The sequence below is a fragment of the Actinoallomurus sp. CA-150999 genome, assembly GCF_050942425.1.
Lineage (GTDB): Bacteria > Actinomycetota > Actinomycetes > Streptosporangiales > Streptosporangiaceae > Actinoallomurus.
In genome coordinates, this window is the sequence record NZ_CP192063.1 from 1,920,516 (window position 1) to 2,010,000 (window position 89,485).

The window sequence follows — 89,485 nt, forward strand, 5'->3', positions numbered from 1 at the left end:
CCCGCCCTCGCGCCGGTGCTGGTCGGCCTGGGCGTCACGAAGCTGTCGATGAGCCCGCGCAGCGTGCCCGCCGTACGCGCCCGTCTCGCCGCGCATAAGCGTGCCGAATGCGAGGAGCTCGCCCGGCTGGCGCTCGACGCCGCCGACGCCGCCACGGCCCGGGCGGCGGTGCTCTCCGCGAACCCCTGACGCCGGCCGCAAAATAATGCCCCCCGCGACGGCGGGGGGCATTATTTTTTGCGGCCGGCCGCCATTTCATTAGGGCGGCTTAAATTAGCGAACCAGAAAGGCGTGTCCTCAAAATTCATTATGCGGCCCTTAAGTGGCAGCTAAAGTACTGATGTCCATTTCCGACTATAAAGGAGGTGTCAGCAAAACTCATCGAGGAGGAATTCGATGAACCGAGTACGTGCAGGACTGGTCGCACTCACGGGAGCCGCGATGGTCGGCGCCGGACTGCTTCTTCCGGCCGGGCCGGCGAACGCGAAGGTGGTCACGGTCACGGGCGATCTGCTCGACACCTGCCCCGACGCCGGGGTGAACGTCCCGTACAAGGCCGACCGGTGCAAGTTCGTCCCGGAGAGCCAGGAGTCGTTCCAGTCGGACTTCCACGTCCCGCAGAACGACGAATACGCCTGGAACTGCACGACCGCCCCGCAGGACCACCAGTACCAGATCACCGACACCGTCGAGGAGTCGAACAGCTTCGGGATCAGCGGCGGCCCCAAGTTCAAACTGACTGACGCCATCGAGATCGGGGTGGAGGCCAGCTACGGCCACGTCTGGAACAAGGGCACCTGGACCTGGAACGGCGACACCCACCACGTCCAGCCCGGCAACGTCGGCTGGCTCGAACTCTCCACGGAGATGCTGAAGGTCAACGGTCACTGGCAGATCAACTACGGGGACCGGGTGAAGACCTCGGACGACGGTGACCCGCACTTCGAGTGGTACGTCGGGGGCTCGGTCACCGACGACAAGGACGCCGGCACGCACAACGTGACGTTCAAGGAACGCCCCATGACCGACGAGGAGAAGAACCGGGTCTGCGGCGACAACGGCCAGGGCCCGGGCGAGGGCTCGCCGGGCCAGCGTAAGGAGGTCCAGAACATGGTGATCACGCAGGACGCGGCAGGCAACACGCGCAAGTGACCGCCGGGGGCCGGGCGGCCGCACCACGGCCGCCCGGCCCCTTCGCGCGCTCGCGGAATGGAGATCGAAATGAGCATCCGCATGGCCGGAAAACCGCGGTTGGCGACCATCGTCGTCATCGCCGCCGCCAACGTCGCCACCCTCACCACGGCCGTCGTCGCCCTGCCGGCGACCGAGGCGCACGGGACCAGGGGCCATCGCTCCGAACGGCACACCGAATACGCGAAGAGTGTCAACGTCGACGAGATCTCGCAGGTCATCGCCGATTATTCGGCCAAGAGAAAGCGGATCCGGCGAGAGGGCCGGTAGTACAGTTTCGTCATGGCGAAGGTATTAGTGGTGGAAGACGACGCCGATGTCCGGACCGCACTTGTACACGACCTGACCGAACGCCGTCACTCCGTCCGCAGCGTCGGGGCCGCCTGGGAGGCGCTGCGCGATATCTCCGACCGGCCGCCCGATGCCGTTCTGCTGGATCTCGGGCTACCCGATCTCGACGGTTTCGAATTGCTCAAGATGCTGCGCGCGGTATCCGAGGTTCCGGTCATCGTGGTGACCGCTCGCGACGACGATCAGGAAGTCGTGCGGCTGCTGAATGCCGGGGCGGATGACTATGTGGTCAAGCCGTTCACGATCGATCAGCTCGAGGCACGGCTCGGCGCGGTTCTGCGGCGTGCGCGCGGTGGCTGCGAGTCCACGGTCATCGAGGTCGGCGGGCTGCACATCGACGTCGTCCGGCGTGAGGTGCGGCTCGATTCGCGGCCCATCGAGCTGACGCGGCGGGAGTTCGACCTGCTGGCCTTCCTCGCCTCGCGGGCCGGGGAGGTCGTCCCGCGCGCCGATCTGCGGTCCGAGGTGTGGCAGCAGCCGTACGGCGACGACCAGACCATCGACGTGCACCTGTCCTGGCTGCGCCGCAAGCTCGGCGAGACCGCGGCCGCCCCGCGCTACCTGCACACGGTGCGCGGGGTCGGGTTCAAGCTCATGGACCCGACGTGAGGCGATCCCTCGCGATGGTCGCGCTGGCGGTGACCTCGATGGTCGCGCTGGCCTTCCTGATCCCGTCCGCCCTGGTCGTCCGTGAGGCGGCGGCCGACCGTGCGGTCATCCGCGCCCAGCGCCGGGTCGGCGCGGTCCTCCCGGTCGTGGTGGCCTCCGGCGATCCGGCCGTGGTGAGCCGGGCTATCGCGGGCGCGTCCGCCGGCGGCCGGGACCGCATCGGCGTGACGATGCCCGGGGGAACGCGGATCGGGGAGCAGTCGGCGGTGTCCCCGGCGGTCATGGCGCGGGTCCGCGACCGGGGGCAGGCGCTGGAGGCGAGCGTCGACGATCGGCCGGTGGTCCTGCAGCCCGTCCCGGTCGGCAGCGCGGGCATGGCCGTGGTGGAGGTCGATGTGGGCGCCGGCCGCCTCCCGCCCGGCGTCGTACCGGCCTGGATCGTGATGACCCTGGTCGCCGTGTTCCTGGTGGCGTGCTCGATCCTCGCGGCGGACCGGCTGGGCCGGAGAGTGGTCGGCTCCGCGCGGCGGCTGGCGGGCGCGGCGGCCCGGCTCGGCTCCGGTGACGTGACCGTCCGCATCCGCCCGGAAGGGCCGCCCGAACTGGAGGAGGCCGCGTACGCCTTCAACGCCATGGCGGACCAGATCGCGCAGCGGCTGACGGCCGAACGCCAGTTCGCGGCCGACCTGTCGCACCGGCTGCGCACGCCGCTGACGGCACTCCGCCTGAACATCGACCGTCTCGGCCAGGGGCCGGAGATGCGGAAGGCGCGCCTGGCGATGACCCGCATGGAGCAGGAGATCGACATCGTCATCAAGACCGCGCAGCGCCCCGGCGGGGAGCACGCGACTACCACGTGCGACGCGACCGAGGTCGTACGGGACCGCGTCGCGTTCTGGTCGGTGCTGGCCGAGGACCAGGGCCGCCGCTGGCGGCTGGACGGGCTCGACCGCCCGGTGCCGGTGCCGGTCGGCCGCGGTGAGCTCGCGGCCGCGCTGGACGCCGTGCTGGGGAACCTGTTCCACCACACGGCCGAGGGCACGGAGTTCGCGGTGACGATGCGGACCGGTCCCGACCGGGTCGGCGTCCTGGTCTCCGACGCGGGGCCGGGGATCGCCGATCCCCAGCTCATGCTGCAGCGGGGGAGGTCCGGAGGCGGCTCGACGGGTCTGGGCCTGGACATCGTGCGCCGGCTGGCGGAGTCCACCGGCGGTGAGCTGCGCATCGACCGATCCGCCCTGGGAGGCGCGCAGGTGGGCATCTGGCTGCGCACGACCGTCGTACGGCGGAGGCGCCGCAGGCGGAGCCGGGCGGCGCGGCTGCTTCCGGGCCGTCCGGCTGATCACGCGCCGTCGTGAGCCCGGTCGGCCCATGACGCGTCGTCGTGAGCCTGGTCGGTACGACCCCGGTCGCCGGCACCGCCCGATGAGCGTGGTCAGCTCCACGCCGTCTTGAGCACCGCCACCGCGTCGGCGATCGAGCAGCCCGGGGGCACCGCCAGGAAGGCGATGTTGCCGTTGACGTCCCGGGTGCGTCCCTGGATCGTGTCCTGGCAGGCCGCGTCCGCCCGGATCGCCGTGATCTTGAAGAATCGGCCGACGTCGCGCGTGCCGTCGCCGATCTGCTGGATCGACGAGCTCCACCGGCCGCCCTGGGCCCGCACCGGGCCGTCGTCGGTCAGGTAGAACCGCCCGTCCGGGGCGTAGACGAAGATGCGCAGGACGTCGCCCCGGAGGTCGCCGACGCGTCCGTGGACCAGCACTCCGGCGCGGCCGTTGACCTTGGCCTGATCCGGGGGAGAGGTGATCGTGACGGCGGGGGCGGCCGTCGGCGTGGGTAAGGAAGCGGGCCGGGACCGGGCCGGCGTGGGACGGGGACGGATCGACGCCTGGGGTGGTTTTGGACCGGGTCTGGGATTCGCGGCGGCGGGCGTGGTGCTCGGCGGCGCCGGCGACGGCGGGACCACCACCGGCAGGGCCTGGTGGGTCTCGCTTCCCGTCGCGTAGATCTCCTGGATGCCGCAGTAGGAGGTCACGACGGCGCCGGAGGTGACGAGCAGCCAGACCGCGGCGTACTTCCGTTTTCCGCCGAGTGGCCGGCTGCGGCGTCTGTGGCCGGGCCGGGGAGAACGCGTCATGTTCGGCCTCCGCTTCCGCGTAGGCGCCACCGGTCGATGCCCGTTTGACTGTCTTCCGGTTGCTTCTACTTTTGTTTATCGCGTTTTGTGTTGGTTGTCAACGGCGTCGTCAGCCGCCGCAAGGCAATCGGTAATACGCGATCCAAGGCCGCGGAGGTTCAGTGTGTGGTCCGCGTCACACGCGTACGACTTCCGGGCCCTCCGCGGCGAGATCCGCGGCGAGCCCGGCGTCCAGGCCGGCGTCCGTGATCAGAACGCTGACCTCGGACAACGCGGCGAACCGCGCGAGGTAGTCGTTTCCGACCTTGGTGTGGTCGACGAGGACGACCGTGCGCCGCGCGGCCTTCATCATCGACTCCTTCATCGCGGCCTCGGCCGGGTCGGGCGTGGTCAGCCCGGCCTCCACGGAGCATCCGTTCGTGCCCATGAACGCCACGTCGACGCGAAGCCGGTCGAGCGGCCGCATCGCCCAGTCGTCGACCGTCGCGAGCGTACGCCCGCGGACCCGGCCGCCCAGCATGATCACGTTCAGGTTCGAGCGCGTCGCGAGGACGGTCGCCAGGGGTGGGGAGTTGACGATGACGGTCAGCTCCCGATCGCTCGGCAGGACCTGGACCAGACGCCCGGTCGTCGAGCCCGCGTCGATGATGACCGATCCCTCGTCGGGCAGCTCGGCGAGAGCGGCCTTGGCGATGCGCTCCTTCTCGGCCGTCAGCACGGCGTCGCGGGCCGCGAGCGCCGGCTCGAAGCCGAGCCGCTCGACGGGGATCGCCCCGCCGTGCACGCGGCGCAGCGTGCCCGCCCGCTCGAGGACCGTCAGATCCCGGCGGATGGTCTCCATCGTGACGCCGAAGTCCTCCGCGAGCGTCACGACGTCGACTCGGCCGGCCTCACGGGTGCGGCGGAGAATCTCCTGCTGGCGTTCTTCGGCGTACATGATCTTGGTTCGCTGCCCGTTTCTACGTTGTTTTCCTTTTGGTATCGCCATCAATGTGCGCCGTCAAGCCGAGCCGGCCGGGGCTCACCCTCCCCGGTGACCCGCCAGGGTGCCCGCCCCCGGTGGCATAAGCATCCGTTAAGGCGCGCATAAGGGTGGGCCGGCGGCCTGCTCGGTATAACGGATCGGCCGCCCTCCCCAGCGGGCTGTTCAGGCGCAACGGACTTTATTGACACCTTGTTTTAAGGCGGTTAGTGTCCGAGATGACTGATAGGAAGCCTTCCTGTCAGTTGCCTTCGGGGGAGGCTGCCCCACTCCGCTCCGGACCGAAGGGAAGCACCGTGCCCCATCGCGTCGACCCCGCGCGCTCGCACCGGTCCATCACCCTGCCCCTCTTCGCGCTCCTCGTCCTCATCGCCGCGCTGGTGAGCGGCCCGGCCCCCGCCAGGGCCGCGGGCGAGTCCGTGAACATCTGGCTCACCACCACCGACGACTCCGCCGGACGCCACGTCACCCGCGGCCTGCAGCAGCAGACGCCGGTCTCCTTCGGCACCGGCGGCAGCGCGAACCAGACCATCACCGTCGACGAGAACACCAAGTACCAGCGGTTCACCGGCGCCGGCGCGTCGTTCACCGACACGGCCGCCTGGCTCATGAACAGCAGCGGCGCGCTCAGCTCCGCCACCCGTACCCAGGTCATGCAGAAGCTCTTCGACCCCTCCGCCGGGATCGGGCTGAGCTTCCTGCGGAACCCGATGGGCGCCTCCGACCTGGCGCGCTACAGCTACTCCTTCGACGACATGCCCGCCGGCCAGACCGACCCCACGCTCGCGCACTTCTCCATCGCCCACGACCTGGCCGACGTCCTGCCCCTCACCAAGCAGGCCCGGCAGCTCAACCCGAACCTCACGGTCATGGGCACGCCGTGGAGCGCGCCGGCCTGGATGAAGGACAACGGCGACTTGGGCAACCCGGGCTGGCTGCAGTCCCAGTACTACGCGGCCTACGCCCAGTACTTCGTGAAGTACCTCCAGGCGTACGAGGCGCAGGGCGTGCACGTCGACCTCGTCACCGCGCAGAACGAACCGACCTGCTGCAACGGCTACCCGTCGATGAGCTGGAACGGCTCGGGCCTGAACTACTTCACCAAGACGGACCTGCTCCCCGCGCTGCACGCGGCGGGTCTGTCCACCAAGGTGCTCGCCCTCGACTGGAACTGGGACGCCTATGGCGGCTACGGCGCCCCCGTGGTCGACGACTCCACCATCCGGAACGACTCCCTCTTCGGCGGGATCGCCTGGCACGGCTACGGCGGCGACGTCGGCGAGCAGACCACCGTGCACGACCAGTACCCCTCCGTGGACGCCTACGACACCGAGCACTCCGGCGGCACGTGGATCGGCGACCAGCAGAAGGAGGACATGCACAACATCGTCGACTACACCCGCAACTGGGGGAAGAGCGTCGTCAAGTGGTCGCTCGCCGTCGACCAGAACATGGGCCCGCACAACGGCGGCTGCGGCACCTGCACCGGCCTGATCACCGTGCACAACGGCGACTCCCGCAGCGGCCAGGTCGACTACACGATCGAGTACTACGACGTCGGCCACCTCACCAAGTTCGTCCGGCCCGGCGCGTACCGGATCGCCTCCACCGCGAACAGCGCCGTGCCCAACGTCGCCTGGCAGAACCCGGACGGATCGAAGGCACTGATCGCCTACAACGACAGCGGCGCCTCCCAGTCCGTCAAGGTGAACTGGGGCGGCCAGTCCTTCGTCTACACGCTGCCCGCCCGGACCACCGCGACCTTCACCTGGAACGGCACCCAGAGCGGCGGCGGTGGCGCCACCGGCCAGATCACCGGAATCGGCGGCAAGTGCGTCGATGTCGCCGGCGCGAACAGCGCCAACGGCACCGCCGTCCAGCTGTACGACTGCAACGGCACCGCCGCGCAGCAGTGGACGGTCGGCACGGACGGCACGATCCAGGCCCTGGGCAAGTGCATGGACCTCACCTCGGCCGGCACGGCCAACGGCACCCAGGTCCAGCTCTACGACTGCAACGGGACCGGCGCCCAGCAGTGGACCCGCGGATCCGGGTCGACCCTCGTCAACCCCGCCTCGGGCCGCTGCCTGGACGCCACCGGTGTCAGCTCCGCCAACGGCACCCGGCTGCAGATCTGGGACTGCGCCGGCGGCTCCAACCAGCAGTGGACGCTCCCCGGCGCCTGAGCCCCCCCTGAAGCGACCCGCATGGGCTCCCGGGCAGTCGCCCGTGACCCCTCCGTACGGCGTGAGCCGAAGACCCCATCAGGAGGACCCCGCATGTCCCGTCCCCGCCTCAAAGCGCTGATAGCGGCCGCGATACCCGTCGCCGGCCTGCTGTTCGGCGCGAGCCCGGCCTCCGCCGCCTCGGCGAACCCCGGCCCCGGCTTCCCCGCACACTTCGCCGCCCCGTACGTCGAGACCTGGGGCTCGACGTCGGCGATGGCGAGCGCCCAGTCGGCCACCGGCCTGAAGTACTACACGCTCGCCTTCGTCATCGGCGGAGGCGGCTGCAACGCCACCTGGAACGGCGACACGGCCATCGACGACAGCGGCTGGCTGACCGCCGTCAACAACCTGCGCGCCTCCGGCGGCGACGTCATCGCCTCCTTCGGCGGAGCGTCGGGCACCGAACTCGGCCAGGCGTGCGGCTCGGTGTCCACGCTGGAGGCTCAGTACAAGAAGGCCATCGACACGCTCAACCTGACCCGGATCGACCTCGACATCGAGGGCTCGGCGCTGGACGACACGGCCGCGAACGACCGCCGCAACCAGGCCCTCGCGGCGCTCCAGCAGCAGTACGCGGCCGCGGGCAAGCACCTGGACGTCGACTACACCCTCCCGGTCGACCCGACCGGCCTGCCGTCCAACGGGCTCAGCCTGCTGAACAACGCCAAGAGCCGCGGCGTCGACGTCAGCGTCGTCAACATCATGACGATGGACTACGGCCCGTCCATGGACATGGGGCAGGCCGCGATCAACGCGGCGACCGCGCTGCACGGCCAGCTCGGTCAGATCTGGACGTCGAAGAGCTCCGACCAGCTGTGGGCGATGGAGGGCAACACCCCGATGATCGGGGTGAACGACTCCACGAACGAGGTCTTCACGACCGCGAACGCCTCCTCCCTGGAGAGCTTCGCCGCGAGCAAGGGCATCCAGGAGCTCGCCTTCTGGTCGCTGGGCCGGGACAAGGCCTGCGCGAGCAACGGCACCCTGTCCGACACCTGCAGCGGGACCTCGCAGAGCCCGTACCAGTTCGCCCGCACCTTCAACGCCATCACCGGCGGTGGCGGCACGCCCCCGCCCACCGGTCCCACCGGCCAGATCACCGGGTACGGCGGCAAGTGCGTGGACGTGGCGGGCGCGAACAGCGCGAACGGCACGGCCGTGCAGTTGTACGACTGCAACGGCACGTCGGCGCAGCAGTGGACCGTCGGCTCGGACCAGACCCTGCAGGCGCTCGGTAAATGCATGGACGTGACCGCCGCAGGCACCGCCAACGGAACGCAGGTGCAGCTGTACGACTGCAACAGCACGGGCGCGCAGAAGTGGCAGGCGGGCTCGAACGGCTCACTGGTCAACCCGAACTCCGGGCGCTGCCTGGACGCCACCGGACCGAGCTCGGCCAACGGCACGCGGCTGCAGATCTGGGACTGCGCCGGCAGCGCCAACCAGACGTGGACGCTCCCGAGCTGACCCGGCGCTCCATATCCGTCTCTTCCACCACGAAAGGGAAAGCGATGTCCTCGTCACCCCGCCGACTCAGGCCAGGACGGCTGCTGCTGGCAGCCCTGCTGGTCACCGGGCTGGGCGGTACCGCAGCCGTGGCCGCGGGCGGCAGCCACTCCACGGTCGTCCCGGCTGCGGCGGCCGCCACCGCCACCTTCAGCGACGACTTCGACGGCGCCGCCGGATCGGCCGTCGACTCGAGCAAGTGGCGCCCGGAGACCGGCGACAACGTCAACAACCACGAGCGGGAGTACTACACCAGCGGCACGCACAACGCCGAACTGGACGGCCAGGGACACCTGGTCATCACCGCCCGCAAGGACAATCCGGGCGGATACAACTGCTGGTACGGGACCTGTCAGTACACCTCGGCCCGGCTGTCGACCTCGTCCACCTTCACCCAGGCCTACGGCCACTTCGAGACCCGGATGAAGATCCCGAAGGGCCAGGGCATGTGGCCCGCCTTCTGGATGCTCGGCAACGACATCGGCAGCGTCGGCTGGCCGAACAGCGGCGAGATCGACATCATGGAGAACGTCGGCTTCGAGCCGGGCACCGTGCACGGCACCATCCATGGGCCCGGCTACTCCGGCTCGAACGGCATCGGCGCCGGGTACACCCTCCCGGGCGGCGCGCACTTCTACGACGACTTCCACACCTTCGCCGTGGACTGGTCGCCGAACTCCATCCAGTGGTCCGTCGACGGAAACGTCTACGAGACCCGCACACCGGCCGACCTGAACGGCAACCGCTGGGTGTTCGACCACCCCTTCTACATCATCATGAACCTCGCGGTGGGCGGCTACTGGCCGGGCGACCCGGACGGCAGCACCCCCTTCCCGGCGCAGCTCGTCGTCGACTACGTGCACGTCACGACGAGCAACACCAGCGGCGGGACGACCGGCCAGATCACCGGGTACGGCGGCAAGTGCGTGGACGTGGCGGGCGCGAACAGCGCGAACGGCACGGCGGTGCAGTTGTACGACTGCAACGGCACGTCGGCGCAGCAGTGGACGGTGGGGTCGGACCAGACCCTGCGAGCGCTCGGTAAGTGCATGGACGTGACCGCGGCCGGGACGGCGAACGGAACGCAGGTGCAGTTGTACGACTGCAACGGCACGGGCGCGCAGAAGTGGCAGGCGGGCTCGAACGGGTCCCTGGTGAATCCCAACTCCGGGCGCTGTCTCGACGCGACGGGCCCGAGCTCGGCCAACGGCACCCGGTTGCAGATCTGGGACTGCGCCGGCAGCGCCAACCAGACGTGGACGCTCCCGAGCTGACCCGGCGCTCCGTTCCATCTCTTCCACCACGAAAGGGAAAGTGATGTCCTCGTCATCCCGTAGGTTCAGGCCGCTGCTGGCAGCCCTGCTGGTCACCGGGCTGGGCGGTACCGCAGCCGTGGCCGCGGGCGGCGGCCACTCCGCGATCGCCCCGGCCGCGGCGGTGGCCGCCACCGCCACCTTCACGGACGACTTCAACGGTGCCGCCGGATCGGGCGTCAACTCGAGCAAGTGGCGTCCAGAGACCGGTGACAACGTCAACAACCACGAGCGGGAGTACTACACCAGCGGCACGCACAACGCCGCGCTCGACGGCCAGGGGCACCTGGTCATCACCGCCCGCAAGGACAACCCGGGCGGCTATAAATGCTGGTACGGGACCTGTCAGTACACCTCGGCCCGGCTGTCGACCGCGTCCACCTTCACTCAGAAGTACGGCCACTTCGAGACTCGGATGAAGATCCCGAAGGGCCAGGGGATGTGGCCGGCCTTCTGGATGCTCGGTAACAACATCGGCAGTGTCGGCTGGCCGAACAGCGGCGAGATCGACATCATGGAGAACGTCGGGTTCGAACCGGGCGCCGTGCACGGCACGATCCACGGGCCGGGCTACTCCGGCTCGAACGGCATCGGCGCCGGGTACACCCTGCCGGGCGGCGCGCACTTCTACGACAACTTCCACACCTTCGCGATCGACTGGTCGCCGAACTCGATCAAGTGGTCGGTCGACGGCCACGTCTACGAGACCCGTACGCCGTCCGACCTGCACGGCAACCGCTGGGTGTTCGACCACCCCTTCTACATCATCGTCAACCTCGCGGTGGGCGGCTACTGGCCGGGCGACCCGAACGGCAGCACCCCGTTCCCGGCGAAGCTCGTCGTCGACTACGTGCACGTCACGACGAGCTGAGCTCCACCAGCCTCGGGACCACCGGCAACAGCCGAGGTGGCCAGGCGCTCCTGAGCCGAGGCTCTCGAACTGAGATTCACCTCTCTTCACGCGGGGAGGACGGCACCGGGCGTGCCGTCCTCCCCGTACGGGTATGAGGGACTTTCGGGGGGACGACACACGTGAAGGCGGCGCGCGCTTATCCGATCACCGCGCACACGACGGATGTGCGGATCGAGCAGGTGGAGATACCGGCCCCCGGCCCGGGCGAGGTCCTCGTCCAGATCACCGCGGCGGGCGTGACGCGGCTGGACCACTCCGTCGCGGCGGGCGGCCCCTCCACGATGGGGCTGCTGCCGCTCACCCTGGGCAGTGAGGGCGCCGGCCTCGTCGTCGCCGATCCCGGTGGGCGCTGGCCGGCCGGTACGCGGGTGATGTTCTTCGCCGGGGACGGTGGTGTCACCGCCGACGGGACGATGGCCGAGTTCGCCGTGGTGCCGGCCCGCAATCTTGCCGCGATCCCGGTCAGCGTGTCCGACGAGGTGGCGGCGGCCGTCCCGATCGCGTACCTCACCGGCCTGCTCGCCCTGCGGACGGGCGCCTTCGAACCCGGCAAGTGCGTCTTCGCGCCGGGTGTCGGCGGCAGCGTCGGCAACGCGACCGTCCAGCTGGCGCGGGCGCTCGGCGCCGGCGCCGTGGCAGGCGGTGTGGGAACGACGGCCAAGGCGAAGGCGATCCGCGCGGCGCCGTGGGCGCGGGGGATCGAGGTCGTCGACCTGGAGCAGAATCGGCTGCGGGACGGGCTCGGCGAGGGGTTCGCCGCCGGCGTCGACGTGGCCGTCGACGGCGTCGGCGGTCCCGTGACCGCGCAGATCGCGGCGGCCATGGCGCCGGGCGGTCACCTGGTCCTGGTCGGCTGTTCGGGCGGCCGCAGCACCGAGCTGCCGCTTCGCGAGATCATCGAGCGCCGCACCACGCTGCACGGGTTCTCGCTGCGCGCCGCGACGTCCGCGTGGTCGAGGGCCGCCTGGATCGAGATCACCGAACTGCTGGTGGCCGGGCGGATCAACCCGGTCATCGACTCGATCTATCCGCTGGAGGCGGTGGGGGAGGCGCTGCGCCACCTGGTCGAGGACCGCCCCGTCGGGAAGGTCGTCATCACGGGCCTGTCGTCGATCCGCTGACCGGATCGCCCGCCAGCCTGCGCCCGAGGGCGGCGTACATCGCGGGGTCGCTGGACGCGCGCACGACGAGTTCGGGGCGCAGCCGCTCGGACTCGACGTCCACCCCCTCCAGCAGGCGGACGAGCAGCCGCAGCCCGCGGCGGCCCATCTCGTGCATGGGGGAGCGGACCGTCGTCAACGGCACCGGCAGTTCGGCCGCCAGCGGCGTGTCGTTGAAGCCGACGACCGCGACGTCCGCGCCCGCCCGCAGGCCGCGGTCGCGGAGCGCGCCGATGGTGCCGATGGCCGCGAAGTCGTTCACCGCGAAGATCGCCGACGGTGTCGCCGCCTCGTCGAGGAGGCGTTCGGCGGCGGTGTGCCCGCCCGCGGCGTCGAAGCGGGAGTGCGTGATCCGGTGGGCGGGGATCTCCACGCCGGCCTCCCGGTAACGGTCGGTGAAACCCGCCGTGCGGTCGATGCCGGTGCTGGCGTACGGCGCACCGGCGATGACCGCGACGTCGCGGTGCCCGAGCCCGAGGAGATGCTCGGCGACCATGCGCCCGCCGAGGTAGTCGTCGCAGGTCACCGAGGGGTATGCGCCGACCCTCCGGTTGACCAGGGCGAACGGGACGCCGCGCCCGGCGACCTCGTCGAGGAACCGCGCGTCGGCGTGCGCGTCGCCGAAGATCATCCCGTCGACGCGGCGGCCGATGACCATGGCCGTACGGGTGCGCTGCGTCTCCGGTACGTCGCCGGTGTTGGTGACGAACGTCGACAGGCCGTGCTCGGCGGCCGCCGCCTCGATGCCCTCGTAGATGGTCGCCAGCACGATGTCGGAGAGCCGGGGCACCAGCACGCCGACCAGGTTGCTGCGTCGGGTGCGCAGGCTCGTCGCGTGCGGGTTGGGCTGGTAGCCGAGCTCGTCCGCGAGCTGGCGGATCCGCGCCACGGTGGCGCTCGACGCGGCGCGGACGCTCTCGTCCGGCTTGGCGTGCAGGGCGCGGGAGACCGTCGAGACGTGCAGGCCGAGCTGATCGGCGATGGTTCGCAGCGTGACCGGTCGCGTCCCATCCGTTGTCACTGTCCGTCTGCCCCCAGTCCGTGCCCGGCCCACCGTGTGACGGGCTCCGCCGGGCTGAATTTCACGATCGTACAGCGGTTCCTTGACAGGTTCCGCGCTTGTGGACAAAGCTACCCCAAACGATTGGCGCAAACGTTTGTGTTCGCGTCATCCCAGCTGAGGGGCTTCCGGCTGACATGCTCGGAAGCCGTAGAGGAGGTCATGGATGCGCCGGATCGTCGTCCTGTCCACGGGCGGCACCATCGCCACGCGCCGTGACGCTCGCGGGACCGGAGTCGCCCGCGACCAGGCGGCCGCACTGCTCCAGCGGCTGCCCGCCGACCTCGGCCTGCCGCTGGAGGCCCGCGACGTGTTCACCCTGGGCAGCTACCTGCTGACCCCGGGAGACATGCGCGCGGTCGCGCAGGCCGCCCGCGACGCCCTCGCCGACGAGGACGTGTGCGGCGTCGTCGTCACGCACGGGACCGACAGCCTGGAGGAGACCGCCTACCTCCTCGACCTCTTCCACTCCGACCCACGGCCCGTGGTGTTCACCGGGGCGCAGCGGCCGGCCGACGCCCCCGACGCCGATGGTCCCCGGAACCTCGCGGACGCGATCCGCGTGGCGGGGACCGCTGCGGCCCGCGACCTCGGCGTTCTGATCGTCTTCGACGGCCGCGTCCACCCCGCACGGGGCACGCGGAAGACGCACACCCTCGCGCCGGCCGCGTTCTCCGCGCCCGACGGCGGTGCGCTCGGCCGCGTCTCCGAAGAAGGCGTCGCGATCACCGCGGCACCGGTCCGGAACAAGCCCCTGGATCTCGGCTCGCTCCACCTGGAGGAGGCGCGGACCGACATCGTCGCCCTCTACCCCGGATCGGACACGTCCGCTCTGCGCGCGGTCGTCGAGGCCGGCGCGCGCGGCGTCGTGCTCGAGGCGACCGGCGCCGGCAACGCCAACCCACTGATCTGCTCGGAGGTCGCCCGCCTCACCGCCGCAGGCGTCGTCGTCGCCCTGTCCACCCGAGTCCACGCCGGTCCGGTCGCGGCCCGGTACGGCAACGGCGGAGGCGCCGACCTGGTCGACGCCGGCGCCGTACCCACCGGAACGCTCCGCCCGTCCCAGGCCCGGATCCTGCTCACCGCGCTGCTCGGCTGCCACCGCGACCCGGCGCGCGTACGTGAGGAGTTCCGGATCCACGCGAAATGACCCGCACCCACATTCACGGAAAGGACGCCTGCACCATGTCCAAAGAGATATTCGTCGCGTTCGGTGTCGATGTCGACGCGGTCGCGGGCTGGCTCGGCTCGTACGGCGGTGAGGATTCGCCGTGCGACATCTCTCGCGGCCTGTTCGCCGGAGAGGTCGGCGTGCCGCGGCTGCTCCGGCTCTTCGAGCGGTACGACCTGCGCACCACCTGGTTCATCCCGGGCCACTCCGTCGAGACGTTCCCGGACCAGACCCGCATGGTGGTCGACGGCGGCCACGAGGTCGGGGCGCACGGCTACTCGCATGAGAACCCGATCGCGATGACCCGCGAGCAGGAGAGCGCCGTCCTCGACCGCAGTATCGAGCTGATCGAGCGGGTCGCCGGGCGGCGCCCCACCGGATACGTCGCGCCGTGGTGGGAGTTCTCCCGCGTCACCAACGAACTGCTCCTCGAGCGCGGGATCGCCTACGACCACTCGCTCATGCACAACGACTTCACGCCGTACCGCGTCCGCGTGGGAGACAGCTGGACGAAGATCGACTACGCCCGTCCGGCGCAGGAGTGGATGAAACCGCTCGTGCGCGGCCAGGAGACCGACCTCGTCGAGATCCCCGCCAACTGGTACCTCGACGACCTGCCGCCCATGATGTTCATCAAGGCCAGCGCCAACAGCCACGGCTTCGTCAGCCCGCGCGACCTCGAGTCGTCCTGGCGCGACCAGTTCGACTGGGTGTACCGCGAGATGGACTACGCGGCCTTCACCATGACCATCCACCCCGACGTCTCCGGCCGTCCGCAGACGCTGCTCATGCTCGAGCGGCTCATCGAGTACATCAACGGCCACGACGGCGTGCGCTGGGCGACCTTCGACGAGATCGCCCAAGACTTCAAGACCCGCAACCCCCGTCCCTGAGCCCGGCCCGCGCCCGGCGGCCCGGCCGGGCGCGGCGCATCCGGCAGGCGGCGACTCTTCCCAGCCCCTCGCACCACCAAGGGATCGCCATGACCGCAGTCTCATCGCACGCCACCGGAGACGGTGCCGCGCCTCCCACCCGGCAGCTGCCACGCGTCGGCGTACGCGCCACCCGCAAAGCGACGATCATCGCGTTCTTCGCATGGGTCTTCGCCGTGTACGACTACATCCTGTTCGGCACGCTCCTGCCCGAGATCTCCTCCCGGTTCGGCTGGAGCGAGCAGCGGGCCTCACTCATCTCCACCTTCATCTCCGCCGGTACGGCCATCGTGGTCCTCGGTGTCGGCCCGCTCGTCGACCGGCTCGGCCGCCGCAAGGGCATGATCCTCACCGTCTCGGGCACGGCGGTCGCCTCCGCCGTCACGGCCGGGACGGTCAACGCCGCGTACCTGGTCGGCGTCCGCTCTCTCGGCGGCATCGGCCTGTCCGAGCAGGCGGTCAACAGCACCTACCTCAACGAGATCTACGCCGTCACCGAGGACGAGGCGATCAAGAAGCGGCGCGGCCTCGTCTACAGCCTCGTCCAGGGCGGCTGGCCGATCGGCACGCTGCTGGCCGCGGCCTTCGTCGCTCTGCTCCTGCCCCTCGTCGGATGGCGCGGCTGCTTCCTGCTGGCCACCTTCCCGGCGATCATCATCGCGCTGAGCCGGCGGACCCTTCGGGAGAGCCCGCAGTTCGAACTGGAGCAGCGCCTGCGCGCCCTCCGCAAGGAGAGCAGGACGGAGGAGGCACGGCGGCTCGCGGCCGACTACGGCGTGACCGAAGAGGCCTCGGCCCCGCTGCTGGACATCTTCCGCGGCACCGCCCGCCGCAACACGATCGTGCTGAGCCTCGCCTGGTTCGTGAACTGGTTCGGCATCCAGATCTTCAGCGTGCTGGGCACGACCGTGCTCACCAAGGGCAAGGACGTCGGCTTCGCCAACTCGCTCCTGCTGTTCATCGTCATCAACGCCGTCGGCTACCTCGGGTACGTGTTCCACGGCTGGGCCGGTGACCGCCTCGGCCGCCGCAACGTGATCGCCTTCGGATGGATGCTGTCCGGCGTCCTGTTCGCGCTCATGCTCACCGTCGCCCACGGCACCGTGGCGGTCGTCGCCCTGTACTCGATGGGGATGTTCTTCCTCATCGGGCCGTACTCGGCGATGTTGTTCTACATGGGCGAGTGCTTCGACACCCGCTGCCGGGCCACGGGCACGTCCTTCATCAACGCGTTCAGCCAGCCCGGCGCCATCGCCGCCGGGGCCATCTGCACCGCGATGCTCGCCTCGGGCGCGCACTGGGGGCAGGCCGCCCTCATCGTCGGCGCGATCGGCACGCTCCTGTCCGGCTTCGTGATGTTCGCCGCCCGCAAGGTCGACACCGTCAAGGGCTGAGCGTCCGCCGTCCCGGGGGCGGTCCGCCGCCCCCGGGAACCCGATCCCCAAGGAGGAGAACGTGGAAGCCCACCAGCCGGCAGAGGGCCGGGTGGCCGTCATCACCGGTGCCGCGAGCGGCATCGGCCGTGCCCTCGCGGTCGAGTACGCGCGCCGTTCGGTACGGACCGTGATCGGAACCTTCCCCGGCGACCCGCACGACCCGGAGGAGACCGCGCGCCAGGTCCGCGCGGCCGGGGGAACATGCGTCGTGCACGAGGTCGACGTCCGGGACGCCGGCCAGGTCGAGGCGTTCGCGCAGCGGGCCGTGTCGGAGTTCGGTCGGCTCGACATCGCGGTGGCCAACGCTGGCGTCCTGCGCCGGGCCGCGCTCGACGAACTGACCGACGAGGCCTGGGACGACATGCTCCAGGTCGACCTGACCGGAGTGCTGCGCACACTGCGCTCGGCCGCCCGCCGGATGGCCGGCGGCGGCGCCATGGTCGCCGTCTCCTCGATCGCCGGCGGCGTGTACGGCTGGGGCGAGCACGCTCACTACGCCGCGGCCAAGGCCGGGCTGCTCGGGCTGTGCCGCAGCCTGGCGGTCGAGCTGGCACCTCGCCGGATCCGCGTCAACACGGTCATCCCCGGCCTCATCGTCACCCCGCAGTCGTCCGATCCCGTCAACTCGCTCGGCCCCGACGGCCTCGCCAAGGCCGGGGCGGACATCCCCTGGGGCCGGGCCGGCCACCCCGAGGAGGTCGCGTCCGCGATCGCCTTCCTCACCTCGCCCGACGCGGCGTACGTCACCGGCCAGAGCCTCGTCGTCGACGGCGGGCTCACCGTACGGATGCCCGCCTGACCTCATGGAAGGAGACGCCATGCGCGCGCTCGACGAACGGATCGCTCTCGTCACCGGCGGGGCGGGCGGCATCGGCCGGGCCATCGCCGAGGCGTACGCCCGCGAAGGAGCCCAGGTCATCGTCGCCGACCGGGACGCCGGCGCCACCGCCGAGGCCGCCGCCGACATCGGGGCGGCCGGTCACCGCGCGATCGACGTCACCGACGCCGCCTCGGTCGAAGCGGCGATCATCGCGACCGTGCGCGCACACGGTCGCATCGACGTCCTGGTGAACTCCGCCGGCATCCTCACCGAGGCCCCCGCGACCGCCATGGACCCGGCGACCTGGGCGGAGACGATCGCCGTCGACCTGACCGGCGTGTTTCACTGCTGCCGGTACGCGGTCCCGCACATGGTCGAGCGCGGCTGGGGCCGCGTGATCAACATCGCCTCGCAGCTCGGCATCAAGGGCGGCCGCTCGCTCGCCCACTACGCGGCCGCCAAGGCCGGGGTCATCGGATTCACCAAGTCGCTGGCCCTGGAGGTCGCCGAGCACGGCGTCCTCGTGAACGCGATCGCGCCGGGTCCGATCGAGACGCCGATGGTCGCCGGCATCACCGAGGAGTGGAAGGCCGCCAAGCGCGCCGAACTGCCGCTGGGCCGGTTCGGCCGGCCGGAGGAGATCGCGCCCACCGCGGTGCTCCTGGCGAGCGACCCCGGCGGCAACCTCTACGTCGGGCAGACCCTCGGCCCGAACTCCGGCGACGTGATGCCCTGACCGGACGGAGACGGCGGATGTGCGGCGCATGTGGAGAGCAGGGGACCGGCGACTGGGCCCGCCCCTGGATCAGCGATCCGGCGGCGCGGCGTGCGGTGGCGGCGGCGGTCACCCGGACCGTGCCCCGCCCCGGCACACGCGTGTCGGTGACACCGGGTGGATGGCTCGTCGCCGGTCCGACGGGGACGACCAGGGCCTGCGACGGCCTGACGGCCCTGGTCGCCGCCGTCCGTGGCCGGACTCGCGAGCCGGTGACCCCGATCGACCCCGGTCGGCCGTCCGGCCGTCTCTCCCTGCCGACCGAGGATCACCGGCAGGGGATCGTGCTGCGCGTCGACCCGGTCCGGGCGGCGGAGCGGGATCCCGAGGCCGCCCTCACCGCGGCGACCGGCGAAGGCACATCCGGCCCGGCGAGCAGGACCGGCGCGGTCGGTGCGGCGAGCGGGACCGGCGCGATCGGTGCGGCGAGCGGGACCGGCGCGATCGATGTGGCGAAGGGGACCGGCGCGGTCGGTGCGGTGAGCGGCACAGGTGTGGTCGGTGCGGTGAGCGAGGAACGAACGGCCGGCTCGACGGCCGGCGACGGTGCGGCCGGCCCGGCGGAGGCCGTGGTCCGCTGTCCGTCCGACGCACGGGCGGCGCTCGCGGTCCTCGCCTCGCCGCGTTGGCTGCCGAGGTGTTACCTGGCCGGGATCGAGGGAGTGGATGCTCCCTGGGGCCGCCCCCTGACGACCGGCGCCGGCGCGTGCCGCGTCCCCGCGGGAGCGGACGGGATGCTCGGTGAGGACGACCGGGACGCCGGACGGCCCGCCCCGGAACGGTCGACGAACGGTGTCTTCGCCGAGCATCTCGCCTGCCGTCGGGATGAGATCTCGGACGCCGCGTTCGCCGCCGACGTCGTCGTACGACTGGAGTGGGAGCGCCAGAGCGGGCGCCTGGACGGGGATGCGACACTGATCCGTCTCCCGCTCGGCCCAGGGGCGGAGTTGGAGATCGAGATCCGCGACGGCCACGTCGTACGGGCCCGGACCTTGACCGCCAGCACCATGCGTTACGGGCCGGACCGCTGAGGCCGCGCGGACGGCCCACACCGAAGGCTCCGCGAAACGGGACGAAGGAGTCATAAACCCGCTGGAGTGCGGCCTTTACCGAGCGATTCGTCCGGTGTCCGTGCCTGGAGAGGCGGGCTCGGCCGTCCCGGCCTCGGCGGCGGCGTGCAGGGAGGATTCGGTGGAGGCGATGGTCCGCTGGAGCAGTCGCCGCGCGTCGGCGATCTCGGCCGCCCTCTGGTCGAGGTCTCGCAGGCGCCGCCGCAGCGCGTCCAGAACACCTGGGCACGGGGTCACGGAGGCGTCGGCGGTCGTGCACGGCAGGACCTGGCGGATCACACGGGTCGGCAGCCCCGCCGCGAGCAACGCCCGGATCCGCAGGACCGTCTCCTCGGCCGTCTCGTCGTAGGTCCGGTAGCCGTTCGGCTCTCGCCCGGGGCGGAGCAGCCCGGCCTTCTCGTAGTAGCGCAGCAGGCGCTCGCTGGTGCCGGTCCGGTCGGCCAGCTCGCCGATGAGCACGTGCACCTCCGGTTTGACCTTCCAACTGTGTCAGGGGGCAACAGTGGGCGCGCCGGCCGCATTCCGGCGGCCGGCGTCGCGAGGAGGCCGAAATTGATCATCGACGCCCACAGCCACGTGCACGACCCGGTGGAAGCGCACGTTCGCCTGCTGGATGACGCGGGAGTGGACCGTACGGTGCTCTTCCCCACCCGGCCGCACCCTGAGCGGGCCACCGACCTGGACTCGCTCCGCCGGGAGATGAGCGTGCTCGAGCGGGCCCTGGACGGACGCGGCACGGGCGGCGACGGTTACGCCGCGGCGTGGCGGGAGCTGGACGACGCGCTGGCCGCCCATCCGGACCGGTTCATCGGTTTCGGCTCCGTACCGCTGAACCTTCCCGAGGACGAGATCGGCGCGTTCGTCGAGCGGGAGGTCGCGGGGCGCGGTCTGCGCGGTGTCGGGGAGCTCACCCCGCCTCCCGGCGAGGCCGCCCGGGTGGAGCCGGTGCTCGCCGCGGCGCACGACCACGGCGACCTGCCCGTCGTCGTGCACGGTTTCGCCCCGACGACGGCCGAGGACCTGCGCACCCTCGCCGCGCTGGCGGCGCGCCATCCCTCGGTGCCGTTGATCGTGAGCCAGCTCGGCGGGCTCAACTGGATGACGGCGATCGAACTCGTACGGGAGACGCCGAACATGTACCTCGAGCTGTCCACCGCGCCCATCGTCTTCGCCGTACGACTGGCCGTCCAGGAGCTTCCGGAGCGCACGCTCTTCGGCTCGGACGCGCCGTACGGCGACCCGGTGCTCGCCCGCGCCACAGTGGAGCGCGTCACCACGCCCGGACAGGTACGGGACCTGGTCCTCGGCGGAAACCTCGCCCGGCTGCTGCGCCTCTGAGCGGCTCAGAGCGCGGCGATGGCGGCGAGGCGCTTCTTGACCTCCTTGGCCGACGGGTTGGTCGCCGCGGTGCCGTCGGGGAAGACCACGGTCGGAACCGTCTGATTTCCGCCGTTGACCTTCATGACGTACTCGGCGGCCGCCGGGTCGCGCTCGATGTCGACCTCGACCATGTGGATGCCCTCGCGGGCCAGCTGAGCCTTGAGCCGACGGCAGAAGGCGCACCAGGTGGTGGTGTACATCGTCAGCTCACCCGTCGCGGGCGCGGTCATGGCTCTCCTTGTCCTGGGTCGACGGCGATCAGCATTGCCAACGCCCGGCCCCCGAACCGCATTCCCGGGGCGCCGGGTCGGCCACGGCCGGGCGTCGAGCCTGGGAGGATGGAAAGGAGTTAAAGGAGGGGCGATGGAGGCCGAGCAGATCCTCGCCGGGCTCGACCCGGATCAGCGCGCGGTCGCCGAGGCGACCCGGGGGCCGGTGTGCGTGCTGGCCGGCGCGGGCACCGGCAAGACCCGCGCGATCACCCACCGGATCGCGTACGCGGTGCTGACCGGCGTCATCGCCCCGCAGCGGGTGCTGGCCGTGACCTTCACCACCCGCGCCGCCGGCGAGCTGCGCGGGCGGCTGCGGCAGCTCGGCGCGCCGGGCGTGCAGGCCCGTACGTTCCACTCGGCGGCGCTCAAACAGCTCTCCTACTTCTGGCCGAAGGTGATCGGCGGAGAGCCGCCCACGCTCATCGAGTCGAAGCTCGGCCTGGTCGCGGAGGCGGCGCGGGCCTGCCGCCTGTCCCTCGGCCGTACGGAGCTGCGCGACGCCGCGGCCGAGATCGAGTGGTCGAAGGTCACCCAGACCCGGCCGGAGGACTATCCGGCCTCGGCGGCCAAGGCCGGGCGCACCCCGCCCACCGAGGCGCCGGACTTCGCCCGGCTCTACGAGGCGTACGAGGGGCTCCGCCGCGAGCGCAACCTGCTCGACTTCGAGGGCATGCTGGAGCTGACCGCCGCGATGCTCACCGAGCATCAGGAGGTCGCGAACCAGGTGCGCGACCAGTACCGCTACTTCGTCGTCGACGAGTTCCAGGACGTCAACCCGCTGCAGAAGCTCCTGCTGGACGTCTGGCTGGGCGAGCGCGAGGAGATCTGCGTCGTCGGCGACCCGAACCAGACGATCTACTCCTTCACCGGCGCCAGTCCCGCGTACCTGCTGCGGTTCACCGTCGAGCACCCCGAGGCGAAGGTCGTCAAGCTGGTCCGCGACTACCGGTCGACGCCGCAGGTGGTGCACCTCGCCAACGGCGTGCTGGCGCAGGCGCGGGGAGAGGCGCGCAAGCACCGCCTGGAGCTGGTCGCGCAGCGGCCGGACGGCCCGGAGCCGACCTTCCACGAGTACGACGACGAGGTCGCCGAGGCCGAGGCCGTCGCCAAGCGGGCGCGGGCGCTCATCGAGGAGGGCGTGCCCGCCCGCGAGATCGCGGTGCTGTTCCGCATCAACGCCCAGTCCGAGCCGTACGAGCAGGCGTTCGCCGACGCCGGCGTGCCGTACGTCCTCAAGGGCGCGGAGCGGTTCTTCGAGCGGCCCGAGGTCCGCCAGGCGGTGGTGCTCCTGCGCGGCGCCGCCCGGTCCGTGAACGACGGCGAGCCGCTCGTCCGCGCCGTGCGCGACGTGCTGGCCTCCGCCGGGCTCACCGACCGGCCGCCAGAGGGACGCGGCGCGGCACGGGAGCGCTGGGAGTCCCTCGCCGCGCTGGCGCAGCTCGCCGAGGACGTCGCCGCCGACCGGCCGGGCGCGGGCCTGCCGGAGTTCGTCGCCGAGCTGGAGGAGCGCGCGAACGCCCAGCACGCCCCGGCCCTGGAGGGCGTGACGCTGGCCACGCTGCACACCGCGAAGGGCCTGGAGTGGGACGCGGTGTTCCTCGCCGGCCTGGTCGAGGGCACGCTGCCGATCATCTACGCGGAGAAGAGCCCGGAGCAGATCGAGGAGGAGCGGCGGCTGCTGTACGTCGGCGTGACGCGGGCGCGCGAGCACCTCGCCCTGTCCTGGGCGCTGGCCCGGTCGCCGGGCGGCCGCAAGGGACGCCGCCGGTCCCGCTTCCTCGACGGCCTCGCCCCGCAGAGCGCCGGTCCGCCCCGCGTCGACCGGTCGAAGCGCCGGGCCCCGGCCACGGGGCCGCAGCCGTGCCGGGTCTGCGCGCGCCCGCTCACCGCCGCGATCGAGCGCAAGCTGGGCCGCTGCGAGACCTGCCCGGCCGACTACGACGAGGATCTCCTCACCCGCATGAAGGAGTGGCGCCTGACGGCGTCCAAGGAGCAGAAGGTCCCCGCCTACGTCGTCTTCACCGACGCCACCCTGCAGGCCATCGCCGAGCGCGCTCCCGCCACCGAGTCGGAGCTGGCCGCCATCCCCGGAGTGGGGGCCGTCAAGCTGGACCGGTACGGTTCGGCCGTGCTCGCCCTGTGCCGGGGCGAGACGCCGGAAGCCTGAGGAGTAGGGAAGCGATGAACGCCGCGCTGAAGGAGCTGCTCGATCTGCTCGACCTCGAGCAGATCGAGGTCAACATCTTCCGCGGGCGCAGCCCGGAGGAGCGCCAGCAGCGGGTGTTCGGCGGGCAGGTCGCCGGCCAGGCGCTGGTCGCCGCCGGCCGCACCGTCCCCGACGACCGTCACGTGCACTCGCTGCACGCCTACTTCATCCGCCCCGGCGACCCGAGCGTGCCGATCGTCTACAGCGTCGAGCGGGTCCGTGACGGCCGGTCGTTCACCACCCGGCGCGTCACCGCGGTCCAGCACGGCAAGACCATCTTCACCCTGTCGGCGTCGTTCCAGATCGTCGAGGACGGCCCGTCGCACCAGGCGCCGATGCCGGAGGTGCCCGAGCCGGAGTCGCTGCCGACGTTCCAGGAGCGGATGGAGCGGCTGTTCGGCAAGCTCGACAACGAGTTCATGCGGAAGCGGCCTATCGACCTGCGGCACGTGACGCCGCTGACGTGGGAGGCCGCCCGCGACCCGGAACTGATCGGCCCCGAGTCGCTGGTCTGGCTGCGCGTGGCCGGAGAGCTGCCCGACGACCCGCTGCTGCACGTCTGCCTGATGACGTACGCCTCGGACATGACGCTGCTGGACACCGTCCTGCTCAACCACGGCCTGGCCTGGGGCGACCGCAGGACGATGGGCGCGAGCCTGGACCACGCGATGTGGTTCCACCGGCCGTTCCGCGCCGACCGGTGGCTGCTGTACGCCCAGGACACCCCGAACGCCTCCGGCGCCCGCGGCCTGGCCCGCGGCCAGGTCTTCACCCAGGAGGGCGAACTCGTCGTCTCCGTCGTCCAGGAGGGCCTCGTCCGCGTCACCGATTCCTGAACGCGAAGACGGACCCGCGAAGGATCAGGAATACACTTCGCCGCGGATTACGCCGTTGCCCGTCCACGCCTGGATGCGGAAACACGTGTTGACGGCGTACGTCGCGACCTTCCCATTGCGCTTGACGCCCGTGTAGGTGTGCGTCGACCGCGGCGGCAACAGCCAGTCGCTCAGTACGTGTTTTTTGTCGCAGCTGATGATGCGCAGTTTCACGTGGGGACCGGTGCGACTCTGCAGGGAGATGTGGCCCTTGCGGCCGTGATCCTCACCATCGTTATGCACGCGGAAGGTGCGGGGAGTCGGCGCGTACGATTTCGGTTTGAGCCGCAGTGCGATCGTCGCGTAGACGGGAGCGCCGCTCGCCGTGGCCTGGAGAGAGGCGGCAGGCGACGCGCTCGCGGCACCTGCCGGAATCACTATGGCGGCGATGGAAGCGGCCGCGATCGCGGCCGCCGTCGTAGTCCTCGTCATCGGGAAACCCTCTCTTGGCGCTGAACGCGCCGCTTGGAATGACGTGGTCGTGATCGCATGAATTCGCGACGGGCCAAGACTCGGTTGAAAAGCCGATCACGTCAATGAGGCCTGCGGCTTAATCACAGCCGCCCGACCTGGGACCCGAGGACCAATGCGTGAGGCCGGGTAGCGGGCCTGGTGCGAGCCCGTCCTTACGGTTTAGGGGAACCTTTTCTCGGGATCCACCGACGAGCCAGGTAATGAGATAGTCATGAGCGGACAAAACCAGCATTAAACCCCGAGGTTGCCGGATGGGTCGTCGTGTCAATGAGGCGTACGGCCTATCCTCAACGGTCCGGTCTGGGACCTGAGGACCAACGCGCGGGGGCTGCGGGCCGTTGGCGTACGGATCCCTGCTGATGCGGATCACAACGTGGAACGCGCCGTGCCCGGCCGACATGTTCACGCCGCGTGCCGGCGCCTCCACATCCCCCTTGTTCTCCAGTCGCGGTCCCGCCGGGCGCGTGCCGAAGCCGCAGGCCCAACGCGTCACCGGCTATCGGTGCTGCTCATGGTGATTTCTCCCTTGATGATCTTGATGTCCGGAATCTTAAGAGGGGGCCTTGTCCCGGCTCAGCGCGATGCCGCCTCCCAGGCGAACCCGTCCGGGTCGGTGAACGGCCCGGCGGTGCCGCCGATCGAGAGCCGGTGCGATCCGGTGCCGTCGGGGGAGACGCCGGCGTCCTTGGCGAGGGCTCGGTGTCCGTAGAGCGCCAGCTTGACGGGGCTCGACTCGGTGGCGAACTCGACGTATTTGCGGCCGAAGCTCTTGGCCACGGTGAGGCCGTGGTCGAGGTAGAACCGCTTGCTCGCGGCCACGTCGGCGGCTCCCAGCAGGAGCACGATCTCGTCGATCTGCTTGGTGGCCGGGCCGGTGTCCTTCTTCGAGGAGGTCGCGACCTTCCAGATCGTCCCGTCCGGGGCCTGCACGACACCGCCGTAGCCCCACAGCGACTTCGTGACCGGTTTCACCGGTGAGGCGCCGGCGTCGAGTGCGGCGTCGATGAGGCTGTTGACGTTGGCCGGCTGGGAGACGGTGAGCGACAGCGTGAACCCGCGGAAGCCGGTCGTCGGCGCCTCCGAGGCCCGCAGGCGTATCGGAGTGTCCAACCCGAAGGCCTCGGTGTAGAAGCGCTCGGCGGCGGTGGGGTCGGCCACCTCAAGGGTGACGGATTCGATGGAAGTCATGCCGATCAGGCTAGGAACGGCCCGGTGGCTCACGCTTCTCGATTCCTGACCGGTCTGGTGAGTCGTCGTGAGCCCGTTCGCGTACGGTTGGGTTTCTGATGCGGATCACGACGCGGAACGCGCGGTTTCAGCAGTGGGCGGCGCTGCTCACCAACCGGACGAAGCGGCAGCGGTCGGGGGAGTTCCTGGTGCAGGGCGTCCGGCCGATCACGCTCGCCGTCGAGCACGGATGGCCGATCCGCGCCCTGCTGCACGCCCAGGGGCGGCGGCTGTCGTCGTGGGCGCAGCGGACGCTGGACGAGACGTCCGCCGAGCGCGTCGAGATGGCGCCGGAGCTGCTGGACGAGCTGGCCGGCAAGGAGGACGCGGAGCTCGTCGCGGTCGCGGCGCTGCCGCCGGACGACCTGGCGCGCATCACGCCGGAGGGCCCGGTCCTCGTCTTCGACCGGGCCGCCGAGCCCGGCAACATCGGCACCGTCGTCCGCTCGGCCGACGCGTTCGGCGCCGCCGGCGTCATCGTGACCGGCCACGCCGCCGACCCGTACGATCCGAAGTCCGTGCGCGCCAGCACCGGCTCGCTGTTCGCCCTGCCGGTCGTACGGGTCCCCGCGCCCCGTCCGGTGATCGAGTGGGCGCGGGAGAGCGGGCTGCGCGTCGTCGGGACGGACGAGACCGGCACCGTCGACGTCGGCGATCACGACCTGCGCGGTCCGGTGCTGCTCGTCATCGGCAACGAGACCCGCGGCATGAGCGGCGCGTGGGCCGCGGCCTGCGACGACGTCGTCCGGATCCCGATCGTGGGAGCGGCGAGCTCGCTCAACGCCGCCTCCGCCGCGACGGTGTTCCTCTACGAGGCCGCCCGGCAACGCGGAGTGGCGGCCGGGACGGCGCGAGAAAAAATAAGAAGTCGCAGGTAGAAAATACGTTGCCCCGATCCTGCGGGCGATCGTACGCTTCTCGCGAGCACTTGAACGGCTCCGCTTCGCGGAGCCCCGACGGATGAGTGGAGGTGGCAGTCCGGTGAGGAACACACTGATTTCTAAAGCCTGGGCCGCCGCCTGCGCGCGTCCGGTGATGGTGTCCCCCAGCGGTTCCACCGTTGCCGCCGCGTCACTGCCGAGTCTCGAGTCGATCCGCTATGCGTCCGTCGAATCCGGACGTGTGCGGCCTGGCGGCGTGGATCTGCAGGCGTGGCATGTCCTTGGGATGTTCCCGGCTACCCAGACGAATGCCCAGGTCAAGGGCGCTGCCCGTAAGCGCGCCGCAGTGGGTCCGTACCCCTGGAGACCACCGGAGCAATAGCTCCGAGCAGGCCTCCAGGCCGCGGATCCCGACCGGGAACCGCGGCCTTTTTGTTTGGCCAGAACCGTCCGAGCCAACGAGACCACATCAAGAGAGGGGTGGAGACCTTGGAACTCGCGTTCACCGCGATCAGCGAGAACCTTGATCTTCCCTGCCGGACCGAGCCTGAGCTGTTCTTCGCCGAGTCGCCGCAGGACGTCGAGCTGGCCAAGGCGCTGTGCGCCGAGTGCCCGATCCGGCGCGCCTGCCTCGCCGGTGCCAAGGAGCGCCGGGAGCCCTGGGGCGTCTGGGGTGGGGAGCTGTTCGTACGGGGCGTCGTCGTACCCCGCAAGCGGCCGCGTGGTCGGCCGCGTAAGGACGCCGTGGTGGCGGCATGACGCACCGACCGGAACCTCGCATAGATACGGAGAAAGAGCAGCAGATGAGCTTGCTCAGCATCGAACTGTCCCAGGAACGAATACGGGACGCCGAGCGTGAGGCCATGCGCCGCGACGTCGCCCAGGTCCGCGCCATGCGCAGGGCCCGGCGCGACGAGGCGACCGCGGTCCGCCTCCGGCGCCTCCTGACCACGCGCTGACCGCCTTCCGAAAAGGCTGACGCGCCTCCCGAAGAAGAACGGGCCCCCGGCACCATCACGGCCGGGGGCCCGTCGTCGTCTCGTCACGCGGAGTGTGGCGTGGCTCTCGGACGGCGCGTTCGGCTTTCGCGCGATCCCCGGATCGGGGATCCTGGGGGGAGAGCCGATTGAGGGGGCATGGGGGATGGTCAGCTGTTCGTCGTGCGGAGCCACCGCCGAGGCGCCACTGGGATGGATGACCGAGGTGACCGAGCGGGGCCCGCGCTACCTGTGTGATCGCTGCAGCCGGGACAACATCCGCTCGATCGAGGGTCGTCTCGACCCCGTCTACTGGTAGGCCGAATCCTCAGCTCGCGATCTCTTCGTCGCCCTCGTCGTCGGTGAGGTCGGGGTCGTCGTCGGCGAAGCCGGGCACCCAGGTCAGCGCCTCGTCGCGGAACCTTCCCTCGGCCTCGAGCTGGCACAGGACTCCCGTGCCGGCGGCCACCACGCGGTGGATCAGCACGTACGACGGCGGCAGGTTGAGCTGGCGGACGACGTTGGTCGGGCGCAGGTCCGCGACGCGGGCGGCCTCCTGGCGCAGCCACTCCCGGCTGAACTTGAAGGTGTCCTCGATCAGCGGCTCGGCGATCGGGGCGATGAAGGCGTGCAGCGACTCGGGGTCGACCTCGACGCCCTCGCGGATGAAGTCCTCCTCGCGGAGGGCCTTGACGATCTGGTCGACGTCGCCCATCGTGCCGATGCGCATCAGGACGCCGATCCGCCGGTGGAAGCCGCCGGGCAGCCGGTCGACGGCGCCGAAGTCGATGACGCCGAGCCGGCCGTCGTCGAGCAGCCGGAAGTTGCCGGGGTGCGGGTCGGCGTGCAGCAGGCCGCAGCGCGCCGGCCCGGAGAACAGGAACCGGCAGTACAGCAGGCCCGCGTGGTCGCGCTGCTCCTGCGTGCCGTCGCTGATGATCGCCGACAGCGGCGTGCCATCGATCCATTCGGTGACGAGCACGTGGCCGGATTGGGCCACGACGTCGGGGATGAGGAAGTCGGGGTCGTCGGCGTACGCCTCCGCGAAGGTCGCCTGTGACTCCGCCTCGATCGTGTAGTCGAGCTCCTCGGAGATCCGCCGTTTCAGCTCGGCCAGCATCGCCTTCATGTCCAGTCCCGGCGCGAGGACGGCGAACAGCTTGCTCAGCCGGGCCAGCTGGTTGAAGTCGCTGAGCAGCGCCTTGCCCGCTCCGGGGTACTGCACCTTGACGGCGACGGTGCGGCCGTCGTGCCAGACGGCCTTGTGCACCTGGCCGATGGAGGCCGCCGCGGCCGGCCGGTCGTCGAACTCGGCGAAGTCGTCGCGCCAGTCCGGGCCCAGCCCCTCGGCCAGCACCCGGTGCACGGTCGCGGCGGGCAGCGGCGGGGCGGCCTCCTGGAGCTTGGTCAGGGTGGCCCGATAGGGGCTGGCGATCTCGGGTGGCAGCGCGGCCTCGAAGATCGACAGCATCTGGCCGAACTTCATCGCGCCGCCCTTGAGCTCCCCGAGCACCTTGAACAGCTGCTCGGCGGTGCGCTGCTGGATCTCGGTGGCGACGAGCTCGGCGGGGCGGCCGATCGTCCGTTTGCCGAACCCGAGGGCGGTCCGCCCGGCGAAGCCGATGGGGAGGGACGCCAGTTTGGCGGTCCGCGTCACAGCGCGGCGGGGGAGATCGCTCATTGAGTACCTGCTCTCAGCGCATCCGCGAGGCGGCCGTGCAATGCCGGTTCGCTCCGCACGTCACCCTATTCTCGGCGAGGCACGGCGCGTGTACCACATCGGCGGGCGGGGCATCTCGCGCCGCCTGCTCGGCCGGTCGTACGCGAGGGGTGGTGACCAGCGCAAACGGGTAAGTGTGTGCTTTCTCACGTCGTGCCCGGTCTCGTGGGGCGCCGGGCATCCGGCTCCAGAGGTTGGCGGCCAGGACACTCCGAGCCTGTGGAAAACCTGCGCAAAGCCTGTGGATGAGCCTGGGGATCCCCAAATTACGCCGCCTCTACCAGCGAAAACGTGACCCACCCCCTGTGGAGAAAACGAAGTTTTCGGTACGGTGCTTAGCGTGCCCCCCACTGGCGAGATCGAGGTGCGTCGCAGCGCCCGGCGCCGGCGGACCATCACCGCACGTCGAGACGGCGACAAGACCGTCGTGATGGTGCCAGCCGGCCTGAGCGCCGCCGAAGAGCGCGAATGGATCGACACTGTCCTCAAACGCCTGGCCGCTCGCGAGCGGCGCAGGCACCCGAACGACGACGCGCTCTTCGATCGCGCGCGTGAGCTTTCGCGGCGCTACCTCGACGACCGGGCGGTCCCGGCCAGCGTCCGCTGGGTCACCAACCAGCGGAGCCGCTGGGGCTCGTGCACCCCGGAGGACGGCACCATCCGGCTGTCGGCGCAGCTACGGGGGATGCCGGGCTGGGTCGTCGACTACGTCCTGCTGCATGAGCTGGCCCACCTGATCGTCCCCGGGCACGGTCCGCCGTTCTGGAAGCTGGTCAACCGCTATCCCCGGACCGAGCGGGCGCGCGGTTACCTCGAGGGGGTGGCCGCCACGGCCGGACTGCCCCTGATGGACGGCGATCCGCCGCGCGACCGGCTCGCCGAGGCCGGCGACGCGGGACGGGGTTTCGACGGAGACCTGGCCCTGGACGGAGACTCCGGCGCGTGACAGACAGGTTCGCCGCCGTCCTTGCCCGTACGGACGCCGCGGCGCCTCCTGGCGCCGACCCCGACGAATACCGGCTCGCCCTGCTGGAGGACACCTACGAGGTGGTCGCCGGGCTGGAGTTCGTCACGCCCGTGCTCGCGCTGACCGCCCCCGATCCGGCGGCGGAGGCCGTGACCTGGCCGGGCACGCCCGTTCTCCGTGTCGCCGGGCTCGAGGATCTGCTGCGCGCCCTGCACGATCTCGGCGCCGAGCAGGCCGCCATCGTCGCGCCCGACGCGCCGGACCTGCCGGCCCTGCTTCTCGGCAAACTGTTCCGCGCCCTCGGCAGCGGACAGGTCGCCGTCTGCCCGGCTGCGGGCGGCGGGCTGGTCGCGCTGGCGGCCCGGCTGCCGGCACCGCCCTGGCTCGACGGGGTCGGCCTGGACACTCCTGACGCCCCCGCCCGGCTGCGCGCCGCCGCCGGCACCCAGGGCGCCGTACGCTCCGCGCCGGGCTGGCACCGGCTGCGCACGCCCGCCGACGTCTCCCTCCTCGACCCCGGCCTGGAGGGCTGGGACAACACGCGCGCGCTACTCGCGGGTCACTGACCCGGCCATTCGCCGGTCACTCACCCGGTCATACGCCGGTCACCGACACGGCCATTCGCAGGTCGCTGTCGGTCACCCGCTGGTCACTGTCGCGGTCACTCGCAGGTCACTGACCGGGTTACGGCTTTATGTCCGGAAAGTTACATTGACCGACTCTGCAAAGGATTGCAGAGTTTCATGCATCCGACCCACCCCAAGGAGTCGCGGTGCCGGTGACCATCCAGGACGTCGCCCGTGAGGCGGGAGTTTCGGTTTCCACCGTCTCCCGGGCCTTCACGGTTCCCGACCTGGTCAGGGACGAGACCCGGCAGCACGTGCTCCAGACCGCGGAGCGGCTGGGCTACCGCCCGAACCGCGCCGCCCGGGGACTGATCACCGGCAAGACCGGAAACTTCGGGGTGATCGTTCCTGATCTGTCCAACCCGTTCTTCCCCACCGTTCTGAAGGGCGTCCAGGCCCGGGCCCGCGAGGCGGACTACGCCGTCTTCCTCGCGGACTGCGACGAGAACGCCACTGAGGAGATCGCCCTCGTCCAGGCCATGGCCAAACAGGTCGACGGCGTGATCCTCTGCTCGTCGCGGATGTCACCGAGCCAGCTCGAACGCGTGGTGGGGACGACGACCCTCGTTTTCATCAACCGCCCGGTGCGCGACCATCCGACCGTGCTGATGGGCGCGGCCGGTGGGATGCGCCAGGCCATCGATCATCTCGCGGCGCTCGGGCACCGCCGGGTCGCGTTCCTGAACGGCCCGAAGGCGTCCTGGTCGAACCGGGAGCGACGGCGCGGCCTGCGTCACAGCGCCCGGCACGACATGGAGATCGTGGAGCTGGGGCCGTTCGCCCCGCGCTTCGAGGCCGGGCCGCACGCGGCCGACCTGGCGATCGCCGAGGGCGTCACCGCGATCATCGCCTTCAACGACCTCCTGGCACTGGGGGTGATGTCGCGGCTGGCCGACCGGGGCGTCTCGGTGCCCGGGGAGATGAGCGTCGTCGGCTTCGACGACATTCCGATGGCGGGCATGGCCACCCCGCCGCTGACCACCGTCGCCATGCAGAACGAACGGGCCGGCCGCGCCGCCGTTGACCTGCTCGTGAACCTCCTGACCGTCTCCGGCGCCGAAGCGGGGGATCTCCGCCGGGAACTCGACTGCCAGCTGATCGTGCGGGCCTCGACCGGCGTTCCCGCCCGATCGTGACCGGAAGGAAAGATCCCTCATGCGCGCTAAGAAGTGGTGCCTCGCGACGGCGTTCGTCCTCGTGGCGGGCGCCTGCGGTTCGCCGAACTCGGGGGGCGGGGCGAAGGACGTCACCCCCGACAAGGTGCCCGACAACCCGAAGAACCCGGTGACCCTCAACATCATCGACGTCGCGGGCAACCTGCAGCTCACCCAGGGGATGATCGACGAGTTCGTCAAGTCGCACTCCAAGGTGATCAAGAAGGTCACCTACACGAAGGCGACCGCCCCGGAGCTGCCCGGCAAGATCAAGGCGCAGCAGAGCGCCGGTCAGGTGCAGATCGGGCTCGTGCTCACCGGCACCGACGGCCTGTCCGCCGGCATCGACCAGAACCTGTGGGTCAAGACCGACGACTACTCGAGCCGCATCGGCAACCCGAACTACCAGGCGCCGGCGGCCAAGATGCAGGAGCTGGCGCAGGGGCACGGCATGGAGCTCGTGTACAGCCCCGCCGGCCCGCTCCTCGAGTACAACCCGCAGAAGGTCCCCAACCCGCCGACGACGACCCAGGAACTGCTCGCCTGGGCCAAGGCGCACCCGAAGAAGTTCCAGTACGCCCGGCCCGCCAACTCCGGCCCCGGCCGTACGTTCCTGATGGGTCTGCCGTATCTCCTCGGTGACTCCAACCCCAAGGACCCGAAGGCCGGCTGGACCAAGACCTGGGCCTACCTGCAGGACCTCGGCAAGTACGTCGACTACTACCCGTCCAAGACGTCGGAGGTGATGACCAACCTGGCCAACGGGTCGGCCGACATGGTCGCCACCATGACCGGCTGGGACATCAACCCGCGGGCGCTCGGCCAGGTGCCGCCGGGCGTCAAGGTCACCTACCTCAAGGGCATGCACTGGGTGAACGACGCGCAGTACGCCGTCATCCCGCGCGGAGTCTCCGCCGACGTCCTCTCCGCGGACATCCAACTGATCAAGTCGATGCTCACTCCCCAGCAGCAGGCCAAGGCGTACGACACCGGCTACTTCTACCCCGGTCCGGCGGTCAACGGGGTCACCCTCTCCATGGCCCCGCCGAAGTCCCAGCAGGTGATCCAGCAGTTCGGCCGCCCCGAGTACGACAAGTGGCTCACCCAGTTCCCCATGGAGACGTCGCTGCCCGCCGAGCAGCAGACCGCGGCCTTCGACCAGTGGGACCGGACCGTCGGTGGCGGAAAGGTGCACAAGTGAGCCGGGCGTCGGCCCGGCGCGGCACCCGCGAGGAGCGGAAGTGAGCCAGACCAAGATCTCCGAGCTGCGGCTCGACCACGTCACCCGTGAGTTCGGGGGTGTCCGCGCCCTCGACGGGCTCGACCTGACCATCACCGGCGGCGAGTTCGTGGCCCTCCTCGGCCCCTCCGGTTGCGGCAAGTCGACCGCCCTGAACTGCCTGGCCGGGCTGCTGCCGCTGACCGGCGGCGCGATCTCGCTCGACGACCGCCGGATCGACGGCCTGCCGCCGGAGCAGCGCGGGTTCGGCATGGTGTTCCAGAACTACGCGCTGTTCCCGCACATGTCGGTGCGCGGCAACATCGGCTTCGGCCTGCGGATGGCCAAGGTCCCGAAGGCCGACGCTCGCCGCCGCGTCGAGGAGGCGCTCAACCTCGTCCAGCTCACCGACCACGCCGACAAGTTCCCCGGGCAGCTCTCCGGCGGCCAGCAGCAGCGCGTCGCGATCGCCCGCGCGATCGTCCTCGAGCCGCCGCTCGTGCTGATGGACGAGCCGCTGTCGAACCTCGACGCCAAGCTCCGGCTGGAGATGCGCACCGAGATCAAGCGCATCCACCAGACGCTCGGCCTGACCACCATCTACGTCACGCACGACCAAGAGGAAGCGCTTTCTCTGGCCGATCGGCTGGTCCTGCTCCGCGAGGGCAGGGTGCAGCAGATCGGCTCGCCCGAGCACGTCTACACCGAGCCGGCCAACCGGTTCGTCGCCGGCTTCATGGGCTACCGCAACGAGCTCGAGCTGCCGGTCAAGCAGGTCAACGAGAAGACCGTCGTACTCGACGGCCTCGGGGACGGCGGGCTCACCGGCGTCCGGCGCGACGACCTCGGCGAGCGGGCGGTCGCCGCGATCCGGCCCGAGGACTTCACCGTCGGCGCCGGTCCGAACGCCACCGAGGTCGCCGTCGAGGTCGTGGAGTACCAGGGCCGCGAGCAGGCCATCCAGGCCCGTACGGACGACGGCGTCGAGCTGCACCTGCGGGCCGGGACGCGCCTGGCGCCCGGCGACCGGGTGACGGTGTCGGTGCCGCCGGAGCGGGTGCTGGTCTTCGCCGCCGAGAGCCCGGCGGCGCCCGAGGAGGTGGCGTAGGTGGCGGCGGTCGCCCAGCCGCGGATCGCGCTGCGGCACCGGCTCGCCGAGCGCGGCGTCGACCGTACGCTGCTGCTCCTGCTGCCCGCGGTCGTCTTCGTCGTCGCGCTGTTCATCTATCCCTTCGTGTACGGGCTGCAGTTGTCGTTCCAGCCGCAGCCCGGTTCGGAGGCGGTGAGTAAGTACGGGTCCGGGCCGTTCGCCGACTACCGGAACTTCTTCGGCGACTCCTACCTGCGCGACACGATCTGGACGACCCTGAAGATCGGCCTGCCGGCGGCGCTGTTCAACGTCCTGGCCTCGGTGCCGATCGCGTACCGGATGCGGGGCAGGTTCCGCGGCAAGCGCACCATCACGACGATCCTCGTCGTGCCGATCACGCTCGGCACGGTGCTCACCGCCGAGGGCCTGCTCGCGTTCATGGGGCCGACCGGGTGGCTCAACCGGATCCTCATGGACATCGGGATCGTCGACCAGCCGGTGCGCCTCACGCACAACTACTGGGGCGTCGTCTTCTCGCTCGTCATCACCGGCTTCCCCTTCGCCTTCCTGCTCACGCTGTCGTACCTCACCGGGATCGACCCGACGCTGGAGCGCGCGGCGGCGACGCTGGGGGCGGGCTGGTGGCAGCGGTTCCGGACCATCACCCTGCCGCTGCTGGCACCGGGTCTGGCCATCACGTTCTGCCTGTCGTTCGTGCTGGCCTTCTCGGTGTTCCCCTCGGCGATCATGGTCGGTGAGCCCGCGCGGCAGACACGGGTGATCTCCATCGCCGCGTTCCACGCCGCCTTCGAGCAGTACGACTACTCCATGGCCTCGGCCATCGCGATGATCATGGGCGCCGTCGAGCTGATCGTGATCGGCCTCGTCCTCGGCTGGCGCGCCCGCCTGTACCGCGGAGCCACGGGAGGGAAGGGATGACCACTCTCACCGAAGCCCGGCCGCCCGTCACGGAGGAGAAGGCGCCCAGGCGGGTCGCGCTGCGGCCCGGGGCCTGGATCGTCTGGGGCGCGGTCGTCTTCTTCCTGCTCATCCTCGTCGGCATCGTCGGCGCGGTCGTCGTGAACTCCTTCGGCACCAAGTGGTTCGGCGGCTGGCTGCCGAAGGGCTGGACGAGCCACTGGTACGGCGCGACGTGGAAGGAGTTCGACCTCGGCAGCGTCCTCACCGTGACGCTGGAGGTCGCGATCTCCGTGGTCGTGATCTCGGTCATCGTCGGGGTCCCCGCCGCGTACACGCTGGCCCGCCGGAACTTCCCCGGCAAGCGGGTGCTCATGGTGGCGTTCCTGCTGCCGATCCTCATCCCGCCGATCACGTACGGCGTGCCGCTGGCCACCGTGCTGTACAAGTTCCACCTGGCCGGGAAGCTGAGCGGTGTGATCCTGGCCAACCTGGTGCCGGCGGTGCCGTTCGTCATCCTGGTGATGACGCCGTTCATCGAGCAGATCGACCCGAAGATCGAGGCGGCGGCCCGCATGTGCGGCGCCAAGACCTGGGTGATCTTCACCCGGATCCTCGGCCCGCTGCTCGTTCCCGGCATGCTCGCCGCGGCCATCCTCGTCCTCGTGCGGACGGTCGGCATGTTCGAGCTGACGTTCCTCACCGCCGGGGCCGACAGCCAGACCCTCGTCGTCGCGCTGTACTACTCGGTCTCGGCGGCGGGCATCCGCGCGCAGCAGGAGATCGACGCGATGGCGGTCATCTACACCCTGTCCATGCTCGTGCTGCTCGTCGCGGCACTGCGTTTCGTCAACCCCACCCAGCTGGTCACCCAGATCAAGGAGAGAGATTGAAGACCCTGCTGACCCCGGGCAAGGACACCGAGCTGATCGGCCTCGACGTGGCCGACCTGGCCGAGGGCGAGACCCTGGAGCTGACCCGCGAGGAGGAGATCGTCGCGGTGGTCCTCTCGGGCGTCGTCGACGTCGACGGGCTGGGCACGGCCGGCGGCCGTAGCGGCGTGTTCGAGGGGCCGGGCCACACGGTGTACGCCCCGCCGGGACACGCGCTGACGTTCCGGGCGACCGGCGGCCCGGCGCAGATCGTCATCGCGACCGCCCCGCTGGGCGACGGTACGCCCGCCCAGGCGCGGATCATCGGCCCGGACGACCAGCAGGTCGACGAGCGCGGTGAGGGCAACTGGTCCCGTACGGTCCGGACGGTCCTCGGCCCGGACGACGACGCCGGGCGGCTGCTGTTCGGGGAGACGATCAACCCGCCGGGGAACTGGTCGAGCTACCCGCCGCACAAGCACGACACCCATGAGCCGCCCCGCGAGGTGAAGCTCGAGGAGGTCTACCTGTTCAAGTTCGAGCCGGGGAACGGCTTCGGCGTCCAGATCCGCTACGACGGCGAGGGCGAGGAGGTCTTCACCGTCCGCGACGGCGACGTCGCCGCGATCCCGGCCGGCTACCACCCGGTCGTCGCCGCCCCCGGCTACTCGATGTGCTACCTGTGGTTCATGGCCGGCGAGGGCCGGCGGATGATCCCCTACCTCGACCCCGAGCACGCCTGGGTGCAGAACGGCTGACGGCATGAAGACTCGGCGTGAGGATGTCGCGGTGGCGCGGGCCGGTGCGGGCCCGCGGGAGCACGAGTCCGGCGAGGCCGCGCCGGCGACCTTCCAGGGGATCGTCCGCCCGGACGGGCGGGTCGGCACCCGGAACCACATCGGCATCCTCACGTCGGTGAACTGTTCCGCGACGGTCGCGAAGATGATCGCGAGCCGGTCGGCGGCCCTCGCGGAGGAGTTCCCGAACGTCGACGGCGTCGTGGCCCTCACGCACGGCACGGGCTGCGGGATGGCCGCCGACGGCGACGGCATCCGGCTGCTGCGGCGCACCCTGAACGGCTACGCCCGCCACCCGAACTTCGCCGCCCTGCTCGTGGTCGGGCTCGGCTGCGAGGTGGCCCAGCTCACCGGGTTCGACCTGCCCGAGGGCACGCCGACGATGACGATCCAGGGGATGGGCGGCACGGCGGCGACCGTACGGCACGGCGTCGAGCTGGTGCGCGAGCTGCTGCCCGAGGCGGACCGGGTCGAGCGCACGCCGGTGCCCGTCTCCGAACTCGTGCTCGGCCTGGCCGACACCGGCACGGGCGGGCCCGCGAACCCGGCGCTCGGCGCGGCGGCCGACCTGCTCGTCCGGCACGGCGGCACCGCCGTCCTGGCCGGCACACCGCAGGTGTACGCCGCCGAGCACCTGCTGACGCGCCGCGCCGCCGCACCGGCGGTGGCGGAGCCGCTCGCCGACCGGATCCACTGGTGGGAGCGACACGTCGGCCTCCCGTCGCCGAGCGAGCCGGACGCGCCGGAGCGGGCGGTGGCGAAGGGCGGCACGTCGCCGCTGACCGCGGTCCACGAGTACGCCGAGCCCGTGACCGGGCGCGGGCTCGTCTTCATGGACACTCCCGGGCAGGTCGCCGTGTCCGCGACCGGGCAGATCGCGGGCGGCGCGACCGTCATGTGCGTCACGACCGGCGGTGGCCCGGCGGACGGCTGCCGGCCGGTGCCCGGCCTGAACCTGGCCGCGACGCCGGAGGCCTACCGCGCGATGGCCGAGGACATGGACCTTGACGTCTCGGCCGGGGATGCCGCGATGATGGGCGAGCGGATCTTCCGGCTGGTGCTGGAGGTCGCCTCGGGCCGCCGGACGGCGGGCGAGGAGCTCGGCCCCGGAGACGAAGAGTTCGCGCCCTGGCAGATCGGGGCGGTGATGTGAGTACCGATCAACTGGAGGACACCATGCGGCTGTCACTGACGACCCGGCCGCGGCAGGTGCCGTCGTCGGTGGGGATCGTGCACCTGGGAATCGGCGCGTTCCACCGGGCGCACCAGGCGGTCTACACCGAGGACGCCGGCGACGGCTGGGGGATCTGCGGCATCACCCAGCGCAGCGCGGCGGTGGCCGACCGGCTCGCCCCGCAGGACGGGCTGTACAGCGTGCTCGAACGCGGCCCCGAGGGCGTGTCGGCGCGGATCATCGGCTCGGTCCGGGAGGTGCTCACCGGCGACGCGACCGCCGACCGGATCGCCGATCCGGAGGTGCGGGTCGTCTCGCTGACCGTGACGGAGAAGGGCTACCGGCACGACCCGGCGACCGGGCGGCTCCGCCTCGACGACCCGGAGATCTGCCTGGACATCACCGGTCGCGAGCCGCGTACGGTCATCGGCCGGCTCGTCCGCGGTCTGGCCCGGCGGGAGGCGCCGGTGACCGTCCTGTGCTGCGACAACCTGACGGCCAACGGGGCGACGCTGCGCGGACTGGTCGAGGAGTACGCCGAGCGGGCGGGCGTGAAGATCACCTGTGACATGGCGTTCCCGGCCACGATGGTCGACCGGATCGTCCCCGCGACCACGGCCGAGGACCTGGACGAGGCCGAACGCCTCCTCGGGGTCCGCGACCAGGGCGTGGTGGTGACCGAGCCGTTCACGCAGTGGGTGATCGAGGACTCCTTCGCCGCGGGCCGTCCCGCCTGGGAGAAGGCCGGAGCGATCTTCACCGAGGACGTCGCGCCGTACGAGCTGATGAAGCTGCGCCTGCTCAACGGCACGCACTCGATGCTGGCCTACCTCGGCGCGCGGTTCGAGTACGTCTCCGACGCGGTCGACGTGCTCGGCGATGCCCTGCGCCTCTACATGGACGAGGACGCGACCCCGACGCTCACCGTCCCGACCGGATTCGACCTGGAGGAGTACAAGGCGTCGCTGCTGACGCGCTTCGCCAACCCGGCGCTGAAGCACCGGACGGCGCAGATCGCGATGGACGGCTCGCAGAAGCTCCCGCAGCGCCTGCTCGGCGTCGTCCGCGACCGGCTCGCGGCCGGGGCGGAGCCGCGCTGGGCGGCGCTGGCCGTCGCGGCCTGGATGCGGCACGTCTGGACCGCCAAGACGCTCGACGACCCGCTCGCCGACCACCTGCGCATGGCCGTCGCCCGCGCGGTCCGGCCGGCCGAGGTGGTGGACGCGCTGCTGGGGATCACCGAGGTCTTCGGCCCGGACCTCCGCGAGTCCAGGGTGTTCCGCGACCTGCTGGTCGAGCACCTGGCGTGGCTGACCTCCGGAGCGTCCCCCTACTGACGCCGAGGCCGGTCAGTCGACGCGCGTGATGCCGCGGAAGCTCTCCAAGGACACGAGCAGTCGTCGTACCTCTTCGGTGGCGGGCAGGTCGCCCACGCGCACCGGGTCCCCGGAGGACAGCGGTGACAGGATCGTCCGCAGGTCGTCCGGGGAGAACGGCGTGCGGACCGTGTGCCCGTTGACGGCGCACCTGCCGTTGCCGTCCCACAGCACCGGGAACCGCACGTCCCCGCGCACGACCGTGTCGTCGAGGATCGTGCGGTGCGCGGCCGGTGCCGGGACGGGTTCGAACCCGCAGGCCGTCCAGCGGCGGAGCGACACCTCACCGACCCGGTCCGGGGGAACCGCCGGGACGGCGTGCCGCAGCGCCGGGGGGAGGTCCGGCGCGAGCCGGCCCGTATCGTCCGGGCCGGGAGCGGTCAGCGCGGCGTCCACCGGCGGCAGCCGGCGGGCGGCCAGGGCGCCGTCCCTGCCGCCCATCAGTGCCGCGTCGACGCCGACGAGGACGTCCTGCAGGTCGTAGCCGGCATGGTGCTCCTCACGGGGCACCCCGACGTTCACGCTGGTGGCGGGTCCGCTCCCGGCGCTCTCACCCACGTGGTAGTAGCTCGCCGGCCAGTACAGCAGGTCCCCGGGCTCGACCTCGGCCGCGAAGGACTCCGGCACGTACGGCTGGTAGTCCAGGACCGTGGACACCGGCTCGCTCCACGGCCGCTCCGTCCAGAAGCGCATGCGCTTGTGCCCGCGGAGCCCGAACATGAAGGTCGCGAACCGGTCCTTGTGCACCCCGACCGGGCTGTGCTCGTACGTGCCGTGGAACAACGTGGTGATCGCCCCGGTCAGCGGCAGGCCGACCTGTTCCCACAGTCCCGCGTAGAACGCCCGCTCGCGCGTCCACAGTGCGGGATCGAAGGAGTGGAAGCCGTTGATGATCAGCGCGTAGCGGCGGCCGTCCAGCCGGGCGGTCAGCCGCGCGTCGTACCCGTCGAAGGAGCCGTCCTCGCCCTGCGGCAGGAGATCGCCGGGGTCCGGCTGCTGCGACCGCTCGACGGTGAACTGCGCCATCGCGGCAGGGGGCGGCGACGCGCGTACGGCGGCGCGGAACACGTCCTTCTCGGCGAACGGCGCCGACCCGACGGCCTTGTAGAGAACGGGCCGCCGGTCCCAGTACCGGGCGGCGAACGTCGCCCAGTCGAAGCTCTTCTCGATCGTCAGCATGAGCCTTCCAGGACCTCGATACCGCGCAGGGCGGACAGCCTGTGCAGAAGCGGAAGGAGACCGTCGCCGCCGGCGGTCAGCTCACCGACGGTGACCGGGGTCCGCAGCCGGTCGAGGAGACCGTCGGCCGACGTCCCGCGCACGGCGAACACGTGACCGTTGACCGCCCAGAGCGCGGCACCGGGCCCGTCCGGCATGCGGATGACTTCGCCGGTGAGCCGGACCAGGTGATCCGGTGTCAGCGCGGCGGGCGCGCCCGGGTCGGGGACCGGTTCGAGGCCGCAGGCGCTGACCCGCCGCGCCCACTGGACGCGCAGGATGCGGTTCAGCTCCGGGTCGCCGGCCGCGCCGCTCAGCGCCTCACCGGCGGCGACCAGCGGCGCGATCGGCGTGACCACGCCGTCCGGGTCGCGTGGCGGTGGGAACGGCAGGTACGGGACCCGCCCACCGTCGGCGCGCCGCGCCTGCAGAAGGTCGGCGACCAGGCCGGTCACCGCCGCGGACGGCAGGCGCGGATCCATCGGGATCCGGAGATGGAGCGCGAGACAGCCGTCCTGGTGGCTCTCCTGGACCCGCCGCCCGCCCGGCCGATAGAGCACATCTCCCGGCTCGACCCGCAGCGTCTCCCGGGGGCCGGCCGGCGGCGCGCTCTCGACCCGAACCTCCATCCGTCCGCGGAGCACCCAGGTCAGAACCGCGTGCGTCGACGCGTCGGCGGGCCCGTCGTCCCGGTCGAGGCCGTCGCCGATCGTCAGCTCCGCCACGACGGGCAGGACGGGGAACCCCACCCGCTGCCACAGCGGCCGGATCAGATCGCGAACCTGGGACCAGAGGGCGGCGTCCAGCATCAGCGGCTGCTCGACGGCGAGCAGGCTCGGTTCGCCGTCGAGGCGCTTCAGGTAGTGGTCCACCGTCGGGTCGTCCGGGCCGGGAAGCCGGTCGCCGGGAGCGCGGATCCGGCCGGCGGCGGTGAAGAACCGCACGTCCGGCAGCGCGCGGAACCTCGTGCCGGCGCGGAACGGCGCGGCGGCGGCGACGGCCACGTCGAAGGCACGGCCCGCGTCCACCGGTGGTTCGTCCTCCCGCCCGGGCAGGACGACGGGAGTCCTGTCCCAGTGACGGTCCGCGAGGGTGTCCCAGCCCACGGCGCTCTCATCGGTGGTCACGAGGCCCTGCCTTCCTGTGTCCCGGGGAGCGGGAACCGTCGCCGCAGGCGCGCCGCGTAGCGGTTCAGCGGTTCCATGCCCATGCGTCTCCGGCGCTCGTCGACCCGTTCGGGCCCTTCGATGGGAAAGGGCACGAGCCTGCCCTCGACCGCGCGGAACTTGGTGCCGAAGAGCTGCGGCCGGCCGTCCCGGACGCACAGCGCGTCCGTCACGTACGCGACCTGCCGCCAGGGCACGTCGCCGGCGGTCGCGGCACGACGGATGAGGGAGAGGCAGTGGTCCTGGAAGTCGGATGGCCCGTCGGCGTGCTGGACGAGACGGCACGCCGCCGCGGCCGCGGACCGCCCCACGAGAGTCTCGCCGGGCCAGCCGTACCGCGCCACGACGTCGCGCAGCCAGGTCATGGCCGTGCCGGTGAGCGCGGCCAGCCGTTCGTCGAGCTCGGTGTCGGCGAATCCGTCGTCGGCCCACCGGCTCCGCAACGCCGCGTCGACGCGGTCGAGTCGCAGCAACCGGCGGCGGATCTCCTCCGCGGCGCCTGCGGGCGTCGCCGGCGCCTCCAGGGGATCGAGCCGCAGCCGGACCTTCGTCCGGTCCCAGGTATAAGTGATCCGGCGGCCGGCCTGCGGCCAGTCGAAGGCGACCTCGCCGGCGTCCGGCCCGGACAGGCACAGCCGGACGCCGTACCGGGAGTCGGCGACGGTGTGGTCGGCGACGTCGCCGAAGACGTGCTCGACGGCGTCCCGGAGGGCCACGCCGAGGCCGGAGAGGTCGAGGTTCTCGCCGCGGCGTACCGCTGCCGCCGGTGGCCAGAGTTCGCCGATCGCGGACTCCGCCTCGTGGACGGAGGACGGCGGCTCGATGACGAGCAACGGCCCGCCGTCGGCCGCGCGAAAGAAGTAGGGGACGTCCAGCCGGGCCAGTTGCTCGAGTTCCCGCCGGCCGAAGACGGTGCCGTCGGGCGGCGACCCGGCATTCAGCGCCTCGGCGTACAGGGCGGTCGGCCTGGTGAGGACCCGGACGAACCGCCCGGCGGAGGCGTCCGCGAGGAGACGACGGACCCGGTCGCGGTGCACGCACATCAGCGTCCACGCGTCGAACATGCCGCGCAGGAACGCGGGCAGGTACCGGCCGTATCCGGTGTTTCCCAGCCGGTCGGCGATGACCGAGCGCGCCCGGGCCCGCGCGAACGGCTCGCGGGGGAGGACCAGCCGCAGCCCGCCTCCGGGCGCCGGAAGGAAGCAGGCCGCCGGGCCGTCCACGCCGCACCAGCGGGCCGCGTTCTCCAGCCCCGCGTGGTGGGTGCCGCCGTGGAGGGTGTCCGGCACCAGGCCGGTGTCGTACAGCCGCTCGACGGGCGCGAAGAACACCTCCAGATCGACCGGGTACAGCAACGGCTCGTCGTCGGCGGCGCGCGCACCGGCCAGGATGTTGCCCTCGCCGAGGTCGCCGATCCCGAAGCCGAAGCAGGCCGCGGTCAGCGAACCGGCACGATGCCAGAAGCGCGGTGCCTCGGCCGGGTCCAGGAGCGTCCCTTCGAGGCGGAGGCCCTCGTCCTCGGACCGGCGGATCGTGCCCCACTGCGCGGGTGGTTCGATCCACTCCTGCCAGGAATGGGTACGGTCGCCGTCGCTCGTGCAGCGCAGGACCGGCAGGCGGATCTCGCCGGACGCGGGTGGCAGCTCGTTCAGCAATGCGAACACCGACGCGGGCGGACCTTCGGGGAAGCCCTGCCCGGCGGTCCGGCTCTCGGCCAGGAACAGCGCCTCGCCGCCCGTCGGCCGTGGTTTGTAGGCGACGTGCCCGCCGCCCTCCATCCGGAGGCGGAGCACGCGCGCACCCCCGTTGTGCGTCTCCGCGTCGTGCGCCCACAACGCGGTGACCGGAGGCGCGAACTCCGGCTCCTCGAACCACGACCGGCGTAGATCCGCCTCAAGCCGGTCGCCGAACAGGTCCAGGAACGCCGCGAACCACGCCCACCGCCCGGGAACGACGTCGGTTCCCCGCCCGGCCGCGCAGGCGGTGAACGCCTCCGAGACGACGGGACCGAACAGGTCGGCGTTGGTCACGCTCAGCACGTCCGGCGCGACGACCGCGGCGAGGCGGCCGGCCGCCGTCCCGCACCAGGCGTCGATGCGGTCGAGCAGGTCGAGCAAGGGGGCGAACCGCGCCTCGCCGAAGGCGCACGTGAGAAGCCGTGCGTCGGCGTCACCGGCCAGGTGCCGGTCGATCGCGAGGACGCCCTCGGGGTGCCTCCGCGCCACGGGAGGGAACATGCCGCCCGCCGTGCCGGCGCGTACGGCGGCGACGACCCGTCGTACGGCGGGGGAGGGATCGAGCGTCTCCGGGGCCTCTGCCGACGCCACGGGCGGACCGGCCGTCTCCCACAGGACGTCGGTATCCAGCGGACACCCCCTAGCGCCGAGCGCCGTGCCGAGCAGCACCACGCCCGGCGCCATCGAGGCGCTGCTCGAGCAGGCTCAGATGCAGTAGATGCGGTGGCAGGTGCTGACCGCGGCGGATTCGCCGGTGGGGATGTCCTTCTCGAGGTCGCCGACGATGAGGTCGAGTGCCTGGCCGCTGGTGTCGTGCTGCATGGTGAAACCTCCCTTGATCGAGGCGCGCGTCCCGGTGGGGAGTGGCTGCGCTCCGCCGACCGGTGTTCCCGGCGGCGGCCCTGCCGATGTTAAGTTTGGCCGCCTCTTATGTCATGGCCCAAAAGTGGAAGGCGGTCGTTCCCGTCGCGATCGGATCGCCGTCGTGGTGGCCGCCGTACCGGTGCCGCCGTCGGTACGGGAGCGGTTGAATTCCCAAAAGATCGTCAAGATTCTCGCCATGATCGTCGATGTGGGTTAACGTTGGTTGTTGATCAACTTGACCGGACATAGACCTGTCTTCCCGGTGCACCTTCGGGGGCGCGATGACGACACTGCCGGCTTGCGATGACAGTTTGGGCATCGACGATTTCCGTCGCATATTTCATGTGCTGGACAGCGTGGTCGAGGCGACCAGCGGTCCGGATCTCTGTGATCGGCTATTGGACTCTTTGGCGCGTCATTTCTCGTGGCCGCACGCCTTCGTGGTCGGGCGGTCGGACGGCCCCGTGGTGTGCGGCGAGGAGCCGGACGGCCGGCCGCGCGGCCGTTTCCCGCGCGCCTTCGTCGAGGAGTTCATCGCCCGCTGGCACCTGAAGAACACCTTCCCGCCGACCTCGGCGCCGCGAGGAGGTCAGGAAATGGTGAAAGTCCTCATCCCGGCGAGCCCGGTCGATCACGCGACACTGACCATTCCGTTCGCGGGCAGCCGCTATGCGGGGCACCGGGAAAGGCTGGTCTCATACCAACTCGGCCGATTGCTGATCCCCTCGCTCCGGCAGTATTTCTCTGGCGATTCCCGTGCTCTGGATCATGAGCCTCTCACTCAGCGTGAACTGCAGATCGCCGATCTCGTCGCCACGGGTCTGGCCAACCAGGAGATCGCCGAACATCTCCACGTGACGGTGGACACCGTAAAGAAGCACATCAGCAATGTGCTCCGGAAGACGAGGTGCACGAGCCGGACCCAGTTCGCCGTGCTCTGGCGGTGATCCCACCGCGGGACGCCGGGCCCGTACGGAGCGGGGAGCCCCCGCCCGGCGGGGGCTCCGGTACCCGTCCCACTACGGGCCTCCTCGAGGAAGATCATTTACTGACGGCGCCAGCGTAAGAAGCACTTCTCAGAGGCGTCTCAGAGTGTGAACCATCGCCGTACCGCCACCTGGAGACTCTCCACGTCCGTGTCGTCCGGACGGGACGAGGCCCAGGCGACGTAGCCGTCCGGCCGGAGCAGCAGCGCGGCGGCCGGCGGCTCGGGATCGTGCGGGCGCGCCGTGACGAGGTCGACCCGATCGCCCCACGGGGACAGCGCCCGTACGAGGGAGGCGTCCTCCGTCAGGTCCAGCAGGAGCGGCCGTGCGGTCCGGGTCAGCTCCGCCAGCCGGACCGTCCCCGTGTCGGTCCGCACCACGAGATCCGGCGCCCACCGCCCGACCAGGGGATGCGCGTCCGGTACCCCCATGTCGTACCGGATGTCCGCGCCCGCCATCAGGTCCGCGATGCGCTGCACGGTGCTCCGGTCGCGGAGCAACTCGGTGAACAGCTCGCGCAGCGCGGTCACCTCGCCGCCGGGCGCGATTAGCGCGGACTGCGCCTGCGTGTGCATGACCACGCGCTCGGCCACGGGGCGCCGCTCGGTCTCGTACGTGTCGAGCAGTCCGGGCGGGGCGTGCCCGAGGATCTCGGCGGCCAGCTTCCAGCCGAGGTTGACGGTGTCCTGCAGGCCGAGGTTGAGCCCGGGCCCGCCGATCGCGGAGTGCACGTGCGCGGCGTCGCCGACCAGGAAGACCCGCCGGTCGCGGAACCGCTCGGCCAGCCGCGTGTTGCCGCCCGTCAACCGCCGCAGCAGGTGGGGCCCGTCACCGTTCGGCGGGCTGAGCGGCATGTCGACGCCGAGCACCCGGCGGATGCTCTCCCGCATCTCCTCCAGGCTCATCGGCCGGTCGCCGTCTTCCGGCTCGCCCCACTCCATGGTGGTGACCAGCGGCTCCCGGCCCGGAAGCGGCGCGAAGGCGAACATGCCGCGCTCGGTGCGGTGGTGCATGATCAGGGGAATGACCCCGTAACCGGGGACGTCGAGCGTCCCGGCCGCGGGATCCACCCAGGCGGCCGGTGGGTGGGCGTTCACGGTACGGGAGACGGTGTCGTCCTTGGTGACGCCCGGGAAGTCGATGCCGCACCGCTTCCGCGTCACACTGTGCCCGCCGTCCGCGCCGACCAGGTAGCGGGTTCGGATCCGGTAGGAGCCGTCCGGGCCCGCGACGGTGGCGGTGACCGCGTCATCGTCCTGGTCCAGGTCGGCGAGCTCGTGTCCGTGCCGGATCTCCACCCCGAGCTCGACGGCGCGCTCGGCCAGGACCTGGGTGATGCGGGCCTGCGGCACCGGCAGTAGGGAGACCGGGTTGTCCTCCAGCATCGCCAGGTCCAGGCCCAGCGCGCCGAAGACGTACCCGGGGGCCGGCTGCGGTGGTTCCTTGCTCCCGCTGAGGCGCTCGTACAGGCCCCGGCGGTCGAGCATGCGCACGACCTGGCCGACCAGGCCGTTGGCGCGGGGCTCCCGGCTCGGCTCCGGCAGCCGCTCCAGCACGATCGGGTGTGCTCCGGCGAGGCTGAGCTCGCAGGCCAGCATGAGCCCGTTGGGCCCGGCGCCGGCGATGACGACATCGTTGATCATTGGGTTCTCCTCCCAGGTAAGAAGGCATGGCAAGATGGCCCGGCGGCTTCCGGAGCGCGCGGGGCTGGTACGGGGCTGAGGATCAGGGGACGGGCAGTCCGGCCCAGAGCCGGTCGAGCGCGTCGTTCAGGAGCGCGTCGACCGGGACCGTCGGATCGTCGGAGCGCAGCCAGTGGTCCATGGCGGCCGAGGCGGCCGCGCCGGTCGCGGCGGCGACGAGGGTGGGATAGAGGTCCCGGGTCACGTCCGTGCCGGTGCGCTCGGCGATCGCCTCGGCCAGCTCCTTCTGGACGATCAGGTTGGCCTTGAGGAACTCGCCCTGCACGTCCGGCTCGGTGACCATGAGGCGGATGCCCTTGACCCACTGGTCGAGCCACTCCCGGCTCCGCGGTGACCGGTCGGCTCCGGGCTCGGGCGCGAAGCGCGCCAGCACCGCGTGCCTGATCGCTTCGGGCAGGGGCTCGTCCGCCGGGCGGGCGCGCAGGTCGTCCGCGACGTACCGCATGCGGTCCACGTGCCGCGCGACGACCGCCTCGGCCTTGCTGGAGAAGTAGTTGCGGAAGGTGCGGACGGACACGTTCACCTCGGCGGCGATGTCCTCCACCGTCACGTCGTCCCACCCGCGTTCGACGCTCAGGCGGATCGTCGCCCAGCTCAGCGCGGACCGGGTCTCCTGCTTCTTGCGCTCCCGCAGCCCCAGGGGAGCCGTCTCATCGGCGGCCATGCCACCACCGTACCGGATCTTTCCGTACGGGAAAAGATGCCGATTCGGAAAGTTTGCCGATCCGGCATCGATTGGCGGACTATTGAAACGTGTTCTAGTTCTGCTTAGGCTCGCGTCGTGATCCTGGACCGTTTTCGCCTGACCGACCGGACCGCGATCGTCACGGGTGCCGGGCGCGGGATCGGCGCCGCGACCGCGGTGGCCCTCGCCCAGGCCGGCGCCGACGTCCTCATCTCCGCCCGCAGCGAGGACCAGCTCCGCAAGGTCGCCCGCGAGATCGAGGACGCCGGTCGGCGGGCCGTGGTCGTCCCCGCCGACCTGACCGACCTGACGGCCGCCGCCGGGCTGGCCGCCTCGGCGATGGACGCCTTCGGCCGGATCGACGTGGTCGTCAACAACGTCGGCGGCACGATGCCCCGCGCCTTCCTCGACACGACGGACGAGTTCCTGGCCGAAGCCTTCCACTTCAACGTCGGGATCGCGCACGCCCTCAACCGCGCGGCCGTGCCGCACATGACCGAGGGCTCGATCGTCAACATCTCCTCCGTGATGGGCCGCATCACCGGCCGCGGCTTCCTGGCCTACGGCACGACCAAGGCGGCCCTCGCGCACTACACCCGATTGGCGGCGCTCGACCTGGCGCCGCGCGTCCGCGTCAACGCCATCGCCGCCGGTTCGGTCGACACCTCCGCGCTGGAGATCGTGACGAGCGACGACGAGCTGCGGACGACCATGGAGAACAACACCCCGCTCCGGCGCATCGGCGACCCGGAGGAGATCGCCGCGACCGTGCTCTACCTGGCCTCGCCGGCGGGCGCGTTCGTCACCGGCCGCGTCCTCGAGGTCGACGGCGGCACCGACCGGCCGACCCTGGATCTCGGCCTCCCCGACCTGTGACCTGAGGAGTAGGCGCATGACCTATCGCGTGGTGCTGTGGGGCACCGGGAACGTCGGCCGCAACGCCCTGATCGGCATCACCGCGCGTCCCGACCTCGAACTCGCCGGCGTGTGGGTCTCCAACCCGGCCAAGGTCGGCCGCGACGCCGGGGAGCTCGCCGGCCTCGAGCCGCTGGGCGTCACCGCCACGAACGACGCCGACGCCGTCCTCGCGCTCCGCCCCGACTGCGTCGTCTACACCTCGATGGCCGACGTACGGCTCGCCGAGGCCCTCGACGACCTGCAGCGCATCCTCCGCGCGGGCGTGAACGTCGTCTCCAGCAGCCCGGTGTTCCTGCAGTTCCCCGACGAGGCGATGGGCTCGCCGATCCGGCAGGCCGCCCTCGACGGCGGCGCGTCGATCTTTGTGAACGGCGTCGACCCCGGCTTCGCCAACGACTGGCTCCCGCTGACCGTCACGAGCATCAGCGAGCGCATCACCGAGGTCCGCTGCCTGGAGATCCTCAACTACGCGACGTACGACCAGGCCACGGTGCTGTTCGACATCATGGGCTTCGGCGGTCCGATGGACGACCCGCCGATGCTGCTCCAGCCGGGCGTCCTGTCCCTCGCCTGGGGCAGCGTCGTACGCCAGCTCGCGGCCGGTCTCGACGTCGAGCTGGACGGCCTGGAGGAGTGGCACACGCGCCTGCCCGCTCCGGAGGCGTTCGACGTCGACGCGGGCCGGATCGAGAAGGGCACCGCCGCCGCGCTCCGCTTCGAGGTCCGCGGCATGCGCGGCGGGCGTCCGGTCATCGTGCTGGAGCACGTCACCCGCCTGCGCGACGACCTCGCCCCCGACTGGCCGCAGCCCGCGGGCAAGGGCTGCTACCGCGTCGAGGTGCGCGGCGAGCCGAACTACACCGTCGACCTACAGCTCCTCGGCAGCGACGGCGACCACAACACGGCCGGTCTCAAGGCCACCGCCATGCGCCTGGTGAACGCCGTCCCCGCCGTGGTGAAGGCACCCCCGGGATTGCTGACCGCACTCGATCTGCCTCTGATCACCGGCCGCGGCCTCGTCGCCTGAGCGCTTTGACACTCCGTCACGGCTCTTTCCATACATCGGACGTCGTGCGCTACGGCGAGTCGTGTCAGCAGTCGGCGTACGCCCTCGTCTTGAGTAACGCGCAGTCCACCGCCATCGGTTAACATCCGGGAAACTGCTACAAAATAGCGGCGAAACGACCGGCTCCCACCATCATTTGGGCCACCTGTCATCGCCGACCGCCCACGACCGGCCGATGTGGATCCGAGCCGGTCGCGGGGGGCCGCATCACTCACCGTCGAAGGGGAGCCGTCCGATGTCCACGTCACCCACCGAGAGCCCCGGGCCCGGTCCCACGCCTTCGGACACCGCGACTCCCACCCCCGCCCCGACCGGCTCACCGTCACCGACCGGGTCTCCCACGCCGACGCCGTCAACGTCTTCCGGCTCGCCCACCCCGAGCGCGACGCCGTCAACGCCTTCCGGTTCACCCACCCTGAGCCCGACGCCGTCGGCCACGCGGCCGGCGCCGACGTACGGGCCACCGGCGCCCATTCCGTCGTCCCCGAGCGCGCCGCCGGCTCCCGCACCGCAGCCGTCCCCGGCACCGGGTTCTCGGCCGTCCGCGCCGCCCATGGGACTCGATTCGGCCGAGCTCAAGCAGCAGGCCGGGAAGATCGCCAAAGAGGGCACCGACCTGGCGACCGACCTCAAGGGCTTCGTACAGGCACTGGAGGGCCTGGGGAACTTCTGGGGAGACGACGAGGCCGGCCGGACCTTCTACGACGGCGCCGAGGGAAAACCCGGCTACCACGTCCAGCACGACAGTGCTCTGGCCGACGCGCTCGCCGTCGTGACGGCCTACGAGAACATCGCCACGCGTCTGCAGCAGATGGCCGACAACAAAGACGCCGCCGAGTGGAACATCAAGGTCTCGCTCCCGAAGGTGCCTGAATGACCGTCGAAGAGATCCTCTGGTGGATCGGCGGCGTGGAAATGCCGAAGGGCGATTCCGCGAAAGCGCGGCAGGCCGCCGTCATCTGGGGGCAGATCGCCGATCGTCTCGAGTCGAGCATCAGGACCACCGGTCCGATGGCCACGGACATCTCGACGCACAATTCCGGCCACGGAATAGACGAATTCACGAAGTTCTGGACGCAGGAGTTCGGGCCGTACCCGCATGAGCTCGCCGCGTACTGCCGCCGAATCCAGACGGTGTGCAACGGCTACGCCGACGCGGTGGACAAGATGAGGTTCTGGCTCACCGTCCTCGCCATCCAGACCTACCTCAACATCCTGTTCACGATCGCCTACGGGTGGATCACCGGGTGGGCGGGCACGCTGGCGGAGCTGGCGGTCATCCGCAACAGGGCGGCCTTTCAAGCGGTGGCGCAGCGGACACTGTTCCAGAAGATCATGATCAAGCTCCTCGAATACCTGATCGACAGCATCGGCTACGCGGCGGGGCAGCAACTCCTGCAGCTGGGCACCTTCGGTGTCGTGGACCTCTTCGCGGACTATGACGACGACGCCAAGAAGATCATCGGTTATGACCCGTACTCACTGAAGACGAACGGTGTGCAGTTCGTGCAGGCCGTCGGCGCGAACTTCGCCTTCGACGGCGCCGCCGACCTGACCGTCGGCGCTGCCGGCAAGGTGGGCCCGCTGGGCCGGTTCATGTCGAGCGGAGCGGGGCAGCGGGTGGTGAGGTTCGGCGGACGGATGGTCGGCTCGAACGTCTACACGGTGGTCGGCAACATGGAACAGGGCAAGCAGCCCGACGAGTGGTTGCCGACCTGGCAGCAGGAGGTCGACAAGCTGATCATTCACGGCGCTCGCATCGCGAAGAACCCCGCGAAGGGGCCGATCGGGTCCGGCAGGACCGGGCCGTGAGTCGTGGGCCGGACCGGCCGGATGACGGCGGTCGCGGTGCGGCGCCGGGGAGTGTCCGCACCGTCCCCCGCGCGGTCGGCGCCGTCGCCCTGGCCGGCGGCGTCGTCCTGCTGGCGGCGGCGGGGTGGTTCGGCGTCTGGACGGTACGCACGACGGGCGGCCCGTGGGGCAGCCCTGGCAGGGCGGGGACGCTGACCGTCGCGCGGTGCCGGATTCCGCATCCGTCCGGTGGGGACGCGCCCACGATGACGTGCGCGGGGACGTTCGCCCCCGATGGCGGCGGATCCCCCGTCCCCGGCGTAACGGCGCGGCTGGACTCTGTGCGTGCCTGGGCGCCCGGCGAGCGGATCCGGGTGCGGCTGCGGCCGAACGCCCGAACGGCCTACCGCCCCGGGAGCCGCGACTGGATCTCGAACGCCTTCGTCTTCCTCCTCCTCGTCTTCTTCGCGCTGGTCGCGATCCACGTCGGTCGTGGATCGCTCCGCGGTCGTCGTCCCGGAGCGGTCAGCGAGCGTCGGGAGGGGCGTTCATCCGGATGAAGTCCGCCATGATCTCATCCGCGGCGAAGTCCGGCATCAGCGACTGAACCCGCCGGGACATCTCCTCCGCGAGGATGTCGGAGGCGTTGTTGACCATCTCCGTGATCCGCTCGGCGAGCGTTCCGAGGTCGAGCCGTTTGGCGCGCGGGTCGAACCGCAGTTCCCGGATGCGGCCGGGCGGTCCCACGGTCATGCTGACGAGTCCGTCCTCGCTCTCCACCTGAACCGAGAGGTCCTGAAGAGCCTCCTGGACGCGGGACGCGTCACGGACACGTGACTGCAGGTCACGCATCGTTTCCTCGAACAGCTGCCGTCCGAACTCCATGCGAGGATTTTACGGTTATTGGCGTAAAAGTCGGAAATGCGAAACCGGATGTTAACGCCGGCCTCCGGGATCGGGCCCGTGCCCCGCCCGATGCGGCTCGATGAGCGATCATGGAGCCGTGCGTGCCGCGGGAGACGGGATACGGGGATGACATCGGTTCTGATCGTCGGCGGGGGTATCGGCGGGCCGGCGGCAGCGCTCGCGCTCGACAAGGCCGGGTTCGAGGTCACCGTGTACGAGGCGCATCCGGACGCCGACGCGGACATCGGCGCGTTCCTGACGCTCGCGAGCAACGGGATGCTCGCGCTCGCACAGGTCGACGCCGCGCGCCCGGTGGCCGAGGCCGGGTTCCCGCTCACCACGTTGCGCCTGGTCGACGCCACGGGCGCCGAGGTCGCCGTCCGGCCGATGGGGGATCACGGCGCTCCGCTGACCCGGTACCGCTGCCTGCTCCGCGCGGAGCTCTGCGCGGCGCTGCGGTCGGAGGTGCTGCGCAGGGGCATCCCGATCCGGCACGGGAAGCGGCTGATCTCCGCCGCCGAGGACGAAACCGGAGTCGCGGCGCGATTCGACGACGGCGACACCGCCCACGGCGATCTCCTGGTCGGCGCGGACGGGCTGAACTCCACCGTACGGCGGCTGATCGATCCCGCCGCGGCTCCCCGGCGCTACGCCGGCCAGCGCGTCTTCTACGGGTACGCGGCCCACACGCCGCGCTCGGCACGGCCGGAGACGTTCGAGATGGTCCGGGGCAGCACGGCGGCGTTCGGCTACGGCGTGTCGCCGGCCGGAGAGACGTACTGGTTCGCCCGCGTCACCGATGAGGAACTGCCCACCGAGGCGATCGAGGCGGGCACGGCCGAGCGGTGGAAGCAGGAGCTCGTCCCGCTGCTGCGGCCCGACGCCACGCCCGCCGCGGACATCGTCGCCGCGACCGGCGACCGCCTCATGGCGACCAACGCGTACGACCTCCCGGCCGTCGGACGGTGGCACACCCGCCGGATGCTCATCATCGGAGACGCCGCCCACGCCGCCTCCCCGGCGACGGGCCAGGGCGCGTCGATGGCGCTCGAGGACGCGGTCGTCCTCGCCAAGGCACTGCGCGACACGGACACGACGGACACGGCACTGGAGACGTACGAACGCCTGCGCCGGCCACGCACCGACGAGAACATCGCCGCCAGCGCCCGCATGACCGCCACCCGAACGCCGCCGCGCGCCGAGAGCCCGCGTCAGGGTTCTCGCCCGCCCGCGGCCCACGCCGATGACGACCTGACGCGCCTGCTCGACTGGAACACCGGCCTCCCCATCTGAGTCGACGGCCTTCCCGCGGTATCGAAATTACCTAATGTGATCACAAGATGACCGAAGGTGGTCACTACTGCCATGGGGCCTTCTCTGTGCATATTACGTACTGTAGTTTGACGATCACACACAGAGATCAGGAGGGCGCATGCACCGTGAGTCCGCGCAGGTGAATCCGGGCGTATTGGAACGGCTCCGGCTGCGGTTCCGCATGCTCGACCGGGACGGCGACGGCTACCTGGAGGAGGAGGACTTCGACCAACTCGCCGCCGAGGTGCTCGGCGCGATGGGCGAGCCGACGGAGTCGGCGAAGGGGCGGGCGGTCGTGGCCGGGCACCGCCGCTTCTGGGAGGGCCTGCGCGCCACGCTCGACGCGGACGGCGACGGCCGGATCAGCCCGGACGAGTACGTCGCCAGGCTGGGCGACCCGGGCGAGGCCGAACGGAACACGGCGGATTACGCGAGATCGCTGGCCGCGCTGGCCGACCGCGACGACGACGGGTTCATCACCCTGGACGACTTCCTCACCATCATGACCGCGATCGGATTCGCGAGGCCCAACAGCGCGACGCTCTTCCAGAAGCTGGACGAATCGGGCGACGGTCGGGTTCCGGTCGAGCGCTGGGCCGCGACGATCATGGACTACTACCGGGCGGAAGGGACCGACGTCCCCATTCACGTCCTGACCGCGCCGGTCGCCGATGCCTGATCCGGCCGGATCGGCGCCGACGAACTCGACCTGCCCCGGAGCCCCCGCCGCGGCTCGCCGGGCAGGCGTCCGGCCCGCCCGGCAGGCGATCAGATCGTTACGGCCGTCGTTCCTGTTCGAGTCTCGTCCCGAGGACGAGGGGCTGGTGAACCTCAAGGACAACGAGAACCCGTTCGCTGGCCCACATCGGCGGTACCCCGACAACACCCACCACCGGCTGATCGAGCTGTACGCCGCCGCCCTCCCCATCGTGGAGGGCGGCGGCCCCGGGGAACGCCCGGCCGACGGCCGGTGCCCGGGCCGGGAGACCATCCTGTTGACGCGCGGCGCCGGCGACGCCCTCGACCTGCTGTTCCGCACATTCTTCGAACCACGCGCGGACGCGGTGGCGGTCACGCCGCCGTCCTTCGCGCTGTTCGACGAGCTGGCCACCGTGCATGAGATCGGCCGCGTGCCGATACCGCTCACCGGCGTCGCGTACGACCGGCTCGACGTGGCGGCGTTGGCTCGATCGGGGGTCGCCGGGGTGTTCCTCTGCGACCCCGGAAACCCGGCGGGGACGTCGCTGTGTCCGGGCGAGGTCGAGCGGCTGCTCGCCACGTTCGACGGTCTGGTCATCGTGGATGAGGCGTATGTGGAGTACGCCGGCCGTCCCTCCCACCGTCATCTCATTCCCGGCCATCCGAACCTTGTCGTCGTCCGATCCATGTCCAAGGCGCTCGGCCTGGCCGCGTTACGGCTGGGCGCGGTGTTCGCGCAGCCGGGGATCGTGTCGGCGTTGCGGCGAGCCCGCCTGCCCTTCGTGCTCCCGACGCCGGTCCTGGCCGAAGCGGCCGCGGCGTTGGCCGACCCGCATGGCCTGCGCCGGGGCATCGACCTGTTCATCGCCGAACGCGACCGGCTGGCCGCCGGGCTGAGCCGCTGCCCAGGGCTCACCGTCGTCGGTGCCGCGGCCGGGTTCGTGACCGTACGGACCGAACGCCCGGCCGCTCAGGTCGCGGCCCGGTTGCGCGCCGCGGGGCTGGCCACCCTGCCCGATCCGATGGGGTGGCCCGGCCGTCTGCGTGTCTCGGTAGGAACTCCGGCCGGCAACGACCGGCTTCTCGCCGCCCTCGCCGAGGACGGCGACAACCCCCAGGAAAGAAGAGGACCGTCATGACCACCTCGCCGACGGCGGCACCAGGCGCCCTGACGACCGTGACCACCGTGACCCGGGAGGAGATCCGGCCCATCACGTCCGTCACGGTCGACGGCACGACGCACCGGCTCGGCCAGCAGCGCGACTTCCGGCGCCACCCCGCCCTGTCGGCGTTCCTCCCCGAGACCGGGCGGCCGTCCTTCGCCTGGGTACGGCTCCGCGACGGCGAGGAACTGGCGGTGCACCAACATCCGACGAGCTCGATGATCCTCGTGTGCCGGGGAACGGTCCGACTGCTCGGCGACACGGAGCGGTCCCTCGCCGAAGGTGACGTGGTGTGCGTGCCGCCCGGGTGCCTCCACGGGTTCCGGACCGACCCGGGCGAGGAGTTCCACGGTCTGTCCGTGCAGTTCGCGGGCGCGGGTCTGTACGAGGACGAGCGGGCACCCCGGGTCTCCTTCGGCACGGCTGCGGCGCCCGGCGGTGACTCTCGCGACCAGGAGACCCTCGCCGGCCTGGAACGGCTCAACGGCGCACTGGCCGAGCGGCATACCCGCAACTCCCTGTTCGGCCTGCTGCGCGGCGGCCGGCTGCGGGACGACCCGCAGATGCGCGCCCGTTTCGTGGCCGCGCTGTACGTATGGTCGTGCCACTTCCAGCGCATGCTGCACGCCCGGCAGGCCGTGTGCGTCGATCCGGCCCTACAGGACGAGTACGAGACGCACCTGAGAGACGAGTACGGCCACGACCGGTTGCTGCGCGACCACTACCGCGTCACCGCCGAGGTCGACGACCCGATCCTCGAGGCCGCCTGCACATGGTTCGTGGCGCAGATGTACCAGCTGGACGAGGCGCAGAAGGTCGTCCTGGTGCACATGGTCGTCGAGACCAGCGGTCACCTGTTCGGGGCGGCCGCCGCCGACATTCATGGACCGGACGCCGGCGAGGACGACTTCTTCGCCCTGCACGCCGTCGCGGACGACGACCACCGTCGGATCGGGCGGCACCGGCTGGCCGACCTGCCTCCCTCGGAGTTCCCTCGGCTCCGGGCGATCTGCCGGCAGGCATGGGACCAGATCGACCTCATCCACGAACGCATCGCGGACTGGACCCTCGAAGGGCGCTGACCGATGCGCGACCGCCCGGCCGAGGGCCGTGATCCGGTGGCCGCCCTGGCCGAAGAGATCGTGGACCTGTTCACCGCCGACGGATACCGGTTCGCGGAAGGCCCGGAGCTCGAGGCCGAATGGTTCAATTTCGACGCCCTCAACATGGACGCCGACCATCCCAGCCGTGGCACCGCCAAGGCGTTCCCCATCGAGGGCCCCAGCGGGCGATCGGGCCTGGTGTTGCGGGGCCACACCTCGCCGGTGCAGGTACGGGAGATGCTCACTCGCCCGGTGCCCCTCCGCATGGTCACGGTCGGACGCGTCTTCCGCCCGGATCCTCTGGATGCCACGCACAGTCCGGTCTTCCACCAGGCCGAGGTCCTCGCCGTCGCCGAGGACCTGGGAATGGACGACCTGCGCGACACGCTCGGCCGGTTCGCCACGGCCATGTTCGGGCGGCGGGCACCGGTCCGGTTACGCCCGCACCGATTCGCCTACACCGACCCCTCGGCCGAGGCGGACGTGCGCTGCCCGGCCTGTCAGGGCAGGGCGTGCGAGCTGTGCGGAGACGGCTGGGTCGAGTGGGCCGGCTGCGGCATGGTCCACCCCCGCGTGCTGGTCACCTGCGGAATCGACCCGCGCCGCTACACCGGATTGGCCTTCGGCGCCGGGGTCGAGCGCACGCTCATGCTCCGCCATGGGCTGAACGACATCCGGGACGTCATCGGACACGACGGCTCCCACCCGGCTAACCGGCCACCTCCACGCCGTCGGGTTCCAGACTCGTCGGGGCCAGCGTCACCGTTCCGGCGACGTCAAGCGACCGCACACGCACTCACGGCCGCCGGCTGGGCCGAAACACGGACCGACCCGTTTCTGGACCCGGCGATATGGGACACGTTCGGCCTGCCGCAGGACGACCCGCGCCGCGCTCAGCTCCACGTCACCAACCCGCTCGACGGCCGGCCCTCCGCGCTACGCACCTCGCTGTTGCCCGGAGTGCTCATCGCCCTGCGAACCCGGACCCGGCACGCGTCCGGGGAACTGCGGCTCTTCGAACAGGGAACGGTGTTCCTCTCCCCGCCCGCGGGCCTTCGTCCGCAGCCGCCGACGCCGCCGACCGGCGGGCCGCCCTCGCCAGAGCGGTTGGCGGCTCTTCGCGCGGCGATCCCTGCTCAACCTTGCCGACTCGCGGCGGCCCTGACAGGTGCCGGGCACTGGCAGGCCATCATTCCCGTCATTCAGGCCGTGGGCCGGCAGTGGGACGTCTCGCTCCGGCCGGAGCGCGGACCCCGCGGCGGCACTCCGCCCTGGCGCGACGGGCGGTGGGCCTGCGTCGTCTCCGGCGGAACACCGGTCGGCGAGGCGGGGGAACTGGATCCTGCGGTCCTGCGCCGCCTTAGCTTCCCCGACGGAGTCGCCGCCCTCACGCTCGACCTCGACGCCATGAATCGCCTCAACGGCGAAGAAAGGACTTGATCGGTATGACTCCCACCGACCTCGCCAACACCTACCTCGATGCCCTGACCCGCTCGGACCTGCCCGCCGTCCTGGCCCTGTTCCGTCCCGGCGCGACGGTGCATTCGCCGTTGTACGGACCGATCCCCGCCACCGACTTCTATCCGGCGCTCTTCGCCGACACCGGCCGGGCCAAGCTCGATCTCCTCGGCGTGACCGAAGGCGCCACGAGGGACGGTGGCCCGCTGATCACCATCTGGTTCCAATTCGACTGGCGGCTGTCCTCAGGACAACCTGCCGACTTCGAGTGCGTTGACGTCCTGGAGTTGGCCGACGACGGCCGGATCGCGGCCCTCCACATCATCTACGACACCGTCACCGCGCGCCCGGCCTTCGAGGCGGAGAAAGGCGAAGGCAGTTCATGGCGTCCTCCAGCGCTCCCCGACCGGCGGTGACGGCGCCGCCGGCAGGGCGGCAAGGCGGTCATCGCCTTGCCGCCTTAGCGGTCACGTGGCTCAGTAGCGGAGGTCGGCCGTAGTGGTCCGACGGCAGGACGCCGTCCACCGGCTCGGTGCCGAACTGGAGACGTACGAGCGACTGCGTCGGCCACGGACCGACGAGAACATCGCCGCCAGCGCCCGAACACCGCGTCTTTCGGGGCCGGTCTTCGACGGCACGTCGTTCTGCTCACCGGCCGTCTCCTGTTCGGATGGAGCGGTCTCGGGTCTGCTGTTCGCGGCGGCCGCGCCGCGCCGGCTGTCGGCGCGGGAGGGAAGGCCTTCCTCGCCGGGGTGGTCCGGCGGCGGTGGTGGACGCCGGTCGGCGGCGGGCTTGTCCTCGATGTTCTCGGTGTTCGCATCAGAGCCGGCGTTGATCCGGTCAATGCCCACCGGCCGCCCCAACCAGAGCGGTATGCGGCTTGCCATCATTTCGTTGACTCCTTGCCGTCGTAATGGACGTGCAGATGTCCGGAGGCGCCGGATTTCGGAGTCCATAACGGCGGCAAGGAGTCAACAGCGGCGGCGATGTCGTCCGGCTCGGTGCCGATGACCTCGCAGTGCACCGGGTGGCCGGCGCCGCCGCGCCGGGGCCGGGCGGAGAACACATGGTCGATCCGGTGGTCGGGCCACAGCACGGGTGCGCCCCGGAGTTGGCGCGTGCCCAGGTGTACTCGGGGCCACGCGGTTCCTTGTCGCAGAGGTCGGCGAAACCGGGATCATCACCGCACTGCGGAGCTCTAATCGCCGTCGCGGCGCTGGACGCCGAGGTAGGCGCGGAACATCGGGTGCACCTGGAAACGCTGCACCGCGGCGAGGTTGAGGTGTTGCACCTGGTGGACGCCGATGAACGCCCCCTGGCCGCCGACCGCGTCGGCGTCACCGACGGGCTGGGCGGTGAGGAAACCCGTCTGCCAGAGGATCTCGATCAGGCCGTCCGGGTCGCAGAGCGGCAGCCAGGAGGAAGCGCCGTTCGTCGGGATCTCGCCCAGGACCAGCTCCAGGCACAACAGCTGCAGCTCTTCCCGTTCGAAGGCGTGGTCCCGCCCGCGGAACACCTCGAACACGCCGAGCAGGCCCGGGTACTGGAAGCGGTACTCCGCGGCGATGTCCTTGGCGCGCTCCTCGGAGTAGCCGCGCTCGGCCCACCGGATCGTCTCGTACGGCAGCGGGAGGGTCGGCGTACGGTCCCGGGCGACCTCGAGCACCGTCGTGCAGAACTCGATGATCTCGCGTGGCCGGTAGAGGGTGCGGTCGGCGACATAGCGGAACGAGCTGTCCACCGGCGCTCCGGGAAGTGGGGCGAACACCGCGTTCCAGCACGTCAGGTCGTCGGTGCGGTCGAGGACCTGCGCGTCGTAGCCCATCTCCCGCGCGGAGTACCGGATGCGCTTGGCGATGAGTTCGAGGAGGGAGTCCTCTCTCCACCGGATCGTCTCGAGCAGGTCCCGGTACTTCTGCGCGTCCTCGTACAGGGCCGGGATGTCGTCGTACAGCTCCCGCCGCAGGGAGATGTACACCGACAGGTTCCGGTGCAGCGCGTTGACGGAGACGCAGGCCTGGAACAGCCCGGACACGAACGCCTTGGCGTCCTCGGAGGAGTCCCAGCCGCGGTCCAGCTCGTCGACCACGATCGTGACGCGCTGTTTGTCGAGGACCTTCCTCAGCGCGGGCAGCAGGGAGTTGATCTCCTCGAGCTTGTAGAGCCGGTCCAGCTCCCGGGTCTTCGCGCCGGCCTCGATGGGGCCGAGCTTGATGTTCTCCAGCCGTTTGAGGTACGAGACGAGGACGGACAGCCGGCCCATCTGGACGTTGGCGTGGTTGTTGCGGATGTATCCGTGGATCTCCGCGCCTGCCCCCTTCGCCAGCCTCATGCCCTTCCGGGCGATCTCCTTCATGACCAGGACGTAGAGGAGGTACTTCCAGGCGGCGGCGTACGCGCCGTGCTTGGCCCACGACCCGGCGTTCTCGGCGGCCATCGTCGAGCTGAGCAGTTCGTACGAGTAATCCTCCGGGGACAGCTCGATGACCCGGTTGCCCGCGGTGCGCTCGCGCTTGGCGAGCACCTGGAAGATGGCGCTCTTTCCCGACCCGCGGTTGCCGAGCAGCACCGTCTTGGCGCCGGAGTGGACGCGGTGGTACGCGGCGGACTCGACGAAGCACTTCTCCAGGCCGCGCCCGATGTCGCGCTCGGCGGACGGCGCGCCGAAGTCGAGGCCGTCGAGGATCTTGGGGGACAGGACCAGCCGCGCCATGACTCCTCCACCGCCCGAGGACATCACTGGAGATCTTCGCACGGGCGGACGTGCGTGAGGAGAGTGACATTTCCCCGCGTACGCCCCGGAACCTCGGCGATCCGGTCGCAAGGGGAGGCGGCGCGGCCGGGGTGAGCCGCCCGCACGAAGGGTAGGCCTGTTCCCGACGGCATGGGCGGCCCTGGGACGAGGCGGAACGACGTTCCGGAGACCATGAACATTCACGTCCTGCCCCTTGCGATCACCATGATGGCGGGGCCGCAGATCATCTCGGCGATCATCTTCGTGACGGCCGGGAGGCCGATCCGGCTGTCGCTGGCGTTCCTGGCCGGGGTGCTGGCGGCGACGGTGGCCGGGGTGGCCGTCATGCGAGGGGTCGCCGAGCTGCTGGGATCCGCGGTCTCGATGGGCGGCCCGCACCACAAGGGCGGGGCCGGCCGGATCATCGAGCTGATCCTCGTCCTTCTCCTGCTCCTGCTGGTGGTGAAGAACTACCTGGGGCGCGCGACCGCCGAGCCGCCGCGCTGGCTCACGACCCTGCTGACGGCGACGCCGCTGCGGGCCCTGGCGACCGGGCTGCTCGTGATCCTCGCGATGCCCTCCGACCTCATCGTCCTGCTGACCGTCGGGCTCGAGCTGAAGCGGAGCAACGCGGGCCTGGTCGACGCGGTGCCGTTCGTGGCGGCCACCCTTCTGATCGCCGCGCTGCCCCTGCTGGCCTATCTCGTCTTCCGCCGCCGCGCGGAACACGCCATGCCGAAGGTCCGCGACTGGCTGAACTCCCACAGCTGGCTGGTCAACGTGATCGCCTGCTTCATCTTCATCGCGCTGATCCTCAGCTGATGCCCTGCCGACGGGCATGGGTGACCAGGCGGCGCAGGGCGTCGTCGGTATCGTCGGGGAGCGCGTCGACCGGGAACCAGCGCAGGTCGTCGGACTCCTCGCTGATCCGCTCCCGGGCGCCGGCGGGGGCGACGACGATGTACTGCACGTCGAGGTGGTACGACCCGCCGTGGCACCAGACCCGGTGCCGGTCGAGGTGCACCGGGCCGGGGAGCAGGCGCAGACCATCGATGCCCGACTCCTCGGTCGCCTCGCGCAGCGCGGCGCCTGGGAGGGTGGTGTCCTGCGGTTCGCAGTGGCCGCCCAGCTGCAGCCACAGGCCCGCCTTGGGGTGCAGGGTCAGCAGCACGCGCTCGCCGGGCGGGTCGACGACGATCGTGCTGGCCGTCAGGTGGCCGGGGACGCACTCGCGCCACATGGCGTTCTCGTGCGCCGACAGGTGCGCGAGGAAGTCCGCGCGCAGCAGGTCCTGCTCGGCGTCGGGCGCGTCCCAGTCCGACAGCGCGCGTACGGCGTCGGCGTGCAGTGTCATCGTCACCTCAGACGTAGGCGTGCGTTGTCGTCGGACGTCCGTACGCACCTCACGCGTCGGCGTCCAGGGGGCGCACCAGCGCGCCGCCGAGGCCGCCGAAGGGTATGCCGCGGCCGTCCGGTTCAGGCGGTCAGTCGCGGGATCCGGGGGAGTCCTCGCCGGAGCCGTCGGAGTCGTCGTCCTCCCGCTCGGTGAACTGGGAGATGTCGAAGTCGGCGCCCTTGCCCTCGACGAACGCCTGAGGGTTCTCCAGGTCGTCGGCGGTGGGCAGCAGGTCCGGGTGCGCCCACACGGCGTCGCGCCCGTCGTTGCCGCGCGCCTCGCCCAGGGCCCTCCACAGGGCGGCCGCCTCCCGCAGCCGCCGGGGCCGCAGCTCCAGGCCGACGAGCGTCGCGAACGTGCGCTCGGCCGGACCACCGGTGGCGCGGCGGCGGCGGACGGCCTCGCCGAGCTTGTCGGCGGACGGCAGCCGGCCGGCCGCGGCGGCCGTGACGACGGTGTCGACCCAGCCCTCGACCAGCGCCAGCGCGGTCTCCAGGCGGGACAGCGCGGCCTTCTGCTGCGGCGTCTCCTCCGGGGTGAGCGCGAGCTCGCCGCCGAGCGCCTCCTGCAGGGCCTCGGGGTTGGTCAGGTCGGCCCCGGAGATGGCCTCCTCGATCTTGGACAGGTCCACGGTGATGCCGCGCGCGTAGTCCTCGACCGCGCCGAGCAGGTGGGCGCGCAGCCACGGGACGTGCCCGAACAGCCGCTGGTGGGCCGCCTCGCGCAGCGCCAGGTAGACGCGCACCTCGTCGGCGCTGACCTCCAGGCCCTCACCGAACGCCGCGACCCCGGACGGCAGCAGCGCGCCGACGCCTTCGGGCGCCAGCGGCAGCCCGACGTCGGCCGAGCCGACGACCTCCAGGGCCAGCCCGCCGAGCGCCTGCCCGGCCTGCCCGCCGACCATCGCGCCGGACATCTGCCGCATCATGCCGACGAGCGGGCCGGCCACGGCCTTCATCTCCTCGGGCATCGCGTCGCCCATCGAGTCGACCATCCGCGCGGCGATCGGGTCGCAGACCTTCGACCACACCGGCAGGGTGTTCTCGATCCACTCCGACCGGCTCCACGCCTGCGGGTTACGGATGCCCGCCGGGAGGGTGGTCGCCTCGTCCAGCCAGAGGTCGGCCAGCCGCAGCGCCTCGACGACCGCACGGCGCTCGGCGTCGACCACCGAGGGGTCGCCGCGCTCGACGACCGCGTGCCGGGCGACGTCCTTGGCCAAGTCCCAGTTCAGCGGGCCGGTGCTCGCCGACTGACCGGACAGCATGTCGGCGAACTGGTGGAGCATGGCGGCGAAATCCTGCATGCCACCCGCGCCGAAGGGGTCCTGGTTTCCGGGATTGTTCTCATCGCCGGGCTCTCCCGGGCGGTTGAACCCGAAGGGGATGTCGCTCACAGGCTCGACCTCAGGCAGGATGAATGGGTCACAACCTTCACGTTAGCCGGTCGACGGCCGGGGGTGTGCGTTAGGAGGACTCGCTCGACTTGAGTACACGAGAGGTTCGCCCACGGCGTAGTACGGGGCCGGTCGTCGCCGTCACGGGAGCGGCCGACGGCATCGGACGTGCCCTGGTCGCCCGGCTGGCGGACTCGGGGGACATCAAGAAGGTCGTCGGGCTCGACGACCACCGGGGAGACGTGTCCGGGATCACGTGGCGCGTGGTCGACATCCGCGATCCCCAGCTCGCCAACCGGATCTCCGACGTCGACGTGATCGTCCACCTCGACATGGACCTGTCCCCAGACACCGATCACCGCGAGCGCCGCGCGTACAACGTCCGCGGCGCGCAGACCGTGATCACCGCCGCGGCGGCCGTCCGGGTCCGCCGGGTGATCGTCGTGACCAGCGCCATGGTGTACGGCGCGCAGGCCGACAACGTGGTGCCGCTCCCAGAGGACTCCCCGCTCGCCGCCGAGCCCGACGACGGGATCGTCGGCGACTTCCTGGAGATCGAGGATCTCGCGGCGATGGCGCCGGTGGCGCACCCCGGCATGACCGTCACGGTCCTGCGGCCCGCCGCGCTGGTCGGTCCCGGCATCGACACCGTGGTGACCCGGCACTTCGAGGCGCCGCGCCTGCTCACCGTGAAGGGCACCGCCCAGCGCTGGCAGTTCTGCCACATCGACGACCTGGTCAGCGCGCTCGAGCTCGCGATCACCGGGGACATCGGCGGCCGCCTCGCGGTCGGCTCCGAAGGCTGGCTCGAACAGGACGACGTCGAGCAGGTCACCGGGCGGCGGCGGTTCGAGCTCCCGGCGGCGATCACCTTCGGCACCGCGCAGCGGCTGCACCGCATCGGCGTCACCCCGGCGCCGGCCACCGACCTGCACTACGTCGTCTACCCCTGGGTGGCCGACTGCGCGACGCTGCGAGCGGCGGGCTGGAAACCGGCGTACGACAACGCCGAGGCGCTGACGGCGCTGCTGGAGGAGGTCGCCGGACGGCACGCGGTGGTCGGACGCCGGCTGGCCCGCAAGGAGGCCACGATGGCCACGGCCGCGGGCGCGACGGTCGCCGTCATCGGCACCGCGGCGATCGTCCGGCGCGCCCGCCGGAAGCGCCGAAGCTAGCCCCGTCGAGAAGGTCGAGATCTCAGCCGTCGCATCTGCCATGGGCGGCGGCTGAAAGCCCTCGCGGATGCGGCCGGAACGGCGCGCTCGCCCTCGTGGTTCCGGCCCGCGGGCCCCCCGGCCGACTCCCGGCCAGCGGGTACCGTTCGTCACGTGGACGTCATCCGGCTCGCCGAACTCCGTGATACCCCGCTGTCCGTCGACGAGGTGCTCGCCGCCGTCGCCGACTCGGGCGCGGGCGGCACGGCGCTGTTCGTCGGCACCGTACGCGATGAGGATCATCGGCGCGCGGTGGCCGGGCTGTCGTACTCCGCACATCCGAGCGCCGTCGACGTGCTGCGCACGGTGCTGGAGAAGGTCGCCGCGGAGTTCCCCCTGCGCGCGATCGCCGCGGTGCACCGGGTCGGCGACCTGGAGATCGGCGATCTCGCCGTCGTCGTGGCCGCCGCCTGCCCGCACCGCGCCGAGGCGTTCGCGGCCTGCCGGATGCTCATCGACGACCTCAAGGCCCAGGTTCCCATCTGGAAGCATCAGCTCTTCACGGATGGGGGCGACGAATGGGTCGGAGCTGAATGACCTGCGCCGGAGCGGCGCGGCGCGGGTTACCCTGGGTACAACGCTTCGTACCGAGGTGACGCGCATGTCCATTCTGGCGTGGTGGGCCATCCCGGTGGCCGTGGCTCTGCTCACGGGTGCCGTGCTGACCCTGCGGGGGCGCCGGCTGCCAGTGCGGAGGTCGTTCGAGGAGATCGAACACTTCCAGCGGTTCCGCGACGCCATGGAACGGCCGGGTAGCCGGACCAGGCGACGGAGGCCTCGCTCGACCGCGTAGGCTTCCGGGCATGTCCCGCCGTGCTGCCACTCTGGTCGTCGCGAGCCTTTTCATCCTCCTGCTGGGTTTGGCCGCGGCGCTCATGCCCGTCCCGTACGTCGCGCTCCGTCCCGGGCCGACCTCGGACACGCTGGGCAAACTCGGCAAGGCGCCGCTGATCCAGATCACGGGCGCCAAGACCTACCCGACCGAGGGGCACCTGAACTTCGTCACGGTGGCCTACCAGGGCGGTCCCGGCAACCGCATCGACCTGCTCACCGCGCTGCGCGGCTGGCTCGACCCGGACGTCTCCGTCGTCCCCGAGGAGACGATCTTCCCGAAGAACGTCTCCACCAAGAAGGTCGAGCAGGAGAACACCCAGGAGATGACGAACTCCCAGGAGTCCGCCACCGCCGCCGCGATGCACGAGCTGCACCTGCCGACGACCGTCTCCGTCCTGGTCGACTCCGTGCAGAAGGGTCTGCCGGCGGACGGCCGGCTCCGGCCGGGCGACCAGATCACCGCGATCGACGGCACGAAGATCAAGGACATCGCCGGGGTCACCGCGACCGTCGGCGCCCGCAAGCCGGGCCAGACCGTGAAGTTCACCGTCAAGCGGGACGGCAAGGAGACCGAGATCCCCGTCACCACGGTCGCCTCGCCGGAGAAGACGGGCAAGGCCGTCGTCGGCGTCATCCTGCGGGAGAAGTACCAGTTCCCCGTCACCGTGAAGATCAGCGTCGGTGACGTCGGCGGCCCCAGCGCCGGGCTGATGTTCTCGCTCGGCATCTACGACAAGCTGACGCCCCAGGACATCACCGGCGGCAAGTTCATCGCCGGCACGGGGACGATCACGCCGGAGGGCCAGGTCGGGCCGATCGGCGGGATCCAGCAGAAGATGGTCGCCGCCCGCAACGCCGGGGCCACGATCTTCCTCACCCCCACGCAGAACTGCGCGGACGCCGTCGCCGCCAAGCCCAAGGGCCTGCGGCTGGTCCGGGTGGACACCATGGACGGCGCCCTGCAGGCCCTGACCGCCCTGCGGACCGGCCAGGGGGCCATCCCCGCCTGCCCCGCCAAGTAGGCGGGCGCACCCCCTCAGGTCAGGGTCGAGGCCAGGGTGTCCGCCAGGCCGGGGGCGAGCTCCGGACCGGTCAGCACCTCGTCGTCGCTGTCGTGCCCGCGCAGCCGCATGGCCGAGTGACGGGAGCCGTCGCGCAGCACGCCCACGACGAGCCGTACGTCCTCGCGGCCGGGATGCTTGGCGGCCCAGGCCACCGGGTCGTCGTCCGGGACCTCATCCTCGGCGCCCTCCGGCAGCAGGATGCGTTCGAGGATCAGCACACAGCCGGCGACCTGTTCTGGCCACTCGATGCCGTGGAGGACGTCCTCCATCGGCCGGTCGAGGGGCAGGTCGGGCTGTTCGAGGGCCGCGATGCCGTCGGGCTCGTCCGGGACGCCGAGCTGACGGGCGAGCTCCGGCTCGGTCCGGTTGAGCTCGGGGGCCTCCACCAGGGCGTACAGCCGGGGCGGGGCGTCCCAGCCGGCGACGGCGGCGTGCCGTTCGAGATCGCGCACTACCTCTTCCAGTCGGGTCATCCGCCCATTTTTTCACCCTTGCCGGCCCGCTTTCGGCCACAGGCGTACAGCCGGGCGCGGGAACCCGGACCGGCCTCGGTAAGTTGCCCTCAGAGACACCCGGCGAAGGGAAGTGGCCGTGACCTTCCGAAGCCCCGGCTTTGGCGGCCGGATCCGCGTGGGCCGATCACGGCTGCTGCTGCGCGTGATCGTGATCCTGGCGATCCTCGTCGCGCTCTTCTTCGCGTTCACCGCGATCTGGACCGACGTGCTGTGGTACCGCTCCGTCGGCTTCTCCTCGGTGTACACCAAGCAGCTCACGACGCGCCTCACACTGTTCCTGTGCGCCGGTGTGCTGATGATCCTCATCCTGGGCGTCAACATCGTCATCGCCTACCGGGTGCGCCCCCCGTACCGGCCCGTTTCGGTGGAGCAGCAGGGCCTCGACCGGTACCGCGCGGCGCTCGACCCCCACCGCCGGCTGATCGTCGCCGGGGTGCTGACGCTGGCCGGCCTGCTCGCCGGGTCGTCGCTGGCCGGTCAGTGGCGCACCTGGCTGGCGTTCCTGAACCGGCGGCCGTTCCACATCAAGGACCCGCAGTTCCACAAGGACATCTCGTTCTTTGTCTTCACCTACCCGCTGCTGCGGCTGGTGCTCGGCTTCCTGTTCGCCGCGGTGATCCTGGCGTTCGTCGCGGCGCTGATCGTGCACTACCTGTACGGCGGACTGCGGCTCCAGGGGCCGGGGGAGCGGGTCGGCACGGCGGCGCGGGCCCACCTGTCGGTGCTGTTCGGCGTCTTCGTGCTGCTGAAGGCCGTCGCGTACTGGTTCGACCGATGGGGCCTGGCCGACTCCCAGCGCGGGGTCGTCACCGGCCCGTCGTACACCGACGTCAACGCCGTGCTGCCGGCCAAGACGATCCTCGCGGTGATCGCGCTGATCTGCGCGCTGATGTTCTTCGCCACCCTCGTCCGGCGCGGCGCCATGCTGCCCGGCATGGCGTTCGGCCTGCTCGTGCTGTCGGCCATCCTCATCGGCGGCGTCTACCCGCTGCTGATCCAGACCTTCCAGGTCAAGCCGAACGAGGTCGACAAGGAGTCGAAGTACATCGGCCGCAACATCGTCGCCACTCGCCAGGCGTACGGCGTGGGGAAGACCCAGGTCACCGACTACGTGCCGAGCACCAAGCTGTCGCCGGAACAGGCGAAGCAGGAGACCTCGACCCTGCCCAACGTGCGCCTGCTCGACCCCGCCGTCGTCTCGCCGACCTACCAGCAGCTGCAGCAGATCAAGGGCTTCTACAAGTTCCCCAACCCGCTCGACATCGACCGGTACCCGGGCGACGGCGGCGCCCTGCGCGACACCGTCGTCGCGGTACGGGAGATCGATGGACCGCCGTCCGGGCAGGTCAACTGGATCAACAGCCACCTCGTCTACACGCACGGGTACGGCTTCGTCGCCGCGCCCGGCAACCAGGTCGACGTCCAGGGCGCGCCGGTCTTCACCGAGAAGGACATCCCGCCGACCGGGACGCTGGGCGTCACCCAGCCGCGCGTCTACTTCGGCGAGCGCTCGCCCGGCTACTCCATCGTCGGCGGTGCCGGTCAGCGGGAGCTGGACTACCCCAACGACAAGAGCCCCACCGGGCAGACCAACACCTCCTACGACGGCAAGGGCGGCGTCCCGATCGGCTCGCTGTTCAACCGGACGCTGTACGCCCTGCGGTTCAAGGAGAAGAACCTCCTGCTGTCCGGCGCGATCAACTCGCAGTCGCGCATCCTGTACGACCGCACGCCCCGCGAGCGCGTGCAGAAGGCCGCGCCGTGGCTGAAGGTCGACGGCAACCCCTACCCCGCCGTCGTCGGCGGGAAGATCGTGTGGATCGTCGACGGCTACACCACCGCCTCGGAGTACCCCTACTCGGAGCGCACCAGCCTCGACGAGGCGACCCGGGACACCAACACCCAGAGCCGCGTGTCGGTCGCGGCCCAGGCCGGGGACCGCATCAACTACATGCGCAACTCGGTGAAGGCCACCGTCGACGCGTACGACGGCACGGTGACGCTCTACGCCTGGGACCGGACCGACCCGGTGCTCCAGACCTGGATGAAGGCCTTCCCCGGCACCGTGCAGCCGCAGTCGGCCATCCCGGCCGACCTGCTGCCGCACCTGCGGTACCCGGAGGACCTGTTCAAGGTCCAGCGCGGCATCCTCGCCCGTTACCACGTCGAGAACCCGCAGGCGTTCTACGGCGGCGGCGACTTCTGGCAGATCCCCAACGACCCGACGAGCGACGGCACCGTCGAGCCGCCGTACTACCTGAGCGTCAAGATGCCCGGCCAGAACGCCCCCGGCTTCTCGCTGACCTCGACGTTCACCCCGAAGGGCAAGGTCACCAACCTCACCGCGTTCATGGCCGTGGACAGCGTGCCGACCAGCCCGACGTACGGGCAGATCCGCATCCTCCAGGTGCCGCGCAGCCAGGTGACTCCCGGCCCGGAGCAGGTCCAGAACACCTTCGAGAACAACCCGACGGTGTCGCAGCAGCTGACCCTGCTGCGCGGGCCCGGCTCGAAGACGGTGAGCGGCAACCTGCTGACGCTGCCGTTCGGCGGCGGCTTCCTGTACGTCGAACCCGTCTACCTGCAGGCCAACGCCGGGGCCGGCGCCTACCCGCTGCTGAAACGCGTCCTCGTCTCGTACGGCAACGACATCGGCTTCGGCGCCACGCTCCAGGACGCGCTGAGCCAGGTGCTCGGCGGCGGCGCGGCGGCACCGACCGGCGGACCGCCGCTGCAGTCCAGCGCGGACATCCGCGCGGCGATCGAGGCGGCCAACCGGGCGTACGCCGACGCACAGACCGCCCTGACCAAGGGCGACTGGACGTCGTACGGCGAGGCGCAGAAGCGGCTCAAGGCGGCGCTGGACGAGCTGGCCCGGCTGCAGAAGCAGAGCAGCGCCAAACCGGCGCCGACGACCCCACCCGCCACACCGAAGCCGACGGGCCCGGCCACCCCGCCCGCGGCGCCCACACCCACCCCGAAGCCGACCCGGTGAACGGCGGTCGACGGCGGGGGAACGGTATCGATTTGCACGCCGCTCACGGGACCCATAGAGTTAAGCCATCGCCGCGGGGTGGAGCAGCTCGGTAGCTCGCTGGGCTCATAACCCAGAGGTCGCAGGTTCAAATCCTGCCCCCGCTACCAGGCCAAGGGGCCCGGAGGATCATCCTCCGGGCCCCTTGTTCATTGATCAGCTTGCGCCTCCCCGGGCCGGGCCGGAGGCTTGAGTCATGGTCTCTCGGCTGCGCTCGCTCACCGACGTCTCGCCCGCCGCGTGGATCGAAGAGGGGACCGGCGACTTCGACTCCGGCGTGCACGCCCTGCTCCCCGGAGGGTTCGAGGCGTACGCGCGGTTGCCGCATCCCACGGAGTCCGCGGACGGGCGGATGCTGCGCTGGAGCGAGGTGGCGGAGCGATCGGGGAGCGTCGTCGGCTCCCGGACGCGGTTCACGGACATCGCCGGCCCGGAGGACGAAGAGCCCTGGGCGGGGTCGTTCCCCGCGGCGCTGCTGCCGGTCCTCTGCGAGATCCTGGCGGCGCACACGACCACGCCGCAGGAGTGCTACTTCGGCCTGTGGGACGGCTGGGGCTGGCTCGACGCCGACGGCCCGAAGATCCACCTGCCGGGACGCGACTACCTGCTGTTCGCGGGCCCGCTCGACGCCGCGACGGAGATGGGGGACCGAGGCGACGGTTACTTCTTTCCCCAGTCCCCGAACCTCTTCTGGCCGCGGGACCGGGCCTGGTGCGTGGCGACCGACGTCGACCTGGACGCCACCTATGTGGGCGGATCCGCCCGCCTGGCCGAGGACCTGACGGGCGGAGCACGCATCGAGGCGCTATCGGCCGAGCTGTCCGATCCGCTCGGCTGACCGCGTCACTTCTTCTTGCAGGCCCCGATGTAGACGGTCTTGCTCTGGGAGCGGACGTTCTTGGACGGCGGCGTGTACCCGGCGGGGAAGACGACCGTCCCGGCGGCGACGCCGGTGTAATTCTGCTTCTTGACGCAGCGGCGCGCGGCGTTCTGGCTGATCCTGTTCTTGCCGTAGGCCTTCTTCACGCCGCTCTTCTTGTATAGCGACTTCCCCTTGTACAGGGCCACCTGGATGGCCAGCCCCGACACCTTCTTGCTGCACGTGATGTCGGCCGTGACGTTCACGATGTCGCGGTTCTTCGCGGCCGCGTGGTGCGAGTAGTGGGGGTTGTGCGTCGTGATCTTGCAGGTGATCACGTCGGCCCGCAGCCCGGGTCCGGCCGCTCGGGTTGCGGTGATGGTGACGGTGGAGTCGGTCGTCGAGGCGTCGGCGGCGGCACTCATGGTCCCGACCAACGCCGTGGCGATACTGCCGGCCGCGATAACACGAAGAGCAAGCTTCACGAACCATTCCTTCGCTCGAGGGGTGACGAAAGCGCTCATATTAGGGTTTCACTCAGCTGCTTTTCTGTGACTTTTGAGGTTCTGTCGAGAATCGGCATCAATGGGCGGTCAGTCGGCGCTCGCCATCTCCGCGTATTCGCAGCCGGCCCCGTGCCGTGCCACTCAAAGGCGCCCGTCGTGCGGCCGGACCACCGTCACCACCGTCACCACGGTCGCGGCCGTCATCGGTGCGGCCGCCCACGTCGGAGCGGCCAGGGCGCGGTCATGCCGGCCGGTGGCGGCATATCGATTTGCGCAAGGACACGGATCCGCATACGGTTGGGACATCCGCCGCGGGGTGGAGCAGCTCGGTAGCTCGCTGGGCTCATAACCCAGAGGTCGCAGGTTCAAATCCTGCCCCCGCTACCAATGAGAGGCCCGGAGATTCATCTCTGGGCCTCTTTTTTCGTGCCCAACGCCATTCCCAGTGATTAGGCCTCCGGTCCCTGCTCGCGGGCTTTGATCTGGGGACCGTGGACTCTCGCGGCACCCGGCCGTGGCCTGGAAGTATCGACGATCAACGCTTCCTCACGCGGACCCGTTGCCGGCATCGCCGGCGCGGATCCGCAGAGCGGGAAGCGCTGATCCGCATGATCAAGTCCTGACTTCGACACCCCAACGGCGGATGAGCGGAACGCTCACCCGCTGTCCTTTCGGCGGCGCCGACCCCCGCGGCGCCGCCCCAGTGACGCCGTCCGCCCGACCGGCGGTCGTGCCGTCACCACGAACCCCGGCACCGGAACCCACCGGTGCCGGGGTTCGTCGTATCCGGGTGGCGCCCGAACGCCGATCTTCCCGCCTGCGACCGCGCCGAAGGAGGGCGGATGCCGGACCGTGAGAAGTCGAGGGTCGACCTCGACGGCGTCCCCGAGACGCTCCTGTGGAACCTCTATCAGCGCGCGACCGAGGCCAGGCGGCCGGACGCGGTCCTCCGTGATCCCAAGGCGGTCGAGCTCGTCGACTCCCTGGACTATCCCTTCGCGGACCGCTTCGGCACGGGGAGTCTCGGGCAGTGGCAGGCCCTGCGCGCCCGCTGCTTCGACGAGGAGGTCCGGCGGTTCCTGGCCGAACACCCCGGCGGGCAGGTGGTCGCGCTCGGTGAGGGGCTGGAGACGCAGTTCTGGCGGGTCGACGACGGCCGGGTCCGCTGGCTCACCGTCGACCTTCCCGAGACCGTCGAGCTGCGCACCCGCCTGTTCCCCGACGATCCGCCCCGCCGCCGGACCCTCGCCGGCTCGGCGCTGGACGACGAGTGGATGCCGCACGTGGACCCCGCCGAGGGCCTGCTCCTGTCCGCGCAGGGCCTCCTGATGTACTTCCAGCCCGACGAGGTCCACCGGCTCATCGCCCGATGCGCGGAGCGGTTCCCCGGCGCCACGATGGTGTTCGACGGCGTGCCGCCCTGGTTCAGCCGGCGCACGCTCAGCGGGCAGATGAAGACCGCGCAGGGCTACCAGGCGCCCCCGATGCCGTGGGCCGTGGACGCGGCCGAGAAGGCCAGGATCCGAGCCCTGCCGAACATCGCCGAACTCCGGGACCTCCGCCCTCCGCGCGGCCGCGGACCGCTGTACGGCGCCGTGTTCCCCGTGCTGAACCGCCTCCGCGCGGTCCGTGAGCTCGGCGTCACCGGCCTGCCCATCATGACCGCCCGCTTCGCCGCCTCGACGTGACGGCGCTCGAGTGCCCGGCCCGTGGGTAGGACCCGGGTGTGGGCGCGATAGAGATTCGCCGGGTGTACGAGGCGGAGGACGCGAAGGGCGCGGTCTTCCTCGTGGACCGGCTCTGGCCGCGCGGCGTGCGCAAGAGCGACCTCAAGCTCGACGGCTGGCCGCGCGACGTCGCGCCCTCGGACGATCTGCGCCGCTGGTTCGGGCACCGGCCCGAGCGCTTCACGGAGTTCGCCGAGCGCTACCGCCGCGAACTCGACGATCACCCCGACGCCGTACGCCCGCTGCTGGAGGCCGCCCGGCAGGGGCCGGTGACCCTCCTGTACTCCGCGCGCGACTCCGACCACAACCAGGCGGTCGTCCTCCGCGACCACCTCCGGGAGCAGCTCGGCCGGTGACCCGGCCCGGGGCCTGTACCGCCCCGGCACCGACGCGGAGTGGAAGATCTCCAGTGATATTTTCCGTTCATCTCCCAGCATTTCGCTGAAAGGGCGGTGAGTCGATGTCCGCGGAACCGACCGGTGAGGACTCGGATGAGGCTCTGGTCTCGGCGATCCTGGAGGCCGAACACGAGGCGCGGCTGGCCGAACTCATCCGCTCGCCGGAACAGGTCGAGGCACTACTCGAGCAGAACGCGCTGCGGCTCGACTTCGACCTGGTGCTGGACCTCAGCGGAGGGCTCGCGACGCTCGGCTCCCACGACACCGCGCAGCTCGTCGCCGTGAGCGCGTTCGCCGAGGGCGACGTCAAGCTCATGGCCGCCGGGAAGCTGGCGCTCGGCTGGATCGAGCTCTCGCGGGGCAGGCACCGCAAGGCCCTGGAGGAGGCCGACGGCGCGGTCGCGCTCGCGAACCCGGATCTCGACGTGGTCGCCGAGGCCGCCTACCTGCGCGGCGTCATCCTCGAGTCACGGGGGAAACGCGCGCAGGCGGCCGCGGAGTACGAGAAGGCGGCCGGCTGGCCACGGCCCAGGAGCGCGGGCCTGGCGGCGCTGTCCCTGGCGGAGATGCTGACCGACGCCGGCGACGACGAGCGGGCGGTCCAGGTGCTGGCCGTGGCGTTCGAGTGCGGGGTGGCGCACGTCGTGCCCCAGGCGGCCCTCCAACTGGCGCTCATCCGTGACCGTCTGGGCGACGTCGAGGGCTCGATCCCGCTGTACCGGGAGGCGATGGAGTCCGGCGTCCCGTCGGCGGCGCCCCGCGCCGCGTTCCACCTCGGCGAGATCCTCCTCGGGGCGGGGGACGCGGAGGGCGCCCGGGACGCCCTCGAGACGGCCTACGCCACGGGAGACCCGGAGTTCACCCCGAAGGCCGCGGTCAACCTCGGGATCATCTACATGGAGGCGAACCGGGTGCGCGAGGCGTTCGCGTGCTTCGAGACGGCCACCGGCTCACCGGACCGGAACGTCGCGGCGCTCGGACACTGCTACGTCGGCGTGGTCCTCGCCGACACCGACGCGGTCGCCGCGGAGCGCCACCTGCGCGCGGCGATGAAGCAGGGCGACCGTCAGGTCAAGGAGATGGCGTCGAACGTGCTGCGGCAGCTGAGGCAGCGCTGAGCCGCGCCGCCTCGTGGCCGCTGGGCCCCTGACGCCGGCCGCGATGCGTCACCGGCGCCGTATCCCCTGCCGGAACCGCCGACGGCGGCACACGAGGCGGGGACGTCCCAGGGGTGTCGGGCCGTCCCCGCCGTACGCCCGGGGTTTCCGGACGTCTTCGCCGTACGCCCCGGGGTTCCGGGGCGCAGGCACGGTGCGCGCGGCGACCGGGTCAGGCGGGTGCGCCGACCGGGGAGCCGTTGACGGTGACGTCGGTGAGGACGAGACCTTGGACGTTCTCCACGATGTCGGTGGCCGTCGCCTTGTCGAACCGGCAGTGCGCGAGCGTGACGTCCTTGATCGGGGCGTCGGGGTAGCCGCGCATGTCCAGCACGTACTTCGTGGTGCCGACGTGCACGTTCTCCACGTGGATCCCGCTCACCGACGGGTTGTACGGGTGACCGGGCCCCTCGTCGTAGTAGAAGTCGATCTGGATCGCGGCGACGGCCAGCTGGCCGACCTCGACGTCCTTCATGTGGACGTCGTGGATGTAGCCGCCGCGCATGGAGTTGGTCTTCAGGCGCAGGCAGCTGTTGAGGTTGGGGCTGGTCATCCGCAGGTTCCGGGCGAAGACGGAGCTGACGCCGCCGGTCATCTCGCTGCCGATGGTCACGCCGCCGTGGCCGTCGCGGAACTCGCAGCCCTCGACGAGGATGTTCCGGCTCGGGACGTTGACGCGACGGCCGTCGGCGTTGCGGCCCGCCTTGATGGCGATGCAGTCGTCGCCGGTGTCGAAGGTGCTGCCGGTGATGACGACGTCGGTGCAGGACTCGGGGTCGCAGCCGTCGTTGTTCGGGCCGTGGCTGTCGACCGTGACGTCGCGGACGAGGACGGTCCGCGACAGGACCGGGTGGATCTCCCACATGGGGGAGTTCACGATCGTGACGCCCTCGACGAGGACGTTCTCGCATTTGTACGGCTGGATCATGTTCGGGCGCAGGTAGTGCCCGCTGCCGAGGACGCGGTCGGCCACGGGGACGCCCTGGTCGGCCCACTGCTGCAGCAGCGTCCAGTCGGGGCCCTGCTGCGGGTCGCCGGGCTTCCAGCCGTACGTCGCGCTGCCGGACCACGGCCACCAGGCGGTGTTGCTCGCCTGCCCATCAAGCGTGCCCTTCCCGGTGATCGCGATGTTCCGGGCCTCGTACGCGTAGATGAACGGCGAGTAGTTGTAGCACTCGATGCCCTGCCAGCGCGTGTACACGGGCGGGTACTTCGCCGGGTCGGTGCTGAACGCGATCGTCGCGCCCTCTTCGACGTGCAGGTCGATGTGGCTGCGCAGCCGGATCGGCCCGGTCAGGTAGCGGCCGGGCGGGACGACGACGTGGCCGCCGCCCCGCCGGGCGCACGCCTTGATCGCCGCGTCGAAGGCGCGCGAGCAGTCGGTGGTCCCGTCGCCCTTCGCCCCGAAGTCGGTGACCCGGACTCGGTGGTGCGGGAACCGCGGTGGGCGTACCCGTCGCCGGATCTTGTCGGCCGTCCGCCAGGGGTCCGCGTCGGCGAGGGCCGGCCCGCCGAGGGCGGAGGCCAGCAGCCCGCCGCCGACGACGGCGCCGCTCACGCCGAGGAAGCGCCGCCTGGGCCAAGGTCCCGTCATTGTTCCTCCTGGAATGTGGTCATCGGATGGTGACGTCGGCGGGGTGGCCCTGCGACGTCAGCGTGAGGACGACTCCGCCGAACGGCCCGGAGGTGAAGGTCCACCCGCCGCCCGCGGCGCGCAGCGCCGTGGCGTCCGCCGCGCGGGGTAGCGTGCGGCCGTCCACGGTGACCGAGCGCGGCGGCTGCCGCAGCGGCACGACGACCTGCGCCCGGCCGGTCGTCGCCGGCACCCGGAACCGGGCCGTACCGTCGGCGCCGGGGGCGTACAGCCATCCGGTGAGGCCGGGCTTGGACAGCTCGTCGGTCCGCCAGCCGCCGAGGACACGGGAGTTGAAGCCGATGGTCGCGCCCGCCCGGAGGTAGAGCGGGAACTCGTCCAGGCTCGTCTGCCGCGTGATCGTGCGCCCGCCGTCGACGACCTCGCCGCTGTACAGGTCGACCCAGCGCCCGGCCGGCAGGTACACCTGCACCGGCGTGGGCCGGCCCGCCGCGCCGTCCGCGTCGGCCCGGTCGGCGGTGACCGGGGCGGCCAGCAGGTCCGGGCCGACCATGAACTCCTGGTCCTGGGCCCAGGCGGCCTGGTCGCCGGGGTACTGGAAGCCGACGGCCCGCAGGATCGGCACGCCGGTACGCGCGGCGTTCCGCGCCAGCCCGTACAGGTACGGGAAGAGTTCGTAGTGCAGCACGACCGCGTCGCGGAACCGCCGGACCGTGTCCGCGTCGTACTTCCACGGCGTCGCGTTGAGTCCCGCCCCGCCGACCTCGAACACCGGGCTGACCGCGCTGAACTGCGCCCAGCGGGTGAACAGCGACGGCGTCGGGCTGTTCGTCGCGTCCGCGGGCGACTGCGGGTCGATGCCGCCCGTGTCGGAGCCCCAGGCGAAGTGCCCGGTCAGCGACTCGCTCGTGCCGTACCGGACCGAGGTGCGCAGCCCCGCGAACGTCTCGAACACGTCGCTGCCCCACATGCCGTGCGTGTGCTGCGCGGTGCCGGGCACCCCGGCTCGTACGAGCGTCTCGAAGTCGTTGCCGTGCGCCCGCCGCATCGCCTCGGTGACCGCCGACTGGTACAGGTCCGGGTACCGCAGGTACAGGCCCGCGCCCGAGCCGCCCGCGAACTGCGTCGTCTCCAGGCGGTATTCCTCGGCCCGGTCCTCCTTGGCCATGTCGACGCCCATCCGGAAGATGCGGGTGAGCTGCTCGACGTAGCGCTCGCGCGCGGCCGGGTTCGTGAAGTCGATGTAGTTGGTGCCGGGCACGAGCCAGCCGTTCTTCGCCCAGATGTCGTTGAGGCCGGCGCAGGTGCCGCCGCCCTGGGCCGACGACGGGGCGCTCACGACGTGGGAGGTCACCCACAGCCCGAACCGCACGCCCTGCGCGTGGATCGAGTCGATCATCTTCTGCGGGTCCGGGAAGAACGTCGGGTCGAACTCCCCGGTGTTGGTGCAGGCACTGCCGTTGATCCGGTGAGTGTTCCCGGCCGGCTGGTGCTCCCACGGGTTGTCGATCCAGATGGTGCCGAGCGGGATGTCCAGCTTCTTCATCTGCGCCACGTCGTCCAGCACCTGCGCCTGGTCGGCGTTGACGTCACGCCACTTCATCAGCGCGAACTGGCTCGCCGGCGGCATGCCCGGCAGCCCCACCGTCCGGTAGTACGCGTTCGTCACCGCGGCCGGTGAGCCGGTGTAGACGTCGTAGGTCAGCTCGGCGTCCTTCACGCAGATCTGCACGCGGTCGGGCTGCGCGGTCGCCGCGACCGGGCAGGGGTACGGCTCGGCCGCGCCGGTCGGCGGCTTCGGTGTCTTCGCGCAGGTCGGACCGTCGCTCTGCTGGGTGGCGCCGGGGAACGCGAACCGGCCGACGTGGTCCGTGGCGGCCCGCAGCCCGTACCCGCCGGAGCTGAGGTAGAAGGTGCTCGCGGCCTGCTCCTGGTTCTGGCAGTAGTCGCCGGCCTCGTTGCCCTCCTTGCCCGGGCTCCAGCCACGGATGTGCCCGCGCAGGTCCACGTACGCGGCCGAGCTGCCGCCGAGGTAGTGCTCGTCGCCGCGCGCCGTCAGCGCCTCGAACACGGCCGTGACGTCGCTCGACGGGGCGAACGACCAGCGCACCCGGACGCCCTGCGGGGCCCGCGTGACCGTGACGGTCGCGGTCCGCCCGGGCTCGTCCGTCGCGACGGTGTACGCCGTGCCGCCGCGCACGTCGTGCCGGGCCACGAGGTCGGTGAGCCGGTGGTACGTCGCGCCCTCCTGGGAGGTGGCCGAGCCGCCGACCTGGTAGGACAGCCGCCCGCCCGGACCGGTGGACGTTCCGCCCGCCTCCTGGGTGATCGCTCGTCCGTGGTCGAGGAAGGTCAGCCCGAACGGCGCGGCGGTGACTCGCCAGGCCGCCGGGGATTCGGCGGCCCGCGCGCCCGGCGGGGCGAACGCGAGCGGGAGAAGGAGACCGAGAAGCGGCACGATCGCGCGGCGGCGGAGCCGGGCGGGCGTTCGGCGGTGGATCACGAGGAGCTTCCTCCTGGGGCGGTGAAGGCGGGTCCGGAGGTCCGAGTCCATGGGCGGGGTCGGCAAGCCAGGGTCGGCGGGCGGGGCCGGCGGTCTGGGTCAGCGGATGGGGCCGGCGGTCGGGGTCGATGGTCACGCCCGCGTCTTCCCGAACGGGCGGTGGCGTCGTACTGTTCGTCCTGAGGGAAGGAAAACCTTTTCCCGCTCGCCCGTCAACCATGAGGGGACGCGAATCGTGACCGACGCAGCAGCGAGTCGCCGAAACGGCCGGGACCGCGGCAGGCCCCACCCGGGGGTGAACCGCCGCGCGTTCCTGGGCGGCGCAGCCCTGGCCGGGGCGGCCGCGCTCACCCCTCTGCGCGGACCGGCGGCGCTCGCCGGAACGGCCACCGGCCCGTACGACGCGGTCGCCGGAACGGCCGCCGGCCCGTACGACCCGTCGCCCGCGTCGCTGAACACGCACCCGGTCGCGCCGTGGTACCGCGACGCCAAGTTCGGGATCTTCATCCACTGGGGCGTCTACTCGGTGCCCGCCTGGGGCGACACCGTCGACTACCACGCCGCCGAGTGGTACTTCTACGCGATGCGCATCAGCGCGGCCGGCAAGGACAGCACCTACCAGCACCACCTGAGCACGTACGGGCCGGGCGTCGCCTACGACGACTTCATCCCCCGCTTCACCGCCGAGCGCTACGACCCGCACGCGTGGGTCCGGCTGTTCGAGCGGGCCGGGGCGCGCTACTTCGTGCTGACGTCGAAGCACCACGACGGGTTCCAGCTGTTCCCCAACGCGGTCTCGCGCCGCAACGCCGCCGTGCTCGGGCCGCGCCGCGACCTCGTCGGCGAGCTGTTCGCCGCCGCCCGTCACTCGCGGCTGCGCCGCGGCCTGTACTACTCCCTCGGCGAGTTCTACAACCCGGCGCTCGGCACCCCGCCCTGGGACCCGTACACCCGCGCCCCCATCCCGTACACCGGCTACGTCCCGGTCAAGGACTACGTCGCCGACTACGAGCACGTCCACCTGCGGACCCTCATCGACCGCTACGACCCCGACCTGCTGTGGGCCGACGGCCAGAACTGGCACGAGGACCTCGGCGCGGGCTCGATCTTCTGCCCCAAGGACCTCGACTGGCGCAGCGGCGAGGTCCTCGCGTACTACTACAACCGCGCCGTCGAGCGTCGCCGCGACGTCATGGTCAACGACCGGTTCCGGGCCGGCCACGCCGACTTCGCCGTCTCCGAGGGCGACAAGTCGAGCTACAAGCTGCGATCCACGCCCTGGGAGGCGTGTCTCACCATGGGCCGCTCCTGGGGGTACGACACGCACGAGGACCCGGCCCGCATCAAGTCCGAGCCCGCCCTCGTCCAGCTGCTCGTCGACATCGTCGCCAAGAACGGCAACCTGCTGCTCAACATCGGCCCCCGCCACGACGGCACCATCGCCGACTGGCAGCGCGAACGCCTCATCGCCCTCGGCGACTGGCTCCGCGTCAACGGATCGGCGATCTACGGGACGACGCCGTGGCAGCGCGCCCAGGACGGCGACGTGCGCTACACCGTCTCCCCGGGGACGTTCAACATCATCCCGCTGAGCTGGCCCGGCGCCACGCTGACCGTGCCCGGCGACCTGCCGATCGCCGACGGCGCACGGATGCGCCTCCTCGGCCACCACGGCCGGCCGCTCGAGTGGACCCGCCAGGACGGCTCGATCGTGATCACACTTCCGTCGCGCGCCCCGGGGCACGGCCCCGACTACCCCTGCGTCATCGCCGTCCATTGAGCGCATCGGGTCTGAGCGCAACAGGTCCGAACGGATCGGGCCTGAGCGCATCGGGCCCGAACGGACCGGATCCGAGGGGACCGGGTCCGAGCGCATAGAGCCCGGACGCATCGGCCGCCGTACGGCGGAGCCTCCCGGAATCGGATGCGCCGGGCCTGGGCTCACCCGGACCCGGCTCACCGGGGTCGCGCTCACCTGGGCCGCCAGCCGCCCAGCACGTGCGCCGGGTCACTCCACCAGGCCGCCTCGGCGTCGGTCAGCCGCCGTGAGCACGGCAGGCGGGCGGCGGTGTCGAGCGGCCGCCCGGCGAGATCGGTGCTGCCGTACTCCCAGAAGCGCACGTCCAGCGCCTTGTCGCAGCCGGCGTTGTTCAGCTGCCAGCCGTCGGGCCGGATGTGCGCGTCCATCACCGTCCGCACGAAGACCACCTGACTGGCCGGGTACACCGTCGGGTCCACCCGCCCGAGGTACACCGAGGCGTCCGGTGCCTCCGGCCCGCGCGTGAGGCGGTCGTCGACGAACACGTAGCCGGGGTGCGTGGCGTCGTTCCGCGCCTGGGTGACGTAGCCGCCGTGCAGGGACCGCAGCTCGGTGCGCCGGACGAACACCGAACCGGTGCCCCACACGAAGTCCACGTCCCCCGCGATGAGGCTGTCGGTCACGAACCCGCGCCCCTGCAGGCGCAGGGTGTCCTGGAAGCTCTCCAGGGTCACCCGCCGCAACGTGATCCGGTCCGCGTTCCCCCGGAACGCCTCCGCCTGCGATCCACCGTACGGCGTGGTGTTGCGCAGCGTGATGTCCCGGAGCCGGAAGTCGTCCGCCTCGACGCCGAACAGCGACCGCCAGCAGTTGAATTTGTCGTGGCCCGGCAGCACCTGACGCGGGCAGACGTCCCCCGGATCGGTCGACCCGGCGAGCGCGGTGTCCCCGTTGAGCTTGTTGTTGTTGTCGTACTCGATGACCGTCCGGTCCCGGCCCGCGCCGCGCACGGTCAGGTGCGGGCGGTCGGCACGGACGTAGTCGATCTCCTGGTACGTGCCGGGGCGGACGTCGATCAGAACCGGCCGCGTGTTGCCCTCGGGGACGAAGTCGATCGCGCCCTGCACCGTGCAGAAGTCGCCCGTGCCGTCCGCGGCGACCGTCAGCAGCCGCGACACGGTGCGCGGCGGGGCGGCCCGGGTCCGGAACCGCCACGTCGCCGGGTCCTGGATGCCGGGGAACCCGGGGAACACCTCGGGATCGACCGTGACGTAGTACGCCCGGCCGTAGTCGAGCCGACGGTGCAGCCGGATGGTCGCGGTGTTCCCGTCCACGAGCACCGGGTGGTACGCGAAGGAGTGGGGGACTCCGGTGTCGGAGACCGCGTCGCCGATCGTGCGGTGGTACGAGCGAGGGTCGGCCAGGTCGATCGTGTCCGCGACGGTGCCGTCCGCACGGTGCACCTCGATGCGACCGGAGGCGCCGGTCTGGAGCGGCCGGTCCGCGGTGAGCCGCAGCGGCGTGTCCACGCACACCCCGCGGTGCCGCCCACCCGGCGAGAGCCGCCCGGACACGGCGGTCGCGGAAGGAACACCGGCCTGAGCGACCTGCCCGGCGTCGGCAGGGGGAGCACTGGTGGCGGCGAACCGCGCGGCGGCGGGTGTGACGCGCGGCGCGGACCCGGCGGCTGAGGGGGCGGCGGCTGAGGGGGCGGCGAGCAACCCCGCGATGAGGAGAGCGGCCGGGGCGAGCGGCGGGCGGAGGGAGGCGGTGGGGCGTCTCATCGCGTCCGCCACCCCGTGGTCGCCGCGATCAGTGGGATGAGGCGATCGGCGGCCTTCCGGTGCCCTTGGACGTTCGGATGGCCGCCGTTGTAGTCACCGTCGGCCGCCGACAGCCAGCCGGTGGTGTCGACGTAGACCACGCGCGGATCGTCCGTCGAGCGGACCGCTGTGGCGATGTCGTCGGCGTGGTAGCCGCCGAACGGCCGCATCGCGAAGATCCAGGCGCGCGGGTACGCGGTGCGGATCTCCCGCAGGTAGGCGAGATAGCCGGGTTCGAAGTCGGCGCTGGGGTACGGGACGTCGTTGGTGCCTTCGTTGACGACGACCGCTCCCGGCCGGAAGCGGTCGTCGGCGGGGGAGCCGGCGAAGTTCCACCCGAACGACTGCGCGGCGGTCCCGACGTTGCCGTGGCCCGGCTGGATGATGCCCTGCTTGCCGAACCCGACCTGGTCGAAGTCGGCGTGGAACGCCCGCCCGGTCAGGTTGGCGTAATCGACCGTGCCGTCGGCGCAGTCCACCCCGGTGTGGTCACACAGCGCGGCCACGCCCTCGGTGATCGAGTCGCCGTAGAACTCGACGCGCGGCCCCCGCGGGCGAGGCGTCGGCAGCACCCGGGCGCGCGGCCCGAGCCGGAAGCCGGTGAGCACGATGCCGGACTGCAGCGGCAGGATCCACCGGTTCTCGTACTCGTCGACGTCCTTGACGGCGATCGTCACCGTGTGCCGTCGGCCCGGCAGCGCGGCCGGCGTGAAGTCGATCTCGTCGCGATCCACCTTGTAGAGCGTCCGCGGGCCGCCGTCGATCGAGACGTAGATCTGCGACGGCACAGTGATCGTCGAGGCGTCGAACAGGCCGGTGAGCGTGTGCCCGGTGAACCGGAAGGTCAGCTCGGACCCGGAGTTGACGGTGATCGCCGCACCTCGTACGTGACCCCAGTGCCCCATGTACCGCAGCCGCGGATCGCCAGGCCGTACGACGGAGTCCGCCGTCGCAGGGGCGGGCACGGCGGCCAGGGGCGCCGTGCCCAGCAAAACCAGCGAAGCGATCTTCAGGAACCCGGACATGGGGCCTCCTAGCGCCGTGTCGAGCAACCTTGGTCGTGTAATCGGCCGGGGTGATCGGGCACTTCGATGATCAGAACGCATCCCGATTACCGGCGGCGCTGTTCTGTCGTAGGCACCTGCTGTAATCGTCTTGTGCCTCGACGTGTTGATTCGGATGCGCCTCGGGCGGTGCTGCGCACCGCCCGGGTCAGTCTGCGCCTCACGCCCGCCCAGCGGCGGCGAGGTTTCGGGCTGCTGGCCTCGGCCGGGGACGTGTGGGCATGCGTGCTGGACATGAATCGGTGGCGGCGCCAGCGCGGCCTGTACGGCATCGTGGACTTCCAACAGCTGTGCCGCGAGCTGCATCAGGCCGGGTCTGGAACTTTCGGGGAGCTGAATGCCCAATGCGCCGAAGGTGTGCTGCGCCGCTACAGCGACGCGTGGTTTGCCGCCGCCAAACGCCGCAAGAACGGTGACGCCACCGCGAGGTTCCCTCGTCGCAAACGCGGCTTGGTCCCGGTGCGCTTCCGGTACGGCAACTTTGTGATCGAAGGTCAGCGACTGCGGCTTTCGGTCGCACGCGGGTACCCGCCGCTGTGGTTGCGACTTGACCGGGAGGTTCCGTATCCGGCCGATCAGGTCCGGTCGATCACCTTGTTGAACGACGGCCGCCGGTTGTTCGTTGATGTGACCGCCGAGGTCCCGGTCGCCACGTATGAGCCCGGGTGTGAGCCCGCCCCGGACCGGGTTGCCGGGGTGGATCCGGGAGTGATTCATCCATTCGCGGTGGCCGGGCCGGACGGGGAAGGGCTGGTGGTTTCTGGGCGGGCGATCCGGGCCGAGACCCACGTGCACCTTAAGGACACCAAATACCGCCGCCGCAAGATGGCCCCACGGGCGCCGAAGCCGGGGCAGGCGGGGTCGCGGCGGTGGCGGAAGTTCCGGGCCCGGCAGCGGAAGCTCGAGGCCCGGCACAAGCGGCGGGTGAAGCAGGCGCAGCATGAGGCGGCCAAGACCGTAGTCACCTGGGCCGCCCAACGCCGGATCGGGACGCTGATGGTCGGGGATCCCCGCGGAGTACTGGAGGTCAAGGCCGGGCGGCGGCACAACAGACGCGTCCGGGAGTGGCGGGTCGGGTATCTGCTCCGTTGTCTGAAGGACAAGGCCGAACAGGCCGGGATCCGCGTCGTCCTGGTCGATGAGCGCGGCACGTCCTCGACCTGTCCGGCCTGCGACCGGAGGGTGCCCAAACCCACCGGCCGCGTTTTTACTTGTATGCATTGTGGTTTCAGCGGGCACCGCGACCTGGTCGGCGGCGCCAATATCGCCCGGCGTGGACCGGGCGGACCCATCACCACCAACACGAACGAGTTTCCGGTGGTGATCACGCACCGTCGAGCCGGACGGCACCTCCCCGGTACCGGACCAGCCCGGCGTGACCCAAGACGACGCCCCCATCACGGCACCGTCGACGGGGCCATTGGCCGGCCGCGGCCCGCCCCACCACCCGGTGGGGAGTCGCTCGCTCTGAGGGCGAGGATCAACAACATGGTCAATTCACCACCAATGTTCGTTGACGCGGCACTATCGGTAGAGCAGCCGTAGATCGATCGCGTCGGCCATCGCCTGGTATCCGGCGTCGCCGGGGTGCAGGTGGTCGCCGCTGTCGTACGCCGGGAGGTAGCGCGTCGGGTCCGCCGGATCCCGGGTGACGGCGTCGAAGTCGACGACGCCGTCGAACGCGCGGGACGTGCGGATCCAGGCGTTCACGGCCTGCCGCTTCTGCTCCGCCTCGGGCGTGTCGTACTTCGAGCCGCCGATCGGCGTCAGCGTGCAGCCGATGATCCGCAGGCCGTGCGCGTGGGCCCGGGCGATGAGGTTCGTCATCCCCGCGATGAGGTCGCCGGCCGTGACCGGTTCGCCGGACACCGGACCGGCGTTGTGGCCGATGTCGTTGATGCCTTCGAGGAAGAGCACATCCCGTACCCCGGTCTGGCCGAGGACGTCACGGTCGAACCGGGCCTGCGCGCTCACCCCGGAGCCACCGGCGTCGGTGAGGACCCGGTTGCCGGAGATGCCCTCGTTCAGCACGGACAGTCCCCGGCCGTGGAGCCGGCGCGCCAGATCGTCGGGGTACCGCCGATTCGCGTCGACGGTGGACTGGGCGCCGTCGGTGATCGAGTCGCCGAAGGTCACGACCGCCCGCGTGCCCGGCGTGGCGCGGACGTCGAGCCCGTCGATCAGGTACCAGGTGGAGGCCTTCGACGTGAACGCATCGCCGTCCACGTCGGCCGCGTGGTCACCGGTCGCGAGGTACGACGTCGCCATGGCGAGGGGGTGCCGGGTCGCCGCGCCGGTGGATCGGGGGAGGTACAGGCTCACCGCCAGGTCCTGGCCGGTCGGTACCGCCAGTGGCACCGGGTCGCTGAGCACGTCCGAGCCCGCCGGCAGGACCACCGTCCGGGCCCCGCCGAACGTGACCGGGAGCTCGGTGCCCGCGGCGAGCGTCGCGCCGGTGGCGCGCACCCCGATCGTCGCCCCGCCGATGACGAGACCGTCCGTGCCGAAGGCGTTCGTGAGGCGGATCCGCACCTGGTCGCCGCCCATGGTGGTGTGGACGACCTCGCGCAGGGTCTGGTCGCCGAACCCGCTCCCGGTGCCGGTGACGGGCGCCGCGCTCCACGCGCCCACCCAGGTTCGCGAGATGCCCACCGCGGGCTGCGGCTTGACGGCCAGCGCCCGCGGGGCAGCGCCGACGGCCGTCGAAGCGAGCACCGCAGCGGAGACGACCACGGCCGCCGCCCGGGGGGATCGCCCCCGGGCCGGCGACCGGCCGGACGGCCTCCGGGTCGTCGATCCGTGGGACGGCCGTGCAGCCGTCGATCTCCGGGTCGTCGATCCGAGAGACGGCCGTCGAGCCGCCGACCGTCCGGGCCGCCACGGGGTCGTCGATCGTAGGGACGACCACAGCGAGGACCACGCGGTGGCCGATCCGGGGGATGACCATCGAGCCGCCGATCGGGCCATGCCCGCCTCCCGTCGCCTCGTGACCTTCTCCGGCCGCGATGGCGGGTGCGCCGTGACGACCGCCGCGCCGGCGCCGGGGGAGGCCGAGCGGAAAACCTTTTCCGAAAATCACACGGCAGTCCAGGGACGTCAAGACCGCTTTCGCGGCCTTTCGCGGCGGATCCAATGCGCCGTGAGGCGTGTTCGTATGGTGCAATGCCGCCATGGGCAGGGCGCAGACCGGCACGGGGGCGCGGCCGCCCCGGGCGACGATCATCGACGTGGCACGGGAGGCCGGTGTTTCTCCCGCGACCGTCTCGCGTGTCCTCACCGGTTCCAAACCGGTGTCGGCAGGACCGGAACAGCGGGTGCGCGCGGCCGTCGCCCGACTCGGCTACCGGCCGAATCCGGCCGCGCAGGGACTGCTTCGCGGCACGACCTCCGCGGTCGGCGTGGTCGTCCCCGACCTGAGCAACCCCTACTTCGCGGAGGTGCTCAAGGGGGTGACCAACGCCGCCCAGCAGGCGGACTTCCGCACGCTCGTCGCCGACACCGGCGAGAAGTCCGCGACCGAACGCGACGCCGCGCTCGAACTCTCCCGGTGGGCCGACGGCGTCGTCCTGTGTTCACCGCGGATGAGCCAGTGGGAGCTCGCCGAGCTCGCGGAGGCCGTGCCCCGGCTCGTCTGCGTCAACCGGCTCAGCCGCGCGTCGATCCCCGCGGTCGCGGTGGACTTCGAGGCGGGCGTCGCGTCGATCTGCCGCCACCTGCGGGAGCTCGGTCATCGCCGCGTCGCGTACCTGCGTGGCCCCGCGCGCGCCTGGTCCGAACGCGCCCGGCAGCGTGCGCTGCGAGCGGCCGCCGGGCCGGATCTGGAGATCGTGCAGATCCCCTGCGGTTCGAGCAGCGTCGACGGGCACCGCGCCGCCGACGCGGCCCTCGCGACCCGGGCCACGGCCGTCATGGCCTTCAGCGATTACGTCGCCCTCGGCGCCCTCGCCCGGTTCGACGAGCTCGGCGTGCCCGTCCCCGACGAGATATCGCTGACCGGGTTCGACGACATCTCGCTGAGCCGTCTGGTCTCTCCCCGCCTCACCACGGTCACGGTGAACAAGCAGGACCTCGGCCGCCGGGCCTGGGAGCTGTTCGTCGAGACCGGTGCCGACGGCGAAGACGGCCCGGTGGTCACGGTCACGCCGGAGCTGGTCGTACGCGCCTCGACCGCCGCACCCGCCGACGTGGCCGGCTCTCTGCCGAAGACCGCGGCTGACCGGTGACCGATTCGGCCTCGATGTGGTGGTCCGTACCGTCGTGAAAGACGGCGAAAGATCTCTGGCGTGAGCCACGGCCCGGGCGTACGGTGACGCGGTCCGGAAAAGCATTTCCCGTTAGGGGCCGTCATGCGGAGATCACTGATACCGGCCACCGGTCTGGCGGCCGCGGGCCTGGTCGTCCTCACTCTGACACCGGCGACCGCGGCGGCTCCGGCCGCCTCGCCTCGCGGGGCGGGCACGCCGGCCCGCGGGCCGGCGTCGGCCGTCGGAGCCGTCACCACGCGGGCGGTCGCGGCGGCGACGGGCGACAGCCGCACCGTCAGCGAACCGGTCCGGCCGGCGACCTGTACCGCGTTGCCCGCCCGGCTGACCGCATCGAACCGGAAATTCACCTCCGCTCAGGAGGCGAGTCCGCCCGACACCGACCGCGTCCAGGCCGCGCTCACCCAGTGCGCGGGCACCGGCAAGGCGGTGGAGCTGACGGCGAGCGGTACGAGCACGGCGTTCCTCACCGGGCCGCTGACCATCGGCGCCGGCGTCACCCTCGTCATCGACAGCGGCGTCACGCTGTACGGCTCGCTGAACCCGGCCGGATACCAGGTGTCGGGCAAGCCGACGTGCGGGACCGTCGCCGACGACAGCGGCGGATGCAAGCCGCTGATCACCGTGAGCGGGGCGCACGCCGGGCTGATGGGCGTCCGCGACTCGTCGGGACACCAGGGCACCGTCGACGCGCGCGGCGACCTGCCGCTGTACGGCCAGAGCACGAGCTGGTGGGACATCGCCCTCCAGGCCAAGAACAGCGGAAAGAAGCAGAACAACCCGCGCATGGTGCAGGCCTCCGCCGACGACTTCACGATCTACGACCTCAACCTGATCAACTCACCGAATTTCCACGTCGCCTACAAGGGGAACGGATTCACCGTCTGGGGCGTGCGCATCAAGACACCCGCCACCGCCAAGAACACCGACGGCATCGATCCGAGCGGCAGCAATGTAACGATCAACGACTCCTACATCGAGGCAGGTGACGACGGAATCGCGATCAAGGCG

General features: G+C 71.2%; 86 protein-coding genes and 2 tRNA genes (2 of these 88 only partly in view). 61 read left to right on the forward strand and 27 right to left on the reverse strand.

Features of this window, described 5'->3' with window-relative positions; all coding sequences use genetic code 11:
- The 5 genes from ptsP to ACQP2O_RS09130 form a co-directional block, all read left to right on the forward strand.
- On the forward strand, positions 1-189 hold the end of the coding sequence (gene ptsP, locus ACQP2O_RS09110; protein WP_433181734.1) for a phosphoenolpyruvate--protein phosphotransferase. Its footprint begins 1,494 nt before the window's first position; the window shows 189 of its 1,683 coding nt (coding positions 1,495-1,683); its start codon lies beyond the left edge, outside the window; it ends in the stop codon at positions 187-189.
- Positions 190-396: 207 nt separating this feature from the next.
- Entirely contained in the window at positions 397-1,152 is a 756-nt protein-coding gene (locus tag ACQP2O_RS09115) for a hypothetical protein (RefSeq protein ID WP_433181735.1), read from the forward strand.
- Positions 1,153-1,221: 69 nt separating this feature from the next.
- Positions 1,222-1,461 (forward strand): hypothetical protein, encoded by a 240-nt coding sequence (locus tag ACQP2O_RS09120; RefSeq protein WP_433181737.1) that lies wholly within the window; start codon positions 1,222-1,224, stop codon positions 1,459-1,461.
- A gap of 12 nt (positions 1,462-1,473) precedes the next feature.
- Positions 1,474-2,151, forward strand: coding sequence for a response regulator transcription factor (locus ACQP2O_RS09125; RefSeq protein WP_433181739.1), 678 nt, complete (start codon positions 1,474-1,476; stop codon positions 2,149-2,151).
- Positions 2,148-3,509: an ATP-binding protein gene (locus ACQP2O_RS09130; protein WP_433181741.1), complete on the forward strand. Its 1,362-nt coding sequence runs from the start codon at positions 2,148-2,150 to the stop codon at positions 3,507-3,509. The genes ACQP2O_RS09125 and ACQP2O_RS09130 overlap by 4 nt, the downstream gene beginning before the upstream one ends.
- A 77-nt stretch (positions 3,510-3,586) precedes the next feature.
- On the opposite strand, the gene ACQP2O_RS09135 is transcribed toward ACQP2O_RS09130, so the two are convergent.
- Together ACQP2O_RS09135 and ACQP2O_RS09140 are read right to left on the reverse strand one after the other, a co-directional pair.
- The gene (locus tag ACQP2O_RS09135; RefSeq protein ID WP_433181742.1) at positions 3,587-4,288 is read right to left on the reverse strand and encodes a hypothetical protein; all 702 of its coding nucleotides are present in this window, start codon (positions 4,286-4,288) and stop codon (positions 3,587-3,589) included.
- A gap of 175 nt (positions 4,289-4,463) precedes the next feature.
- Positions 4,464-5,225 carry a DeoR/GlpR family DNA-binding transcription regulator gene (locus ACQP2O_RS09140; RefSeq protein WP_433181744.1) on the reverse strand — a complete coding sequence of 254 codons (762 nt, stop codon included), beginning with the start codon at positions 5,223-5,225 and terminating at the stop codon, positions 4,464-4,466.
- Between the two features lie 341 nt (positions 5,226-5,566).
- On the opposite strand from ACQP2O_RS09140, the gene ACQP2O_RS09145 reads away from it, so the two are divergent.
- The 5 genes from ACQP2O_RS09145 (at position 5,567) to ACQP2O_RS09165 (ending at position 12,351) form a co-directional block, all read left to right on the forward strand.
- Positions 5,567-7,456, forward strand: a complete 1,890-nt coding sequence (locus ACQP2O_RS09145) for a ricin-type beta-trefoil lectin domain protein (protein ID WP_433181746.1) — start codon at positions 5,567-5,569, stop codon at positions 7,454-7,456.
- A gap of 93 nt (positions 7,457-7,549) precedes the next feature.
- Entirely contained in the window at positions 7,550-8,965 is a 1,416-nt protein-coding gene (locus ACQP2O_RS09150; protein WP_433181748.1) for an RICIN domain-containing protein, read from the forward strand.
- A gap of 44 nt (positions 8,966-9,009) precedes the next feature.
- Positions 9,010-10,278: an RICIN domain-containing protein gene (locus ACQP2O_RS09155; protein ID WP_433181750.1), complete on the forward strand. Its 1,269-nt coding sequence runs from the start codon at positions 9,010-9,012 to the stop codon at positions 10,276-10,278.
- 43 nt (positions 10,279-10,321) lie between these two features.
- On the forward strand, positions 10,322-11,188 hold the full coding sequence (locus tag ACQP2O_RS09160) for a glycoside hydrolase family 16 protein (protein ID WP_433181752.1): 867 nt from the start codon (positions 10,322-10,324) through the stop codon (positions 11,186-11,188).
- Positions 11,189-11,349: 161 nt separating this feature from the next.
- Positions 11,350-12,351: a quinone oxidoreductase family protein gene (locus tag ACQP2O_RS09165; RefSeq protein WP_433181753.1), complete on the forward strand. Its 1,002-nt coding sequence runs from the start codon at positions 11,350-11,352 to the stop codon at positions 12,349-12,351.
- On the opposite strand, the gene ACQP2O_RS09170 is transcribed toward ACQP2O_RS09165, so the two are convergent.
- Entirely contained in the window at positions 12,326-13,411 is a 1,086-nt protein-coding gene (locus ACQP2O_RS09170; RefSeq protein WP_433181755.1) for a LacI family DNA-binding transcriptional regulator, read from the reverse strand. The two genes, ACQP2O_RS09165 and ACQP2O_RS09170, sit on opposite strands and share 26 nt — an antisense overlap.
- A gap of 205 nt (positions 13,412-13,616) precedes the next feature.
- On the opposite strand from ACQP2O_RS09170, the gene ACQP2O_RS09175 reads away from it, so the two are divergent.
- From ACQP2O_RS09175 to ACQP2O_RS09200, 6 genes are all read left to right on the forward strand, one after another.
- Positions 13,617-14,600, forward strand: coding sequence for an asparaginase (locus tag ACQP2O_RS09175; protein WP_433181757.1), 984 nt, complete (start codon positions 13,617-13,619; stop codon positions 14,598-14,600).
- A 35-nt stretch (positions 14,601-14,635) separates the two neighbouring features.
- The gene (locus ACQP2O_RS09180) at positions 14,636-15,514 is read left to right on the forward strand and encodes a polysaccharide deacetylase family protein (protein ID WP_433181758.1); all 879 of its coding nucleotides are present in this window, start codon (positions 14,636-14,638) and stop codon (positions 15,512-15,514) included.
- Positions 15,515-15,603: 89 nt separating this feature from the next.
- Complete coding sequence (locus ACQP2O_RS09185; RefSeq protein ID WP_433181760.1) at positions 15,604-16,947, forward strand: MFS transporter; 1,344 nt, start codon at positions 15,604-15,606, stop codon at positions 16,945-16,947.
- A 61-nt stretch (positions 16,948-17,008) separates the two neighbouring features.
- Positions 17,009-17,788, forward strand: a complete 780-nt coding sequence (locus ACQP2O_RS09190; RefSeq protein ID WP_433181762.1) for an SDR family NAD(P)-dependent oxidoreductase — start codon at positions 17,009-17,011, stop codon at positions 17,786-17,788.
- A gap of 19 nt (positions 17,789-17,807) precedes the next feature.
- On the forward strand, positions 17,808-18,545 hold the full coding sequence (locus ACQP2O_RS09195; protein ID WP_433181764.1) for an SDR family NAD(P)-dependent oxidoreductase: 738 nt from the start codon (positions 17,808-17,810) through the stop codon (positions 18,543-18,545).
- Positions 18,546-18,562: 17 nt separating this feature from the next.
- On the forward strand, positions 18,563-19,615 hold the full coding sequence (locus ACQP2O_RS09200; protein WP_433181766.1) for a hypothetical protein: 1,053 nt from the start codon (positions 18,563-18,565) through the stop codon (positions 19,613-19,615).
- Between the two features lie 75 nt (positions 19,616-19,690).
- Here the strand turns inward: ACQP2O_RS09200 and ACQP2O_RS09205 are convergent, their stop codons facing one another.
- The gene (locus tag ACQP2O_RS09205) at positions 19,691-20,119 is read right to left on the reverse strand and encodes a MerR family transcriptional regulator (RefSeq protein WP_433181768.1); all 429 of its coding nucleotides are present in this window, start codon (positions 20,117-20,119) and stop codon (positions 19,691-19,693) included.
- Positions 20,120-20,206: 87 nt separating this feature from the next.
- Here ACQP2O_RS09205 and ACQP2O_RS09210 point away from each other — a divergent pair, with 87 nt between their 5' ends.
- Positions 20,207-20,992 (forward strand): amidohydrolase family protein, encoded by a 786-nt coding sequence (locus ACQP2O_RS09210; RefSeq protein ID WP_433181770.1) that lies wholly within the window; start codon positions 20,207-20,209, stop codon positions 20,990-20,992.
- 5 nt (positions 20,993-20,997) lie between these two features.
- Here ACQP2O_RS09210 and ACQP2O_RS09215 read toward each other — a convergent pair whose 3' ends face one another.
- On the reverse strand, positions 20,998-21,264 hold the full coding sequence (locus ACQP2O_RS09215) for a mycoredoxin (RefSeq protein ID WP_433181772.1): 267 nt from the start codon (positions 21,262-21,264) through the stop codon (positions 20,998-21,000).
- Positions 21,265-21,397: 133 nt separating this feature from the next.
- Between ACQP2O_RS09215 and ACQP2O_RS09220 the strand changes: the two genes are divergently transcribed.
- Complete coding sequence (locus tag ACQP2O_RS09220) at positions 21,398-23,473, forward strand: ATP-dependent DNA helicase UvrD2 (RefSeq protein WP_433181774.1); 2,076 nt, start codon at positions 21,398-21,400, stop codon at positions 23,471-23,473.
- A 14-nt stretch (positions 23,474-23,487) separates the two neighbouring features.
- Positions 23,488-24,348 (forward strand): acyl-CoA thioesterase II, encoded by an 861-nt coding sequence (tesB, locus tag ACQP2O_RS09225; RefSeq protein WP_433181776.1) that lies wholly within the window; start codon positions 23,488-23,490, stop codon positions 24,346-24,348.
- Positions 24,349-24,372: 24 nt separating this feature from the next.
- On the opposite strand, the gene ACQP2O_RS09230 is transcribed toward tesB, so the two are convergent.
- Both ACQP2O_RS09230 and ACQP2O_RS09235 read right to left on the reverse strand, forming a co-directional pair.
- Positions 24,373-24,819, reverse strand: a complete 447-nt coding sequence (locus tag ACQP2O_RS09230; protein ID WP_433181778.1) for a hypothetical protein — start codon at positions 24,817-24,819, stop codon at positions 24,373-24,375.
- A gap of 615 nt (positions 24,820-25,434) precedes the next feature.
- Positions 25,435-26,049: a glyoxalase gene (locus tag ACQP2O_RS09235; RefSeq protein ID WP_433181780.1), complete on the reverse strand. Its 615-nt coding sequence runs from the start codon at positions 26,047-26,049 to the stop codon at positions 25,435-25,437.
- Between the two features lie 98 nt (positions 26,050-26,147).
- Between ACQP2O_RS09235 and ACQP2O_RS09240 the strand changes: the two genes are divergently transcribed.
- The 3 genes from ACQP2O_RS09240 to ACQP2O_RS09250 all read left to right on the forward strand — a co-directional run bounded on the left by ACQP2O_RS09240 (position 26,148) and on the right by ACQP2O_RS09250 (position 27,928).
- Complete coding sequence (locus tag ACQP2O_RS09240) at positions 26,148-26,966, forward strand: TrmH family RNA methyltransferase (protein WP_433181782.1); 819 nt, start codon at positions 26,148-26,150, stop codon at positions 26,964-26,966.
- Positions 26,967-27,458: 492 nt separating this feature from the next.
- Positions 27,459-27,728: a WhiB family transcriptional regulator gene (locus ACQP2O_RS09245; RefSeq protein ID WP_289851122.1), complete on the forward strand. Its 270-nt coding sequence runs from the start codon at positions 27,459-27,461 to the stop codon at positions 27,726-27,728.
- Positions 27,729-27,772: 44 nt separating this feature from the next.
- On the forward strand, positions 27,773-27,928 hold the full coding sequence (locus tag ACQP2O_RS09250) for a hypothetical protein (protein ID WP_433181784.1): 156 nt from the start codon (positions 27,773-27,775) through the stop codon (positions 27,926-27,928).
- 346 nt (positions 27,929-28,274) lie between these two features.
- Here the strand turns inward: ACQP2O_RS09250 and ACQP2O_RS09255 are convergent, their stop codons facing one another.
- Positions 28,275-29,627, reverse strand: a complete 1,353-nt coding sequence (locus ACQP2O_RS09255; protein ID WP_433181785.1) for an ABC1 kinase family protein — start codon at positions 29,625-29,627, stop codon at positions 28,275-28,277.
- Between the two features lie 433 nt (positions 29,628-30,060).
- Here ACQP2O_RS09255 and ACQP2O_RS09260 point away from each other — a divergent pair, with 433 nt between their 5' ends.
- From ACQP2O_RS09260 to ACQP2O_RS09305, 10 genes are all read left to right on the forward strand, one after another.
- Positions 30,061-30,612: a M48 metallopeptidase family protein gene (locus tag ACQP2O_RS09260; RefSeq protein WP_433190972.1), complete on the forward strand. Its 552-nt coding sequence runs from the start codon at positions 30,061-30,063 to the stop codon at positions 30,610-30,612.
- Complete coding sequence (locus ACQP2O_RS09265; RefSeq protein WP_433181787.1) at positions 30,609-31,199, forward strand: DUF2064 domain-containing protein; 591 nt, start codon at positions 30,609-30,611, stop codon at positions 31,197-31,199. Before ACQP2O_RS09260 ends, ACQP2O_RS09265 begins: the two co-directional genes overlap by 4 nt.
- A gap of 206 nt (positions 31,200-31,405) precedes the next feature.
- Positions 31,406-32,395: a LacI family DNA-binding transcriptional regulator gene (locus ACQP2O_RS09270; RefSeq protein ID WP_433181788.1), complete on the forward strand. Its 990-nt coding sequence runs from the start codon at positions 31,406-31,408 to the stop codon at positions 32,393-32,395.
- Between the two features lie 19 nt (positions 32,396-32,414).
- Positions 32,415-33,614 carry an extracellular solute-binding protein gene (locus ACQP2O_RS09275; protein WP_433181790.1) on the forward strand — a complete coding sequence of 400 codons (1,200 nt, stop codon included), beginning with the start codon at positions 32,415-32,417 and terminating at the stop codon, positions 33,612-33,614.
- A 40-nt stretch (positions 33,615-33,654) separates the two neighbouring features.
- Entirely contained in the window at positions 33,655-34,740 is a 1,086-nt protein-coding gene (locus ACQP2O_RS09280; RefSeq protein WP_433181792.1) for an ABC transporter ATP-binding protein, read from the forward strand.
- Positions 34,741-35,661, forward strand: a complete 921-nt coding sequence (locus ACQP2O_RS09285; protein WP_433181794.1) for an ABC transporter permease — start codon at positions 34,741-34,743, stop codon at positions 35,659-35,661. It begins immediately after the preceding gene.
- On the forward strand, positions 35,658-36,533 hold the full coding sequence (locus ACQP2O_RS09290; protein ID WP_433181796.1) for an ABC transporter permease: 876 nt from the start codon (positions 35,658-35,660) through the stop codon (positions 36,531-36,533). The genes ACQP2O_RS09285 and ACQP2O_RS09290 overlap by 4 nt, the downstream gene beginning before the upstream one ends.
- The gene (locus ACQP2O_RS09295; RefSeq protein WP_433181797.1) at positions 36,530-37,270 is read left to right on the forward strand and encodes a 5-deoxy-glucuronate isomerase; all 741 of its coding nucleotides are present in this window, start codon (positions 36,530-36,532) and stop codon (positions 37,268-37,270) included. Before ACQP2O_RS09290 ends, ACQP2O_RS09295 begins: the two co-directional genes overlap by 4 nt.
- Before the next feature lie 4 nt (positions 37,271-37,274).
- Entirely contained in the window at positions 37,275-38,462 is a 1,188-nt protein-coding gene (locus tag ACQP2O_RS09300; protein WP_433181799.1) for a UxaA family hydrolase, read from the forward strand.
- Positions 38,459-39,820 (forward strand): mannitol dehydrogenase family protein, encoded by a 1,362-nt coding sequence (locus tag ACQP2O_RS09305; RefSeq protein ID WP_433181801.1) that lies wholly within the window; start codon positions 38,459-38,461, stop codon positions 39,818-39,820. The genes ACQP2O_RS09300 and ACQP2O_RS09305 overlap by 4 nt, the downstream gene beginning before the upstream one ends.
- Positions 39,821-39,832: 12 nt before the next feature.
- Here the strand turns inward: ACQP2O_RS09305 and ACQP2O_RS09310 are convergent, their stop codons facing one another.
- From ACQP2O_RS09310 to ACQP2O_RS09320, 3 genes are read right to left on the reverse strand one after another with little or no spacing between them, the layout of a single operon-like run.
- Positions 39,833-41,038 carry a JmjC domain-containing protein gene (locus ACQP2O_RS09310; protein ID WP_433181803.1) on the reverse strand — a complete coding sequence of 402 codons (1,206 nt, stop codon included), beginning with the start codon at positions 41,036-41,038 and terminating at the stop codon, positions 39,833-39,835.
- Positions 41,032-42,204: a hypothetical protein gene (locus tag ACQP2O_RS09315; RefSeq protein WP_433181805.1), complete on the reverse strand. Its 1,173-nt coding sequence runs from the start codon at positions 42,202-42,204 to the stop codon at positions 41,032-41,034. The genes ACQP2O_RS09310 and ACQP2O_RS09315 overlap by 7 nt, the downstream gene beginning before the upstream one ends.
- A complete protein-coding gene (locus ACQP2O_RS09320) occupies positions 42,201-44,663 on the reverse strand; it encodes a DUF6624 domain-containing protein (protein WP_433181807.1) in 2,463 nt (820 codons plus the stop codon). The genes ACQP2O_RS09315 and ACQP2O_RS09320 overlap by 4 nt, the downstream gene beginning before the upstream one ends.
- A gap of 151 nt (positions 44,664-44,814) precedes the next feature.
- Between ACQP2O_RS09320 and ACQP2O_RS09325 the strand changes: the two genes are divergently transcribed.
- Together ACQP2O_RS09325 and ACQP2O_RS09330 are read left to right on the forward strand one after the other, a co-directional pair.
- On the forward strand, positions 44,815-45,060 hold the full coding sequence (locus tag ACQP2O_RS09325) for a hypothetical protein (RefSeq protein WP_433181808.1): 246 nt from the start codon (positions 44,815-44,817) through the stop codon (positions 45,058-45,060).
- Positions 45,061-45,124: 64 nt separating this feature from the next.
- The gene (locus ACQP2O_RS09330) at positions 45,125-45,790 is read left to right on the forward strand and encodes a helix-turn-helix transcriptional regulator (protein WP_433181810.1); all 666 of its coding nucleotides are present in this window, start codon (positions 45,125-45,127) and stop codon (positions 45,788-45,790) included.
- Positions 45,791-45,930: 140 nt separating this feature from the next.
- On the opposite strand, the gene ACQP2O_RS09335 is transcribed toward ACQP2O_RS09330, so the two are convergent.
- Both ACQP2O_RS09335 and ACQP2O_RS09340 read right to left on the reverse strand, forming a co-directional pair.
- Positions 45,931-47,472, reverse strand: coding sequence for an FAD-dependent monooxygenase (locus ACQP2O_RS09335; protein WP_433181812.1), 1,542 nt, complete (start codon positions 47,470-47,472; stop codon positions 45,931-45,933).
- A gap of 82 nt (positions 47,473-47,554) precedes the next feature.
- Positions 47,555-48,196 carry a TetR/AcrR family transcriptional regulator gene (locus ACQP2O_RS09340; protein WP_433181814.1) on the reverse strand — a complete coding sequence of 214 codons (642 nt, stop codon included), beginning with the start codon at positions 48,194-48,196 and terminating at the stop codon, positions 47,555-47,557.
- A gap of 117 nt (positions 48,197-48,313) precedes the next feature.
- Here ACQP2O_RS09340 and ACQP2O_RS09345 point away from each other — a divergent pair, with 117 nt between their 5' ends.
- Both ACQP2O_RS09345 and ACQP2O_RS09350 read left to right on the forward strand, forming a co-directional pair.
- A complete protein-coding gene (locus ACQP2O_RS09345; protein ID WP_433181816.1) occupies positions 48,314-49,093 on the forward strand; it encodes an SDR family oxidoreductase in 780 nt (259 codons plus the stop codon).
- A gap of 16 nt (positions 49,094-49,109) precedes the next feature.
- Positions 49,110-50,162: an NAD(P)H-dependent amine dehydrogenase family protein gene (locus tag ACQP2O_RS09350; protein ID WP_433181818.1), complete on the forward strand. Its 1,053-nt coding sequence runs from the start codon at positions 49,110-49,112 to the stop codon at positions 50,160-50,162.
- A gap of 246 nt (positions 50,163-50,408) precedes the next feature.
- On the opposite strand, the gene ACQP2O_RS09355 is transcribed toward ACQP2O_RS09350, so the two are convergent.
- The gene (locus ACQP2O_RS09355; protein WP_433181820.1) at positions 50,409-50,756 is read right to left on the reverse strand and encodes a hypothetical protein; all 348 of its coding nucleotides are present in this window, start codon (positions 50,754-50,756) and stop codon (positions 50,409-50,411) included.
- Here ACQP2O_RS09355 and ACQP2O_RS09360 point away from each other — a divergent pair.
- Genes ACQP2O_RS09360 through ACQP2O_RS09370 form a run of 3 tightly spaced genes read left to right on the forward strand, consistent with a single transcriptional unit; the run spans position 50,755 to position 52,552 of the window.
- Positions 50,755-51,078 (forward strand): hypothetical protein, encoded by a 324-nt coding sequence (locus ACQP2O_RS09360; RefSeq protein WP_433181822.1) that lies wholly within the window; start codon positions 50,755-50,757, stop codon positions 51,076-51,078. The two genes, ACQP2O_RS09355 and ACQP2O_RS09360, sit on opposite strands and share 2 nt — an antisense overlap.
- Positions 51,075-52,013 (forward strand): hypothetical protein, encoded by a 939-nt coding sequence (locus ACQP2O_RS09365; RefSeq protein WP_433181824.1) that lies wholly within the window; start codon positions 51,075-51,077, stop codon positions 52,011-52,013. The genes ACQP2O_RS09360 and ACQP2O_RS09365 overlap by 4 nt, the downstream gene beginning before the upstream one ends.
- Entirely contained in the window at positions 52,010-52,552 is a 543-nt protein-coding gene (locus ACQP2O_RS09370; RefSeq protein ID WP_433181826.1) for a hypothetical protein, read from the forward strand. Before ACQP2O_RS09365 ends, ACQP2O_RS09370 begins: the two co-directional genes overlap by 4 nt.
- Here ACQP2O_RS09370 and ACQP2O_RS09375 read toward each other — a convergent pair.
- A complete protein-coding gene (locus tag ACQP2O_RS09375; protein WP_433181828.1) occupies positions 52,518-52,877 on the reverse strand; it encodes a YbaB/EbfC family nucleoid-associated protein in 360 nt (119 codons plus the stop codon). The genes ACQP2O_RS09370 and ACQP2O_RS09375 overlap by 35 nt on opposite strands.
- A gap of 147 nt (positions 52,878-53,024) precedes the next feature.
- Here ACQP2O_RS09375 and ACQP2O_RS09380 point away from each other — a divergent pair, with 147 nt between their 5' ends.
- The 6 genes from ACQP2O_RS09380 to ACQP2O_RS09405 all read left to right on the forward strand — a co-directional run bounded on the left by ACQP2O_RS09380 (position 53,025) and on the right by ACQP2O_RS09405 (position 59,051).
- Complete coding sequence (locus ACQP2O_RS09380) at positions 53,025-54,191, forward strand: FAD-dependent monooxygenase (RefSeq protein ID WP_433181830.1); 1,167 nt, start codon at positions 53,025-53,027, stop codon at positions 54,189-54,191.
- Between the two features lie 139 nt (positions 54,192-54,330).
- On the forward strand, positions 54,331-54,891 hold the full coding sequence (locus ACQP2O_RS09385; protein WP_433181831.1) for an EF-hand domain-containing protein: 561 nt from the start codon (positions 54,331-54,333) through the stop codon (positions 54,889-54,891).
- Between the two features lie 145 nt (positions 54,892-55,036).
- Positions 55,037-56,050, forward strand: coding sequence for an aminotransferase class I/II-fold pyridoxal phosphate-dependent enzyme (locus ACQP2O_RS09390; RefSeq protein WP_433181832.1), 1,014 nt, complete (start codon positions 55,037-55,039; stop codon positions 56,048-56,050).
- A complete protein-coding gene (locus ACQP2O_RS09395) occupies positions 56,047-57,156 on the forward strand; it encodes a cupin domain-containing protein (protein ID WP_433181834.1) in 1,110 nt (369 codons plus the stop codon). The genes ACQP2O_RS09390 and ACQP2O_RS09395 overlap by 4 nt, the downstream gene beginning before the upstream one ends.
- Positions 57,157-57,159: 3 nt before the next feature.
- Entirely contained in the window at positions 57,160-58,617 is a 1,458-nt protein-coding gene (locus tag ACQP2O_RS09400) for a hypothetical protein (protein ID WP_433181836.1), read from the forward strand.
- 5 nt (positions 58,618-58,622) lie between these two features.
- A complete protein-coding gene (locus ACQP2O_RS09405) occupies positions 58,623-59,051 on the forward strand; it encodes a nuclear transport factor 2 family protein (protein ID WP_433181838.1) in 429 nt (142 codons plus the stop codon).
- Between the two features lie 60 nt (positions 59,052-59,111).
- Here the strand turns inward: ACQP2O_RS09405 and ACQP2O_RS09410 are convergent, their stop codons facing one another.
- From ACQP2O_RS09410 to ACQP2O_RS09420, 3 genes are all read right to left on the reverse strand, one after another.
- A complete protein-coding gene (locus ACQP2O_RS09410) occupies positions 59,112-59,525 on the reverse strand; it encodes a hypothetical protein (protein ID WP_433181840.1) in 414 nt (137 codons plus the stop codon).
- Complete coding sequence (locus tag ACQP2O_RS09415; protein WP_433181841.1) at positions 59,522-59,731, reverse strand: hypothetical protein; 210 nt, start codon at positions 59,729-59,731, stop codon at positions 59,522-59,524. The genes ACQP2O_RS09410 and ACQP2O_RS09415 overlap by 4 nt, the downstream gene beginning before the upstream one ends.
- 102 nt (positions 59,732-59,833) lie before the next feature.
- Positions 59,834-61,348, reverse strand: a complete 1,515-nt coding sequence (locus ACQP2O_RS09420) for a P-loop ATPase, Sll1717 family (protein ID WP_433181843.1) — start codon at positions 61,346-61,348, stop codon at positions 59,834-59,836.
- A 213-nt stretch (positions 61,349-61,561) separates the two neighbouring features.
- Between ACQP2O_RS09420 and ACQP2O_RS09425 the strand changes: the two genes are divergently transcribed.
- Positions 61,562-62,191: a GAP family protein gene (locus tag ACQP2O_RS09425; protein ID WP_433181845.1), complete on the forward strand. Its 630-nt coding sequence runs from the start codon at positions 61,562-61,564 to the stop codon at positions 62,189-62,191.
- On the opposite strand, the gene ACQP2O_RS09430 is transcribed toward ACQP2O_RS09425, so the two are convergent.
- Positions 62,184-62,723, reverse strand: coding sequence for an NUDIX hydrolase (locus ACQP2O_RS09430; RefSeq protein WP_433181847.1), 540 nt, complete (start codon positions 62,721-62,723; stop codon positions 62,184-62,186). The two genes, ACQP2O_RS09425 and ACQP2O_RS09430, sit on opposite strands and share 8 nt — an antisense overlap.
- 130 nt (positions 62,724-62,853) lie before the next feature.
- Positions 62,854-64,161 (reverse strand): zinc-dependent metalloprotease, encoded by a 1,308-nt coding sequence (locus ACQP2O_RS09435; protein WP_433181849.1) that lies wholly within the window; start codon positions 64,159-64,161, stop codon positions 62,854-62,856.
- 89 nt (positions 64,162-64,250) lie between these two features.
- On the opposite strand from ACQP2O_RS09435, the gene ACQP2O_RS09440 reads away from it, so the two are divergent.
- The 4 genes from ACQP2O_RS09440 to ACQP2O_RS09455 all read left to right on the forward strand — a co-directional run bounded on the left by ACQP2O_RS09440 (position 64,251) and on the right by ACQP2O_RS09455 (position 67,231).
- Positions 64,251-65,336, forward strand: coding sequence for an NAD-dependent epimerase/dehydratase family protein (locus ACQP2O_RS09440; protein WP_433181851.1), 1,086 nt, complete (start codon positions 64,251-64,253; stop codon positions 65,334-65,336).
- Between the two features lie 153 nt (positions 65,337-65,489).
- Positions 65,490-65,912, forward strand: a complete 423-nt coding sequence (locus ACQP2O_RS09445; protein WP_433181853.1) for a molybdenum cofactor biosynthesis protein MoaE — start codon at positions 65,490-65,492, stop codon at positions 65,910-65,912.
- Between the two features lie 64 nt (positions 65,913-65,976).
- Entirely contained in the window at positions 65,977-66,168 is a 192-nt protein-coding gene (locus ACQP2O_RS09450) for a hypothetical protein (protein WP_433181855.1), read from the forward strand.
- Between the two features lie 10 nt (positions 66,169-66,178).
- Positions 66,179-67,231, forward strand: coding sequence for a YlbL family protein (locus tag ACQP2O_RS09455; protein ID WP_433181856.1), 1,053 nt, complete (start codon positions 66,179-66,181; stop codon positions 67,229-67,231).
- A 14-nt stretch (positions 67,232-67,245) separates the two neighbouring features.
- Here the strand turns inward: ACQP2O_RS09455 and ACQP2O_RS09460 are convergent, their stop codons facing one another.
- Positions 67,246-67,746 carry a PPA1309 family protein gene (locus tag ACQP2O_RS09460; protein ID WP_433181858.1) on the reverse strand — a complete coding sequence of 167 codons (501 nt, stop codon included), beginning with the start codon at positions 67,744-67,746 and terminating at the stop codon, positions 67,246-67,248.
- Between the two features lie 118 nt (positions 67,747-67,864).
- On the opposite strand from ACQP2O_RS09460, the gene ACQP2O_RS09465 reads away from it, so the two are divergent.
- From ACQP2O_RS09465 to ACQP2O_RS09475, 3 genes are all read left to right on the forward strand, one after another.
- On the forward strand, positions 67,865-70,783 hold the full coding sequence (locus tag ACQP2O_RS09465; protein ID WP_433181860.1) for a UPF0182 family membrane protein: 2,919 nt from the start codon (positions 67,865-67,867) through the stop codon (positions 70,781-70,783).
- Between the two features lie 72 nt (positions 70,784-70,855).
- Positions 70,856-70,932, forward strand: a tRNA-Met gene (locus ACQP2O_RS09470).
- An 86-nt stretch (positions 70,933-71,018) separates the two neighbouring features.
- The gene (locus ACQP2O_RS09475) at positions 71,019-71,660 is read left to right on the forward strand and encodes a hypothetical protein (protein ID WP_433181862.1); all 642 of its coding nucleotides are present in this window, start codon (positions 71,019-71,021) and stop codon (positions 71,658-71,660) included.
- 5 nt (positions 71,661-71,665) lie between these two features.
- Here the strand turns inward: ACQP2O_RS09475 and ACQP2O_RS09480 are convergent, their stop codons facing one another.
- Positions 71,666-72,166 (reverse strand): hypothetical protein, encoded by a 501-nt coding sequence (locus ACQP2O_RS09480; protein ID WP_433181864.1) that lies wholly within the window; start codon positions 72,164-72,166, stop codon positions 71,666-71,668.
- A 331-nt stretch (positions 72,167-72,497) separates the two neighbouring features.
- On the opposite strand from ACQP2O_RS09480, the gene ACQP2O_RS09485 reads away from it, so the two are divergent.
- From ACQP2O_RS09485 to ACQP2O_RS09500, 4 genes are all read left to right on the forward strand, one after another.
- Positions 72,498-72,574, forward strand: a tRNA-Met gene (locus tag ACQP2O_RS09485).
- 455 nt (positions 72,575-73,029) lie between these two features.
- A complete protein-coding gene (locus tag ACQP2O_RS09490) occupies positions 73,030-73,875 on the forward strand; it encodes a class I SAM-dependent methyltransferase (RefSeq protein WP_433181866.1) in 846 nt (281 codons plus the stop codon).
- A 38-nt stretch (positions 73,876-73,913) separates the two neighbouring features.
- On the forward strand, positions 73,914-74,270 hold the full coding sequence (locus ACQP2O_RS09495; RefSeq protein ID WP_433181868.1) for a DUF488 domain-containing protein: 357 nt from the start codon (positions 73,914-73,916) through the stop codon (positions 74,268-74,270).
- 104 nt (positions 74,271-74,374) lie between these two features.
- Positions 74,375-75,430, forward strand: coding sequence for a tetratricopeptide repeat protein (locus ACQP2O_RS09500; protein ID WP_433181869.1), 1,056 nt, complete (start codon positions 74,375-74,377; stop codon positions 75,428-75,430).
- Between the two features lie 211 nt (positions 75,431-75,641).
- On the opposite strand, the gene ACQP2O_RS09505 is transcribed toward ACQP2O_RS09500, so the two are convergent.
- Positions 75,642-77,063, reverse strand: coding sequence for a glycoside hydrolase family 28 protein (locus tag ACQP2O_RS09505; RefSeq protein ID WP_433181871.1), 1,422 nt, complete (start codon positions 77,061-77,063; stop codon positions 75,642-75,644).
- A 19-nt stretch (positions 77,064-77,082) separates the two neighbouring features.
- Positions 77,083-79,566 (reverse strand): glycoside hydrolase family 31 protein, encoded by a 2,484-nt coding sequence (locus ACQP2O_RS09510; RefSeq protein ID WP_433181873.1) that lies wholly within the window; start codon positions 79,564-79,566, stop codon positions 77,083-77,085.
- A 235-nt stretch (positions 79,567-79,801) separates the two neighbouring features.
- Here ACQP2O_RS09510 and ACQP2O_RS09515 point away from each other — a divergent pair, with 235 nt between their 5' ends.
- Positions 79,802-81,346 carry an alpha-L-fucosidase gene (locus ACQP2O_RS09515; RefSeq protein WP_433181875.1) on the forward strand — a complete coding sequence of 515 codons (1,545 nt, stop codon included), beginning with the start codon at positions 79,802-79,804 and terminating at the stop codon, positions 81,344-81,346.
- A gap of 191 nt (positions 81,347-81,537) precedes the next feature.
- Here the strand turns inward: ACQP2O_RS09515 and ACQP2O_RS09520 are convergent, their stop codons facing one another.
- Together ACQP2O_RS09520 and ACQP2O_RS09525 are read right to left on the reverse strand one after the other, a co-directional pair.
- The gene (locus ACQP2O_RS09520) at positions 81,538-83,109 is read right to left on the reverse strand and encodes a pectinesterase family protein (protein WP_433181877.1); all 1,572 of its coding nucleotides are present in this window, start codon (positions 83,107-83,109) and stop codon (positions 81,538-81,540) included.
- A complete protein-coding gene (locus tag ACQP2O_RS09525; protein ID WP_433181879.1) occupies positions 83,106-84,173 on the reverse strand; it encodes a GDSL-type esterase/lipase family protein in 1,068 nt (355 codons plus the stop codon). The genes ACQP2O_RS09520 and ACQP2O_RS09525 overlap by 4 nt, the downstream gene beginning before the upstream one ends.
- 168 nt (positions 84,174-84,341) lie before the next feature.
- On the opposite strand from ACQP2O_RS09525, the gene ACQP2O_RS09530 reads away from it, so the two are divergent.
- Positions 84,342-85,757 (forward strand): RNA-guided endonuclease InsQ/TnpB family protein, encoded by a 1,416-nt coding sequence (locus ACQP2O_RS09530; RefSeq protein WP_433181881.1) that lies wholly within the window; start codon positions 84,342-84,344, stop codon positions 85,755-85,757.
- On the opposite strand, the gene ACQP2O_RS09535 is transcribed toward ACQP2O_RS09530, so the two are convergent.
- On the reverse strand, positions 85,737-86,945 hold the full coding sequence (locus ACQP2O_RS09535) for an SGNH/GDSL hydrolase family protein (RefSeq protein WP_433181883.1): 1,209 nt from the start codon (positions 86,943-86,945) through the stop codon (positions 85,737-85,739). The two genes, ACQP2O_RS09530 and ACQP2O_RS09535, sit on opposite strands and share 21 nt — an antisense overlap.
- 437 nt (positions 86,946-87,382) lie before the next feature.
- Here ACQP2O_RS09535 and ACQP2O_RS09540 point away from each other — a divergent pair, with 437 nt between their 5' ends.
- Both ACQP2O_RS09540 and ACQP2O_RS09545 read left to right on the forward strand, forming a co-directional pair.
- A complete protein-coding gene (locus ACQP2O_RS09540; RefSeq protein WP_433181885.1) occupies positions 87,383-88,435 on the forward strand; it encodes a LacI family DNA-binding transcriptional regulator in 1,053 nt (350 codons plus the stop codon).
- Positions 88,436-88,558: 123 nt separating this feature from the next.
- A protein-coding gene (locus tag ACQP2O_RS09545; RefSeq protein ID WP_433181887.1) for a glycoside hydrolase family 28 protein crosses the window boundary here: on the forward strand, positions 88,559-89,485 show its 5' portion. The gene runs 573 nt beyond the window's last position; only the first 927 of its 1,500 coding nucleotides appear in the window; its start codon is at positions 88,559-88,561; its stop codon lies off the right edge, out of view.

What these genes read in the sequence shown, in the direction of transcription:
- ACQP2O_RS09115 (WP_433181735.1), top strand. Translation starts at nt 397, where the DNA reads ATGAACCGAGTACGTGCAGGACTGGTCGCACTCACGGGAGCCGCGATG.
- ACQP2O_RS09120 (WP_433181737.1), top strand. Translation starts at nt 1,222, where the DNA reads ATGAGCATCCGCATGGCCGGAAAACCGCGGTTGGCGACCATCGTCGTC.
- ACQP2O_RS09125 (WP_433181739.1), top strand. Translation starts at nt 1,474, where the DNA reads ATGGCGAAGGTATTAGTGGTGGAAGACGACGCCGATGTCCGGACCGCA.
- ACQP2O_RS09135 (WP_433181742.1), bottom strand. Translation starts at nt 4,288, where the DNA reads ATGACGCGTTCTCCCCGGCCCGGCCACAGACGCCGCAGCCGGCCACTC.
- ACQP2O_RS09140 (WP_433181744.1), bottom strand. Translation starts at nt 5,225, where the DNA reads ATGTACGCCGAAGAACGCCAGCAGGAGATTCTCCGCCGCACCCGTGAG.
- ACQP2O_RS09150 (WP_433181748.1), top strand. Translation starts at nt 7,550, where the DNA reads ATGTCCCGTCCCCGCCTCAAAGCGCTGATAGCGGCCGCGATACCCGTC.
- ACQP2O_RS09155 (WP_433181750.1), top strand. Translation starts at nt 9,010, where the DNA reads ATGTCCTCGTCACCCCGCCGACTCAGGCCAGGACGGCTGCTGCTGGCA.
- ACQP2O_RS09160 (WP_433181752.1), top strand. Translation starts at nt 10,322, where the DNA reads ATGTCCTCGTCATCCCGTAGGTTCAGGCCGCTGCTGGCAGCCCTGCTG.
- ACQP2O_RS09175 (WP_433181757.1), top strand. Translation starts at nt 13,617, where the DNA reads ATGCGCCGGATCGTCGTCCTGTCCACGGGCGGCACCATCGCCACGCGC.
- ACQP2O_RS09180 (WP_433181758.1), top strand. Translation starts at nt 14,636, where the DNA reads ATGTCCAAAGAGATATTCGTCGCGTTCGGTGTCGATGTCGACGCGGTC.
- ACQP2O_RS09185 (WP_433181760.1), top strand. Translation starts at nt 15,604, where the DNA reads ATGACCGCAGTCTCATCGCACGCCACCGGAGACGGTGCCGCGCCTCCC.
- ACQP2O_RS09195 (WP_433181764.1), top strand. Translation starts at nt 17,808, where the DNA reads ATGCGCGCGCTCGACGAACGGATCGCTCTCGTCACCGGCGGGGCGGGC.
- ACQP2O_RS09200 (WP_433181766.1), top strand. Translation starts at nt 18,563, where the DNA reads ATGTGCGGCGCATGTGGAGAGCAGGGGACCGGCGACTGGGCCCGCCCC.
- ACQP2O_RS09215 (WP_433181772.1), bottom strand. Translation starts at nt 21,264, where the DNA reads ATGACCGCGCCCGCGACGGGTGAGCTGACGATGTACACCACCACCTGG.
- ACQP2O_RS09220 (WP_433181774.1), top strand. Translation starts at nt 21,398, where the DNA reads ATGGAGGCCGAGCAGATCCTCGCCGGGCTCGACCCGGATCAGCGCGCG.
- tesB (WP_433181776.1), top strand. Translation starts at nt 23,488, where the DNA reads ATGAACGCCGCGCTGAAGGAGCTGCTCGATCTGCTCGACCTCGAGCAG.
- ACQP2O_RS09230 (WP_433181778.1), bottom strand. Translation starts at nt 24,819, where the DNA reads ATGACGAGGACTACGACGGCGGCCGCGATCGCGGCCGCTTCCATCGCC.
- ACQP2O_RS09235 (WP_433181780.1), bottom strand. Translation starts at nt 26,049, where the DNA reads ATGACTTCCATCGAATCCGTCACCCTTGAGGTGGCCGACCCCACCGCC.
- ACQP2O_RS09240 (WP_433181782.1), top strand. Translation starts at nt 26,148, where the DNA reads ATGCGGATCACGACGCGGAACGCGCGGTTTCAGCAGTGGGCGGCGCTG.
- ACQP2O_RS09250 (WP_433181784.1), top strand. Translation starts at nt 27,773, where the DNA reads ATGAGCTTGCTCAGCATCGAACTGTCCCAGGAACGAATACGGGACGCC.
- ACQP2O_RS09255 (WP_433181785.1), bottom strand. Translation starts at nt 29,627, where the DNA reads ATGAGCGATCTCCCCCGCCGCGCTGTGACGCGGACCGCCAAACTGGCG.
- ACQP2O_RS09275 (WP_433181790.1), top strand. Translation starts at nt 32,415, where the DNA reads ATGCGCGCTAAGAAGTGGTGCCTCGCGACGGCGTTCGTCCTCGTGGCG.
- ACQP2O_RS09290 (WP_433181796.1), top strand. Translation starts at nt 35,658, where the DNA reads ATGACCACTCTCACCGAAGCCCGGCCGCCCGTCACGGAGGAGAAGGCG.
- ACQP2O_RS09300 (WP_433181799.1), top strand. Translation starts at nt 37,275, where the DNA reads ATGAAGACTCGGCGTGAGGATGTCGCGGTGGCGCGGGCCGGTGCGGGC.
- ACQP2O_RS09310 (WP_433181803.1), bottom strand. Translation starts at nt 41,038, where the DNA reads ATGCTGACGATCGAGAAGAGCTTCGACTGGGCGACGTTCGCCGCCCGG.
- ACQP2O_RS09320 (WP_433181807.1), bottom strand. Translation starts at nt 44,663, where the DNA reads ATGGCGCCGGGCGTGGTGCTGCTCGGCACGGCGCTCGGCGCTAGGGGG.
- ACQP2O_RS09330 (WP_433181810.1), top strand. Translation starts at nt 45,125, where the DNA reads ATGACGACACTGCCGGCTTGCGATGACAGTTTGGGCATCGACGATTTC.
- ACQP2O_RS09335 (WP_433181812.1), bottom strand. Translation starts at nt 47,472, where the DNA reads ATGATCAACGATGTCGTCATCGCCGGCGCCGGGCCCAACGGGCTCATG.
- ACQP2O_RS09340 (WP_433181814.1), bottom strand. Translation starts at nt 48,196, where the DNA reads ATGGCCGCCGATGAGACGGCTCCCCTGGGGCTGCGGGAGCGCAAGAAG.
- ACQP2O_RS09350 (WP_433181818.1), top strand. Translation starts at nt 49,110, where the DNA reads ATGACCTATCGCGTGGTGCTGTGGGGCACCGGGAACGTCGGCCGCAAC.
- ACQP2O_RS09360 (WP_433181822.1), top strand. Translation starts at nt 50,755, where the DNA reads ATGGGACTCGATTCGGCCGAGCTCAAGCAGCAGGCCGGGAAGATCGCC.
- ACQP2O_RS09355 (WP_433181820.1), bottom strand. Translation starts at nt 50,756, where the DNA reads ATGGGCGGCGCGGACGGCCGAGAACCCGGTGCCGGGGACGGCTGCGGT.
- ACQP2O_RS09365 (WP_433181824.1), top strand. Translation starts at nt 51,075, where the DNA reads ATGACCGTCGAAGAGATCCTCTGGTGGATCGGCGGCGTGGAAATGCCG.
- ACQP2O_RS09375 (WP_433181828.1), bottom strand. Translation starts at nt 52,877, where the DNA reads ATGGAGTTCGGACGGCAGCTGTTCGAGGAAACGATGCGTGACCTGCAG.
- ACQP2O_RS09380 (WP_433181830.1), top strand. Translation starts at nt 53,025, where the DNA reads ATGACATCGGTTCTGATCGTCGGCGGGGGTATCGGCGGGCCGGCGGCA.
- ACQP2O_RS09385 (WP_433181831.1), top strand. Translation starts at nt 54,331, where the DNA reads ATGCACCGTGAGTCCGCGCAGGTGAATCCGGGCGTATTGGAACGGCTC.
- ACQP2O_RS09395 (WP_433181834.1), top strand. Translation starts at nt 56,047, where the DNA reads ATGACCACCTCGCCGACGGCGGCACCAGGCGCCCTGACGACCGTGACC.
- ACQP2O_RS09400 (WP_433181836.1), top strand. Translation starts at nt 57,160, where the DNA reads ATGCGCGACCGCCCGGCCGAGGGCCGTGATCCGGTGGCCGCCCTGGCC.
- ACQP2O_RS09405 (WP_433181838.1), top strand. Translation starts at nt 58,623, where the DNA reads ATGACTCCCACCGACCTCGCCAACACCTACCTCGATGCCCTGACCCGC.
- ACQP2O_RS09410 (WP_433181840.1), bottom strand. Translation starts at nt 59,525, where the DNA reads ATGATGGCAAGCCGCATACCGCTCTGGTTGGGGCGGCCGGTGGGCATT.
- ACQP2O_RS09420 (WP_433181843.1), bottom strand. Translation starts at nt 61,348, where the DNA reads ATGGCGCGGCTGGTCCTGTCCCCCAAGATCCTCGACGGCCTCGACTTC.
- ACQP2O_RS09425 (WP_433181845.1), top strand. Translation starts at nt 61,562, where the DNA reads ATGAACATTCACGTCCTGCCCCTTGCGATCACCATGATGGCGGGGCCG.
- ACQP2O_RS09430 (WP_433181847.1), bottom strand. Translation starts at nt 62,723, where the DNA reads ATGACACTGCACGCCGACGCCGTACGCGCGCTGTCGGACTGGGACGCG.
- ACQP2O_RS09450 (WP_433181855.1), top strand. Translation starts at nt 65,977, where the DNA reads ATGTCCATTCTGGCGTGGTGGGCCATCCCGGTGGCCGTGGCTCTGCTC.
- ACQP2O_RS09455 (WP_433181856.1), top strand. Translation starts at nt 66,179, where the DNA reads ATGTCCCGCCGTGCTGCCACTCTGGTCGTCGCGAGCCTTTTCATCCTC.
- ACQP2O_RS09460 (WP_433181858.1), bottom strand. Translation starts at nt 67,746, where the DNA reads ATGACCCGACTGGAAGAGGTAGTGCGCGATCTCGAACGGCACGCCGCC.
- ACQP2O_RS09475 (WP_433181862.1), top strand. Translation starts at nt 71,019, where the DNA reads ATGGTCTCTCGGCTGCGCTCGCTCACCGACGTCTCGCCCGCCGCGTGG.
- ACQP2O_RS09490 (WP_433181866.1), top strand. Translation starts at nt 73,030, where the DNA reads ATGCCGGACCGTGAGAAGTCGAGGGTCGACCTCGACGGCGTCCCCGAG.
- ACQP2O_RS09500 (WP_433181869.1), top strand. Translation starts at nt 74,375, where the DNA reads ATGTCCGCGGAACCGACCGGTGAGGACTCGGATGAGGCTCTGGTCTCG.
- ACQP2O_RS09505 (WP_433181871.1), bottom strand. Translation starts at nt 77,063, where the DNA reads ATGACGGGACCTTGGCCCAGGCGGCGCTTCCTCGGCGTGAGCGGCGCC.
- ACQP2O_RS09520 (WP_433181877.1), bottom strand. Translation starts at nt 83,109, where the DNA reads ATGAGACGCCCCACCGCCTCCCTCCGCCCGCCGCTCGCCCCGGCCGCT.
- ACQP2O_RS09525 (WP_433181879.1), bottom strand. Translation starts at nt 84,173, where the DNA reads ATGTCCGGGTTCCTGAAGATCGCTTCGCTGGTTTTGCTGGGCACGGCG.
- ACQP2O_RS09540 (WP_433181885.1), top strand. Translation starts at nt 87,383, where the DNA reads ATGGGCAGGGCGCAGACCGGCACGGGGGCGCGGCCGCCCCGGGCGACG.